The organism is Paenibacillus sp. Negev47 (assembly GCF_058313655.1).
Window position 1 is genome coordinate 4,035,782 of record NZ_CM177754.1, and the last position, 115,343, is coordinate 4,151,124.

The 115,343-nt window shown below is 46.8% G+C and carries 101 protein-coding genes and 1 pseudogene (2 of these 102 running past the window's edge); 24 read left to right on the forward strand and 78 right to left on the reverse strand.

What is annotated here, in order from left to right; translation table 11 throughout:
- Positions 1-1,060 carry the 5' portion of an ROK family transcriptional regulator gene (locus AC4G47_RS17910; protein WP_491102068.1) on the reverse strand. 167 nt of this gene lie to the left of the window's left edge, so 1,060 of the gene's 1,227 nt are visible here — the first part of the coding sequence; it begins with the start codon at positions 1,058-1,060; its stop codon lies off the left edge, out of view.
- A 506-nt stretch (positions 1,061-1,566) separates the two neighbouring features.
- Complete coding sequence (locus AC4G47_RS17915) at positions 1,567-2,406, reverse strand: YitT family protein (protein WP_145321320.1); 840 nt, start codon at positions 2,404-2,406, stop codon at positions 1,567-1,569.
- A 370-nt stretch (positions 2,407-2,776) separates the two neighbouring features.
- Here AC4G47_RS17915 and desA point away from each other — a divergent pair, with 370 nt between their 5' ends.
- The 3 genes from desA (at position 2,777) to AC4G47_RS17930 (ending at position 5,672) form a co-directional block, all read left to right on the forward strand.
- A complete protein-coding gene (gene desA, locus AC4G47_RS17920) occupies positions 2,777-3,802 on the forward strand; it encodes a Delta(5) desaturase DesA (protein ID WP_458126611.1) in 1,026 nt (341 codons plus the stop codon).
- A gap of 125 nt (positions 3,803-3,927) precedes the next feature.
- The gene (locus tag AC4G47_RS17925; RefSeq protein WP_491106737.1) at positions 3,928-5,076 is read left to right on the forward strand and encodes a sensor histidine kinase; all 1,149 of its coding nucleotides are present in this window, start codon (positions 3,928-3,930) and stop codon (positions 5,074-5,076) included.
- Positions 5,073-5,672: a response regulator gene (locus tag AC4G47_RS17930; RefSeq protein WP_336759782.1), complete on the forward strand. Its 600-nt coding sequence runs from the start codon at positions 5,073-5,075 to the stop codon at positions 5,670-5,672. The genes AC4G47_RS17925 and AC4G47_RS17930 overlap by 4 nt, the downstream gene beginning before the upstream one ends.
- Before the next feature lie 191 nt (positions 5,673-5,863).
- On the opposite strand, the gene AC4G47_RS17935 is transcribed toward AC4G47_RS17930, so the two are convergent.
- The 8 genes from AC4G47_RS17935 to AC4G47_RS17970 form a co-directional block, all read right to left on the reverse strand.
- On the reverse strand, positions 5,864-6,775 hold the full coding sequence (locus AC4G47_RS17935) for a hypothetical protein (protein WP_491102069.1): 912 nt from the start codon (positions 6,773-6,775) through the stop codon (positions 5,864-5,866).
- Positions 6,776-6,855: 80 nt separating this feature from the next.
- Positions 6,856-7,596: a polysaccharide deacetylase family protein gene (locus tag AC4G47_RS17940; protein ID WP_491102070.1), complete on the reverse strand. Its 741-nt coding sequence runs from the start codon at positions 7,594-7,596 to the stop codon at positions 6,856-6,858.
- Positions 7,597-8,014: 418 nt separating this feature from the next.
- The gene (locus AC4G47_RS17945; RefSeq protein ID WP_458126608.1) at positions 8,015-8,518 is read right to left on the reverse strand and encodes a ferritin; all 504 of its coding nucleotides are present in this window, start codon (positions 8,516-8,518) and stop codon (positions 8,015-8,017) included.
- Between the two features lie 239 nt (positions 8,519-8,757).
- Entirely contained in the window at positions 8,758-8,877 is a 120-nt protein-coding gene (locus tag AC4G47_RS17950; RefSeq protein WP_017688846.1) for a hypothetical protein, read from the reverse strand.
- Between the two features lie 99 nt (positions 8,878-8,976).
- Positions 8,977-9,234, reverse strand: coding sequence for a YolD-like family protein (locus AC4G47_RS17955; protein WP_491102071.1), 258 nt, complete (start codon positions 9,232-9,234; stop codon positions 8,977-8,979).
- A gap of 153 nt (positions 9,235-9,387) precedes the next feature.
- Positions 9,388-9,735, reverse strand: a complete 348-nt coding sequence (locus AC4G47_RS17960) for a hypothetical protein (protein WP_491102072.1) — start codon at positions 9,733-9,735, stop codon at positions 9,388-9,390.
- 118 nt (positions 9,736-9,853) lie between these two features.
- A complete protein-coding gene (locus AC4G47_RS17965) occupies positions 9,854-10,375 on the reverse strand; it encodes a hypothetical protein (protein WP_458126606.1) in 522 nt (173 codons plus the stop codon).
- Between the two features lie 71 nt (positions 10,376-10,446).
- Complete coding sequence (locus AC4G47_RS17970; RefSeq protein WP_491102073.1) at positions 10,447-12,087, reverse strand: GGDEF domain-containing protein; 1,641 nt, start codon at positions 12,085-12,087, stop codon at positions 10,447-10,449.
- Positions 12,088-12,387: 300 nt separating this feature from the next.
- On the opposite strand from AC4G47_RS17970, the gene AC4G47_RS17975 reads away from it, so the two are divergent.
- The 6 genes from AC4G47_RS17975 to mnhG are packed head-to-tail and all read left to right on the forward strand — an operon-like array spanning position 12,388 to position 18,296.
- Positions 12,388-15,342: a Na+/H+ antiporter subunit A gene (locus AC4G47_RS17975; RefSeq protein ID WP_491102074.1), complete on the forward strand. Its 2,955-nt coding sequence runs from the start codon at positions 12,388-12,390 to the stop codon at positions 15,340-15,342.
- Position 15,343: 1 nt separating this feature from the next.
- A complete protein-coding gene (locus tag AC4G47_RS17980; protein ID WP_458126603.1) occupies positions 15,344-15,682 on the forward strand; it encodes a Na(+)/H(+) antiporter subunit C in 339 nt (112 codons plus the stop codon).
- Positions 15,675-17,153 carry a Na+/H+ antiporter subunit D gene (locus AC4G47_RS17985; protein ID WP_458126602.1) on the forward strand — a complete coding sequence of 493 codons (1,479 nt, stop codon included), beginning with the start codon at positions 15,675-15,677 and terminating at the stop codon, positions 17,151-17,153. Before AC4G47_RS17980 ends, AC4G47_RS17985 begins: the two co-directional genes overlap by 8 nt.
- Positions 17,154-17,159: 6 nt before the next feature.
- On the forward strand, positions 17,160-17,636 hold the full coding sequence (locus tag AC4G47_RS17990) for a Na+/H+ antiporter subunit E (RefSeq protein ID WP_491102075.1): 477 nt from the start codon (positions 17,160-17,162) through the stop codon (positions 17,634-17,636).
- The gene (locus AC4G47_RS17995) at positions 17,636-17,920 is read left to right on the forward strand and encodes a Na(+)/H(+) antiporter subunit F1 (protein ID WP_017688855.1); all 285 of its coding nucleotides are present in this window, start codon (positions 17,636-17,638) and stop codon (positions 17,918-17,920) included. The genes AC4G47_RS17990 and AC4G47_RS17995 overlap by 1 nt, the downstream gene beginning before the upstream one ends.
- Positions 17,904-18,296: a monovalent cation/H(+) antiporter subunit G gene (gene mnhG, locus AC4G47_RS18000; RefSeq protein ID WP_458126600.1), complete on the forward strand. Its 393-nt coding sequence runs from the start codon at positions 17,904-17,906 to the stop codon at positions 18,294-18,296. Before AC4G47_RS17995 ends, mnhG begins: the two co-directional genes overlap by 17 nt.
- A gap of 130 nt (positions 18,297-18,426) precedes the next feature.
- Here the strand turns inward: mnhG and AC4G47_RS18005 are convergent, their stop codons facing one another.
- From AC4G47_RS18005 to AC4G47_RS18030, 6 genes are all read right to left on the reverse strand, one after another.
- Positions 18,427-19,599: a rhamnogalacturonan acetylesterase gene (locus AC4G47_RS18005; RefSeq protein ID WP_491102076.1), complete on the reverse strand. Its 1,173-nt coding sequence runs from the start codon at positions 19,597-19,599 to the stop codon at positions 18,427-18,429.
- Between the two features lie 51 nt (positions 19,600-19,650).
- Entirely contained in the window at positions 19,651-20,670 is a 1,020-nt protein-coding gene (locus tag AC4G47_RS18010) for a dienelactone hydrolase family protein (protein ID WP_491102077.1), read from the reverse strand.
- Between the two features lie 198 nt (positions 20,671-20,868).
- Complete coding sequence (locus AC4G47_RS18015) at positions 20,869-23,091, reverse strand: MMPL family transporter (protein WP_491102078.1); 2,223 nt, start codon at positions 23,089-23,091, stop codon at positions 20,869-20,871.
- A 51-nt stretch (positions 23,092-23,142) separates the two neighbouring features.
- Positions 23,143-24,297: a type III polyketide synthase gene (locus AC4G47_RS18020; RefSeq protein WP_491102079.1), complete on the reverse strand. Its 1,155-nt coding sequence runs from the start codon at positions 24,295-24,297 to the stop codon at positions 23,143-23,145.
- 236 nt (positions 24,298-24,533) lie between these two features.
- Positions 24,534-25,154 (reverse strand): flavin reductase family protein, encoded by a 621-nt coding sequence (locus tag AC4G47_RS18025; RefSeq protein ID WP_491102080.1) that lies wholly within the window; start codon positions 25,152-25,154, stop codon positions 24,534-24,536.
- A gap of 147 nt (positions 25,155-25,301) precedes the next feature.
- The gene (locus AC4G47_RS18030) at positions 25,302-26,294 is read right to left on the reverse strand and encodes an iron-hydroxamate ABC transporter substrate-binding protein (RefSeq protein ID WP_491102081.1); all 993 of its coding nucleotides are present in this window, start codon (positions 26,292-26,294) and stop codon (positions 25,302-25,304) included.
- A 269-nt stretch (positions 26,295-26,563) separates the two neighbouring features.
- Here AC4G47_RS18030 and AC4G47_RS18035 point away from each other — a divergent pair, with 269 nt between their 5' ends.
- Entirely contained in the window at positions 26,564-27,169 is a 606-nt protein-coding gene (locus tag AC4G47_RS18035) for a hypothetical protein (protein ID WP_491102082.1), read from the forward strand.
- 102 nt (positions 27,170-27,271) lie between these two features.
- Here the strand turns inward: AC4G47_RS18035 and AC4G47_RS18040 are convergent, their stop codons facing one another.
- Together AC4G47_RS18040 and AC4G47_RS18045 are read right to left on the reverse strand one after the other, a co-directional pair.
- On the reverse strand, positions 27,272-28,507 hold the full coding sequence (locus tag AC4G47_RS18040) for a multidrug effflux MFS transporter (RefSeq protein WP_491102083.1): 1,236 nt from the start codon (positions 28,505-28,507) through the stop codon (positions 27,272-27,274).
- A 6-nt stretch (positions 28,508-28,513) separates the two neighbouring features.
- Positions 28,514-29,257, reverse strand: coding sequence for a GTP pyrophosphokinase (locus tag AC4G47_RS18045; protein WP_124114270.1), 744 nt, complete (start codon positions 29,255-29,257; stop codon positions 28,514-28,516).
- 263 nt (positions 29,258-29,520) lie between these two features.
- Between AC4G47_RS18045 and AC4G47_RS18050 the strand changes: the two genes are divergently transcribed.
- Both AC4G47_RS18050 and AC4G47_RS18055 read left to right on the forward strand, forming a co-directional pair.
- A complete protein-coding gene (locus tag AC4G47_RS18050) occupies positions 29,521-30,381 on the forward strand; it encodes an alpha/beta hydrolase family protein (protein ID WP_491102084.1) in 861 nt (286 codons plus the stop codon).
- A gap of 86 nt (positions 30,382-30,467) precedes the next feature.
- A complete protein-coding gene (locus AC4G47_RS18055; protein ID WP_491102085.1) occupies positions 30,468-31,184 on the forward strand; it encodes a YoaK family protein in 717 nt (238 codons plus the stop codon).
- A gap of 46 nt (positions 31,185-31,230) precedes the next feature.
- On the opposite strand, the gene AC4G47_RS18060 is transcribed toward AC4G47_RS18055, so the two are convergent.
- A complete protein-coding gene (locus AC4G47_RS18060; RefSeq protein ID WP_491102086.1) occupies positions 31,231-32,127 on the reverse strand; it encodes a LysR family transcriptional regulator in 897 nt (298 codons plus the stop codon).
- A gap of 135 nt (positions 32,128-32,262) precedes the next feature.
- Between AC4G47_RS18060 and AC4G47_RS18065 the strand changes: the two genes are divergently transcribed.
- The 3 genes from AC4G47_RS18065 (at position 32,263) to AC4G47_RS18075 (ending at position 35,619) form a co-directional block, all read left to right on the forward strand.
- Positions 32,263-32,967 (forward strand): O-methyltransferase, encoded by a 705-nt coding sequence (locus tag AC4G47_RS18065; RefSeq protein WP_491102087.1) that lies wholly within the window; start codon positions 32,263-32,265, stop codon positions 32,965-32,967.
- A 77-nt stretch (positions 32,968-33,044) separates the two neighbouring features.
- On the forward strand, positions 33,045-34,358 hold the full coding sequence (locus AC4G47_RS18070) for an MFS transporter (protein ID WP_491102088.1): 1,314 nt from the start codon (positions 33,045-33,047) through the stop codon (positions 34,356-34,358).
- A 145-nt stretch (positions 34,359-34,503) separates the two neighbouring features.
- A complete protein-coding gene (locus AC4G47_RS18075) occupies positions 34,504-35,619 on the forward strand; it encodes an AbrB family transcriptional regulator (protein WP_491102089.1) in 1,116 nt (371 codons plus the stop codon).
- 126 nt (positions 35,620-35,745) lie between these two features.
- On the opposite strand, the gene AC4G47_RS18080 is transcribed toward AC4G47_RS18075, so the two are convergent.
- The 15 genes and pseudogenes from AC4G47_RS18080 to AC4G47_RS18150 form a co-directional block, all read right to left on the reverse strand.
- Entirely contained in the window at positions 35,746-35,949 is a 204-nt protein-coding gene (locus AC4G47_RS18080) for a hypothetical protein (RefSeq protein ID WP_491102090.1), read from the reverse strand.
- 77 nt (positions 35,950-36,026) lie between these two features.
- Positions 36,027-36,290 carry a YkgJ family cysteine cluster protein gene (locus AC4G47_RS18085; protein WP_491102091.1) on the reverse strand — a complete coding sequence of 88 codons (264 nt, stop codon included), beginning with the start codon at positions 36,288-36,290 and terminating at the stop codon, positions 36,027-36,029.
- Positions 36,291-36,326: 36 nt separating this feature from the next.
- Positions 36,327-37,175, reverse strand: coding sequence for a chemotaxis protein (locus AC4G47_RS18090; protein WP_491102092.1), 849 nt, complete (start codon positions 37,173-37,175; stop codon positions 36,327-36,329).
- Positions 37,176-37,452: 277 nt separating this feature from the next.
- The gene (gene treP / locus AC4G47_RS18095; protein WP_491102093.1) at positions 37,453-39,474 is read right to left on the reverse strand and encodes a PTS system trehalose-specific EIIBC component; all 2,022 of its coding nucleotides are present in this window, start codon (positions 39,472-39,474) and stop codon (positions 37,453-37,455) included.
- A gap of 28 nt (positions 39,475-39,502) precedes the next feature.
- A complete protein-coding gene (gene treC, locus AC4G47_RS18100) occupies positions 39,503-41,224 on the reverse strand; it encodes an alpha,alpha-phosphotrehalase (protein ID WP_491102094.1) in 1,722 nt (573 codons plus the stop codon).
- 368 nt (positions 41,225-41,592) lie between these two features.
- Entirely contained in the window at positions 41,593-42,948 is a 1,356-nt protein-coding gene (dctA, locus tag AC4G47_RS18105) for a C4-dicarboxylate transporter DctA (protein WP_491102095.1), read from the reverse strand.
- A gap of 238 nt (positions 42,949-43,186) precedes the next feature.
- A complete protein-coding gene (locus tag AC4G47_RS18110) occupies positions 43,187-43,879 on the reverse strand; it encodes a metal-dependent hydrolase (protein WP_491102096.1) in 693 nt (230 codons plus the stop codon).
- A 125-nt stretch (positions 43,880-44,004) separates the two neighbouring features.
- Positions 44,005-45,696 carry a glycoside hydrolase family 13 protein gene (locus AC4G47_RS18115; RefSeq protein ID WP_491102097.1) on the reverse strand — a complete coding sequence of 564 codons (1,692 nt, stop codon included), beginning with the start codon at positions 45,694-45,696 and terminating at the stop codon, positions 44,005-44,007.
- A 374-nt stretch (positions 45,697-46,070) separates the two neighbouring features.
- Entirely contained in the window at positions 46,071-46,529 is a 459-nt protein-coding gene (locus AC4G47_RS18120) for a VanZ family protein (protein ID WP_491102098.1), read from the reverse strand.
- Between the two features lie 41 nt (positions 46,530-46,570).
- Positions 46,571-46,672: pseudogene (locus tag AC4G47_RS18125) on the reverse strand (AraC family transcriptional regulator); the annotation flags it as partial.
- A gap of 111 nt (positions 46,673-46,783) precedes the next feature.
- Positions 46,784-49,216, reverse strand: coding sequence for a glycogen/starch/alpha-glucan phosphorylase (locus AC4G47_RS18130; RefSeq protein WP_491102099.1), 2,433 nt, complete (start codon positions 49,214-49,216; stop codon positions 46,784-46,786).
- Between the two features lie 314 nt (positions 49,217-49,530).
- The gene (gene glgD / locus AC4G47_RS18135; RefSeq protein WP_458126573.1) at positions 49,531-50,634 is read right to left on the reverse strand and encodes a glucose-1-phosphate adenylyltransferase subunit GlgD; all 1,104 of its coding nucleotides are present in this window, start codon (positions 50,632-50,634) and stop codon (positions 49,531-49,533) included.
- Positions 50,635-50,660: 26 nt separating this feature from the next.
- Positions 50,661-51,830, reverse strand: coding sequence for a glucose-1-phosphate adenylyltransferase (locus tag AC4G47_RS18140; RefSeq protein WP_076217121.1), 1,170 nt, complete (start codon positions 51,828-51,830; stop codon positions 50,661-50,663).
- 570 nt (positions 51,831-52,400) lie between these two features.
- Positions 52,401-53,552: an iron-containing alcohol dehydrogenase gene (locus tag AC4G47_RS18145; protein WP_491102100.1), complete on the reverse strand. Its 1,152-nt coding sequence runs from the start codon at positions 53,550-53,552 to the stop codon at positions 52,401-52,403.
- 244 nt (positions 53,553-53,796) lie between these two features.
- Positions 53,797-55,491 carry a M3 family oligoendopeptidase gene (locus AC4G47_RS18150; RefSeq protein WP_491102101.1) on the reverse strand — a complete coding sequence of 565 codons (1,695 nt, stop codon included), beginning with the start codon at positions 55,489-55,491 and terminating at the stop codon, positions 53,797-53,799.
- A 605-nt stretch (positions 55,492-56,096) separates the two neighbouring features.
- Here AC4G47_RS18150 and AC4G47_RS18155 point away from each other — a divergent pair.
- Both AC4G47_RS18155 and AC4G47_RS18160 read left to right on the forward strand, forming a co-directional pair.
- On the forward strand, positions 56,097-56,852 hold the full coding sequence (locus tag AC4G47_RS18155; RefSeq protein ID WP_491102102.1) for a hypothetical protein: 756 nt from the start codon (positions 56,097-56,099) through the stop codon (positions 56,850-56,852).
- Positions 56,853-56,972: 120 nt separating this feature from the next.
- A complete protein-coding gene (locus AC4G47_RS18160) occupies positions 56,973-57,185 on the forward strand; it encodes a cation:proton antiporter regulatory subunit (protein WP_336759747.1) in 213 nt (70 codons plus the stop codon).
- An 89-nt stretch (positions 57,186-57,274) separates the two neighbouring features.
- Here AC4G47_RS18160 and AC4G47_RS18165 read toward each other — a convergent pair whose 3' ends face one another.
- A complete protein-coding gene (locus AC4G47_RS18165) occupies positions 57,275-60,022 on the reverse strand; it encodes a PAS domain-containing hybrid sensor histidine kinase/response regulator (RefSeq protein WP_491102103.1) in 2,748 nt (915 codons plus the stop codon).
- Positions 60,023-60,296: 274 nt separating this feature from the next.
- On the opposite strand from AC4G47_RS18165, the gene AC4G47_RS18170 reads away from it, so the two are divergent.
- On the forward strand, positions 60,297-61,121 hold the full coding sequence (locus AC4G47_RS18170; protein WP_491102104.1) for a protein-glutamine gamma-glutamyltransferase: 825 nt from the start codon (positions 60,297-60,299) through the stop codon (positions 61,119-61,121).
- A gap of 135 nt (positions 61,122-61,256) precedes the next feature.
- Here AC4G47_RS18170 and infC read toward each other — a convergent pair whose 3' ends face one another.
- The 16 genes from infC to AC4G47_RS18250 form a co-directional block, all read right to left on the reverse strand.
- Positions 61,257-61,748 (reverse strand): translation initiation factor IF-3, encoded by a 492-nt coding sequence (infC, locus tag AC4G47_RS18175; RefSeq protein WP_458126567.1) that lies wholly within the window; start codon positions 61,746-61,748, stop codon positions 61,257-61,259.
- Between the two features lie 119 nt (positions 61,749-61,867).
- Positions 61,868-62,800, reverse strand: coding sequence for a manganese-dependent inorganic pyrophosphatase (locus AC4G47_RS18180; RefSeq protein WP_491102105.1), 933 nt, complete (start codon positions 62,798-62,800; stop codon positions 61,868-61,870).
- A gap of 169 nt (positions 62,801-62,969) precedes the next feature.
- Positions 62,970-63,293 (reverse strand): (2Fe-2S) ferredoxin domain-containing protein, encoded by a 324-nt coding sequence (locus AC4G47_RS18185; protein ID WP_491102106.1) that lies wholly within the window; start codon positions 63,291-63,293, stop codon positions 62,970-62,972.
- 101 nt (positions 63,294-63,394) lie between these two features.
- On the reverse strand, positions 63,395-64,141 hold the full coding sequence (locus AC4G47_RS18190; protein WP_491102107.1) for a metallophosphoesterase family protein: 747 nt from the start codon (positions 64,139-64,141) through the stop codon (positions 63,395-63,397).
- Positions 64,142-64,239: 98 nt separating this feature from the next.
- The gene (locus tag AC4G47_RS18195; RefSeq protein ID WP_491102108.1) at positions 64,240-65,247 is read right to left on the reverse strand and encodes an LLM class flavin-dependent oxidoreductase; all 1,008 of its coding nucleotides are present in this window, start codon (positions 65,245-65,247) and stop codon (positions 64,240-64,242) included.
- A gap of 222 nt (positions 65,248-65,469) precedes the next feature.
- Positions 65,470-67,407, reverse strand: coding sequence for an LTA synthase family protein (locus AC4G47_RS18200; RefSeq protein ID WP_491102109.1), 1,938 nt, complete (start codon positions 67,405-67,407; stop codon positions 65,470-65,472).
- A 115-nt stretch (positions 67,408-67,522) separates the two neighbouring features.
- Positions 67,523-69,856, reverse strand: a complete 2,334-nt coding sequence (locus tag AC4G47_RS18205; RefSeq protein ID WP_491102110.1) for a putative PEP-binding protein — start codon at positions 69,854-69,856, stop codon at positions 67,523-67,525.
- Positions 69,857-70,525: 669 nt separating this feature from the next.
- On the reverse strand, positions 70,526-72,196 hold the full coding sequence (locus AC4G47_RS18210) for a helix-turn-helix domain-containing protein (protein WP_491102111.1): 1,671 nt from the start codon (positions 72,194-72,196) through the stop codon (positions 70,526-70,528).
- 99 nt (positions 72,197-72,295) lie between these two features.
- Entirely contained in the window at positions 72,296-73,294 is a 999-nt protein-coding gene (locus AC4G47_RS18215) for an ABC transporter substrate-binding protein (RefSeq protein ID WP_491102112.1), read from the reverse strand.
- Between the two features lie 179 nt (positions 73,295-73,473).
- Positions 73,474-73,848, reverse strand: a complete 375-nt coding sequence (locus tag AC4G47_RS18220) for an immunity protein PIM1 family protein (RefSeq protein WP_491102113.1) — start codon at positions 73,846-73,848, stop codon at positions 73,474-73,476.
- A 39-nt stretch (positions 73,849-73,887) separates the two neighbouring features.
- Complete coding sequence (locus AC4G47_RS18225; RefSeq protein WP_491102114.1) at positions 73,888-74,481, reverse strand: histidine phosphatase family protein; 594 nt, start codon at positions 74,479-74,481, stop codon at positions 73,888-73,890.
- On the reverse strand, positions 74,478-76,670 hold the full coding sequence (locus tag AC4G47_RS18230; protein WP_491102115.1) for a class I SAM-dependent methyltransferase: 2,193 nt from the start codon (positions 76,668-76,670) through the stop codon (positions 74,478-74,480). The genes AC4G47_RS18225 and AC4G47_RS18230 overlap by 4 nt, the downstream gene beginning before the upstream one ends.
- A gap of 240 nt (positions 76,671-76,910) precedes the next feature.
- A complete protein-coding gene (locus AC4G47_RS18235) occupies positions 76,911-77,723 on the reverse strand; it encodes a phosphotransferase family protein (RefSeq protein WP_491102116.1) in 813 nt (270 codons plus the stop codon).
- 42 nt (positions 77,724-77,765) lie between these two features.
- Entirely contained in the window at positions 77,766-78,356 is a 591-nt protein-coding gene (locus AC4G47_RS18240) for a GNAT family N-acetyltransferase (protein ID WP_491102117.1), read from the reverse strand.
- A gap of 8 nt (positions 78,357-78,364) precedes the next feature.
- Entirely contained in the window at positions 78,365-78,811 is a 447-nt protein-coding gene (locus tag AC4G47_RS18245; RefSeq protein ID WP_458126552.1) for a RidA family protein, read from the reverse strand.
- A gap of 14 nt (positions 78,812-78,825) precedes the next feature.
- Positions 78,826-79,710 (reverse strand): helix-turn-helix domain-containing protein, encoded by an 885-nt coding sequence (locus tag AC4G47_RS18250; protein WP_491102118.1) that lies wholly within the window; start codon positions 79,708-79,710, stop codon positions 78,826-78,828.
- 127 nt (positions 79,711-79,837) lie between these two features.
- Between AC4G47_RS18250 and AC4G47_RS18255 the strand changes: the two genes are divergently transcribed.
- Positions 79,838-81,127: a Gfo/Idh/MocA family oxidoreductase gene (locus tag AC4G47_RS18255; RefSeq protein ID WP_491102119.1), complete on the forward strand. Its 1,290-nt coding sequence runs from the start codon at positions 79,838-79,840 to the stop codon at positions 81,125-81,127.
- Between the two features lie 172 nt (positions 81,128-81,299).
- Here the strand turns inward: AC4G47_RS18255 and AC4G47_RS18260 are convergent, their stop codons facing one another.
- Positions 81,300-81,644: a hypothetical protein gene (locus tag AC4G47_RS18260; protein ID WP_491102120.1), complete on the reverse strand. Its 345-nt coding sequence runs from the start codon at positions 81,642-81,644 to the stop codon at positions 81,300-81,302.
- 124 nt (positions 81,645-81,768) lie between these two features.
- Between AC4G47_RS18260 and AC4G47_RS18265 the strand changes: the two genes are divergently transcribed.
- On the forward strand, positions 81,769-82,191 hold the full coding sequence (locus AC4G47_RS18265) for a hypothetical protein (RefSeq protein ID WP_491102121.1): 423 nt from the start codon (positions 81,769-81,771) through the stop codon (positions 82,189-82,191).
- Positions 82,192-82,390: 199 nt separating this feature from the next.
- Here the strand turns inward: AC4G47_RS18265 and AC4G47_RS18270 are convergent, their stop codons facing one another.
- The 13 genes from AC4G47_RS18270 to AC4G47_RS18330 form a co-directional block, all read right to left on the reverse strand.
- Positions 82,391-85,564: a bifunctional cytochrome P450/NADPH--P450 reductase gene (locus tag AC4G47_RS18270; protein WP_491102122.1), complete on the reverse strand. Its 3,174-nt coding sequence runs from the start codon at positions 85,562-85,564 to the stop codon at positions 82,391-82,393.
- Between the two features lie 286 nt (positions 85,565-85,850).
- Complete coding sequence (locus tag AC4G47_RS18275) at positions 85,851-86,405, reverse strand: glutathione peroxidase (protein WP_491102123.1); 555 nt, start codon at positions 86,403-86,405, stop codon at positions 85,851-85,853.
- 212 nt (positions 86,406-86,617) lie between these two features.
- Positions 86,618-87,343 carry a LutC/YkgG family protein gene (locus tag AC4G47_RS18280; RefSeq protein ID WP_491102124.1) on the reverse strand — a complete coding sequence of 242 codons (726 nt, stop codon included), beginning with the start codon at positions 87,341-87,343 and terminating at the stop codon, positions 86,618-86,620.
- Positions 87,333-88,850: a LutB/LldF family L-lactate oxidation iron-sulfur protein gene (locus AC4G47_RS18285; protein WP_491102125.1), complete on the reverse strand. Its 1,518-nt coding sequence runs from the start codon at positions 88,848-88,850 to the stop codon at positions 87,333-87,335. Before AC4G47_RS18285 ends, AC4G47_RS18280 begins: the two co-directional genes overlap by 11 nt.
- Complete coding sequence (locus tag AC4G47_RS18290; protein ID WP_017688927.1) at positions 88,847-89,575, reverse strand: (Fe-S)-binding protein; 729 nt, start codon at positions 89,573-89,575, stop codon at positions 88,847-88,849. The genes AC4G47_RS18285 and AC4G47_RS18290 overlap by 4 nt, the downstream gene beginning before the upstream one ends.
- 145 nt (positions 89,576-89,720) lie before the next feature.
- Positions 89,721-90,482 carry a DeoR/GlpR family DNA-binding transcription regulator gene (locus AC4G47_RS18295; RefSeq protein WP_458126543.1) on the reverse strand — a complete coding sequence of 254 codons (762 nt, stop codon included), beginning with the start codon at positions 90,480-90,482 and terminating at the stop codon, positions 89,721-89,723.
- A gap of 1 nt (position 90,483) precedes the next feature.
- The gene (locus AC4G47_RS18300) at positions 90,484-91,977 is read right to left on the reverse strand and encodes a rhamnulokinase (protein ID WP_491102126.1); all 1,494 of its coding nucleotides are present in this window, start codon (positions 91,975-91,977) and stop codon (positions 90,484-90,486) included.
- A 234-nt stretch (positions 91,978-92,211) separates the two neighbouring features.
- Complete coding sequence (locus tag AC4G47_RS18305) at positions 92,212-92,727, reverse strand: DUF2500 domain-containing protein (protein ID WP_491102127.1); 516 nt, start codon at positions 92,725-92,727, stop codon at positions 92,212-92,214.
- A gap of 109 nt (positions 92,728-92,836) precedes the next feature.
- Positions 92,837-94,639: an oligoendopeptidase F gene (pepF, locus tag AC4G47_RS18310; protein ID WP_491102128.1), complete on the reverse strand. Its 1,803-nt coding sequence runs from the start codon at positions 94,637-94,639 to the stop codon at positions 92,837-92,839.
- A gap of 363 nt (positions 94,640-95,002) precedes the next feature.
- Complete coding sequence (locus AC4G47_RS18315; protein WP_036608849.1) at positions 95,003-95,362, reverse strand: winged helix-turn-helix transcriptional regulator; 360 nt, start codon at positions 95,360-95,362, stop codon at positions 95,003-95,005.
- A 267-nt stretch (positions 95,363-95,629) separates the two neighbouring features.
- A complete protein-coding gene (gene hxlB / locus AC4G47_RS18320; protein WP_458126539.1) occupies positions 95,630-96,193 on the reverse strand; it encodes a 6-phospho-3-hexuloisomerase in 564 nt (187 codons plus the stop codon).
- Between the two features lie 4 nt (positions 96,194-96,197).
- Complete coding sequence (gene hxlA, locus AC4G47_RS18325; protein ID WP_336760255.1) at positions 96,198-96,830, reverse strand: 3-hexulose-6-phosphate synthase; 633 nt, start codon at positions 96,828-96,830, stop codon at positions 96,198-96,200.
- A gap of 368 nt (positions 96,831-97,198) precedes the next feature.
- Complete coding sequence (locus tag AC4G47_RS18330; protein ID WP_491102129.1) at positions 97,199-98,281, reverse strand: lactonase family protein; 1,083 nt, start codon at positions 98,279-98,281, stop codon at positions 97,199-97,201.
- A 213-nt stretch (positions 98,282-98,494) separates the two neighbouring features.
- Between AC4G47_RS18330 and AC4G47_RS18335 the strand changes: the two genes are divergently transcribed.
- Complete coding sequence (locus AC4G47_RS18335) at positions 98,495-99,424, forward strand: AEC family transporter (RefSeq protein ID WP_458126537.1); 930 nt, start codon at positions 98,495-98,497, stop codon at positions 99,422-99,424.
- On the opposite strand, the gene AC4G47_RS18340 is transcribed toward AC4G47_RS18335, so the two are convergent.
- The 5 genes from AC4G47_RS18340 to AC4G47_RS18360 all read right to left on the reverse strand — a co-directional run bounded on the left by AC4G47_RS18340 (position 99,402) and on the right by AC4G47_RS18360 (position 103,427).
- On the reverse strand, positions 99,402-99,992 hold the full coding sequence (locus tag AC4G47_RS18340) for a DUF2062 domain-containing protein (RefSeq protein WP_491102130.1): 591 nt from the start codon (positions 99,990-99,992) through the stop codon (positions 99,402-99,404). The two genes, AC4G47_RS18335 and AC4G47_RS18340, sit on opposite strands and share 23 nt — an antisense overlap.
- 57 nt (positions 99,993-100,049) lie before the next feature.
- On the reverse strand, positions 100,050-100,508 hold the full coding sequence (locus AC4G47_RS18345; RefSeq protein ID WP_491102131.1) for an OsmC family protein: 459 nt from the start codon (positions 100,506-100,508) through the stop codon (positions 100,050-100,052).
- Between the two features lie 19 nt (positions 100,509-100,527).
- Positions 100,528-101,295 carry a DeoR/GlpR family DNA-binding transcription regulator gene (locus tag AC4G47_RS18350; RefSeq protein ID WP_491102132.1) on the reverse strand — a complete coding sequence of 256 codons (768 nt, stop codon included), beginning with the start codon at positions 101,293-101,295 and terminating at the stop codon, positions 100,528-100,530.
- 138 nt (positions 101,296-101,433) lie between these two features.
- Positions 101,434-102,564, reverse strand: a complete 1,131-nt coding sequence (locus AC4G47_RS18355) for an NADH-dependent flavin oxidoreductase (protein WP_458126533.1) — start codon at positions 102,562-102,564, stop codon at positions 101,434-101,436.
- A gap of 185 nt (positions 102,565-102,749) precedes the next feature.
- Positions 102,750-103,427 (reverse strand): SOS response-associated peptidase, encoded by a 678-nt coding sequence (locus AC4G47_RS18360; RefSeq protein ID WP_091016984.1) that lies wholly within the window; start codon positions 103,425-103,427, stop codon positions 102,750-102,752.
- A gap of 225 nt (positions 103,428-103,652) precedes the next feature.
- Here AC4G47_RS18360 and AC4G47_RS18365 point away from each other — a divergent pair, with 225 nt between their 5' ends.
- Together AC4G47_RS18365 and AC4G47_RS18370 are read left to right on the forward strand one after the other, a co-directional pair.
- Positions 103,653-104,174 carry a zinc metalloprotease gene (locus tag AC4G47_RS18365; protein WP_458126531.1) on the forward strand — a complete coding sequence of 174 codons (522 nt, stop codon included), beginning with the start codon at positions 103,653-103,655 and terminating at the stop codon, positions 104,172-104,174.
- 43 nt (positions 104,175-104,217) lie between these two features.
- The gene (locus AC4G47_RS18370; protein WP_458126530.1) at positions 104,218-104,889 is read left to right on the forward strand and encodes a hypothetical protein; all 672 of its coding nucleotides are present in this window, start codon (positions 104,218-104,220) and stop codon (positions 104,887-104,889) included.
- Positions 104,890-105,084: 195 nt separating this feature from the next.
- On the opposite strand, the gene AC4G47_RS18375 is transcribed toward AC4G47_RS18370, so the two are convergent.
- From AC4G47_RS18375 to AC4G47_RS18390, 4 genes are all read right to left on the reverse strand, one after another.
- Complete coding sequence (locus AC4G47_RS18375) at positions 105,085-106,995, reverse strand: AraC family transcriptional regulator (protein ID WP_491102133.1); 1,911 nt, start codon at positions 106,993-106,995, stop codon at positions 105,085-105,087.
- Between the two features lie 203 nt (positions 106,996-107,198).
- Complete coding sequence (locus AC4G47_RS18380; RefSeq protein WP_491102134.1) at positions 107,199-109,745, reverse strand: beta-mannosidase; 2,547 nt, start codon at positions 109,743-109,745, stop codon at positions 107,199-107,201.
- Between the two features lie 255 nt (positions 109,746-110,000).
- Positions 110,001-111,032 (reverse strand): LacI family DNA-binding transcriptional regulator, encoded by a 1,032-nt coding sequence (locus tag AC4G47_RS18385; RefSeq protein WP_458126527.1) that lies wholly within the window; start codon positions 111,030-111,032, stop codon positions 110,001-110,003.
- 188 nt (positions 111,033-111,220) lie between these two features.
- Positions 111,221-112,168, reverse strand: coding sequence for a DMT family transporter (locus AC4G47_RS18390; RefSeq protein WP_491102135.1), 948 nt, complete (start codon positions 112,166-112,168; stop codon positions 111,221-111,223).
- Between the two features lie 165 nt (positions 112,169-112,333).
- Here AC4G47_RS18390 and AC4G47_RS18395 point away from each other — a divergent pair, with 165 nt between their 5' ends.
- Positions 112,334-113,209 (forward strand): LysR family transcriptional regulator, encoded by an 876-nt coding sequence (locus tag AC4G47_RS18395; protein WP_491102136.1) that lies wholly within the window; start codon positions 112,334-112,336, stop codon positions 113,207-113,209.
- Positions 113,210-113,249: 40 nt separating this feature from the next.
- Here the strand turns inward: AC4G47_RS18395 and AC4G47_RS18400 are convergent, their stop codons facing one another.
- The 4 genes from AC4G47_RS18400 to AC4G47_RS18415 all read right to left on the reverse strand — a co-directional run.
- A complete protein-coding gene (locus AC4G47_RS18400) occupies positions 113,250-113,447 on the reverse strand; it encodes a hypothetical protein (protein ID WP_491102137.1) in 198 nt (65 codons plus the stop codon).
- Positions 113,448-113,479: 32 nt separating this feature from the next.
- On the reverse strand, positions 113,480-113,962 hold the full coding sequence (locus tag AC4G47_RS18405; protein WP_491102138.1) for a tetratricopeptide repeat protein: 483 nt from the start codon (positions 113,960-113,962) through the stop codon (positions 113,480-113,482).
- Between the two features lie 195 nt (positions 113,963-114,157).
- The gene (gene cyoE / locus AC4G47_RS18410; protein WP_491102139.1) at positions 114,158-115,015 is read right to left on the reverse strand and encodes a heme o synthase; all 858 of its coding nucleotides are present in this window, start codon (positions 115,013-115,015) and stop codon (positions 114,158-114,160) included.
- A 158-nt stretch (positions 115,016-115,173) separates the two neighbouring features.
- Positions 115,174-115,343, reverse strand: the final stretch of a protein-coding gene (locus AC4G47_RS18415; protein WP_491102140.1) for a hypothetical protein. 397 nt of this gene lie beyond the right edge of the window; only the last 170 of its 567 coding nucleotides appear in the window; its start codon lies off the right edge, out of view; it ends in the stop codon at positions 115,174-115,176.

Sequence of the window (115,343 nt, forward strand, 5' to 3'; positions counted from 1 at the left end):
TCCCCCCCACACCTCCGCCAAACACAATGAGATTGGGAGCAAGCACTATGCTAATCTGACGCAGAGCAAAAGCAATCATCTGGCTGTATTGTTTAACAATCTCTAGCGCCTCTGCTTCTCCACTACGTGCAGCTTCAAACAACTTTTCCGGAGTCAGGTGTGTGCGAAGATTATCTGCATCTACAGTTACATCTGCATTTGCATTCGAATCAGCACCCTCCAATACTTCATCATGTGGATAAAGATGTCGTTTCGCCAGTTGCATCAGTCCATCAGCTGACAACACTTCCTCCAGACGGCGCCCATCTTCCATCAGCATCTCCGCGATCTCTCCGGTTAAGCCACCAAGACCTCGAAGCAGTTGGCCATGCACCATGATGCCAGCTCCCGTTCCTGTGCCGATGGAGAAAAAAATAAACAAGGGATAGTCTGCTGCTGCACCACTCCTGTACTCCCCCAGCGCCGCAAGATTCACATCATTCTCCAAGATTACTTCACAGGGAAATGCACCAGACAACGACTCCAGGGAGAATGCCTGTTCCAAACCTGCTAACGGGTCCACAATACGATTAATACGCCCCGATTCAGGCTGCACTACACCCGGTATGCCGAACCCAATGCACTGAATCTGGTTCCAGTTCAGATGATTCTCCTCAAGCAATGCGTTCATATGGCTTCGAAGAAGCTCCAGCATCGTCGCTTCTGCTCGGTCATTGGCTTCTTGGACTACCATGGGATACGTTCGATAAGCGATGATCTCTCCACTCAGATCGGATAATGCGATCCGAATACGTGTTGCTCCGATATCTACACCACAGACATAATAGGCTTTTTCATTAAAGCCGATGAGGGTTGCTTTGCGACCCTGAGCGTTGTCAGCCCGTCCCGTTTCCCTCACCAGATTCCGGTCAATCAGATGTTCGACCGCCGATGAAACCGTAGGTTTACTAAGTCCGGTCTGACGGCTGATATCCGCTCTCGACATGGTTCCCTGTGTTATCAGAGCATCCATAATCAGATTTTCATTCAGATTGCGAATATATTGCGGTGTGCCAGCCATGTTATCGCCTCCTTTTATAGTTAGTTAAGTTTATTAACAAATGAATTAAATTTAATATATCATCGTGCTTGGTAAGGTGTACAGCTTTTTGTCTTTGCACTCATTTGCTAGGAAAGAACCACAACTCCACTCGCAACATAAAAGCCTGATAAAGGTATTATTTTACAATAATAGACGTTTATACATTTCCGAAACAAGGACCTGTTCATACAATAATCTATCACAATCAGGGAGGGTTCAATATGTATAGAAAGCATAGATGTTATGATCCAAAGAAAAAGTGTTTTTACAAAAAAATTACGAAAACATGTGTTACCAAAATTAAATATGTTCCTACAAAATGCAAAAAACACTGTCATGTAACGGTTGAATATTGTGGAATCAAGAGAAGAAAACACTATTAATATTCTGTTTGAACTAGATTAATACCGGATAAATTAACCTATCAAAAAAGTTGCGGTCATTCCACCGCAACTTTTTTCTTCCATATATACATATTCATTTCATCAAGTCTTAGAGAGTTCAATGAATCCTTCACCGAATACATCACGCACGTCATGAATGGTAATAAAAGCAATCTCATCTTCTGCTCGTACAATTTTCTTCAGCATGGAAACTTCTTGCTTGCTAATCACAATGTATAGAATTTCTTTCTTATTTTTTGTGTAATACCCATGACCGGACAGGACGGTTACTCCGCGGTCCATCTTCTCAATCACTTGCTTGGCGATCTCATCCTGCTTGGAAGAGATAATCATAACTGCCTTTTTCGGATTGAGTCCTTCAATGATGAACTCCATCGTTTTGGTTCCGACAAACAGCAGGACAATGGTACACATTAAACCTTGTGGTCCAATGATGAAGAATGACGAGAAGGCCACAATCAGGTCGAAAAACAGAAGTCCGTAACTGATATTCCAATCGAGATATTTGTTGGCAAGCCGGGCCAGGATCACTGTACCTGCCGTAGTGCCTCCCACTCTAACAATCAAACCGATACCAAGACCGGCAAATAATCCACCAAAAATGGTATTAATCCAGAGTTCATCTGATGCAATCGTCCAGCTCTCCGTCAGATGCAGGAACAACGAGTTGAATACGACCGCAATAATCGTATACACTGTAGTCGTTTTATCCAGAAACCGATATCCCACAATTAACAAAATACCGTTCAGGATCAAGTTCATCAGTCCGGGGGACCATTCAAACAGGTAATACAAAATAATCGTAATGCCCGTGACGCCCCCTTCAGCCAAATCGTTCGGGATCACAAACAGGTTCACCGCCAGTGCAAACAGAAAGGCACCTGCCATAATAAATAAAATATCCGTTATTCTCTTCTTCATTATCTACTCCACCCAATCCATCAAAAATCAACCTATTGAACCGTTTATAAGTTGTCATGCACCCAAAGATAGATTTTACCATGCTCTCATCAAAATTTGTATACATAATACAAATTGTTGCGTGAATTGTGCAAAGGAATCTGTAAAAACGTTCTCTTTCCTCTTCTGCAAAGCCAATCCCCCTCCTACACCCATGACAAATGTCATGGTCCATCATTGATGTTCATCATTATAAAAGGCTGACGTTTATGACTTACTGTCATGGTCGTATTGTTTTACAATGATAAAAATGCTTCCTAAAGGAAAATCTATTGGGAAACGGAAGTTATAGCTGGTTACAGATATAACGATTGAAGGAGGACTTACGTCTATGAGTAGAACCAAAGAGATGGCGCTAAAAAAAGAAATAACACCTTATGAAAAAAATGATCTCAGATTAAGTATCCGTCAGTTAATCAATACATTACTCCCGCTCGTGTTGCTATGGGCTGCCGCTTACTTTAGCTTATCAGTTTCCTATTGGTTAACCTTCCCGATTGCCCTCGTGGCATCCGGATTTGTACTGCGAACGTTTATCATTTTCCATGACTGCTGTCATGGTTCATTCTTCAAAAGTAAACGCGCCAACGACATTCTCGGCACCATAACAGGTGTATTAACCTTGACACCTTATCAACAATGGAAAGCCGAGCATTCCATCCATCACGCAACCAGTAGTAATCTCGACAAACGTGGTGTAGGCGATATTTGGGTCATGACGGTTGATGAATACAAAGCAGCTTCCCTTTGGGGTCGTCTGTTCTACCGGATTTATCGTAATCCGTTCGTATTGTTCTGCATCGGACCGATCTATGTATTCATACTCGCCTATCGCTTTAACCGCAAAGGTGCAAGACGTAAAGAACGCATTAACACTCACTTGACTACGGCCTTGATCGTTGGGCTCTATGCCTTCATGTGCTGGTTAATCGGTTGGCAGGCTTTTGTTATGGTGCAAGCACCCGTATTCTTCTTCTCCGGTTTCTTCGGGATCTGGTTGTTCTACGTGCAGCATCAGTTTGAAGAAACGTATTTTGAACATGAAGATGAATGGAGTTATGTAAAAGCAGCTGTTGAAGGTAGTTCTTATTATAAATTGCCGAAATTGTTGCAGTGGATCAGCGGAAACATTGGTTTCCATCATGTGCATCACTTGAGCCCGCGTGTACCGAACTATTTCCTTGAAGAGGCACATAATGCAACACCGCCTTTGCAAAAAGCAACGACCATTACACTGCGTTCCAGTCTGGTTGCCCTGCGCTTCCGTCTGTGGGACGAAGATTCCAAACAATTTATTAGTTTCAGACAGCTCAAAAACTCATCCCGCAAGCTTTTGTATAACCGCCAATTCGAGTAACTAATCAAGCGGGTCTGACAGAGAAGCCTTAACTCTGTCGGATTCGTTTTCTTGTATTCAGGCTACAGCCATGCTACAGTCATGCTAAGTTTGAGTACATTGCAAGTTTGAGGAGGAGAATTTCCATTCAAAAGTGGATGCAGATCTTTTATAAAAATACAGGGTTGAACCCTTATGTATGGCTCGTCTTTTTCATCCTGCCCTTCTATTACATCTCACAATATTCCAAATTATGGACAATGGTAACCGGCATTGTGATCATTCTCGTCTTCTTCGTCTGTTATTTGCTCGCCTTTATCACCAAGGGTTGGCAAGTGTACATGTGGATTGGACTGCTTATTGCCATATCCATTACGATGACGATCGCCTATGATTATGCCTATTTCTCATTGTTTCTTGCTTTTTTTATTGGGAATATTAAAAATAAAGCCGGTTTCTTCACCCTCTATTCGGTGAATTTGGGAGCCAGTTTCCTGACCATTAATTATGGTTTCATCAATCAGAGTTCATTGCTCGTGAGTCAGTTCCCGTTTGTATTCATCAGCTTAATGGCCTCCATCCTGCTTCCGATCAGTACGTATAATAAAAATAAGACTGAACAATTGGAAGGCCAATTGGAGAATGCCAACAAACGACTCGATGATCTCGTGAAAATGGAAGAACGTCAACGTATCGCTCGTGACTTGCACGATACACTTGGGCAGAAACTCTCTCTTATTGGTCTGAAAACCGATCTTGCGAAGCGTTTGCTCCGCAGTAATCCCGATCAGGCCGAGGTTGAATTGAATGACCTGAGACAAACGGCAAGCACAGCTCTGAAGGAAGTTCGAGAAATGGTAACGACCATGCGTGGTACGCAATTAGTCGATGAACTGTTTCGTGCGGAGCAGATTCTGAAGGCCGCTTCAATTGAATATATGCTGGAAGGCAATCCAAAGCTGCAAGACACATCGCAATTGAATGAAAATGTGCTCGGCATGTGCTTGAAAGAAGCCGTCACTAATGTAGTCAAGCACAGTCAGGCAACCGCATGCACCATCATTATTGAAGAGACACCCGCCGATAATGTGCTAACTGTACAGGATAATGGCGTTGGAATAGAACGAACTCGTAAACAAGAACGACGCGGAACGGGAATTTTGGGAATGAAAGAACGACTTGAATTCGTCAATGGTTGTCTGGATATTCGATCTAATACAAACACCGAGGGTACAGCCATCATTATTCATGTTCCCAAGCTCGTCCGCAAACCGATAAAGGAGGCAGAATCATGATTAGGATTGTAATCGCCGAAGATCAGCGCATGATGCTCGGTGCCTTGTCTTCCCTGCTTAATCTGGAGGAAGATATGGAAGTTGTGGGACGTGCCAGCAATGGCCAGGAAGCCCTCACTCTGGTGCAAGAGCTTGCACCAGACATCTGTCTGATGGATATCGAAATGCCCGTAAAGAGCGGCCTTGAAGCCGCAGAAGAACTCAAAGGAATGAGCTGCAAGGTCATTATCCTGACCACTTTTGCCCGGACCGGTTATTTCGAACGCGCCCTCAAAGGCGGTGTACGTGGATACCTGCTCAAAGACAGTCCAATTGAAGAACTTGCCGAATCCATTCGCCAAGTCATGAATGGCAGAAGAATCTTCGCTCCCGACCTGGTCGATGAGGCTTATGTAGAAGAGAATCCCCTGACGGAACGGGAGAATGCTGTTCTCGGCCTCATGGCAGATGGGAAGAACACGAAGGAAATTGCGGGACATCTCTTCATCACAACGGGTACAGTACGGAATTACATTTCCATTATTCTCAACAAGTTAAATGCCAGTAACCGCATTGAAGCCATCACTCGTTCCAAGGAAAAAGGGTGGTTCAAATGAAAGTACCGCTTTAACCCATTAAAACATAAGTAAGCACGTAAACCGGCTGCACAAGTCGTATAACATGCTTATAATAAAAAGCTTGGCCCAGGTAAACTCCTGGGCCAAGCTTTTTATGCGTGTATTTCAACAATCCAACATTCATCTCAGTCAATTCAATTCAATTCAATTGCAGAAAATCCGTGTAGTGATCAAGATTTTACAGATACTGCCATACCAAGGGCTTCCAATGGTACTTGATCGGTCTTTAGCTGATGAATTTTATTACCATCCTGCCAAGAGATCGTTACATGAACAGACTTTCCGCCACTTGGATATTCCACCTTGATATACCCTTTATCTTTTGGTACAGGCAATGTATGTGACTCCAGATATTCCACCATTTTTTTCGCAATACCCGGATTATTCATTTCATCTTCGGAAACCGAACGAATCTGTAACGTCCATCTACCTTCTTGCCAAGTCAGGTATTGACTTCCTGCTGCACCTTCATTCATTCCTTTGATACCATGTCCCAGATCCACAGCCATATCGTTTGGAATGTCTTTCAGATCCGTCTCTGGGTAAATTTCTGGCTGATGGGGATCCTTAGAGGTCTTCACTTCATAGGAAGCCAGTACAGGTACCTTACTGTCAGATGCAGTTAACGATGCATCATTAATGGCAACAGGCTTAGTCGTAGCGTAGAAGTTTACTTTAAACGCATCAGCAGTGTTGGACGGTATTGCCGCACTCAAATATGAGCCCTTCTCTAACGTAAAGGATGTGGGTAAAGATGCATTCTTCATCGTCAACTGATTACGAATTTGCTGAATTACCTCATTCACATCTGACTGACCCGTGGCAGCTTGGTTGTCATTCGCCTTCGATCCTGATGTTTCTTGATTATCCGTAGTGGTCGTGTTCTCTTGAGTTTCCGCTTCATTTTCATTAGAGAAATCAGCACCACCGCTTCCGGTCTCGGTCTGTTCGCCCACTGTTGTCGCTGGAGAAGAACCATTTTCTGATGATGCAGTATTCGAATCCGGTCCACCACACCCTGCAAGGGCGAGTAAAACGGCTGTCGTTACCGGAATGGTGATCCATAATGGTTGTTTCTTCATGATGTGTACCTCCTTAATTGTGAGTTGCGTCCAGTGTGTAGTCCGGATCCATCTATGATCTGGTCCACAGATTGAAGAGATTAACGCTTGTCGTTCCAGAAGTTGACCGGTTGCACTTTCTTGCTTAATACTTCAAAACGATACCCTTCTGCCTTCAATGTTTTCAGTACTTGTGGCAGAACCTTCAACGTCGCTTCCTGGTCGTGCATAAGCACAACAGGCGTTGTACCGCTCTTTTGCACATTGTGGATCTGCTTCATTACACTGTTATAGACTTTCTGATGATCCTTCTTGTATTTCCAATCTTCCGAATCCACATTCCAATCCCAGAGATGGAATCCACCTTGACCGAGCAGTACATTACGGAATGCCGGCTTGAGGTATGGTTTACTGCCGTATGGCGTCCGAACGAGACTTGTTTTAACTCCGGCAACCTTGTTCAGACTTCCATTGGCCTGTTGCATTTCTTTCAGACCGCTATATGGAGATTTGTAGAATTTGCCCGGAACATGAGTCACGCCATGCAGACCCAGTCCATGCCCGTCAGCTACAATCCGTTTGGTAGCCTTCTGAAATTGCTCCATCTGAGGACCCAACATGAAGAATGTTGCCTTTGCATGATATTGATCCAGAATATCGAGTAATTGACCCGTGTGAGCGGTTGGCCCATCGTCAAAAGTCAGGTATATGATTTTGGAACTCGCTTTGCTTGCGCTCTCCTTGGATGTAGCAGATTTGGCAGATACCGACTGCGGCAGCAATAGTGGAATGATTAATAGAATTGCAAGTGTGACCATGATAGATTTGCGAATATGTAGCATAATTAAAAGTCTCCCTTGTATGTTATATTTCCCCGGGTGTCCATGTTTTTCTACCTTCATCCCTTGGCGATTAATCCTAATACTATCAAAGATAGCGGTTCCTGTTCTCGTTTCAAAGGCTACGGTAGAGTTACACTTTTGTCAGATAAACCTAAAAATTAATACGAATTTGATAGATTTGAGCAAAAAAAAGATCCCGCCAGGATAGATCAATTGTGACATATCCTCTATTACCCATATTCAGGATTTTGATAGACTTTTGCTCCAATTCAAGCTATTCAATACAATAACGAAAAATTTTTCGCATGCAAAAAAGCTTGCACAAGTGCAAGCTTTTTCTTCTTCAATCAGCATAGGGTAACATGCTGTATGTAAATGGTCTTCTGACACTGGGATCTTCTCGACTCCCTTACGTTAGTTATTCAGCAGGAGCAACGAAAGAACGTTTGCCGAACTCGGCATCCAGCATGTAGAAAGCATTGCTGTCTTTTTCGATGCGGCGCAGCTTCTGAATAATGTTATCGAACAACGCTTCCTCTTCAACCTGCTCATCAATGAACCATTTCAGGAAATACATCGTCGCATGCTCACGTTCATTCAAGGCGATGTCAGCCAGATTATAGAATTTTTTCGTGTTTTGCTGCTCGTGAGCATAACCATGCTCAAATACATCCAGGATCGAAGCATATTCATTCTTCGGTTCTGGCAGAGCCGCAAGAGTGGCACGTTGTCCACGATCATTCAGGAATTTGTATATTTTCATGCCATGGAATCGTTCTTCTTCCGCTTGTACGATGAAGAAGTTCGCGAATCCATCCAGACTTTTGCTGGAACAATATGCTGCCATAGCCAGATATACATGAGCTGAATAAAACTCAAAGTTCATCTGTTCATTTAAAGATTCTGTTAACTCTTTACTCATAATCCAAACACCTCTTTCTTTCTCTAGGGATGGTTATATTCTAACATAACGTCAGCAGGACTTACACCGATTTTCCACAAAATTCGCCAATGACTGAATACATCTCCTGGGCCGTACTGTATCCCGTTCTTATCGTGATTATCTATGGTATATTCAGTCGCAAACATCCATCCAAAATCTGAAATAAAAAAAACTCTGCCAAGGTGGCAGAGCTTCTTTCAACCATTTGAATGCTGCAATTATACCAAGAACGCTTTGGAGATGATAACCAACAGGATGAACAGAACCAGAATGGCACCTACAGAAGTGAAACCTCCGTAACCGTAGCCTCTTGTTTCTCCACCTAATACTTCGCTCATTGACCGTACCTCCTCTGCAACAGGTATGGGTTATCTTATGCAGGAAGAACGACTTTGACAGGGCGGATGCCCTAATTATTCAAATGCTGTTTATTTCGTTCAGTACCATGGAGATTGTACTCGCATGATATCCAGAAAAGGTACCTTTGCCGTGAACTCTTCTTCTGTATACTCTACATGAACGAGTCTTGTACGGGAGTCCATTTTGACGATGACTCCTTGCACCTGATCTTCTTTGCCCCATACCGTCAACAGTACTTCCGAACGTTCACGAAAGGCTTCAACCAGCTGATTTCCCAACTCTTCAAGTTCAAACTCATCCCGTGTAGGTCTTTTAGCTACTTTTGCTTTTGCCAATGTGGCTGCCTCCTCTACTCCGACGTCCCGATTCCACGGGTTGATTGCCGAGTTCATATTCAATTAGTATACCATTCATTTACGTTCGTGTAATGTCATGGAACCCCAGATTGAACAAATTCCTCAGGCAAGTCACCGTTAACTGTGTTCCCCCTATTCTTCTCCAGACTCCACAATGATGCTGTACTCATTGGATCGGGATTCTCCTGCCCGTTTTTGTCCATTCCATTCGTACGTGTACATGACGGTCAAGGCTCCTTGAAACGTACCTGTCTGTTCAGAAGATAACTGCACTACATAGGAAATGTTCCTTTCCGTGCCAGGCTCAATCTCACCCACATGCAGAACCCGTGGCGCGGAATACTCTGGTATGCTCCATTGGATCTGACCCGCAGTAAATGAACCAAGCGTGATGCCTGTCTGTATGCTGCCAAACGAACGGGTAAAAATAAAACCGTAACGTCCCTTGATCTGACATAGCTCTTCTTGGAAAAACATCAAAAAAAGTTGTGCTGTACACCGAATTTACGGTTGTACAACACAACTTTTTTTTGGGTTTGCTTATGATTAATTAGCCGATCTTCCCCCTAAATCTATACCTACAACGATGTCTGTATCATCATTCCGCCCATTCCCAGCGATGACGATTTTGCTCCAGCCTTGGGTGTAGATCTTCAGACGATCCGTCGATGATAAGACGCAGTTCCTTGATCCAATCCTTAAAGGAATCGAACGAAGCGAACAGATTCGCCATCTCGGTTGTCATATACAGAAAATGAGGAGCCGGGTATTCCGCAGTAATATGGCGCAGCGCGCTATCCACAGGAGTATATTTCTTTCTCTTGCCCTCCAATCCCTCCACACGTATGCGTAAGGTTGGATGTTCCCGCCGCCAATCATGCAGGCGGTCTTCTCTTTTGTAATATGCCTGAATCGGATCCCGGCTCATCCGCTTATATGTGCTCTCGTGTAATGGATACAGCACGAGTTGTACAAATGAACGAGTATCTACCGTTGCAGCGGCTCGTTCAAGTTGTTCATCGGTCACATGTTCAAACGAGTCATAAAACGTCAGTGTCCCTTTATGGCTGGCCGCAGGTGGCTCAAACCCGTAAGGTACCGATGCATATTTTCCAGACATTTCACCCCTCCTTGTCTATACACAGAATCATACAAAGGTGATTGGAATCACTCAGCTAATACTATTATATGCTAACTCCCCTGCTTCAACTCGGAATAAAATGTCATTCTATTCTTACCAGCACGTTTCGATTCGTACAGAGCTTCATCCGCCATTCGGATAATCTCACTTGGGTTGCCGCTGTTGGTCGGATATTCAGCCCCTCCGACGCTACATCCAATCTGAATTCGCTCGTATTCAATAATAAACGGCTTGTTCAGGCTTTGAATAATCGCTTCTGCATAAGCGCTGGCTTCCTCCTTCGGATGACTTCCAACAGAGCGAAGTACAATCAGGAACTCATCTCCGCCCAAGCGAACCGTTATGCCCTTCTCCTGACCAAGAGCTGACAGACGCTGGGCTACTTTCTGTAGCAGAACATCCCCAACCTGGTGTCCAAGTGTATCATTGACACGTTTGAATCCATCCAGATCCAGATAAAGAAAAGTCAGCTTATGATTTTCACTTTCGGTCTCCAAAGACTCTTCCAGATACACTTCAAGTGCAGTACGATTCGGCAGACTAGTCAACTGATCAAAATGTGCCAGATTCTGCATCACGACCAGCTCCGAGTCTTTATTCATAAGAGATGTCACCATATCCCGAAGGGATCGGGACAACACTTCGATCTCCTTAATCCCTTTATTCTCGGGAATCTCAAGAACATCTCCTACTCGCAGTCGATTGGCTACTCTGGTCAGAAGCACAATTGGGGCAGAGATCAGACGAGAGACAAACCAGCCAATAAGTGCAAATAGCACGGTAACAGCAAGCCCTGCCCACACATTAAACCACATCAGATCAAATACGGAAGCCAATGCAGTAGACTTGACTTGACGAATGACTACGGTCCATCCTAATCCGGGATAATCCAGGTGACCTTGGCTATAGGCATAGCCTGTGACATAGTCATTCCCATCAGCCCATTTTTCAATGGACCAACTGCTTTTGTTACGCTGAGCCTCTGCGATACCAGGTAACATCAGCTGTTTACCGATCCATTCCTTGGGCCCCAGCAGTACCGTATGTTCACTTTTGCTCACGATAAAGAACTCAATGTCCTTTTCTTCCCACTTGAGCGGAGCAAGTACTGATTCCTCGACTTCCTTCGCCCAGGCCCAGCTTAAATGTGCAGCGAGCACACCTTGAATTTGACCTTTGCTATCCTTTAACGGAAAACTGATATCAACGAATTGCAACGGCTCCCCCGTTGGATTCGGAAGTAGCTTGGCAAGAAGTACTGCATTATGCACATCTCCAATAAATTCTCCCTTAATTCCCTCCTGATACACAGGTCTCTCCGATAAATTTTCACCAATCAAGATCCCATCCGTCGCGGCTAAAACTTTTCCCTTCGGGTCCATGAATCCAACCCATGAGAAAGAGGGAAAGCTATCTTGTAGCTGATCCAGCAACATTTGAATCTCCGCAGGTCTGAACCCATCTTCCAACGCTGCCATTCGGCCCAACAGGTCCAGCTCGCCGGCGCGAGCGGACATGAACCGATCGAGCTTGTCCGATGCCTGTGAGGCCGTGCCTGTAAGCGAGTGACCAATCTCTGTCTCTACAGCAACGAATGACTCCTGGCTAAAAATAGATCCAATCGTCAGGGTAACCAGCAAGGATAAAACAGCGAAGATGATAGTAAGCACAGTTCTGATTTTGAATGACATTATTTCCTCCATTACACGGTGAAACCATCTTGCTTCTCAACATAACTATGCTGTAAAGGGTACACGGAATGTCACCTAATCGTTTTCATATTTATCGGAACTTCTGTGTTGTTTCATTATACACATCCATACAATATTATCCTGAAGTCTTCACCGTGTTTCTTCCATTCAAAGAATAGATACGATTCTGTATATACATACTTGGGTTATGAATATAGAGAGCAAGCATATCCTTTGAGGATTATGCGCCTGTATGTCACAGAGAGAGTAGTCGAAATACTAAACATTGGGGGTGTAATGTTGAGCCTGCTTCATGTTGCTGTTATTCTGCCTTTTGCCGCTGGCATTCTTCTTGCCATGCTGCATCGTTTCTCCCGTAAATTACATCTGGGATGGCCGGTTCTCCTTGTCCCGGCACTTTTATTTGTATACTTTGCGAGCCTCATACCCGCAGTGTCCCAGCGCAATACCGTATCCGGAAATATCCCATGGATTCCATCACTGGACATTGGATTTAACTTATATCTGGACGGTCTAAGCCTGATGCTGACACTGCTAATCACCGGAATCGGTGTCCTGGTTGTTCTCTACTCCATCTTTTACATGGATATGAAAGAAGCTCTGAACCGCTTCTACCTGTATCTGTTGATGTTTATGGGAGCCATGCTAGGTGTGGTACTGTCTGATAACATGATCGTGCTGTATGGATTCTGGGAATTGACTAGTATTACGTCATTCCTGTTGATTGCTTTTCATTACAAACGTAAAGCCTCGACATCAGGAGCACAAAAGTCATTCCTGATCACCGTATTTGGCGGATTCGCCATGCTGACCGGTTTCATGATGATGTATCTCATCACGGGAACATTCAGCATTCGCGGAACCATTGCTGGATTGGGACAGTTTCAGGAGAGCATCCTCTATCTGCCCGCACTTGTCTTAATTCTGATTGGAGCTTTCACCAAGTCAGCGCAATTCCCGTTTCATATCTGGTTGCCGGATGCCATGGAAGCTCCAACACCTGTGAGTGCTTATCTGCACTCGGCCACCATGGTCAAGGCTGGACTGTATGTTGTAGCCCGATTCACACCGATCTTCGGTGGACAGGGGCTCTGGTTCTGGCTCGTTACCGGCGTTGGTCTTCTGACCTTGTGTTACGGATCATTCCTGGCGGTGAAAAAAACCGATCTCAAAGCGATTCTCGCCTATTCGACCATCTCTCAACTTGGTCTGATCATGTCCCTGTTAGGGGTTGGATCTGCTGCTCTCTACTTCGGATATGGCGAGTCCTCTGCAATGTACACCGTAGCGATAACCGCTGCGCTGCTTCACCTGTTTAATCATGCGACCTTCAAAGCCGCTCTGTTTATGGTCGTTGGAATTGTTGATCATGAAACGGGGACGCGTGACATTCGGAAGCTCGGTGGACTTGCTTCATTTATGCCAGTAACGTTCTCCGTGGCACTGATTGGTTCACTTGCTATGGCTGGTATTCCACCGTTTAACGGATTCCTAAGTAAGGAGCTGTTCTTCCAGGCTATGGTCGAAGTCACGCATCTGCGAATCTTTGGACTTGGGTCCTGGATTGTTCTTTTGCCGATATTCGCTTGGCTTGCAAGTGTATTTACCCTGATCTATGCGCTTATTATCGTGTTCAAAACATTCCTCGGTCGTAGCCAAAGCGAGATTCCTGCCGAGAAGTTGCACGAAGCGCCTGCCGGTATGCTTATTCCACCCGTTGTTCTCGGTGTTCTTGTCATCGTATTCGGACTTTTTCCGAACCTGCTGGCTGGATCACTGATCGAACCGGCAATGGCCGCTGTGCTTCCTTCCCTATTGAATGGGAACGAACGCTTCGATGTACATTTCTCCCTGTGGCATGGATGGACTCCGGAACTTATTATGACGATCGGAGTCGTGATTCTGGGAATCACTCTCTACAAGCTGTTGCCACGATGGAGGAATATTTATGAGCATTATCCGCAAGGATTAACGATTAACAATATGTACCATGTCGTACTGGATAATATTCAGCATTATGCACGCAAATGGACGGAAGCCTATATGAATGGCTCCGTTCGTAGTTATCTTGTGTATATTTTCTCATTCACGGTCGCGCTACTGGTCTATGCCTTCTTCCGTTCAGGAGAAAATATTACATGGAATCTTCAGGGCAATGCGCCCTTCTCATTCTATGAGGTTGTACTGTTAGTCACACTCATCGGTGCCGCAGTTTCGATTCCTTTTGCCAAGAACAGACTCTCGGCAGTGATTATGACCGGAGCAGTTGGTTACCTTGTAACTCTGCTGTTCGTACTCTTCCGGGCGCCGGATCTGGCATTAACGCAGATGATTGTTGAGACGGTATCCGTTGCACTGTTTTTGCTCTGTTTCTACCATCTGCCTGAACTGCAACGTGGCAAATCAAGCCGCAGGTATCTTACTGTGAATATGATTGTAGCGATTGCAGTGGGGATCGTGATGACTTTTGTAGCACTGGCTGCAAGCGGGACCGCATCACTGGAGAGCATCTCCACCTTTTTCTTGCAGGAAGCCTACAACTCGGCTGGTGGTAAAAATGTCGTTAACGTGTTACTCGTAGATTTCCGTGGATTCGATACGTTATTGGAGATTATGGTGCTTGGCGCTGCTTCATTGTCCATCTACTCCATGATTAATCTGAATCTGGAAGCGAAGGATCTCGGCGCCAGATTGAAATTCCGCAAGAAAGAAGAAAATCAGGATTCAGAGCTTGATTTAGACGATGAAGCGGACAATACGAAAAAGTATGGAAACCGCGAACGTAGCACTTCCTCGTGGGACACCGTACCGTTGCAGAGTAATGATGTATTGCTGCAAACGACCACCAAGGTCGTTGTCTTCATCATTCTGACATTCGCCATGCATCTCTTCTTCGCAGGACACCACAATCCGGGCGGAGGCTTCATTGGAGGCTTGGTAACAGCAGCAGCACTGGTATTGATTGCTCTGGCATTCAGTACAGATACGATACGCAAAGCGTTACCCATTGATTTTCGCATTTTAACAGGGATCGGCTTGGCGATAGCCCTACTCACGGGCGCGGGTTCATTCCTATTCGGAGTCCCGTTCCTCAGCCAAACCTACGGATATTTCGAACTCCCTTTGCTGGGAGAGACAGAACTCGCCACGGCCATGCTCTTCGATCTTGGCGTTTATCTCGCTGTCCTAGGCGTCACCATGACCATTATTCTACAGATCGGGGAGGATCGTTGATATGGAAATATTGATGTGTGTGGCCGTTGGCATTCTGTTTGCGGTTGCCGTCTTTTTAATCTTGTCACGGAGCCTGCTCCGGATCGTGCTTGGCGTTTCCATACTAACCCATGGCGTGCATCTGCTATTAATTACCATGTCACGTCTCAAAACTGGTTCACCACCACTGCTGGGGGAGATGGCTGAACGTTATGTCGATCCACTTCCCCAGGCGTTGATATTAACATCCATTGTTATTAATTTCGGACTCACTGCTTTCTTCTTCGTACTCTCCTATCGCTCCTATCTGAAGCTGAAAACAGACGACATGGAAGAAGTCAGGGGGCGTCCATATGAATAATATCGTGGTACTGCCTATACTGCTGCCATTGATTACAGGTGTGCTCGCCCTTCTGTTTTTCCGAAAAACGCACATCCAGCGAATCATTAGTGTTATCGGACTTTTGTTCACAGCAGCAGTCTCAACGATACTCATTACTCGTGTGGCTCAATCCGGAGTTCTGACGCTTAATATGGGAGGATGGGCACCTCCCTACGGTATTGTGCTTGTTGCTGACATGGTATCGGCATTGCTTGTCGTTGCCGCTTCGATCATTGCACTGGCGTGCTTGCTGTATGCGTTCCGCAGTGTAAACAAGGAACGTGAGGAACATCACTTCTATCCGTTCTTTCATTTCCTGATCGCAGGAGTTAACGGTTCATTCCTAACCGGAGACTTGTTCAATCTGTTTGTCAGCTTTGAACTGATGCTCATCTCTTCCTACGCTCTAATTGTATTGGGAGGCACGGAAAGGCAGTTGCGTGAAACGATCAAATATGTGTTGATTAACATCGTCTCTTCAGCACTGTTTGTCGCTTCCATTGGCTTCCTCTACTCCATTACTGGGACATTGAATATGGCACATTTATCAGTGAGAATCGCTGAAGTGGGACAGAGCGGGGTCATTACCCTGATTGCCGTACTCTTCCTGATCGTATTTAGTATCAAGGCAGGACTGTTCCTGTTCTTCTGGTTATCAGGCTCTTATGCAGCACCACCTGCTGTCGTAACAGCACTGTTCGCAGGATTGCTGACCAAAGTTGGCCTGTACGCCATTGTGCGAACATTCACACTGATCTTCTATCATGATCCGGATTTCTTCCATGCATTGATCGGATGGATGGCTGGTGCAACCATGGTTCTGGGCGTCATCGGTGCGATCTCATACCGCGATGTGAACAAGATTCTAATCTACAACGTCGTTGCAGGTGTAGGCTTTGTCGCTTTCGGTATGGCATCAGCCAGCCGTCCTGCACTGGAAGGTCTGCTCTTCTACATGCTGCATGATATGTTGATTAAAACCTTGCTCTTCCTGCTCGGCGGCGCCTTGATTGCCGTTGCCGGGACATCCAAACTCGATAACATGGGCGGACTGATTCACCGCTATCCGCTGCTCGGCTGGATGTTTTTCATTAGCGCACTTGCCTTGGCAGGCTTGCCTCCATTCAGTGGTTTTCCGGGCAAGTTGCTTCTCTTCGAAGGCGGCTTGCAGGCAGGATTGTATGGCCTTACCGGCATTGCCGTACTGTCCAGCTTGCTGATGTTATATTCGGTACTGCGAATCTTCATACAGGCTTTCTGGGGCGAACCGCCTGCCGGGGTTGTTAGACGTCCTTACGCGGTGAACGGCTTGCTGATTCCTGCCGGAATTCTGTTTGTATTCATCATCGTAATGGGTGTGGGGGCTGAAGGCATGTTCCAATTGACCTCCCGCGCAGGCGATATTCTACTGCATCCCAATATTTATATTGATGCCGTATTGAAGGAGTAGATGTCTATGGCCTTTCAGATTGTACTGAATCTTATCATTGCCTTTGTATGGATGTTTCTGAACAATGCCTGGAATGGTGTTGGTTTTCTCATAGGTTACCTGCTCGGACTACTTCTCATCGGGGGGATGCGCAGATTCTTCCCCCAACGCTTCTATATTGTGCGAATCTGGGCCATCTTCAAACTAATGATACTGCTGTTCAAGGAACTGGTGCGGGCCAGCGTTGAGGTTATACGCCAGATCATCAAGCCCAAGCTCGATATAAGGCCAGGTATTTTCACGTATAAGACTCAATTGTCATCGGATTGGGAGGTCACCCTGCTCTGTCTGCTCATCTCATTGACACCAGGTACTCTGCCGCTTGAGATCTCAGGTAACCAACGCAAACTTTTTATTCACGCTCTGGATATCAAGGATGAACAAAAAATGAGAGATGATATCCAAAACACATTTGAAAAAGCCATTATGGAGGTGACGCGTTAATGTTATCCTCACTGTTGTTCATCTCATTGCTCATTCTCTCCTTAGCCATTCTGGGTTGCCTGTACAGAGTGCTCCGGGGACCATCCATGGCTGACCGAATCACAGCATTGGATACCATCGGCATCAATGTAATTGCCATCGTTGCCGTTCTGTCGATGATGCTGCAAACCCAGGCCTATCTGGATATCATCTTACTGATTGGCATTCTGGCTTTTCTAAGTACGGTAGCATTTGCACGTTATATTGAACGGGGGGCGGTATTCAAAAATGATGGAGATCGTTAAGATAACCGCTGAAACGGCTATAGGTTTACTCGTACTGCTTGGTGCTCTACTCAGTGCAGTCAGTGCGTTCGGACTTATCCGTCTGCCTGACGTATATCTTCGTGCCCATGCCGCAACCAAAAGTATGACACTTGGTGTGTTCTGTGTACTAAGCGCTACATTTTTCTTCTTTTGGTACTTCGACAATTATATCAGTGCCCGCTTGTTGCTAGGTATCCTGTTTGTATTCATTACGGCTCCAGTCGCCGGACATCTGAATGGTCGGGCTGCCTATCGCACAGATGTACCGCTGTGGGAGCAGAGCGTTCAAGATGAACTGGAACCCTTGTTAAAGGGTAAAAAGGTGAACCATGAGGCCAAGGATATGATGGAGTAAATCCTAGGCCTATGCATAACAAAAACCCCCGAGGATCAACCGCTCGTTTCGCGGTATGTCCCGGGGGTATTTTGTTTTATTTTTCATCAATACTTCTTATCAACCAAGATTGGAATGACTGACCGGTTCGTCAGAATCCATTCAGTCCCTGTCTTCTCAGATCCGCAGCAACAATGCGGGCAAGCTGGGCAGCACCTTGCCGATTCGGGTGCAGACTATCCCCTGTCATATACAGAGCGAGTGTGGCTGCCGGACCAATCGACGTGAAATAAGCAGAACTCAGCTTGTTCAAGTCAACGAGACTCACTCCCTCTTCCTGAGCCAGTGCACGTGTGGATTGATTATACCAGCGATTCTCCGCTTGATGCACATTAGCTGAATTAAAATCAGTTGCCCTGCCCTGAGGTGTGGAAAGGATAACCGTCGCTCCTTTATTCTTCGCCTGGCGCACCATATCTCGCATAATCTCTTTGAACTGAGCCTCCGTTGTATTGTTCTTGGCATTGGTATCATTAATCCCGAATTGCAAAATAAAATAATCTCCTGGCTTGATATACTTCAGAATCGCCTCCATCTGACCATCATCACGGAAACCTCTCGCAAACTGACCACTTGCCGCCATATTGCGAACCTGAAACGTAGTATTGTTCACATAGGACGGAAACAGCTGTCCCCAACCTCCTTGTACACTGCTGCCAAGCGGATAGTAATTGCAGACTGTTGAATCGCCACCAATGTAGATCGTGCGGTTGGTTACCGTCTGATTGGATATTTTTCGGATTTCGAGAGCACTAAGTGTGAACGCGGTACCCGTCTTCCCTTCCGTAACCAGCAGGTTTAATTGTCCATCAGTCACCGGGATCTGGAACTGATCCGCTGCCCCGTTGCCCGTCATATTGATGATCTGGTATACACCTTCTGCAGCCACGCTGGCTCTGGCAGTATTGCCCAGGACCACTTTAACTTCATATAGGCCATTGGACAGATTCACATTGAAGGTATTGGTGCTCTTCGTGCCGTAAGTCAGAAACTGCACAGCGTCTCTCTTAACCCCGCTTCCCGAGGCAGACACATTCCTCATCTGTGCAGGTGTGTTGAAGCCATAGCCTTTCATAGGCGTATAGGCATCTCCTGCGGACACACCTGTGTAACCGCTCTCAACTGGACCCGAGCCAAAATCAAATCTGTAGTTGTCCGTTGCAGCCTCAGCGACCTGCCCCCCTCTGCTTCCCAGACCTCCCCCGATCGTACTTGTAAACAGAATAAGACACAGTAGATATTTTACGGATGTTGACCATTTCATTACTGAATTCTCCTCTCGATTCAGAATTAAATTGGTGCATAATCCACAACCTTACAGCACTTGATCAAGCCAGTCATACGCTTTTGCTCCGCTAATCTCATGTCCTCCTGTAAAGAAATCCGCATCCAGCGCTTCCTTTGCTCCCGCCTGTTCATAGATGTGTGTCAATCGCTCATAGGCCTCTCTTGCTGCATGGAGCGGAAATACCTGGTCATCACTTCCTGCTTCAATAAAAAGTGGCCTAGGGACAATCAGACCGATGATGTCCGGCAAATCCGCTTCACGCAGAATTCCTGGCACATAATTGTCCAGACAATGGTTCCGATCCAGTATGCTGCCATGGAATGTACTTGCATAACCACTCACTACAACTGCACGGAAACGTTCATCCAGCGCAGCTGTAAATGCGGTAACGAGTCCACCGCCAGAAATCCCCATACTTCCGACTCGCTGCGAATCCACATCAGGCCGAGTCGATAAATAATCCAGTACTCGCGTTGTTTCATATACCCGATGCCCGGCAAGGGTCTGCCCCACCATGAGCAGATGCGAAGCAATTTTCGTACAGGAGCTTGCACCTGGTGGCGCTTCACGATCTTCCTCCAGTCTGCGATCACCAAATCCGAGCAGCTCTGGAGCCGCAACCACGTAGCCCCGCTTCACTAGAGCAACTGCAAAATCCTTGTGTAATCCAGGCTCTCCTGTCCTTGGCGAACCATCCGGTTCCATACCAGAGATCTCCCGGCTGCCATACCCGTGCCCGTGACATGCTACGATAGCAGGTCTTTTCGCATCGGTAACACTTATATCACTTGGAATTAACACATATATAGGCATGCGAAGTCCTGCATAGGTCGTGATCTCGATCCGCTCCCGTATATATCCGTCACAAGTGTTGCGTTCCAGTAATACAGGATGAAGTGCTGCCGCCATCGTTGGAAAACCACCCAGTCGTTCTTTTACGCGTGTACGCAACTGACTGCGCCATAACTCAAGGGGTTGATCTGCATGATAAGCGGAACGGCCACGAAGATTGGTTTGTTGTTGCAGGTAGGCTTCTATATCCGACATGGGCTTGTGTCCCTCCTGTTTTTCATAGGATAACTTAGATGATCGACCGACCGAAATATTCGGTTAATCCAGTCCATTATAGAACATCTATGTCACTTATGAATTGAACATGTTTGCCTGTTTTGAATGGAATCACATAATTTCCATCCAAAAAAAGGATATCTCCAACCTGATGACAGGTTTCGGAAATACCCTTCATTATAACTGACCTGGTAACCACCAGTTCCATCTGCCCATTAACTTCATCAGGGCAGGGACCAATATTAGGCGGATCAGGGTAACGTCAATCAACACTGCTGCCGTGATCCCGATCCCTAACTGCCTGACTCCTGCCACTTCTGCAAAAGCAAACGGTACGGTTACCGCCAGCAGGATGGCTGCGGCGGAGGTAATTAGACGGCCTGTAGAGGCCAATCCCTGTTGAACTGCCACGTCACTGTCTCCGGTTCGCCTATAGACTTCCTGAATACGACTCAGCATAAATACCCCATAATCCATGGATATGCCGAACACCAATCCCGCAATGAATACAGGGATCATAATGGCAATGGCTGACGGTTCCATCCCCAGATGTCCCTCATTAAACACCCATACTAATATGCCAAAAGAAGCGGCTAAACTGAGCAGATTCATCAGAATCGCCTTGATTGGAATGAGCAGAGATCGAAACGCCGCCAACAGTACAAGATAATTGGATACCACTACAAATACAAGTACTTTGGGCAGTTGCTGTGTGACTTCCTGCATAATTTCATGTTGCTTGGCAGCTTCACCGCCATAACGAAGTTTTATGTCGTTAGAACCCAGCGCATGATCGCTGTTTCTCATTCGTTCCAGCCAGTCTGCAACTTGTTCCGAACCGGGCTCCCCATGTACGGTGGCTATTAATCGAATCGAATGATCAGAGACAGTTGAATGCATCCATGTCGGATGCAATTCATTGCCTGCTGTAGAAGAAGTCAACGACGACGGTATTCGGAAATGTCTTTGTGAACCCTTTTGATCCGGTTGGAACAGGCCCCATGGTGAATTAATGCTCACGACATTGGAGTCCTGTAGGAGTTGGCGTACTTTGTTATGGGCCATCTGCCAGTGAGAGGCAGTCAAATCTTGCTGCTGTCCGCCAATCACCACCTCGATGGTGGAGGTATTCTTTTGTTCAAAATCATGCTGTAACTGCTCTGCTGCCTGTCGGGACTCGATTCTGGCTGGCAGTGAAGAAGCATCCGGGATGGCTAGCTCCAACCGAGTCACTGGATAGACACACAGGAGCAGCACAACCGTACCCCCGATCGCCATTCTAACGGGTCGTTTCATGACGATGGCTGACCAGTTATACCAGATCGAGCGTCTGGGAAACGGATGAACTGACTTTCGCTTGAAGACTCGAACCGCAGACAGAGAAAGCAGGGCTGGCAGCAGCGTTACGTTCAACAGTAGCGATAGAAGCAGCACGATAATGGCCCCCAAGGATACGCTCAGAAACATCGGCAGTCTGATCCAGAGCAGACCCAGCAGTCCAAGGAGCACGCAAGCTGCTGAGAACAACACTGCTCTGCCAGCTGTACGCAGTGTTCGCTGAAGAATCTCGCTCTGCAGAACCATACTGCTGCCCAGATCGTTAGCTTCGCCTTCATTTCCATGGGCCTGCTGAAGTTCTTCCCTGTACCTACTCAGAATGATCAGGGCAAAGTCTATACTAAGTGCCATGCCCACCATTGGAATCACATTAATGATAAAATTGGACAGTTCCAGATGATAGCCAAGGAGAGACGTGATTCCCATAGCTGTAATGACAGCACTGATTCCCATCATCACGGCGATCAATGCGGCATATAGACCCCTGAATGCAAAACATAAAACGATCAAGGCAATCGGAATTCCCACCATCTCTGCCCGTTCCAGGTCACGAAAGCTCAGACGATTCACGTCCTGCTGCACGACCGCCTTTCCCGTCAACTGGATCGTACCTGGACCGTCTATTGTCAGCACGGTGCGCAGCTGCTCCAGCGGGGGACCCATCTGATGCGCAGGTACATCCATGTTCACAAGGGCATAAGCCTTATTGTCTTCCAGCATCATCCCTTCCCTAGCATCAAGAGGGGATGTAATAGAGGTTACCGCAGGCAACACTTGGACCTGTCTCAGACAATCCCTGATCCACTGCCGGAACTCTGCTGGTGAGGTAGCTTCCTTTTTCTCAAAAACCAGAATAACCGGATCAGCAGGAAAACTGAATTCGTTCTCGAGAACAAGTTCAACTGCTTGCGCGTCCCCGTGAACCCGTTTCAATCCGTGATCCTGAACAATGTCAGGTAACTTCCACGCCCATACCGCTGACATCGCGATGATAAACACCCAGCAGAGAATAATGAACCGCGGATATCGGCTAATGAGGACAGCAAGTCTGCGATAACCCATACCTAAGCTCCTCTGCGATCAGATTGGCCATTCAGTTACTTGGTTCACGATCTATTGGATGCCATGATTCACAGGTGTTCTGTTCGCAATAGGTGCAGGAATGTATGTAAAAGGAAGTAATTCTGCTGTCAGTCCCGGGGCAAAGGCCAGTGCTATTCCACTGGAATGATCTTCTTTGTGTCTGTAATCTACACGGATGGCTTGAAGAACAAACAGAATCGTCACGGACGACAGATTGCCATAATCCCGCAGGATGTTACGACTGTAAGAGACCTGCTCATCCGTCAACTGATACAGCTTCTGAACGGCATCCACAATGCCTCTGCCTCCCGGATGGATCGCCCATATTTCCGGTAAAGCACTTCCCTCCAGTAACCGCTCTACCTCTGGTCCGAGATGCAAGCCGAGCAGCTTCGGAATCTGTGGTGACAGATAGAGATCAAAGCCTGTATTGCCCACTTCCCAGATCATCTCTTCTGCACAGTCCGGGAGCAGCGTCGAGTATCCACGGCCCAGTCGAAAACATTCATTGCGGCCTGTTCCAGACGCACCAATTACGCAGGCAGAGGCGCCGTCTCCGAAGAAAGAGGCAGCATACAGGTCGTCTCGTTTGGCAGATGGCTGGAAGTGAAGCGTGCACAGCTCCACACACACGATAAGAACTGTCGCTTCCTGATCTGTCGCTACGATGGAATTGGCCAATTGTATCGCCTTCAGACCGGCTGCACATCCTTGAAATACCAGCGGAATCCGGTTGATATGTGGTGACAGTTCAAGTTGCTGGATCAACCGAACATCAAGCCCAGGCAAAAATTGTCCCGTGCAGCTCACGGTAATGAGATGCGTAACTTCTGCCGAGGATACGTCTGCATCCTGAAGAGCCTCTCCTGCCGCTTCCAGACCCAGCGGAACAGCAGCTGCTTTATATTTGGCCATACGCTCGGCTGTGGTCGGTACTTCCTCGGCAGCGGTAAAAGGTAAATATCGGCAAGCATCCACAGGTTCAAGCAGATTCGGTTCACATGTATATCGAGTCTCTACACCGCACTGATTAAAAATTCGCTTGGCCCATCGTCTCGCATCCGGCTCATGTTCCAGCGCTTGTGCGAGACGGGAAGACACATCCTTTTGCTCAATGCGATGAGCTGGCCACGCCGCTCCTATTCCCATAATACTCGCCCCTTTAGTTCCCTCAAACTGGTTCATCGGCTTAACCTCCCTATTTGGTACGTGTTCAAAAGTGGGCTTTTTTTTAACAACCTATATATAAAGTAGGTTCATAGGACAGGTGCAGGGTATAGTACAAGTCTATTCACTCCCTGTCCTGTTTATGTTCATATTAACAAAGCAAAGGCGGACCACATATGCGAGTTACGCACGTGCTGTCCGCCTTATCTATAGGGTTAAATCCATTCATGTGTCACATATACGATCGGTTAGAACTATTCAGGCCGAATTACCGTGAATCGTTCGCCAAGCTTGGCATAATCATTACCCGCCAGTCGACTGACCGGTTTCAAATGATCCATCAGGATATAGCCCTTATCAGGATTATAGACTTGTTCGCTGAAATGATACTGCACAATACGTACCAGCAGCAAGTCGCTCGCGGGTTTGCCATCATCGTTCGTGATGGGAATATGCTGATACAGTTCGCATTCCATTCGAATAAGTGCTTGCTGTATTCCCGGAACCGAGACTTTTGTACTTGGCACGGTAGTCAGTTTTGTCCGCTCAAGCTCACTTTCATGGGGTTCCAGTATGGCTGCTGTCTCATTCACTTCGGCTATGATTGCTTCATCACATATATGCACGACCAGTTCCTTATGAGCGAGCATATTGCGTGCAGTATCTTTCATAACGCCTTCCTTACGTGCAATGGATATGGATAACAGCGGCGGGTCCGAACTAACTACATTGAAGAAACTGAAAGGCGCTGCATTAATTACACCATTCTCATCTGAACGTGTCGTCACAAAAGCAATTGGACGTGGCACCACCGAACCACTCATCAGTTTATAGTTGTCTCTTCCCGTTATTTCACGTGGATCCAATGTATACATATGTAAATATCCCCTTCCCTGCTCGTGAAGTAAATGACAACTCTACTTCATGACACGTCAAGATTCTACTTCTTATTATATATCGTAAAATGCTAAATTGACAAAAAAACTCCCTGGTACCCATTGCACCAAGGAGTTTGAACATGCTTATTTAACGATGCTGTTCTGAATGTCTTCCATAATTTGAAGATTCGCTTGAACTCCACTATACAACCAGCTGCTGGAACGGGTAAATTCGAACAAATTACCATTTTTCACAGCCGGAATGCTTTGCCATACCGGATCTTTCAGTGCTTCTGACCCTGTACCTTCATCACTATTCACAAAGAACAAGTAGTCTACATCCATTTCAGCCAATTTCTCCATTGAGATGGATGACCAGTTACCTGTCGCATTGGCAGAGATTTCTTTTACAACTTCAGGCTCTACAAGTCCAAGTTCTTTGTACATCACTTCTCCACTCGATACATTGTCACTTACGATGAAAAACTTGCCGCTAACCAACCAAATGGCCGCTGCCGATTTCGTTCCACCTGTAACGTTGTTGATTTTTTCCTTGATTTCTGTAGCTTTAACTTCGTAATCATCCAGCGCTTTTTGTGCTTCGGCACTCTTATTCAAAATTTCACCGATTTTCAACTGCGTTTTACGCCAGTCGCTATTAATCTCATCGCCGAGTACGTAAGTAGGTGCAATCTTACTGTACTGTTCGTATTTCTCACCTTCAACCACACTTTCGGAACCGATAATAATCAGATCTGGGTTAAAGCTGGTTACCGCTTCGAAAGGCAGATCGAAGGCAATCGTGGGAATACCATTCAGATCTTTTTGTAGATATTCCTGAATTCCGTTGGCTACAGACCATTGGGCAACTGGCTTAACCCCGAGTGTTACCAGATTGTCTTCCAGATAAGAAGCGATGATACGCTCCGGATTAGCCGGGATAATTACTTCGTGTCCCATTGCATCTGTTAATGTGCGCTCTGTGGCGGCTTCTGTTTGCGTCTCTGTCTCCGTTGCTGTGTCGTTCTCTCCTGCTGCTCCATTCTCTGCTGGCTTCGTTCCACACGCTGCCAACCAGATGGACATGACCATCACCGTAATTAGAAGCATGATCATCTTGCTATTTCTCTTAAACACGTGATTTATCCCCTTTCAATATGAAACCTTATTCGGCGTTATTGTGACAGATATCAACGTTCAAAAATATAGATACTATTATTGATACATATAATATCCGTATGTACATTTGTCCAACTCCATTGACAATGATAATTGTTATCAGTTCAGTTGTCAATTGGGTAATGCCCTGAGCGGATCCTATAAAATCTTCTTGGCGGCATTCACCTATAGGCGGATGCCGCCATATGCTGAATGCAGAATACGATGACAGGAAGGATGTTCTGTACATGAGTTACGTATATAACCCTTATCTAAGTTATGGGGAAGACCGTTCATTTCAACTGCCCCCACTGTTCCCAGGTGGTGGAGGTGGCACACCGGGTGGTCCGATGTTTCCTGGTTTACCTGGCGGCCAAGGTTCCTATCCTCCATTCATTCCAGGCGGCGGAACAGGTCCATATTTCCCCGGAGGCATTCCAGGTACAATCCCGGGGACAGCACCAGGCGTACCTGCGCAACTGGCACAAGGCAATCTGCCCACCCTGCTTAGTGCCTATCCTCGTCCGGTAGGCCAGCCTCCGGCAAACATGCTTTTTCTGTATAACCTGATCAAAAGCAGCCCAGGTCTGCTTCCGCTCTTCCTTCAGCAACAGCCGCAAAGTCTGACTCAAGCTGTACAATTTGCACAGACTGGTGCAGCGGCGCCTCGGGATAACGAAGAACGTGCTCTGCCCAACTTTTGCTACAATCGATGGTCTCTTGTATTCACTTACAATGATGTCTACCTCATGTGGCCTGCCATTAATCTGTTTGGTTTTGTGGTTGGATACTTCTATCCATTCCTTACGCCAGGTATTTTGTTGAATACACAAATTTTGTTCGCGCTCTGCTAATCCTGTCCTTACTTACAGCAAGAACCCCACTTGGAAGCATGATTCCTGCCAAGCGGGGCTCTTTTTTCGTTCTTTTAACCTGACGTTTCAGAATCAGTACATTCAACTCAATACCTGATCATTCTGACGCTTGCTGCCTCTACTGACCATTAGGAAATAGATCACCAAGGCACCGAGATCAGCACACGCGATAACGATTCCCATCGGCACAGCTGTACCTTCTCCTCCGAGACCTACAAGCGGAGCAACAATACCTCCGAACAGGAACGTCATCACTCCGATAAGCGCAGATGCACTGCCTGCCGACTTCTCCTGATTGGCCATAGCCAGGGCGAAGGAAGCGGTATTCACCAGCCCGACACTGGATACCACCAGAAATAACGGAATCAGCACAGAGATCAGATTACCTCCAGCCAGAATGGCGATGAGCAGTGAGGTTCCTCCCACCGCTGCGGTTAGCAGCCCTGCGATTAACAGGCGAGTCTCCGATACCTTTCCTGCAAGTCTGCCGGCAATCTGACTGGCCAGAATAATGCCTAGCCCGTTAATGGCGAAGCAGACACTGAACATTTGCGGGGATACCCCGTATATCTTCTGAAGTACAAACGGCGAACCTGATATGTAGGCAAACATACCAGCCGCTACGAAACCCTGGGTCAACGCATAACCCATAAACTGGCGATCCCCGGCGATTTGGCGAAACGTAATCAAGGTCTGCTTCAGTCCCCCGCTTGATCTGCGGCTGGAAGGCAGTGTCTCCCCTAGACCGAAAATGACAGCAAACAGCGTCAATATGCCTATGAGGCTGAGCAAAATAAACACGCCGCGCCACGAGGTATACGTCAACAATTGTCCACCGATGATCGGTGCCGCAATCGGTGCTACGCCGTTAATCAGCATTAACAGGGAGAAGAATCGTGTCAGTTCGGGACCCGAGTATACGTCTCTGACAATCGCACGCGAGATCACAATACCGGCCGCTCCAGCCACCCCCTGAATGAATCGTAGCACAACAAAAGAGCCCATCGTGGGGCTGACTAGGCAGAGTATGGAAGCGATGGTATAGAGCACAAGACCTGCAATGAGCGGTGTTCGCCGACCGCGTACATCACTTAGTGGCCCTGCAAGCAACTGTCCCACCGCAAGTCCAATCATACACGCCGTCAGACTAAGTTGAGCATACGAAGTAGATGATCCGAACTCATCGGCCAGCGTAGGCAATGCAGGCAAATACATATCCAGGGACAACGGCCCGAAGGCCGACAACGTCCCCAGAATTAAAGCCATCCGCACACGAGATGTGGAGTTCGTGTTCAGTGAAGCTGTTTTACTTTTCATCGAGTGCTACTCCCCGCTACCCAGCAGCTTGAGCAAGTTGGAAGGCAGTGTGAACTGTTGATTGTTAATAATAATACGGCGCAGTTCTTCTTCATCCCGCTCGTTCTCAGCATCCTTGATCTCCTGAATTTCCCGGTGAAGTCGCTCCATCTGTTGATCCAGTGCATTCGCAGAGTCTGCCGCACTTTTGAGTTCCTTGGTCAAATGCTCGGGAACATCCTTATTATATTTATAAAAAATCTTATGCTCCAGACTCGCCCAGAAATCCATCGCGATTGTACGGATCTGAATCTCCACACAAGCTCGTTCCTCACCATTGGACATGTACACAGGCACTTCCACCAGAAGGTGAAGACTTTGGTAGCCGTTTGGCTTCGGATTCTCGATGTAGTCTTTGACCTCCAGTACACGCAGGTCACTCTGGTTACACAGCATATCCTTAATACGATAGATATCCGAGATAAAGGAACATGTAATCCGTACTCCGGCGATATCCTTGATATTTTGCTTAATACTTTCAAACGTTAACTCATGATTTTTACGGAACATCTTGTTCATAATACTCTCAGGTGACTTCAGTCTGGACTTCGTATGCTCAATTGGACTGTAATCATGCAGAGACTGGAATTCTTCCTTCAGTACTTCAATCTTGGTCTCCATTTGATCCAGAGCAAATTTATAGATCATCATAAATCTCGTAATTTCATATTTGAATTTCTTGAATTGATCGATTGGATGTGGGGCGTTCATTATGGTTTTCTTCCTTTCTTTCTGCACACTAAAGTTAGTTTTATAAATAGGAGGACAGCGGGCAATCCACATGTCTCCTGAACCATTATAAATCATATGGAGCCAATAAACGAATTTCTCACATTCGGGCTGGTGATTCAGCCTGGAAGGTATGGGAATTTATTTGTACGCGCATCATATAGAAGCATCCCTATCATTTGGCTCGCCATTACCGATGAAAGAGGTCGATTTCCCTGCTCTATCAAGTGACGTACTCGTCCGACATGCTTCGGGTCAAGGCCTATTTATTTCTGCCACACGGCTGTTCGTTATCTGCTCTCACAGCATACGGAACTTCTCATCCCTTCTCTGGCTCCTCTACCTTACCGGACTTCGTTTCCAATGAAAAGTCTCTACATCTACAACCACTCGCCAGCCACTACCCTGCTGTAAGAATGCACGCTACGGGTAACACACTGGAACAGTGGCCGGTGCTGATCTATTGTCGCGGCGGACTTGGCAGCTATGGCGGGGTGAATACCGTTTGGCTTGAGCAATTTGTGCAGAAAGGTTATATCGTGTTTGCTCCATCCTATCGTGGCAACGAAGGCGGTGAGGGGCATGACGAATATGGCGGAAGAGATGCAGAAGACGTGCATGCCGCTTACCGATTGGTGCAACGTTTGCCTTTTGCCGACCCGACTCGGATATCGCTGATGGGATTCTCCCGTGGAGCCATTAATGCGGTACATACAGCATCTGCCTATAATGAGGGGCCAGACAAAGTACATAAGTTAGTCCTATGGAGCGGTGTCGCCGATGTGGAACGCACGTATCATGAACGAACCGACCTGAGACGTACATTGAAAAGGGTGCTCGGTGGTTCCCCCCGTACGGTTCCGGAAGCATATCTTGCCCGTTCCCCTTTGTCGAATGCAAACAAACTATCTTGCCCCGTGCTGATCATGCACGGCACATCGGATACGCAGGTGAATTACAGTCATGGCACCCGGATGTACCACTGGCTGAAGCGCCGGGGCGCTAACGTTACGTTTCACGCCTATGGCGGGCAGGATCATCATTTTCACCAGAGAATACATGAGTCAGCAGTGAATAATATGTTTGACTGGCTTGCGGCGCCGTAGTCCTAAGCCATGAATTTCATTTTGAAGAATCATACGATATGGCTGTATACTGGAGGGGTTACGTTTTTTTTGAAAGGACGGATATGATGAATCAAAACACCCCCCAAAAGTACTCGATGCTCCTTCTATGTATGACTGCGGGGATGGTCGATCTGATTGGATATTTGGGTCTGGGACACGTGCTAACAGCCAATATGACGGGGAATATTGTACTACTCGGTATTGCCATTGCCCGTGCTAAGGAATTTGTCGTGCTGCGTTCGCTCCTAGCTCTCATCGGCTTTATTGCTGGCAATGCCATTGCCGCACACATGATCGGGCATGTGCATACCAAAAATGGCTGGTCTTCTCGGGTTACATCCGTATTCACTGTTGAGAGCATATTGCTCCTGCTGTTCGCGATCGCCATGATTAGTCCATACTCAGAACAACTGTCCTATCTGTTGATTGTCATACTAGCCATTGCAATGGGTATGCAAACGACTGCGGCGCGCCGCATTGGAATTGCTGGTATCTCAACAACCGTACTTACCAATAATCTGGCCGCCGTGGTAGAAGATACCGTAAGCATTCTTAGAAAGCTGCGACATGTCAATATCCGAACACTGGCCAAAGCCCTGTCTACAGACTCCTACCTTCGTGCAGGTGCTGTTGTTATCTATCTGGTCGGGGTCATTGTAGCCGCATTGCTGTTCCACCGTGTGCCCATGATCGCAGTCTGGATTCCTGCGCTGATGATAGGCGGTGTAACCCTGTACGCCCGATTACATGCATGGGGAACATCACAACAAAGCGAAGGCTAATAGCCAAAAAAGCAATCTATTCATTTTTAAGTACAATCGCAATTTTTTATTTCATCAAAGACGCCTCTTGGCGGATAAGCTTGACGAGATGCTGTGCAGCAGGCGACAATACTTCCCCGGCTCGTGTACATAAGGCAACCGTATTTCTCAGCTGTACACCTCGAACGTACACACGGGCCAGCCTGCCTTGCTGCACATCTTCCTTCACAACCAAAGAAGATATAAAGTTGGCTCCATAACCTGCCTTCACTGCACTGATCGTTTCGTTCAGCCCGTTGAACTGAAGCGCAATGCGGGGGGCGACCAGGTTATTTGTTGTGCAAAGGGAAACCAGTCGCTCACGCGTGGCACTGCCTTCTTCACGCATAATGAACGGTTCTGCCACCATCTCATGCAGCTCGATTTCTTTGCCTGCATAAGGATGGTCGGGATGGACAACAAACCACATCTCATCCTCAAACAATTCGTCCCATTGGACACCCCCATGTGTGATTCCACTTCCACCATATACTGCAATCTCTGCCTCGTAGCGAAGCAATTGGTCAAAAGCCATCTGGGTGTTCGTTGTGCTCACAACCAGCTCCACATCCTCATGCATTTGCTTGAACCGCGCAATCCAGGCTGGCAGCAGAAAATTCGAAGGTAAGTAGGTTGCCGTAAGACGTATGAGTCCTTTCTTGCCCTCCCGAAAATCCTGCACAAAATTCTCGACATCCTGCTCCAGCATGAACAGACGCTCGGCATAACCTGTTAACTGCATCCCGGCATCCGTGAGAACCAACCTTCTCCCCTCTGAAGCAAAAAGCTGGATTCCCAGTTCACGCTCAAACTTCTTCACCTGGGAAGATACCGCCGGTTGACTAATATTAAGTTCTTCTGCGGCACGAGTGACCCCGCCATATCTCACGATGGCATGAAATAATCGTAATCCATGCAGATTCATGCGCTACACCTCTTCCACGTATGTATAATCTAAAGTTATATTAACATACATAATATATATTTTATTTATATGTTCATTCCATCTATAGTTGAATTATGAAATCAATACAACATACAAGGAAAGGAACATGTGAAGATGAAAAGTATAAATACAACCGGCCTACAGCATACCTGGACTCAAGTCGACGACTACATGAACGATCTACTAATCCCTTCGGATGCCCTGCTGGAACTTACACTGCAAGCCAATGCCGAAGCCAGATTGCCCGCTCATGACGTAACACCGAATCAAGGGAAGTTACTTCAACTTCTGCTCCAAATCCAAGGAGCAACCCGAGTGCTTGAAATCGGCACATTGGGTGGATACAGTACCATCTGGATGGCAAGAGCCCTACCTGAACATGGACACATCGTCTCACTGGAATCCGAACCACACCATGCAGACTTGGCACGAGCCAATCTTGCACGTGCAGGACTTCTGCATAAGGTTGACCTTAGAGTTGGTCCTGCACTGACCACCCTTCCCGATGTTCAGGAAGAATACAGGGAGCCGTTTGATATGATCTTTATCGATGCTGACAAACCCAGTAATCCCGATTATCTGAGATGGGCCCTTCGACTGACTCGTCCGGGGAGTCTGATTATTGGTGATAATATCGTCAGGGACGGTGAAGTGATTTGCGCAGACAGTACAGACTCCAGAGTTCAAGGCGTTCGATCATTCCTTCAATTAATAGGTAATCACCCCCGGCTTGAAGCTACAGCCCTGCAAACGGTCGGTAGCAAAGGTTACGATGGATTCATCATCGCTCGTGTAATGGATGTCCCTGAACCAAAATAAACAGTGGTCAATTCTTCCGCAAAGTCCCCTTTCCTGTTAAACTGGAATCACTGCACAGTCAGACTGGGGGGAACCACTTGAGAGTTTTACGACAGATTCATGCTGAAATTCGCGGCTGGTCCCGCAATATTCAACTGTTTTTCCTGGCAAGCATTCTGTATCAGATCGGAAATGGCATGTTCTCTGTCTTGTACAATCTGTACATTCAGGGTCTGGGCTATAATGATACAATGAACGGCCAGATTGTAAGTATTCAATCACTCGCAACAGCCATTATGTTTGTTCCTATTGGTCTATGCGGTGATCTGTTCAGCCGCAAGCGGCTTCTCATTACCGGAGCGTTATTCAGCGGTATCTTTCTGATCGGACGCTCCTTCGATTATTCTGCTACCGGACTGATCTGGTTCGCGGTGTTCTCTGGCCTTTTCGCTGGTGTATTCCAGGTACTAGCCATTCCTTATCTGGCGGAAAACGTCAAGAAAAGCCAGCGGCTGAAGATGTTCAGTTATTATTCATCCCTTGTGCTGGCTTCCCAGGTTCTTGGCAGCCTGGGGGGCGGCGTTTTCGCAGATTTGCTACATACGGCAGGACTCGCCAAAGTGACCGGATTACAGACCGTTTTATTTGTCGGTGGTGCAGCAACGCTTGCTGCGTTTATTCCACTGTTATTTGTAACCGAAGGCAAGGCTGCTCCGCAGACCACAACTCCGGCGCAACCCGTTCTTCAACCCGAAGCGGATCCAAAGGAGAATTCAACGAATACGCCAAGCACGAATGATTTAATCACGAAGAAAAAGGATTCCCGACTGATTGGTCAGTTTGTAGTAACCCAGTTATTAATTGGATTAGGTTCCGGACTGGTTGTACCGTATCTGAATCTGTATTTCACCAATCGGTTCTCGGTTTCTCTGAGCGGCATGAGCTTACTGATTGCACTTGGTCAGATTATGACGATTGTATCCATGCTGATTGGTCCTACCCTGGCGGCAAAGGTCGGAAGCGTAAGAGCCGTTGTCATTTTCCAGGTCATGTCGCTGCCCTTCCTTCTATTAACAGGCTTCACCAATCTGTTGTTCATCGCTTCGCTCAGTTTCTTATTCAGACAAGCATTGATGAACGCAGCCAATCCCATTCATTCAGCGATACTGGTGGATCGGATCTCGGACAAACGCCGCGGCATTGCCAATTCACTGATGCAGACCTCGTTCATGATTGGTTGGGCTACCATGGGACCTGTTCAATCCTATCTGGTCACTACATACGGAACGTACTGGGGTTACGCGATCACATTCAGCATTACAGGCTGTCTATACGTTATTTCATCGATGATGTACTTTGTCATGTTCAAAGAACCCAAACCTTCCGCTACCGCTCTCGCACAAGAATCATGAGCTGGACAGAAGTAGTCCGGTTGTTCCGTGGATAACGCATTGTATCTCATCATCAGGAGTGATCATACATGAACTTGAATCTTTCATTGAACCTGAATGCATACCTGAATCTCATACCACCTCATTCAACCGGTAGGCTAAACGGATGGAACTGATGCGCAAGCTCGGTTCCCACGTTGTCTTTCGGTTTTTTCTTAGTCTGATTGTCTCAGTTCTTGGCGGATTGCTGTTCACAGCCATTCATATGCCCATTCCTTGGTTGCTCGGTCCGATGATATTCATGTTGCTTGGTTCCCAAGTCGCCAAATGGCCGCTCATGTGGCCTGCCTCCATTCGGGATTATGGCATTCTTATTGTTGGATACTCAATCGGGCTCACCTTAACAGAAGAGGCACTGCAAGGCATCCTGCAACAACTTCCCATGATGCTGCTGATGACCTTGCTGTTAATCGGATTGTGTGTGCTTACGGCCTACATCGCATCGAAAGTGACTGACTTTGACTTTCCTTCGTTGCTGGTTGGCAGCATTCCCGGAGGACTATCCCAGATGATTTCCCTTGCAGAAGAGATGAAAGCCATCAATCTGACGCTGGTTACCTTTTTACAGGTGACTCGGCTGATCATGATTGTCTTCTGTGTTCCGTTCTTGCTGTTCAGTCTATGGATTGGAGGTACAGCAGGTACTGGGTCGGATCAGCCGTTCATTGACGTAGCGACATGGGGTGCCCTTTTCCCCGAGATTCTCCTCTATGCTCCGCTCTGTGTAGCGGGTGCGTGGGTTGCACGCAAACTCCGGTTTCCGACGGCCTTTATGTTGGGTCCCATGATTGTTATGTGTATCATTCAATTAAGCACAACGATGGACACGTCCAATCTGCCAACCTCTCTGTTAAACGTATCGCAATTGATGATTGGTAGTCACGTTGGATTGATGCTCAAGCCGGAACAGTTGCAACGTAAAACGCAGACGGTGACCCTAGCGGTGATAAGCAGTGTACTGCTCATTGCAGGTGCGCTTGGTTTGAGTTATCTATTAATGAATGTATTCTCCCTTTCGGCGGCTACCTCCCTACTCAGTATGGCCCCTGGCGGAATGGATCAGATGAGTATCATGGCACATGAAGTCAATGCTGACCTTTCGGTTGTGTCCGGGTATCAATTGTTTCGCATTCTGTTTATTTTCTTCATCGTCTCTTCCATATTGAAGATGATTCTCGTACATATGTTGAAAGAAAAGAAAGCAGAGCCCTCACTTCAATGATCTTATTTCGCCCATTCCATGACAAAGAGAGTATCCACTTGATATCACATCCTGCAGATACTCTCTTTTACTTGTACAGACCCATCTTCAGCACTTGGCCTCATTCAACTTTAAGCCAATGATTACTTATGAATAGATTCGGTTGTACATCCAGCCCACAATACCCACCGTAACTACCGCTGCCCCAGTAATAAATGCATAATACCCAATCTTGCTCTTGGGCTCCGAAGTCTGATGGTCATAATAGTCCGAGTTACGTCGGTAAAACCCCATCCATAACTCTCCGATCATATTCACAACTACCAATACAAAACGTTTAACAAGCCCCATTGTATTCGCGTCTCCTCTCTCTGATCGACCTTCTTCCATATTAAGTATAATTATCCTATTTAATTAAAACAACCTACTCATATTACCTTTGGTGCAGTTTCTTGCTCCAACCAGGTTAGAATATCAAATGCTTCCTGATCAGTGCTCCCACACATCTCTTCCTCGGCCTGCAATCCACTGCATACCACAGGACGATCTTTTTGGCCAAAAATTCCGCAACGATTATCATCCGTAAGCTGCACGCAGCGTACACCTGCCGGCTTGCCATGAGCCATGCCCGGTATCGGTGATGATATGGAGATCGCGATACAACATGCGGCGCAGCCTGTCCTGCATTCCATATTTGTTTCCTCCTAATTATACTTATAGTACATATATTACAGTCGATTTACCCAGGTCCAGGTTCGAGCCAGCCCCTGCGCGATTCTTCGATTCATGCTTGCATTGGAGAAATAACCTCCATGACTTAACGGATTCCAGCTCAAGGCCAAGCCGCCAGAGTTCACTTCAATGTCTTCTTTCACCGCTTTCTCATAAGCCGGATCAATGGGACGCAGCGGATAACCCAGAATATCGTCCCGATCATAGAAGTTCACCCATTCGCCTTCCAAGCCGGCAAAATATTGATTCACATGGGAAGAGGGCACCTGAATCGGGCAGCTAAAGTCATGATAGCGTAGACTCCACAAGGGCAGTGTCGTACCAAACGAGTAAAAATTGGTCAGGGTGTCCCCCCGCTCCAATGCCGAGTTCACATCCACAATCTCAGGAATACGACTGGACGGATATTGCAGATCGTAGAAGAAGTTACTTGCGATTACAGCACCCAAACTATGAGCAACCACACAGAGCGGGGCTTCCGGTCCGTTACGCTGTGCAAGGATATGCAGCGCCTGATTCAACGTTCGATGTACGGCATCATAGTTATGGCCTTGATTCTCCACCGGTTGATAAGCAACCGCGTCAGCCAGATAATGGATGACAAATCGGCGCAATGACTGATAGTTCAATCCCGGAGAGCTGACGAGCTGTTGAAAGAGCTTCTCTTCCCGCTCCTCAAATACATCCGCCCAATATACAGGTTCGATATCCAGCATCATTTTGGCGGCTCCAGGCAAGACCATCACCTGATCCAATTCCTTATGCAAACAAGTAATCAGCTTGTCCGCATACCCTTCCTTTCGCATACCCAGCCCATGAATGACCATCACCGCAACACGTGTCATGGCTCTCCTCCTCATCGATTGACTAGTGCGTGTCTCAAAATCTGATTCCTTCAGAGTTTTCTGACATGTCCGAGGATCTCTTTCTCCACCATATGAACGCCACTACTCGAACATGCCTGTAGCATGCTTTGTAGACGATACCTTCTATCCACCATTATTTCAAAAATGTGATTCTTCCATTTTATATACAGTTTACCATGATCGTCATGAAAATAACGATCTTACAACAAAAAAGGAGCTGCGCATCACGCAGCCCCCGTCATGTTGTGATATTCAATTAACCTTTCAGATGAACCTTCAACACACCATTTTGATTGGATGTAACATCACCTGTTGTGACTTCCACCCGTTCAACCATATCTTGGCCATCTGGAATAATAATCGGTGTAATCAACGGGTATCCCGCATCTTCAATTACCTTACGATCGAATTCCAACAGCTTTTGTCCAGCTTTTACATGCTCGCCAGCTTCGACATGCATATGAAACCCTTCACCCTTGAGTGATACCGTATTGATCCCCACATGGATCAGTACCTGTAAACCACTCGCATGTTCTAGAATTACCGCATGTTTGCTTTTGATCACATGAGCTACCTGAGCATCAAACGGGGCAACAACCACGTTGCCGGAAGGCTCAATCGCTACACCCTCACCCATTTGTTTTTCGGCAAAAGCCGGATCAGGCACTTGCTCCAGTGATACGGCCCGCCCTGTTAAAGGTGCCATGATTTCCAGTGTATTCACGGCTTCATTCCCTACTTGAGCATCACTACGTGTGCGCTGGTTCAAGTCTGAATTTGTAGTAGAAGTACTTACTACTCCTGAAGCAGATTGTGATGTAACCGCTTTGGACTCCGTACCCGTACCATTGCTTTCACTACGATCTTCTTTTCTCAGTTTGGCTCTGCCAAAAAGGACGGTCAGTACAAATGGTACAACCAGAACAATCGCCATACCGATGAAGAAGACGCCCCACTTGTTAGGGAAAATAGACAGGAAGCCCGGTACGCCACCTACACCAATGGAGGTTGCCTGAACATTGTTCATCGTCAGCAGCACACCACCAATAGCGGAACCAACCATACCGAAGATAAACGGATAACGATAACGGATATTCACGCCGAAGATCGCCGGCTCGGTTACCCCGAGGAAGGCCGACACCGAGGACGTTGCTGCAAGTCCTCTCATTTTCTTCTCACGCAGGACAAGCATCATGGCAAGTGCCGCTGAACCCTGTGCGATATTGGACAATGCCAGCATCGGCCACAGGAATGTACCGCCCTGACTACCAATGAGCTGCACATCTACCGCGAGGAAGGTGTGATGCATACCGGTGATAACCAGCAAAGCATACAAACCACCGTAGATCAGACCACCCAGAGCCGCGTATGAATCATAAACATAGATCAAGCCAGATGTGATCGCATTCGCAATGGCGAATGTCACTGGACCAATGATCGTAAAGGCCAAGAATCCGGTAATCAGCAACGTGACTGGTGCAACGACCAGCAGTTTAATCGAATCATGTACCCTTTTATTGAGGAAAATCTCCATCTTCGCAAGCAGATAGGCCGATACCAGTACCGGCAGAACCTGCCCTTGATAACCGATCTTCTCAATCTCGCAACCAAACAAATTCCATGTTGGCACTGTACCTTCATTTACGGCATCAGCATAACCATATGCACTCAGCAGATCGGGATGTACCAGAATGAGACCGAGCACGATCCCGAGCAGAGGACTGCCACCGAACCTTTTTACAGCTGCCCAACCGATTAGTGCCGGCAGGAACGTAAAGGCTGTACTTGCGATCGTATTAATAATGGAAGCAAGATCCTTCCATGCTGGATAGACATCGACCAGTGATTTTCCGTCAAAGAAAATGCCTGGACCTGTCAGAATATTGTTAATACCCAGCAACAGACCTGCCGTGATGATCGCTGGCAAGATGGGAATGAAAATATCCGAGAGTGTTTTGATCGCTCGCTGGATTGGATTTTGCTTTTTACCAGCAACGGCCTTCACATCATCCTTGGAAGAACGATCTCCCCCGGTAATCTGAATCATCTCATCATAGACCTTATCCACCAGACCAGGCCCGATAACGACCTGGAATTGTCCTTGAGAAGAGAACTGTCCTTTGACCAGGTCATTCTGATCCAGACTTTCGGTATCCACTTTACTCTCATCGTATAAGGCAAACCGGAGTCGTGTAACACAGTGTGTAGCAGCCTCAATATTCTCTTTACCGCCAACTGCTCGGACGATCTCCTCAACCTGTTTTTTATCGATTGCCATAGTGTCACTTCCTATTTATAAAATGTGATTAGTCCTGTTGTGGCACAAGCCACATATAGGATGCATACGGACTGAGGGAAATTTCCTCCGTCAGCGCAGGCGCTGCCTTCGTATTTCCGGTGAGCAACTCTGCTGATTTGCCTGCAATGTGATCATTCCAGACCGCTTCCGGAAGCGAGAATGTGACGTCACGTTTACTGAAGTTTGATACGACAATCAGAGTTTCGCTTCCATTGGTCCGTGCGTAAGCAAACACGTCTGGGTGTGCATCGTCCAGGCGTTCATACAGACCGTCGGTCAGTACGGTAACCTGTTTACGAAGGGCAATCAATTTGCGGTAGTGGTAGTATATCGAATCCGGATCAGCCAACTGCTGTTCCACATGAATGGATGGGTATCTCTCATCCACTTTCAGCCAAGGTGTCCCCGTAGTGAAGCCGGCATTCTTACTCCCATTCCACTGCATCGGTGTCCGGGAGTTGTCTCGGGAACGCTCTTTTACAATGTTGAAAGCTTCTTCAGCGGATTTGCCTCGTTCTTCCTGAAGCAATCGGTACATGTTCGTGGATTCGATATCGCGGAATTCGCTAACGTCATTCCAGACCGGATTCGGCATGCCGATCTCTTCACCCTGGTAGACATAAGGCGTACCTTGCATTCCGTGTATCGTTGTTGCAAGCATCTTCGCACTCTCGGCACGATAGTCACCATCATCGGCGAATCGGGACAGTGCTCGCGGCTGATCATGGTTGTTAAGGAACAGCGCGTTCCAGCCTCCACCAGCCTGCATACCTGTCTGCCACTCACTGAAGAGCTGCTTCATCGCTTCAAAATCATACGGCACCAGTTCCCATTTCTGACCATTCGGATAATCCACTTTCAGGTGGTGGAAGTTGAACGTCATTGAAAACTCACGGGAAGCAGGGTTCGAATATTGGATACAATGCTCCAGTGTTGTGGAGGACATCTCCCCTACAGTCACCATGTTGTAAGGCCCGAATACTTCATCGTACATCTCGGTGATGTACTCATGCACACGTGGTCCATCTGTGTAGTATTTGCGTCCATCACCAGGTGACACGCTGCCATCATCATCAGGGAAACGCTGATCTTTGGAGATCAGGTTGATCACGTCCATACGGAAACCATCCACACCTTTTTCCGCCCAGAACTTGATCATATCGCGCACAGCTTTTCGTACTTCTTCATTCTCCCAATTCAGGTCTGCCTGCGTTTTATCAAATAAAGTCAGGAAATATTGTCCCGTCTGTTCATCGAACTGCCAAGCAGGTCCACCGAACTTCGATTGCCAGTTGTTCGGCACACCGCCATCCGGGGCAGGATCTTTCCAAATATAATAATCCCGATACGGATTATCCTTGGATGAACGGGATTGCTGGAACCATTCATGATCTGTCGAGGAGTGATTCACCACGATATCAATCATCAGTTTCATATCACGAGCCTTCAGACCTTTCAACAGTTCGTCAAAATCCTCCATCGTCCCATAATCCGGATTAATCCGATAATAGTCCGCTACGTCATACCCATTATCATGCTGCGGGGATACATATACCGGCTGCAACCACACAATATCGATACCCAGATGCTGCAAATAATCAAGCTTCTCGGTTAAACCGCGAATGTCTCCAGTGCCCGATCCGGTAGTGTCATTGAAGCTCTTCGGATATACCTGATACACCGTTGATGTCTTCCACCAAGATGACGGAGTTGTATGATTAGAACTCATGTTAACGCCTCCAATAAATTGTAATGCTTCATTCCATGTTCTCAACTAACTTCATATCTATATTACATAAGTAAACATGTATATACAAGTTGAAACTATATTATGTATATTCTTCGTCTCTTCTACACATTCCCCATAAATCTTTCCTCTGTAACATTTTTTTTGGAACCTGCGTTCGTGAACTCCATGATATCTGTATTGGTATAACAAAAAACCGTCTGTTCTTCCCACGATGGATGTGGGCAACAGACGGTCCAATTTGGTTTAACTTGTTAATTGTATTGACCGTTGTCAGTCAATCATTCTGTTGATTTTAAATGTTACAGTTACTGTCACTTGACTAAGTCACGACAGCGGGGAAATGTTTCTTACGACATCTCAGGTGAAACGACTGTTTTACCCTGTTTTTCCTGCATATTTAGCTTTAATAAAGCTAGCGCAGCTTGTTCTTCCCGTTCCAGTTCAGCTGCACTGATCTCACCTGAGAGTACGGCACGCATACGCTTCTGATCCAGCAGGCCTTCCCATTTCGCAACCACGAATGCTGCCATACAGTTCCCCATCAGGTTCGTGAAGACACGCATTGTATCCATGAAGCGATCTGCACCAAGCAGCAGAGCAACCGCCGCTACCGGAAAAGCATTGACGGCTACTGCCGTGGCGGACAGGGCCAGAAATGCGGAGCCAGGTACACCTGCCATGCCTTTGGAACTCAACATCAACACTAGCAGAATCGTGATTTGCTGCATAAATGTTAGTTCAATCCCTACAGCCTGGGCCACAAAAACTGTTGCCAGCGATAAATAGATCGAAGCACCATCCAGATTAAACGAGTACCCTGTCGGCACCACAAGACCCACAACAGCACGATCACAACCCGCCTTGGTTAGCTTGTCCATCATGCGTGGCATCACCACTTCTGATGAGCCGGTTCCAATTGCCAGCATCACTTCAGAACGGGTATATTTCACAAATTGCAGGAAATTCAGCCCGGTGATCCACCAGGCAGCGAGTGCCAACATAACGAGAAACAGCAGCGCTGCGCCGTAACATGCCAGAATAAGCAGTCCGAAGGACGACAATGTGGAAGCCCCATAAGCACCTACCGTATAGGCCATGGCTCCAAAGGCACCAATGGGCGCGAGTTTCATGATATAGCTGATGATGCGGAACACGATACCAAGCAAGTTTTCAATCAGCGTCAGTACATTTTCTTTTGCCTTATTCTCCGTTGCTGCCAGCGCAACCCCGAACAGACAGGCCACGAGCAACACTTGCAGTAGGGCATTCTGTGCAAAGGCGTCCACAACACTTGTCGGAATAATATTCATGATAAAGTCTACCGTGCGCGGCAACTCGGAGCCATTGGTTTTCGCTTCAATACCACTTGCGTCTATGGTTGAAGGGTCCACGTTCATTCCCGCACCTGGGCGAAGCAGATTGGCTGTTCCCAATCCGAGTACCAGTGCTACTGTAGTTGCAATCTCGAACCACACAATGGCTTTCAGTCCAATGCGGCCTACAGACTTCAGATCACCAATCTTGGCAATACCTGTCACAATGACCATGAATATCAGTGGTGCAATGATCATTTTGATTAATTTGATAAAGCCTGTTCCCAGCGGTTGCAGCATACTGCCCAGATCCGGCCATAGGATGCCTACGCCAATCCCGATGATTACCGCTACGATAATTTGAAAAAATAATGATTTTACAAATGACATGAACGCTCCCCCTGTTTGCGGTCAATTCGGATTTCCGGTTGGTTTCCGTGTAACTTTTTATATCATTCTGTAACGGAGTTCAACAATGGTATTTCAATGTTTTTGTCATTTATACCAACACTACCTGTGAAAATTGAACCTAAAACCGAAAAAAGACGAATATCGCGTCAGTTATCATGACGTGTTATTCGTCTTTATCCATTAATCCATTTATTATTGAACAGAGGTTAAATGTACATTACAGGCTAATCGATTCTCCCGGGGCCAGCACGCGGCCTTCCAAACCTTTTGCAGCCAGCTGCTGCACGAAGCGTTCTGCATCCTGACGAATCACTGGGAATGTATCATAATGAACCGGAATCGTCAGCTTGGCATTAAACCATTCGGCCGCTTGCAGCGCATCCTCAGGTCCCATGGTGAAATGTCCACCAATAGGCAGGAAGGCAACATCGATATCATGACGATCACCGATCATTTTCATGTCACCGAAGAGACTGGTGTCTCCGGCATGCAAAATCGTTTTGCCACCAATGGTAATGATATATCCAGCAGGCAAACCTGCATACATGATCCGTTGTTCTTCTTCCAGCACAATCCCGGAAGTGTGAAATGCCTGAATCATTTTGGCTTGAGCAAAGCCAAGATCTACCGTGCCGCCCATATTCATACCGAGCGTGTCCAGACCTTTCCAAGACATATATGTAGCAAGCTCCACAATAGCCACAACTTTGGCATTATTCGCTTTGGCGATGGGTTCAGCATCGAGAATATGATCCATATGTGCATGTGTTAGCAACACAGCATCGGTCTTGATATCTTCAGGCTTCGTGACAGCAAGTTCGTTGCCTCGCAGGAAAGGATCAATGATCAGAGACTTTTCTTCTGTGCCCAGCTGCACACTGGAGTGACCATGGAACGTAATATTCAACAACTTGGGTTCCTCCTGACCTATACTTTAATTATTTTGAAACCGAGTCAATTTCAAAGTTGATTCAATCATCCTATTTATTATAAATCATAGCTCTTCACCAACGCAAAATTACGCTTTCCTCCGTCTTACCGCTGCTGACGATACACCCTAGCTTCATAAGGCTGAAGCTGAATGGCACCTTCATCCGTAGAATAACGTCTGCTTACATTGCTGATCATCAGCTTGGCATGCTCGGAAGTCCAGCCTTCTGGCCAATGCATCTCAGGCTCATCCCCACGGAAATTCAGAATGACCAGCATCTGCTCATCTTCCAGCGTTCGGGTATAGGCATATATCTCCGGATCATCCGGCAGTAGCAGTTCATACGCGCCATAGATAAGCACTTTATGCTGTTTGCGAAGGGCGATTAGCTTACGATAATAATGCAAAATGGATTGCGGATCACTTTCGGCATCAGCTACATTAATCTCAGAATAATTTTCATTCACCTGAATCCAAGGCTGACCTTGGGTAAACCCAGCGTGTTCCGTATCATCCCATTGCATCGGCGTGCGGGCGTTATCGCGACTCTTCAGCCAGATCGCCTGCATGACTTCATGTTTCGACTTACCTTGACCAATGTAATGATTATAATAATTTTTCGTCTCAATATCCCGGTATTGCTCGATATCCGGGAAAGCGACATTGGTCATGCCGATCTCTTCCCCTTGATAGATATAAGGTGTTCCTTCAAGTGTAAGCATCCAGGTTGCCAACATCTGAGCAGAACGCACCCGATACTTACCGTCATCTCCAAACCGGGAAACCGGGCGTGGCTGATCATGGTTGCCCATGTAATTGGCGTTCCAGCCTCTACCATGCAAAACCGTTTGCCACCGGCTCATGATTTCTTTAAGTTCGGTCAGTTTCCATTCCTTATAGTTCCATTTACCAATTCCTGAAGATTTGGCATCAATGAACATATGCTCAAACTGGAATACCATATTAAGCTCGTCACGATCCGTCCCGACATAAGCAAGCGCCTGCTCAGGCCCAAGTCCGGAAGTCTCGCCAACCGTCATGGGTCCGTAAGGTTTCAATATCATATTATTCAGTTTCTTCAGGATCGAGTGCACTTGTTCCAGGTTGGAAAAGAGCTGATACGCTGGAACCACCGGCAAATTATCCGGATTATGGGCACTGGGCAGACCTTCTGCCTTGGCGATATGCGCTACTGCATCGAAACGAAAGCCGTCTACCCCTTTTTCCAGCCACCAATGCACCATCTCATACATCTCTTCTGCCATCTGTGCATTATTCCAGTTGAGATCAGGTTGTTGTTCCGAATACAGATGCAAATAATATTCATTCGTCTCGGGATCATGCTTCCACACCGAACCTCCAAAATAGGACTCCCAATTATTCGGCACCTGCCCATTTTTGCCTGAACGCCAAATATAATAATCCCGCTTCGGATTCATCTTCGATGAACGAGACTCAGCAAACCAAACATGTTCATCCGACGTATGATTCAGCACCAGGTCCATCATGATCTTGAGACCACGCTTATGTGCCTCTGCCAATAACCGATCAAAATCCTCTATCGTGCCGTATTTGCGCAGAATGGCGTAATAGTCCCGGATATCATATCCGTTATCATGTCCTGGTGAATCGTAGATGGGACAGAGCCAGATCACATCCACGCCCAAATTCTCCAAATAATCGAGCTTCTCATAGATACCCTGCAAATCACCCTGACCATCCCCGTCCGAATCCTTGAAGCTGCTCGGGTAGATCTGGTATACGACACTCTCTTTCCACCAAACGATATCGTCCACCTCGCTCTCATCTTTGTCCACTCTATAAATTGAACGAAAGAATATTTACACTGGACACTCCGATGACAGAACAACCTTCCGATCGCTGTTATCCCCAGATTTTATGAATTCCCCTTATAAGGGGAAAATCCGGGGATAGCATATGCTTCCGATGCAGCTTTCTTTCAGAAAGCTTTTAGGCGAACGCTTTCGCTTCTTCAGGTTATTTCTGTCCTCTCCGTTTCGTGTAAAATGTTTAGTTCAATTTATATATATAATCTCTGCTCACGATATAAATAAGCCGTTAATATGTTTTATCCGAAAAGATTCCCTTGTAAACATTTAAAAGATATCTCAGGTAAAAAAAGACCCGGTCATGGACCGCGATCTGCGGTTCAATTCCGAGTCCTTCTTAGTGAACATAAGATTAACTTAAATCCGGCGTAACCTATCCAAGCACCGATCGTGTTCAGAATAATGTCATCCACATCAAACGAACCTACACGTGTAATCAATTGTGTGACCTCAACACCCAGCAGAAGCAAAACAACTGTTGCTGTAAAGGTCAGGAACGAACGGCACCTCCAAAACAACCATGGAATCCAGATGCCCAGCGGAATGAACAAGACGATATTGCCAAACAGATTCTTGACCCAGGTATCTGTATTGTACCTCTCCGTCTCCATAAGAAGTGGCCGAATCGTCCCGAAGGGAACGAGATTATATTGATAATACATGCCAGGCGTTCGTCCACTGACAAACAGTAAAATGCCCATAATCAGTATGTACAGCAATGCCGTGCAGGCAACAATTGTGAGCATCCATTTGGAGTGAAGCCATGACTTTTCGCTCATTCATCCGTCCTCCGACCTTGAATTCCGCGAAGCGGTAAGGTCTATTTTAACGGGATATAGATCTTCATGTCCAGTTGTTCAGGCGTCGATTTCCAGACATCCGTCACTTCAAAGTCCGGCCCTTCCCTCCGCTCATAGTTGGACTGTATGCCAAAATCCCCTTGTTCTACAAGGAGATGCTCTCTACGCTTATTGATTAACCAGCAGAGATGGCTCTTGTGAACAAGGGGACCTGTTTGTCTAACACTCTATTCTTAACCCTTCCAGTTCCCGGACACCGGATGAATTCCCCAGATATCCGTAGCATACTCACTAATCGTACGATCACTGGAGAATATGCCGGAATGCGCCGTGTTCAATATTGCTTTCCGAGTCCAGCCCGGAATATCCCGATAAGCCTTGTCAATGGCAGCATGCGCGTCTGCATAAGCAGCAAAATCACGCAATACAAAGTATTCGTCACCATGAGCCAGCAGCGAGTCATAGATATCCCAGAACTCCCCATCTCGATAACAGAATGCACCTGGATGCACCAATTGCTCCACGACCTCGCGAATCCGTTCATCGTGCTGCACAATTTCATTCGGACGGTAGCTGCCGGAACGATAATACTCAAGCACTTCGTCTGCACGCAGACCATAGATGAACATATTCTCTTCTCCAACCTGCTCTGCCATCTCCACGTTGGCTCCATCCATCGTGCCAATTGTTAAGGCTCCGTTCATCATAAACTTCATGTTGCCCGTACCTGAAGCTTCCTTGCCTGCGGTTGAGATCTGTTCACTAACATCCGCAGCCGGAATGATTTTCTCTGCAAGTGAGACGGAGTAGTTCTCAAGGAAAAATACCTTCAAGCGGTCATTCACGGCCGCATCCCGATTCACCGTGTCAGCCACGGTGTTAATCAGCTTGATGATTTTCTTGGCAAAATAGTAACTCGGCGCTGCCTTCGCGCCAAATATAAACGTACGTGGCACCATATCAAACGAAGTATCATGCTTAAGCCGGTTATACAAATTCATGACATGCAGAATGTTCAACAGTTGCCGTTTGTACCCATGCAGCCTCTTCACCTGTACATCAAAGATGGAGTCCGGGTTCACTGCGGTTCCGGTATGATCCAGAATATACGCAGCAAGACGCTCTTTGTTATCCCGCTTAATCGAACGGAACTGCTCCTGGAATGATGTATTATCCGCAAAACCTGCCAGTTGGTCCAGCTTGCCCGGCTCCGTTATCCATTCGTTCCCTATCGTATCCGTAATCAGATCCGACAGTTTCGGATTGGCATGCATCAACCAGCGGCGATGGGTAATGCCGTTCGTTTTATTATTGAAACGCTCTGGATACAGTTCATAGAACGGAGCCATCTCGCGCTCTTTCAAAATCTCGGTATGCAATGCAGCGACACCATTCACGCTATGACTGCCTACAATCGCCAGATGGGCCATCCGCACCTGATCGTTCGCAATAATCGCCAGATGTTGAATGCGATCCTGATCTCCCGGATACATATCCAGCAGCATGCCACAGAAACGTTTGTTGATCTCTTCAATAATCATATAGATCCGTGGGAGCAGCTTGCTAATCATCGCTACTGGCCATTTTTCAAGCGCCTCGCTAAGCGTCGTATGATTGGTATACGATACGGTTCTAGTCGTGATATCCCATGCTTCATCCCAGCCATAACCCTTCACATCAATCAGGATGCGCATCAGTTCGGGAATAACCAAAGTTGGATGCGTATCGTTGATGTGGAAAGCCACTTTATCCGGCAAACGATCATACGGCAGCTCCAGCTTGTTGAATGTACGCAACGCACTTTGTACGCCTGCCGAACACATGAAGTATTGCTGCTTCAATCGCAGCAGCTTTCCTTCGTACTGGGAATCATCCGGATACAGGAATTCCGAGATCGATTCGACCGAACGGCTGTAATCCAGATAGCCGTAATAGTTCGAAGGGGTGTCGAGTGAAGTCTCGCGCTTCGGCTCGGCACTCCATAGCCGCAATGTATTTACATGAGTCTGACCATAACCGATGACAGGCACGTCATAGGGAATGGCTACAACCGATTCGGCATCTTTTGTAACAAACTGATAATGTCCATCCTGTTCGTGAGCTTCTACACGACCCCAGAACTGCACTTCCACCTTTTTGTCCGGACGACGTACTTCCCATTCGTTGCCTTTATCCAGCCAGTTGTCAGGTAACTCCACCTGATTGCCATTGATGATTTTTTGTTCAAACAACCCATATTTGTACCGTATACCGCAGCCATGTCCTGCATATCCGAGTGATGCGAGTGAATCCAGGAAACAGGCAGCGAGTCGTCCCAGACCTCCGTTACCCAGTCCTGCATCCGCCTCCTGTTCTTCCACCTCTTCCAATGAGAAGCCCAGCTCAGCCAAACTGTCACGGACCAATTCCAATTCATTCACATTCAGCAGATTGTTGCCGAGCAGACGTCCAATCAGGAATTCCAGCGAGAAGTAATAGACCTGTTTATCCTGGCGCTGCTTAAACCCCTGATTCGACGCTGCCCAATCCTGACCTGCATATTCACGAATCATGCTTCCCAGTACGTGGTACACGTCTTCCTCTGTTGCTTCTTCAATCGGTTTGCCCAATTTGCTGACCAGATTCCGTGTAAAGATACTCTTGAACGTTTCTTTATTGTCAAACAAAAGTAGGTTCCTCCCGGGGAAATCCTGCAGGACGGTGGCGGTTCATACACTCAACATTTTGGTTTGAGCATGCGCCCGTTACGGTTACGAATCGTTCTTTTGATCGCTGTTATCCCTGTATTTTCTTGAATTTATTATTTAGATGTGGAAATACAGGGATAAAGGCGACCGCTACGCTTCTTCAGAATCGATTTCGTCCCCTTCACTTACTGCTACGCTCTTTACCAAACAACTTTCGTCTACGAACCTTAAGTCCATCCTACAGGATTTTTATTTTATATATTTTTATAGAAGATATCGGTTACGTGTGGGCTTTAGATAATAGTGCTTTTCGCCAAAATGTATGGATTCGACGGGTCACCGATCAGTGTCTGCCCTCCGGTCAGCTTCACGTCTTTATCGAGAATGACGTTCTCAAGTACGGTCCCTTCACCAATGTAGCATTTCTGCATGATGATCGAACCCTTAATTTTGGCACCTTTAGCCACCTGTACACCACGGAACAGAATACTGTCTTCCACCTCTCCACCTACAATGCAGCCATTCGCAAGCAGTGAATGTTTAACATCGGCGGTATCCAGGTATTTGGCAGGCGCTTCGTATTTAATTTTCGTCTGGATCGGATCTTCCTTGAACAGTTGTTCATACTGCCCTGTGTTCAACAGATCCATACTGTTGCGATAATAACTGTCAATGGAATTGATGACCGCGTGATAGCCATCATATGCATACGCAGCGATATTCAATCCATCTGGATTTTTTTGGATAACGTCTCGGAAGAAATGGCTCTCGCCGTGATCGATGCATCGCTGCACCTGGCGCAGGAACAATTCCTTTTCCATGATGAAAATTTCTGTATATATATTCGGGTGGTTAGCGCTTTGGTGAATGTCCACCACGTTACCGTCCCCGTCATGGTCAACCTTGACACAGGCGTCATGCTCAGGCAGCAGCTGATCCACTTTTTTGCAGACCAGTGTAACGTCCGCTCCTTTGTTGATGTGATATCTGTAGACATCCTGGAGGTCTGCTTTGGTCACATGGCGACTGCCCGCATGCACAACATATTGCCCTGCACCTCTGTGGAAGAAGTCCAGATTGTTATGAAAATGCTGCAAGTCCCCCTGTGATGTATCTGTTGGATCGTTCCAGTCCGGTGGCAGAATAAACATGCCTCCATGCTTGCGATCCAAATCCCACGGCTTGCCGTCACCGAGATGGTCCATCAGCGAGCGATACTTACGACGGACAAACACCCCTATACTCTCAATTCCGGCATTCATCATATTAGATAGAACAAAATCGATCAGACGGTAACGCCCGGCATAAGGTACCGCGGCTCCGCAGCGAAAGTACGTCAATTCCTTCAATTCCTCAAGTTCATGGTCAAGGTTAATAACTCCGATCAATGATTTCATCGCATGCACCGTCCTTTTGGCTTCAATTAGGCCTTGCTGGTTATTCCTTGGCGAAGCTGACGCTCCAGTTCTTCCTGATCGACGAGTAATATATCACTCTCATCTCCCGGTGCAGGCGAAATCTGTGTTCCATCCGGAATAACCAATCCTTCTGCAATGATTGCTCGATGAATACGCACATTTTGCCCGATCTTCACCCTTGGCATGATGACAGAATCTATAACGGCGCTGTTCTCCCCAACCTCAATTCCGTAGAACAGAACAGAATGATTGACCTCTCCATGCACCACACTGCCCTCACTAATAATACAATTCCGCACCTTGGCCGAAGGCGAGATGTATTGTGCAGGTTGGTTCGGATTACGTGTAAAGATACGCCAGTCCGGATCATTCAGATTAAACGGGGTGTCTTCGTCCAACAGATCCATATTGGATTCCCATAGACTGCGAATGGTACCTACATCTTTCCAATACCCTTCGAACGGATACGCGTATAAGGATTTTTCATTTTCAAGCAACAACGGAATGATATCTTTACCAAAATCATAAGAGGTGGATGCCTGTTGTTCATCCTGAATCAGGAAACGTTTCAGTACATCCCACTTGAAGAGATAGATACCCATGGAAGCTAGTGTGCTCTTGGGCTCAGGAGGTTTTTCTTCGAATTCATAAATGCTATAGTCATCGTTGGTGTTCAGCACCCCGAACCGGCTGGCTTCTTCCAATGAGACATCAATGACGGATATCGTGCAGTCCGCGTCTTTTTCTTTATGGTACTGAAGCATCTTTTCGTAATCCATTTTATAGATATGATCCCCTGACAGAATGAGCACATGCTCGGGATCGAATTGTTCAATAAAATTCAGGTTGCGGAAGATCGCATCCGCTGTGCCCCGGTACCAGTTGCTTCCGTCTTCACGTTCATGAGGAGGAAGTACGTATACCCCGCCGTTTTTACGGTCCAGATCCCAGTCACTGCCAATGCCTATGTAAGAATGCAGGACAAGTGGTTCATACTGGGTCAACACACCCACCGTATCAATACCCGAATTGGAGCAGTTACTCAGTGGAAAGTCAATGATTCGGTATGTTCCTCCAAAATATACAGCTGGCTTCGCCAGTGATTTGGTCAATCCTTTTAACCTCTTCCCTTGCCCTCCGGCAAGTAGCATTGCTACAACTTCTTTTTTCGCCATCATCACAGCCTCCTCCACGTGCATTCGTTCTGATTCATTTCAGAGCCCATAATCGATATTCTGTTGTGTGGACACTGTTGTCATGATTAGGAGCATGCTGTACAGATGTGTACCCGGTATTATTCTTATTGCAGTTGAACTTTTGGATTGTGAAGCCTGAAATAGAGATGATGCTGTGTAGAATTGCCTTGACTGTCTTACTGAGGTGAAAGTTGGATGCAGTACTTAAGGTGTAGCTCGTGAACAATGTAATAGACATCTCCTATTTACATTAAACACGAAACGGACTGGGGAATCTTGCTGGAAAACTTCGACATCAAATTAAGGTTCAGATTACCCTTACTTGTGTCGCTGCTATTCATAATGTATTCGATAAAAGGGAATGAAACTCCTTTAGTTTTTGTGTAATCACCAAGTGGAAAAATAAGTAAAAAAGGATCCATACATGACAAAAAAGCCGACTTTCGATTCCGGCTCATTTTGTCTGTCTATTTTATGGACCCTGCTTGGCCATCGACTCTAGCTTTAGCAGGATCATATTGTACTTTGGTGTGTCCGTTCTGAAATGGTCTATATTATTTTACGGAATAACTCCATCACTTCATCCTTCGATGGTTGATAGGGGTTGCCTGGTGCACAGGCATCTTTCATCGCGTTATCGGCAAGTAGTTCCACATCAGGATCTTTCACGCCCAGTTCGGACAGTTTCTCGGGGATGCCTACTTCCTTCGATAGCTGACGTATAGCCTCAATAACATAATCCGAACACTCCTCATCACTTCTACCCTTCACATCCATACCAATTGCTTTGGCAATATGACGGAATTTGCCGGGTACATGCTTGGCATTCAGCTCCTCCACATAGGGGAGCAACATGGCATTGCACACACCATGCGGCAGATCATACACGCCACCCAATTGATGCGCCATCGCATGCACATAACCAAGGCCCGCATTATTAAAAGCAATCCCGCCAAGGAAACACGCGTACGTCATATGTTCCCGCGCTTCCAGATCGCTGCCGTCTCTCACGGCTCTTGGCAAATATTCAAAGATCAATTCAACAGCTGCTGCAGCTGTCGCACTTGTCACTGTAAATCCGCCCGGCGTAACCATCGCTTCCACGGCATGGGTCAACGCATCCATTCCAGTGGCCGCTGTAAGACTTGCAGGTTTGCTGAGCATCAGCTCCGGATCATTAACCGACAGGGAGACCAGACTGTTGCGGTCCACCATCACCATCTTCACTTTACGTTCCTCATCTGTAATCACGTAGTTAATTGTCACCTCGCTCGATGTGCCAGCCGTTGTGTTAAAAGCCACAAGTGGCACGGACTTATGTTTCGATTGATGCAATCCTTCATATTCACGGATATGTCCACCGTTGGTAGCTACAATGCCAATGCCTTTGGCAGCATCCTGTGGTGAACCTCCGCCTATCGATATAATGGCGTCACAGCCATGATCCTGGAATACTTGAAGTCCGTCATGTACATTCTGACACGTTGGATTGGGCTGAACCTCATCATATACTACATAGTCTAACCCTGATTTTCTTAATATAGACAGAACCTGTTCTGCAACACCTGAAGTAATCAATGGACGATCACTTACGACCAGCGCTTTGCGAATACCCATCTGTTCAATCATCTGACCTGCTTCTTGTAAACATCCTCTACCCATCAAGTTCACGGGCGGAACATAATATGCATATGTTGCCATTTGAACCAGCCTCCTGTAACCCCTGATTTACTATCTACATTGTAACTGAATCCGTTTTCAAATATAGTGAAATAAATCACAATGAGGTCTAATAAATGTTACACTGAAGCTGATTTTTACCTGTAATGAAAAAGACGACTCAGACACCCGAAGGTCTCCAAGCCGTCTTATCTATCAATTTTAAAGCTTCATCGACTATATACAACTTACGATGATACCTTCACTAAAAGCATACTTACGAAGGCTACAACGCCTTATCATTCACACCGTCAAGCCATGCTTCAATATCCCCAATTACGGAAGAGACACAACCATCCTCGAACGGAGATTTCAATCCAGCCAGTTCAACCAGTCCAGTGAAGGACAGGCTTCCCCCCGCTTTGCACAATGTCAGATAGTCGGCCCATGCGGACTTCATATCCTCGTTGCTGCGTTTCCAGAACTGGAATGCACAGATTTGAGCGAGCGTATAGTCGATGTAATAGAATGGCGATGAGAAAATGTGACCCTGCTTGTGCCAGAAGCCACCTTGCTCCAGATAAGCATTATCTTTGTAATTGATGTGCGGCAGATAGGTCTTCTCAATGTTGCGCCATGCCTGCTTACGCTCCGCTGGTGTTGCATCCGGATTCGCGTACACAAAATGCTGGAATTCATCCACGGCTACGCCATACGGAATGAACAACAGACCGGAGGACAGGTGATCGAACTTATACTTGTCCGTATCTTCCTTGAAGAACAACTGCATCCACGGCCAAGTGAAGAACTCCATGCTCATGGAATGGATCTCAGCCGATTCATACGTCGGCCAGTTGTATTCAGGCACTGCAAAATCACGGCTCTCATAGACCTGGAAAGCATGACCTGCCTCATGCGTCAATACATCGATATCACCCGAAGTACCGTTGAAGTTGGAGAAGATAAACGGCACTTTGTAATCGTTCAGGAACGTACAATATCCGCCGCCCTGTTTACCTTTTTTGCTTACCAGATCCATAAGTTCGTTTTCGGTCATCATCTGGAAAAATGCATCTGTCTCTGGCGATAATTCAGCATACATTTGTTTACCATGTTCAATAATCCAGTCCGCGTCACCCTTCGGAGTCGGGTTACCCGTCTTGAAGCTGAAGCCTTGATCGTAATAATACAATGTATCCACATCAATCCGATTACGCTGGCGCTCTCTGAGCTTGGTCGCCACAGGTACGATATAATCACGAACTTGTGCCCGGAAGTTCGCTACCATCTCTGCGTTGTAATCCGTGCGGTTCATGCGATCATAGCCGAGTTCCACATAGCTTGGATATCCCAGTTTCTTCGCGATCTGTGTACGTACTTTGACCAACTCGTCGTAAATGCGATCAAATTCAGCTTCATGCTCAGCCATGAAAGTGTATCTTGCTTCCGAAGCACGCTCACGCATGGATCGGTCCGTAGACAGTTCAAATGGATGAAGCTGTGGCAACGTACGCTCTTCACCTTCAAACGGAATCTTGGCCGAAGCGATCAACTGGTTGTATTCTGTGGAAAGTTTGTTCTCCTTCTGAAGTTCTTCGATAATCTCCGGGCTGAATGTTTTCAGAGAAAGATCCGCCAGCTGGAACAACTGTGAACCCCATTTTTGCTCTAACTCGTTGCGGAATTTGGAATTAACCAGTGCGCGGTAAAAATCCGTGATATATTCCTGCACAATTGGTGCGTTCTCATCCAGAAATTCGTTCTCCGCCTTGTAAAACTCATCATTGGTATCAATGGAATGACGAATGTAGACCAATTGGGCTTGCGTCTCAAAATCACTGCGCAGCGCGTTAATCTGATCCATGAATCCGCTCTGCTCTTCAACCGTTACCGCAGCTTCGAAACCACTCAGTAGCTCACGGAAAGATGTCTTGATGTGTTCCAGATCGGGACGTGTATACGTATACTCACCAAATTTCATTTATGTACACCCTTTCCTGTTTGGCAGAATTTCGGGGATATCCCGAGTTAAACTACCCCCTATTATACAAAAGAGTAGCTAAAAAATCCCATCTTTACGAAAAATATTTGTCCATCGGTCAAATTGTGCAACATCATTGGTTATATATATTACGTGCCAATGTAAGGTCACGTACTCAAGATGTTTTTTCACACAAATAAGCTCGCCTCGCATTAGCGAAGCCAGCTTATAGGCTTGTCTCTTCTGTTCCACATTTTAATGAATACTAGCTTTGGTCTTTGTCCATAATCCGATAGAACCAGCCCATTCCGACCATGCCCACGACCATAATAACAGCCATAATAATGATATATGTCATGAATGTAACCTCCCTGCTTCCGTATATTCATCACACTACTACTAGTGTACACTGTGAAGCTCCGTTTGAATTGACCGAACATTGACAAAAATACGAAATCTTTAATTTTAATAAATCAATTATTTCCACAATCATACTGTATCATTCTCATCTTGCTGCACTGTTAAAAGTTTCATCCGCCAACCTTACGGTGTATACTATACTTCTATGAATTGGAATTGGATTTTACGTAGAAAGGTTGAAAGACATGTCGACTCGCATCCCTTTACGTCAGCTAATGCTTACTGTTCTACTGACCCTTATGTTATCTATTTTATCTGCCTGTGCTGATGGAGAAGCCCATCTAACGGTTAATTTGGATGGTTCAACGGATCTGGATCTAGATCTCAAGGTAACCAACTCTGCACTTGGAAAGATAGGACAAGACAATCTCATGCCTCTGATCGCAGATGTATTGAATCGAAATAACTTCCAGGCAGAGGTATCGGAACAAGGGGATCAGAAGCAGCTCACCGCAACAAACCATTATGAAAAAAGCAATACGACCAGCTTTGATACGTCCAAGTTACCACAAGGCATCAAGGTCGAACAATCCACTACACCCGGCTTCTTCACTTCCAAAATGCACATCACAGCAGAAGCCGATCTGATGGAGTCCATGCCGGATGGTGAGATCAAAAATCAGATCAACAAGGTGCCCGGCTTTCTAAAGAACCTCTTGTTGAAAGATGTAAATTTTGACTTTAAGTTGTCTCTGCCCATCAAGGCAGCCGACTCCAATGCGGACCAAGTGGAGGATAGTGGAAAAACGCTCATTTGGCACGTTTCACCACTCCAGATGAATAAGCTAGATCTGACTGTACAGGTTCCCAATATCCGGAACATCATCATTATTGCAGTCCTTGGTTTATTGGTAATCGTTACGCTGCTCATCTGGATTTTCGTTCGCCGCAGACGCGCCAGACAGCCCCAAAGTGCAAGACCACATCGGGGTAAACGTTAATTCCATCACTACAATTTCATTTGTGACTTGCCAAACGGTGTTATGGATAGTAGAATACATCCGTACTGTGTGAACGGTTAGATTTTTAATTATGCAAAAGCTAAAGAGGTGACAGATTTCATGAATATCCGGGAATGCCCACTACCTGGTATCGGAGTTAAGTACCAGTTTGATACAAAGAGCGGCAATCAGTTAGTCATTATTGTACACGAAGACGGACGCCGTGAATTATTCTCCGTTGATCCGCAAGACAACGAAGAACTTACTCTGATTGCAGAATTGGAAGATGACGAATGCGTAACCCTCTCCGGGTTAATCGGAGGATGGTCCTGATTCTTGTTATCAGGAGTCTTCTTATTTATTTGAATGAATGACAAAATAACCTGCACCTTGAGTTTCTTAAGGTACAGGTTATTTTTCTGTCAGGTTACCTTCTGAGAGCGGATGTATGGAACCCATGTATTCAATACGCGGCTGATCTCCGTGGAATGGAACGGTTTGCTAATAAAGTCCTGCATTCCGCATTTCAGGCATTCCTCACGGTCACTTGCGCCTGCAAAAGCTGTAATCGCCGCAATAACCGGGATTTCCGGATGAGTCTGCCTGATTTTGCAAGTTGCTTCAATCCCATCCATAATCGGCATTTGAATATCCATAAACACCAGGTCATATTGCACCTTGTTCAATGACTCGACGGCCTGTGCACCATTTTCAACAATATCACATACCCCGCCGAATTTACGCAGCATTTCCTCCAGCAGATGACTATTGACCGCTTGATCTTCAGCAATCAAAATTTTGATGTCATGACCAAGACTGGCTCGATCCAATTGTAATTCATTATTCGTAGCTACTTTGATCGAATCACTACTTTCATCGAGCCACCGCTCAAGCACCAGAGTGAACTGAAATTCTGCACCCTCACCAATCTCACTCTGTACGCCAATCGCTCCGCCCATTAACTCCACAAGTTTTTTGCTGATCGCAAGCCCCAGACCTGTCCCGCCAAACTTGCGATTGATGGCCGGATCTAGCTGTGAGAAGGATTGGAACAGTTGATGCTGCTTATCCATTGGAATACCAATCCCTGTATCCTGAACCGTGAAGGTCAACATCAGGTGATCTTGACCATGCTCCTCTGAGAAATCAGCGCCTACCTTCACCGTAATACGGCCTTTCTCTGTGAATTTAACGGCGTTCCCCACCAGATTAATTAGAATCTGCCGTATTCGTGTCTCATCCCCTCGAACACGTTCAGGAATCTGATCCGACATTTCACAGTAGAGTTCAATATTTTTCTCTGACGCCTTAAGTGCAAACAGTTCGATCACGCCACCCAGCATGGTCTTAATTTCTACAGGCGCACGCTCCAGATCCATTTTGCCTGCTTCAATTTTGCTGAAATCCAGAATTTCATTCAAAATGTACAAAAGTGATTCACCGCTGTCTATCATGATTTCCGCAAAACCCTTCTGTTCATCATCCAGCTCCGTTTCCATTAACAGATGGGCCATGCCCATGATACCGTTCAATGGCGTACGAAGCTCATGACTCATGATGGCGAGAAACTCGGACTTCGCACGGTCTGCGTATTCTGCTGCTTCCTTGGCACGTATGATGTCCTTCACCGATGTCATATCACGGAAAACCAAAACGGCTCCACGGGTTCGCCCCTGATCCATAATCGGCTTCAATTGAAACTCAGCCAGGAAACTGGACCCATCCGGTCTCCAGAATACGGATTCAGTACGCGGCAGACTTCGTCCCTCACGTACAGCCTGCAGAATCGGTGTAGCCTTAGATGCATAAGGAATACCTTCGCTCTGCATTTGGATCATCATCTGTTCGAGCGGTTTACCATTCATCTCACTTGGACAGATGCACATCATCTCTGCGGCAGCTGGATTGGCAAAATTCATATTCCCTTCCAGGTCCAGTCCAATAACACCCTCAGACATCCCATTCAGAATCAGCGCCCTTTCATAGCTCAGATTCTCAATTTCCTCAACGTAACGCTTCGACTCTGTAATATCACTTGTGATTCCATAGATGCCAACGACTTGGTCCTCAAGTAAAATCGGAACATTGATGACACTTGTCTCTATTCGCTGACCGTTTTTGTGAATCAAACCTATCTCGTAGCTCTGTGCAGTCCCCTTTACTGTCTCCTCAAAATGATACCGGGTCTTCTCCAAATCCACAGGATCGATGAGATGATCAAAAGGTCGACTCAGCAACTCTTCCTTGGTGTGTCCTGTCAATTGTTCCTGACCCACATTGGCCTTCAGCAGATTGCCTTCCAGATCAAGAGAGGCCACGCCCAGCGGATTACAGTCGAACAATGATCTGTACTCTTGCAGGCTTAACTTTTGTTGCTGGCTGACTGTGATATCACGGGTTACGGCGACCATCTCTTTTAGGTTACCTGAATCGTCATAGACATAATGGGTAATCGTATCTGCCCATACCGTTGATCCATCCTTATGCTGAAGACGGTAACTGATTCGTTTAGGAGCCAGCCCCTGCCTCTGCTCTTCCACGTAGGTTTCAACCAAAGGCACATCCTCGGGATAGATAACGAATGTTCCCGGCTGTCCAATAACTTCTTCCGGTTCATAGCCTAGCATGCTTCTACATGCATCCGATACATACTGGAATGTACGCTGAGCATCCGCATGGTGTATGGCAATTAGATCAAGAGAAGATTCCGCCAGGAGACGAGAAATACGGCTGCTCTCCTCCAGTTGTTTGCGTTTCACAATAAGCCGTTCCTCTGCATCCTTTTGTTTTGTAATGTCAGCAGCTTGTACCAACAGGTATAACGGATTACCATTCGTTTCATCCCTCACAATGCAGGCTCTAATCGTTACCCACAATAACGAGCCGTCCTTTCGTTTCAGACGAACCTCTGTCTCGTACATCGGACGTGCTTCATCGGTCATTTCCCAGAACTTGCTGCGGAATTCTTCTATGTGCAGATCTTCTTCATAGATCATATGTATGACCGAAGTATCAATCAGTTCTTCTTCACTGTATGCGAGCATCTCACAAAATGCCGGATTAAGCTGCATCCAACGACCATTCACATGCGAAGCGACAGCAATGCCTATTGGCGCGTGCGTGTATAATTGTTCGAACAGAGACCGGCTCCCTGTAATAGATTTCGACACCACATGTCCTCCTTTATGAGAATCTGAATGTATTCCGTATGAACAGATCCACCAGTACATAACTTCATCTATAAGAGTACTACCCCAAATGCCATGATTTTTAAACGAGGTCGATTAAAATCCCCGCATGAATTCACATTTCTTAAGTAGCGCTACTGACAACTTTCACTGCAGACATACCAATTCGAACACATGACGTCATATACTACACAATACCCGTGCACTCCCGATTATACAATGTTGAAAAATTGAACATGAACGGAGGTTATGGATCATGATCATTGTCGCCAATCAACCCATCGAACTGAACCGCTCGGAATGGTCTGCTTTTGAATGGCATTGGTTACAACAACTCCAGAATCGTCCAACAAGGTACATTTATCAGTCCATGGATCATCTTCATTTTGAATGGGATCTGAGGAGCTCTCTCGTGGATGCAGCGGAAGGATTGGATCGTAGCGGGGTCAGTTTTGCATCCTTTGAAAAATCCAGATGTAATCCTGCCTACTGGAATCGTAATGCGGAGGGGGGATTCGAACTAAAGCCGAACGTGACTCCTGCCGATGGCATCCGGGATATCTGGCGGAATGGACATTTGTATGCCTTTGAATGTGCAACTGCGACAGTCATTGTGTTATATGGCGGGGTGCTGGGCAGCATTCGTGAAGATGCCTTTAACGCCTTGTTCCGTAATCTGTTACTCTTCGACTGGCATTATGACAGTGATCTGCGATTGACCGAAAAAAACGGTCGGGAAACCGCCCTTCCAGGAGATGTGCTCTATTTCAAAAACCCGGATGTCTCTCCGGAAACCCCCGAATGGCAGGGGGAAAATACGATTATGCTGCGTGAAAACTGGTATTACGGACATGGCATCGGCATTGCACGTGGCGAAGATATTATTCGTACCCTGAATCAGTTTCGTTTTCCTGGCAGCCAAGTCTCTGCTTACTTAATGGATATGGTTATCTATCCTGATTTCTACTATTTATCCCGATTCGCCAAGAACAGCCAAGCCAACATTCCCGCCGGATCTACACCTGTATTACCCGGACAGTTATATGTCCGTCTTGGAGGCAGCCGTTATTTACGGAGCTAAACGACGACGACGGGAACGGTAACCGCTCACACGCTGAATCACACGATATATCAATCCCCATGATGACAAAAAAGCCCAATGGAGCAGCAATTACCCTGCCACCTCTTTGGGCTTTTCCACATCGCTTCCGGCAATTTAGGCAATCGGGTCCAGTTGCACAACAACCTGTTTACCACTCACCTGAACCCCTGTCGATTTGCTGCCGAATTCAGCAAGCGATTTGCTCAGTTGCTCTGCCCACTCCTTGCCAGCAACTCCCTCTTTGGCTCCATGCACCTGAATGACGAGTTTTACCGAATCACCCTTCTTCAGAATGCGCTCCGCCTGAGACTGCTTCGTCTCCCGGTCATGGTCTTCCATCGCAAGGTTCAACCGAATTTCCTTTACTTTACGTTTATCGGGAGATTTACTCGCTTTTTTCTTCGCCTGCTGCGCTTCCGCTTTGGCTGCTCCAGCTCCAATCAGCTTGCATGGTGGCGGACTGGTCATCAAGGACAAGCACACCAGATCTACTTTATGCTGCTTCGCAAGTAGAAGTGCTTCCTGCGTAGACATGACACCCAAATCTTCACCGTTCAGGCCCGTAAGCTGCACTTCGGCTGCTTTGATCTTGTCATTTTTGATCATGATTCTTCCTCCTCTACATCAAAAGCCTGTCCTGACCATTTACGGATCAGAGCAGGCTAGGATGGTGTTGCTACTATTTGCAATACATATCAGCGTACGAATACGCCAATCGGCTTGATTTACAGCGTGTTGAATGCTTCAGTCAGAACCGGTACAATTTGTGATTTGCGTGATACTACGCCTTTCAAGATTGCTCTGCTGTCGGACAGCGTCACATTGTAGGCTTTCTCCACCGCTTTAGTGGATGTACCATATGCCAGGGCAACGGAATCGTTATTCAAAATGTCTGTTACAACAAATACGAACAAATCGAGACCTTTACTTGAAATAATCGCATCAATAGCTGCTTCAAGCTCAGGTTGCTTCACGAGAACATCATTCACGTCAACCGCATTAACCTGTGCAATTTCCACTTTGGACTGACCCATCACGAATTCTTTGGCATCCAGGGAGATCAGCTCAGCAATCGTTTTTTGGCTCAGATCCGCGCCGGCTTTCAACATATCCAGACCATAGCTGTCTGCATCTACACCAGCAATAGTAGCCAGTTCACGCGCAGCAGCTACATCCTGCTCTGTGCAAGTTGGAGATTTGAACAACAGGGAATCGGAGATAATGGCAGACAGCATCAGACCAGCAATCGGTGCACTCACTTCGATACCGTTTTCTTTGTACATTTTATTCAAAATGGTTGCTGTACAACCTACAGGCTCTGCACGAAAATACAGAGGTCCGCTTGTCTCAAAGTTAGCAATACGGTGATGGTCGATAACTTCAACGACAGTCACTTCCTCAATATCGCTTACACTTTGCTGACGCTCGTTGTGGTCAACCAGAATAACCTTGTTTACTTCATTGGCAGCTGTTTTAATCAGACGAGGTGCTGCGATTTTGAATTGATCCAGTGCGAACTGGGTTTCACCATTGACTTCGCCGAGACGCACAGCTTCAACGTCCTGACCCAATTTTGTTTTCAGGTCCGCATAGGCGATTGCCGAACAGATCGTATCCGTGTCGGGATTTTTGTGACCGAAGATTAACGCTTTTTCCATATTCATAGCCCTCCGTCAATTCTGATTTAGAATAATACATGTCCTATTTTTAATCATACCCTACTGATTATAGCGCTTATAAGGCTTAATTCCAATCCCTTTACAGCGAATTAATTGCAAATCATTCTCAGATCAGTCATTTTGAAAAAATAATATACGCCCTGTAATTCTAATTCACAGAGGTCTTGGCCACATTAGTAATGAGGTGCTTCTCCAATTTCTCCCCTTCACACAAGGCCTGTACGAGCGCTCTGCCTGAATCCGTTGTCATTTGGCCATACCAGTCACCCTGTGGATACACAATGGTTACACACGCATCATCACACCGACCATTACATTTGGTACGCGTCGTATGGATGAATCCTTCAGCCTGCTGCTTAAGAATCTCGTCCCGCACCGCCTGAGTTACTTCTTCTCCCCCATTACGCATGCATGTTCCACCGTTGCAGAGTAAAATGTGATGTTGCAGTTGATCCAGATTGTAGATAGCCAAACTTGGTTCATTCCCCTCAAGTCGATATGATATGTATCCTAATTATTCCATGCTACAACCTTATAAATTAGCATATGAAACCCTCATACGCAACGAAAATATTAAATCTCAGGCTCTTCCGGGTTCTGCTCTCGCTGCACAAAAAAGGTCTGTAAACTGCCATCCTCACTAATCTCCAGCAGGTTCAGCTGCGCTCCGTAGGCACAACCACCGTCAATGCCAATTTTGTCTCCGCTCGGGTCAAACCAAATGCCTGTCTGATCATGCAGATGTTTCACGGGTGTATGTCCAAATACGACGGTCTCTCTAACCCTTGTTGGTCTGGAATAGAATGATTCACGAATCCAAATAAAGTCCCGCTCGGACTGGCTTCTCCAATCCTCAATATCCGGGTTAACCCCGGCATGCACAAAAATATAACCGGGAATTTCGTACACCAGCGGAAGCTGTTCCAGAAAACGAAGATGGTGTTCATAGTGTGTACGTATCCACTGTTTGGCTTCAGTGTAAGCATTCCAGTCCATCTGCTGCTCATCATAAGTAAGATCCAGATAACTTGCTATCGTCTGTAACCCGCCATTACGAATCCAGTGTTGGTCATATTCCTCAACATCATGAGTCAATGCCTTGACCATCATGGCATCGTGATTGCCTTTGATCACAATAATATGATGCTCTTGCTGAAGCTGCATAATCTGTTCAATGACCTGTTTGCTGCTTGGACCTCGATCCACATAATCCCCCAGCAAAATCAATTCATCCTGCATCGGATTATAATCTACATGCTTAAGCAGCGCATTAAATTCATCATAACAGCCATGAATGTCACTAATCACACATCTGCGCATGTGAATCTCTCCTCTCCCTGATCACGCAAGAGTATAAACGGAACCTTGCAAGAGCAAGATTCCGGTCTGTTCAGAGTAGTTATTCTCGTTTACTCACATTAGTCCTGCTTGAGTCCAAAGGCTTCTGCAATCAGGCCGAATGAGCGCAGACGTGCTTCAAACGAATGAACCGCTGACGCGATAATCACTTCGTCTGCTTCATGACGTTCAGCCATTGCAGTAATTTTGTCTTTCACCTGATCCGGTGTACCCACAATGGAAAAAGAACGGCGCTGACGGATCTGTTCCATCTCCATCGCTGTGAATGGATAGTTGTTCACCGTCTCCAGGGATGGGAATGAGCTCTGTTCAAGACCTCTTCCCAGGCGCAAGAAGAAAAGTTCATTACTGCGTGCAAGTTCAGCGGCTTCTTCCTCTGTCTCCGCGCAGAATGCCGAGACAGCAATCATCGAATGTGGTTTATCATTCAGGATAGACGGCTTGAAATGCCTGCGGTAATGCTTCATCGCTTCTTCGCCTCCTGGAGTTCCGAAGAATTGGGCAAACGCATACGAGGTCCCTTGCGCGGCAGCAATTCTCGCACCTTCAGAGCTGGAACCCAGCAGCCAAACTTCCGGAATAGTGGGAACCGATGGTCCCGCCACAAGGGATGCGAATCGATGATCCTCAGGCAATTCTTCGTGGAAGTATCCGCCCAGATCCGCAATCTGTTGGGGGAAGAAGTGTACATTTGAAGATTTCCCCTCATTCAGCGCTCTGCTGGCAATCGGCATGCCTCCAGGCGCTCTGCCAATACCAAGGTCAATCCGTCCCGGATGAAGAGCTTCCAGCAGACGGAAATTCTCTGCAACCTTGTAGGCACTATAATGAGGCAACATCACACCGCCGGAACCTACCCGAATTCGATCTGTATGCGCGGCCACATGTGCAATCATAACCTCAGGACTGGAAAATGACAGCGCACCGCTACCGTGATGCTCCGACATCCAGAACCGGGAATACCCCAATTGATCCGCATGTTGTGCAAGTTTCACCGTTTCCTGTAACGTATCCTGTACACTTCGGCCTTCATTGATATGTCCATGTTCAAGTACACTCAATTTCATATATATTCAATCCTCTCGTCTGTTTGGTTCATGAGTACTGTGAATTACTCTTTTGCTCACTTATTTAATGCTTCCTCCATTGTAACATTAATTATTACAGTTTCAAACTTTAGTTATCCTCTTTATTACCACATCCGTACAATTAACATACAAAAAACGCCACCAGTTCTTAGACCAGTGACGTTTTTACAATACCTTATTGGAAAAATCTTAACTTATGGCTTATGGCGCACGCTTCGGTAACAACTTCACATACTCGTCAGACAGTTTCATCAGGCTGAGCACATGTTCATAATCGGAACGATAAGGTTCCAAATCCGTTACGGGTTCATATGTTTTCAGCGAGTAAGCTGTTCCATCATCAAAGCCAGCACCCGGAATAAACATAATGTCATTGTTGACGAATGAACCTGTTGGCAAGTAATAACGAATACCGAATGCATTGTGATCCATATTGAGCAGATCATGCCCGAAAGCAGTGAACTTCTCATCCTGGAGCGAGATACCCATCAGATTCATGATCGTTGGCAGCATATCCAGCTGTCCGCCAGGCTGTTCGATCAATTGCCCTTTGATCTGTTTCGGTGTGTGAATCATTAACGGGATGTTGAAACGACTTACCTTGCCGTCATAAGGGACGCCAAGATTGGCCTGAATCTGCTGTGTGATCTCTTCGTCAGCAGGCAGACCGAAGTGGTCTCCGTAGAGCACCAGCGTTGTGTTATCCCACAAACCGTTCGCCTTCAACTCATTAATGAGTTGACCGACCGCGTAGTCCGTATAGTTGATGGCTTGCAGATAATCGTGAAGCAGTTTGTTCGTGATCGTCGCGGGAATCGTAATTCGTGCCCGATCAGCAGGAACGGTAAACGGCGAGTGGCTTGATGCCGTAATGAACTGAGCATAGAACGGCTGATTCGCAGCCTGATGCGCAGTCATTTTTTCCACACCTACACGATATAACTCTTCATCCGATGGTCCAAAGTCATTGAATCTGTCGTTCTCGAAGCTGGGCTTGTCGAAGTAACGAGTGAATCCGAGTGCCGGATACATTTTGTTCCGATTCCAGAAAGTAACGTCATTCCCATGGAACGTCTCTGACTCATATCCCTTTTCCGCCAGTACCTTGGGTAGACTGGGAAGATCACGATCGCTATACCCGGCTGACATGGGAACAACGCCAGTTGGATAGATAGACGTGTTCGACATGAACTCAGCGTCTGATGTGTTTCCCTGTCCGATCTGTTGGAAAAAATGAGAGAAATAATAGCTTTCTTTGGCCAGATCATTCAGTACCGGCGTTAATTCCTGACCGTCCAATGAAGCATTAATCGGGAAATTCTGAAAGGACTCCAGTTGCAGTACAATCAGATTACTACCTTTGGCCTGACCAAAGTATTTGGCTTTCACGGCTGTACCGTCACTTGGTTTATCTTGATACGGATACTGGCTAACCAACGCATTGATCTTCGCAATCGTTTCGTTAATGTTGCCATTCGCAATGGCCTCATTTTCTTTGCTCGTTAGAATGGCAGACGAGACCTGATAGTTCAGGAAACCGAGATTCTCGGCCCGCACCAACTCGTTATCAATCGTTTCACCTTTGACAATAAAACTGCCAGACAGCACGATACAAAATGCGGCGGTAAGCGCGACGCCGAGTTTGCCCCAGTAACGTCTCCGGATTCTGCCAAACGTCAACCCGCTATCGCGATAACTGCTTCGGTTACGGCCAGCGGAACGTCTGCGCATAATCAGCCATATCGGCAATGCCAGTATAATGTCTACGAAAAACAGAAAGTGCGTCGGTCGTACAAGAGGCCCTATACTGCCCCGCACTTGAGCAACTTGCCCCAGTTCACTAAGCACAGTATAGGTGGGTACCGAACTGAAATGAACATTATACAGCGTAGCGGCGAACAAGATCAGGGAAAACAGAATATTGAATCCTCCGTAGACTGCTCGCTTCCAGGCTTTGGGCACGATCAGATCCAGCAGGCATACCACCGTTAGCGCACCCAATGCGTCAGTTAACAGACCGATACCGGATAGACCCTGGAAAAAGAAATACCGTAGAAGTGACAACTTCAACAGCATCAGGATGAATAACACGGCGAATAAGGTCCGTGATGAAGTCCGTTCATTTTTGGAATTATACATGGTCGCTTTCAACCCTTACCCTGAAATTTTACGTTCATTTTACAAAACGTATATTTCAGTATAACAGTTTTCTGGTTGCTATTCCATGGAAGTTCCGTGTAGGACAGGGTGCACGTTACGCAATGGTGGATATATCTGCGTTCTGTATGTTCGCGTCGTCTCTCTGCCCCTTAATGGCAGCTTGTGCAGCCGCAATTCGTGCATACGGGATCTGTTCAGGCAAACAGCTTACGTAATCCAGTCCAATGCGATGACAGAATGTAATGGACTCCAGATCCACTGCATTCTCTCCACAGATCCCTGTCTTCAGATGAGGTTTTCGAATTCGACCCTGAACAACCGCCATTTCCACCAGTTGTCCGACTCCCTCGACGTCCAGCACATCGAATGGGTTATTCGTTACCGTACGAGAGTCCTTATCCAGTTGAACGTATCGCTTCTCAGCCTGTTCGCGACTATATCCAAACGTCATCTGTGTCAGCGCATCCGTCCCAAAAGAGAAAAAGTCTGCCTGGCGAGCAATGTGAGTCGCCGTCAGCGCGGCTCTTGGAGCTTCGATCATTGCCCCCACTCTATACAGACAATGCCGCTTCTCCTCACCGAGCACTTGGTCAGCCACATGATCCACCAGATCTCTCATCGCCTGAAGTTCATGCACATGACCGATCTGCGGGATCATAATCTCCGGACGTACCCACCAACCTTGATGAATGCCTTTCACCGCTGCGCGGAATATCGCTTCAAGCTGCATATCAACGATTTCCGGGAACACTGTACTCAGACGGCAAGTCTGTTGCCCCAGTGTCGGATTGTGTTCGTGCAATTCACTGATTCTACGAATTACACGCTCCAGTTCCTCCAGTTCATTCTGATGATCTACTTCCTGCCTCTCCTCTGCTTGTAGCCACTCGCGCCGTTTCTCCAATACTCCCCGATCCGGGAGCAGTGCATGTAACGGTGAATCCAGCAAGCGAATGGTTACCGGGTACCCATCCATCGCTTCGAATATTTGTTCAAAGTCAGACTGCTGCATTGGTAACAGACGCTCCAACCCACGCCTGCGTTCGGATTCACTATCAGCCAGAATCATTTTTTGTACAAAAGGTAACCGCGCCGGTGACAACAGCATGTGTTCTGTACGGCACAATCCGATTCCCTCAGCTCCCAGTTGCCTTGCTATCATGGCATCCTGTGGTCGATCAGCGTTAGCAAGTACCGTCAGCTCTTTCACTTCATCAGCCCATGCGAGCAGTAGTTGCAGATCTGATGATGAAGGTGAAACGGAGTCTGGCTGAATCTGTATGGGAAGATTTCCAGTGCCCGCTTCTCTGCTAGAATCTGTGTCATGCTTCAGCACTTCCGTGATATGCACAGGTTCGATGCGTAACAGTGCATCCTCCTTGGTAATGAGTCCTTCAGACACGAATTCCACAGTACTTTTTAATGAGGCTGTAGAGGTTAAACGGGCAGATTGGGTCTGCACAACATACAATGCCCCGGAATCAATCACAAAGGTGATTTCCTGAACTTCTCCTGTACGCGTCTCCAACTGGCTTCCTATCTCCAGCAATCGTGCATACAGTTCAGGTTCGTCATCTCTTAACCTCTCCAGACTGTTATCCGTTTGATGGGAGTTCCCGGTTGGGACGTAATATCCAGTAATTCCTCTTTCTCCTGTAAGTGGGTTGCGCGTATAAATTGTTCCGGTCCCGCTTGAGTCTCCACATTTTCCATGCATCATCGTCTGTATAAGAACAGGAGCGCCTAGCTCCGAAGAAATATAATATGGTTTACGCATGATCTCGTCCTGAGATCTGGATGCTTTAACATGCTGTGTATGATATATCGCACGTACTACTTCTTTGAACTGAAGTTGAACATCCTGAGGAAAAGGGTTACGCCTCTTCGCTTCAATTAAATATTTAAATTCCGTAATGGTTAATTCAAGTCGTTCCGCCTCATCCAGACCCTTGACATCACTCGATATTTCTTTGAAAAATTCAGACGGAATTCCGTATACCAACTGTCCATATTCCCGTAAGTAATCTAGGTAACATTGGAGTGCGTACAACCGATCACCGGCTTGACGTGCGAGTCCTTCCACAGTGTTATCATTCAGACCAACATTTAACAGTGATTGTGTCACCGTTGCTGATGCTCGATCCTGATCCGTACGTACCGCGAGCAGTAGCGGATTTTCTGAATGTCCAAAAAACCTCCCGGTTTGCTGTTCCAAGTGTCGGATTGCGTGAACAATCTCTTCCTCTCCTTCACTCGAAAGATGTCCAAGACGGGTACAGAACTCGCGACAGCATTCCGTTGTAACTACAAATCCAGCCGGGACAGTCCACCCTGCATGCATTAGCTCTGCAAGATCAGCTGCTTTACTGCCCATTAGCCTCTTCATCTCTGCCGTACCTTCTTCCAACAGAACTACCCGTTTTGTCATTACAGCTCTCCCATCCGCCATTCATGGCTATGCTTGAAGACCTCAATTCCTGCGTTACAGATCAGCCTTCATTCTAATGGTATGTCACAATCGGTCAGTCAAGGACATTCGCATCCTTATTTTGTGCTCGTTATCCTGTTTTTTTGTAAACGCTACACTAAAATAAGATGAAACAAGCCTTTCGAGCAGTAGCATTGACTCATTCATCGTAGTGATCAGAATCGTTCAGCACATGGTGCGGCAATGATATTTATGTAGTTTATCGTGATTCCTCCATTGTTTTAATTTTTGAAACGAAAAAGACCGCCATATCAATGACGGTCAGGCTTCAGCATGATTATTGAAATAGATATTTGAAAAATAAAACTGTACAAAGAACACCTATTATCAAAAATATAATTGCTGAGTTCCGATATTTCTTCCACATCCGAATGGCATTAGCAATATTTAGGATGCCTAGTGCAAGCATGCTAATACGAGAATCTACTTGAAACAAGTTGAATACTAACATAATGGCAACTACTATCGAGGTACACCAGAACCAGATTGGAATTTTATCCTTGATCATTAATCTGCTCCTTTAGGTTATATCCTATCTCTTATAAAATATTCCTCAACCTAATTGAAATTCCTTTATTTGGTCTATCAAACAAGCAGATTATAAATCCCTCAAGCCATGAACCTCAGTACATCCTCAATCTTCTTCCCATGAGAAATCACACCGTAGTTCATCCACGACATGAAATCCACTTCATACACATTGCCGCTCTTCACCGCAGGCAGGCGTTTCCATTCTTCCCTTTCGAGCAGTTCGCGCTCATCTCCAGGTTTGGCCGAATTTCCAGTGTCAAATGTAATCAACAAGTGATCCGCTTCAAGCTGACTTAACTGCTCCAATCCAATGAAGATTCTGCGCTCACGACTTGTCCATTGCTGCACACGGGAATGCGGAGTCAATCCAAGATCCTGATAAATTACAGGCCCGACGTAACCCTGCCGATCCCCATACAGAGTAATATCCGATGCGGATATACGCAAAAAAGCCACCGTCTGACCACGTAAAGATCGTGCTAACCGGCCTTTGGCTTCTATGGCTTTGTCCTCATACGCACCAATTACATCTTGAACCCGATTCACCTTTCCCAATACATCGGCTGTCGATCTCAAAATGGAGCGCCAATCCTCTCCCAGATGATCTACGTAAAATGTAGGTGCTACCTGCTCAAAGCGGTCCAGATTCCATCGATCATGTCCCTTGTTCAGCATGATAAAGTCAGGTATATTACCCACATTAAATTGAGCATCCTGCTGGCTTACATCGAATTCGGGTACATCATCCAATCCCAAATAATGCTGTCTACCCCAGAATTGATGGGAACATTGCAGTACAGGTTTTACGCCAAGAGCCAACACGAAGTCCTCCAGATACGGAGCAAAGACACGAACCTCTTGACGGTGATGACGGCGGTATAGTCCAGGTGAAATACCAGCATATTGCTTGAAACGGCGACCAAAATAATACTCGCTGCTAAATCCCACATTCTGAGCAATTTCATGGATGCGATCATCCGTCAGTTGCAAGAGTTGCTTCGAGCGCTCCAACCGAACCGCATTTACATATTCAAGTGGGAGCTTGCCCGTAATTTTTTTGAATTGCCGAGTGTAGCTCGCTCTTGTTAGACCAATATCTGCTGCGAGCTCATCAACGGTTATCGTCTGATTATAGTGATCACCAATATAACGAATTGAACTTTGAAGGCGGGCACGGTCATCTGGTGCTTCGGTTTCGGGATCACTCTGGCGAAGCAAGGCACGGAACCACTCCTGGAAACGAAGCTGTACATCCCATTGCTCCAGCCAATCGCTAGTGATCTGTTGACGCAACATTTGTTCCAAAGATTCAAGGCAGGAACTCCATGGACTGTAATTCAGCTGAATAAGAGGTGGCACTGTCGGAGAATCTGTACATTTGTGCAGTGTACGCTGCCCCGCAGTGTCTTTGGAATGCATAACATTCGAAGTCTCTTCTTTTAACTCAGCCACCATCAGATCAAGTTTATAGTACTGCAATGGACTTTCTGTCCAAGGAGAACTTTCTATTTTAACGGATGTTCCACCGGGAACAAACATAATCATTCCTTTTTCCAGATGAGATTCCCGATCTGAGCACACCATTGAGCCCTTCCCAGACGTTACAACAAATATGGAGTGAGAGGACGACATTCTGTATAGCAAACGTTTATCAATATGAGATTTATGATGATCTACGTACTCCATACGCTGAAGTGCGCATAGCCAGGGTTTTGGAATCCGTTGCATTATCGTGTGGCACATGTTCATCGTCCTTAACTGAGAATTATTATCATTTAAAACAGTGTATACGAAAAAAGAAAGCTCTTCAACCCTGATTGAAGAACTTTCTTTGTTATGGCGTTCTACTTATGGAGTCATTTTTTCCAAGAGATCATCAATTTTCATGGAATTTGCTGTAATCGCACCAGATTGCCAATGTGATCTTTCCATAATGTAAACTTGATTATTCTTAACCGCCGGAAGAGATTTCCACAATGTGCTGTCAAGTACCTTCAAGGCTTCCTTGTTCTCGGGGGAAGACCATTCACCATTGGAAGGGAACACAATAAGATGATCTGCATCAAGTTGCGGTACGGCCTCTTCAGACAGAATTTCCTGGTATTCTTCCATCTTGCTAACCAGCGGATGAGGTGTTAGACCAAGCTCCGAATAAATAACTCCGGTGAACCGATTTTTCACACCGAACAGTGCCAGTGTATCATCGTTAACATTCAATCGGACAACTGCAACGGTCTCGTCCCCGACCGCTTCCTGCAGCTTTGTCTTCGCATCTGCAATTTTGGCCTCAAATGCCGCTGCAACTTCTTCACCCTTCTCCGGTTGACCTACAACATCGGCAATGGTTTTCAAAATTTGATTGGAATCCTGCAGTACGCTCTCAGGCAGACGATACGTCGGTGCCACCTTGGAGTACATCTCATATTTCTCCATATCCGCTCCACCATCTACAATGATAAGATCCGGATCATATTCCAACAAAGCCTCAATACTCCCTGTAGTATCAAATTTTGGAACATCCAGTTCTAAATAATCCTGTACACCCCACATCGGGTTATACCACTGCACTACAGGTGTAATATCGAGCGCCTTCAGATAATCTTCCACATATATTCCAGCAACCCGCTGAGGTTGAACCGGAATCGTCACATCTCCAAATTCATCCTGCACAACTCGTGTCGCAGGCTCTGTCTCGGTTCCAGATGTATTTTCTCCAGAAGCTACACTTTCAGTTGCAGGAGTCTGTTCCGCATTCGTAGCGGCATTTGTATTACATCCCGATATAACCAGACCCATGAGCAGTAATGTAATCGCCCACCCATTGAAACCTTTAACTAAACCTACCATGTTACCCTTCACCCCTATGTGATCTGTTGATGTAACCGTGAGAACGTTTCACATATAATGATTATCATTCTCATCGATTGCTTAGGTGAATTGTACCTTATGCCTCAGCCGACCCACAATGTACATTTGATGCTGTTTTTTTATACAAACGAAAACAACCCTGTTGGTCCTCCCCCCGCTTATCGCAGGGGCAACCTGCCTTGACGATAACTTTCCAACAGCTGATCCACAAAGGAATCTCTAACCGTACCCTGTAACAATGCAGCCCCAATTAAACCAATATCATCACTCACATACCCCGCCAACTCAGGTTCGCCTGTAAATGCTAAGGTTTGTTTGAACGCCTGTTCCCTGCATGCGCGTAGCACCTCTTCTTCAGCCACCTTGGAAGCTTGAGCCCAACGTTCAAAAGATTGCATCCAGTCGTCGGCAAAAGCAGTACCATCCCTTTCATCCAAATAAACTTCCACATCCAACTCTTCGAATGTCTGCTGGGTCAGAATCCGTCCCTCATTCAGATCCGCCAGTAGCTTCTGCACATCCGTTCTGCTCATTGATTTCCCCTCCAGTTCTCATCCTGGCTAATGCATTTCTCATATATAACTCTGTCCCTCCCACAATCGGGTTACCCCGATTACCTTATGCCGTCCATCAAACTCTAGCTTATAGATATCCGGCATCGTAGTCTTCTCCCAGAAATCATAACCGTACGAAGAGTCATAGTGTTGAAAGATAAGCGTCATCACATCTCCATGTGTTCCGATGACTACCTTCTGACCCGCATGTTTACTCAGAATTCTCTCGATCACCGCTACTGCCCTTGAGCGAGCCTGTTCACCAGACTCTCCTCCAGGGTACGCATACGTGGGATCTCGGTACAATCGTAGCTTGGCTTCACGGAAATTCTCATGCTTCACATCCGAACTCGACAACTGGCGTTCACGCAGATCTTCATCTGTCACCACAATTCCACCTGACCGATCTGCCAGAATCTGAATCGTATCCACCGCTCGCCTGTAAGGGCTTGAATAGAACCGTTGAATCTGCTCCCCATGGAGCAGATTGGCAACCGTTCCCGCATCTTGATGTCCTTGCTCTGTCAGCCCACGCTCGAATTCCTGTCCTTCAACATATTGAGACTCCGCATGTCTAACAAAATACAAAACCGTACTGGCCTCGCTCATCATCCGTCCGCCAATCCTTTCTTCTTCTCAATGACAATCAGGCAGGTACTGTCTGGCAAAGGCGCAGGCTCGCCATCTTCGTTCATGAAGATCATTCGTTCTCCGAGTGCTTCCGTATACCCCTCCTGAAGGAAATGTCGGAACGTAATGATTTCGGCTTGTTTGCCCAGCGCTTCTCGGATGCAATTCTCATAGGCCGTCGGTGTAAATATACCGAACTGTTCCTGAATCTCATGCACATATGCCTCTTCGCCCCACGTATAGGTGTAGAGAAATTCCATCGCATCGTTGATCGGCATCACGACCTCGTTGTCTGAGATACGCTCATATTCAATCGCACGCCCCTGAAAATCCTCTGTGTACCGCTCCAGCGAGCGCATCCCATCCGGTTCCAGGAAACGAATCCGGCGTTTCTGTGCTTCCGGTTCACTCATGATGCCATCCCGAATCAGTATTCTTCCTCCAGGTGACAACACATGGAATGAACTTTTCAGCGCTGCCACAACCGTGTCGGAATTAAATCTTCGGCCGTCAAGTTCAATATATGAATACAATTCATGCAGAATGGATGAAAAAATTACCGTATCCACTGTGCCTGGTTGCACATATTGCTCCAGTTGCAGGGCATCCCCCTTCATGACTTGCCAGCGATGTCCCTCACGCTGTTTCTTGCGTTCCAGCGCTTCAATCACATTGGCTGAGATATCGATACCGATCGGCTCCACTTCCGGTTTTCCCTGCTCAATCAGATCCAGCAGAATCCCTCCACCCGGACCAATATCAAGTACCCGTTTACCCACGATATAGTCCAGCAGCACTTTTTTGTAATCACCCGAACTGTTCATGTCGGACAAGTACGTCTCTTCATTGTGGAACCGGTCATAGGCATCCCGGCGCAACCCGAACAGATCGAATAAAAGCAGCACAGCTTTCTCATACAATGGAGACTTTTCCGCTTCAATACAGAATGCAATGAGCTTCTCCGCCGCCGGGGAAAATTCAAAGGTCACGAACAGGGTATCTGGTAAATCTGTATGGCGCTCAATTCGATGTGTTAGATGGGGGTACACGATCTGCTCTCCTGCAGCTAACTGTTCCCACGAATACTGTTCCAAATACTTTTCGATCATTCGTTTTTTGTAAATATTCAGCTTTTTGACGCCTTTATAGTCGTAATACATCGTATTCATCAATGGTTCGAAGCTGATGTGACGAACGATAGCGGACTGACCTTCCATGGGTGTGGAATGCATACTCTCACTGTAAAGCGTCAACAGGAACACTTTTACCATCTCCTGCAACGAGAAATCCTGCATAGCCGACTCCACATACCACAGCGTACGATGAGCCAGCGGAGCTAGAATTGAATCCACATCCAGTTCCGTTTGAAGTTTGGCATAAGCCGTGTCCATAGCTTCTCCTTGCTGGATGGATGAACTTCTCAAACGGGATAACCGTTCTTTCACGCTCCAGTCTTCATGCTCCGGTCCGGCGATAATCCAGCCTACAATTCGCTCCACCTCAGCCTCTACCTGTTTCCATAGCGCTAGATCAACGCCTGCAATAATACACTCATTTAATGCCATCAGTAAGGCGTGCAATTCTTCTGTAGACAGCCATCCTTTACCGATTATGGAGTGAAGCGGAGTATTCTCGGCAAATGGAATTTCCCCGCGTATGTACTGTCCAATTAGTCCATGCGTAGCAATAAGGGTACGAACAACCTCATGTCTCGGTGTGGATGAAATCGGTGTAGTGTGTTCGCTTATAGAACCGGGTTGACCATTTCTCGTCTCCTTGTTCTTATCGATGTTGTTATCCAGTTGGCCTGCCGCCACATAGAGGTCATACAACTGAGCGGACCCCACATTGTGCACAAACAGGTTAACGCCTTGCTTTTGCCATGCCCGCCGCTGCTCCCGTGATCCGGCCTTCGCCGTCTCTGACCACATTAATACTTCCTCGAGAATTTCACGGACCCAAAAAGAAACCTGAAGCTTCTCCAGCACTTGAAGTGTACGCTCGGTGTAATTCAGCACCGGATTTGTGCCCTCAAGTTCGGCGATAGAATGAATGCGCTCGAGGTTAATATGCGGCTTCTCCGCTGCTGCCAGCAGTTGCAGCCAATGCTGCTGGGCTTCCGGCGTGTTGCCTGATTTGTAAGATTGTATGGCCTTTAATGAATGCAGCATGAATTTGTCCCCTCTCTTTCTCTACCCTTTAATAAAAAATGATTAGATTCGTCTATAGAAGTTGAACTAATCATTAACACGATAACGGAGAGGACAGAAAAAACCTGAAAAAGCAAAGCGCTCGCCTTTATCCCCGGATTTTCCCCTTCGGAAAAGGGAATCGAAAAATCTGGGGATAACAGCGATTGGAAGGTTATTCTGTCATCGTAGTGTCAATGTAAATAATCTTTAATTTAACTTTTATAATAGACGAAGTTGTTCCTGAACAAACTTGAGCAACTGCTGCGCCTCTTGATCAGGTAGATTTTCATCAAGACGCGCAGCAGCAACTGGCAGCATCCAGGATTCAATCGCTTCACGGGAAATCCCGGAAAGATGTATGTAGTGATGGATATAATGTTCGAGAATCAATTCACGAGCCTTTTCAAAACCCGTGTGAATAGCAGGCGGAGTATCTTCCGACATTGTACCGCTCATTAATATTACCCAGCTTCGAGCCACATCACCCGCAGGATCCCCAGACATTCCAGTCATCCAATCGATAACCCAGTATTGCTCGCCCACCTCACTCAGCATCACGTTATCGGGGTGAAAATCGCCATGACAGATCTGCTGCCGATCAGGCAATGTTGTTAAGTAGGAAAGTATTCGTGTTTTATCATTCTCCGACAATAATTGAACATTGCGGATTGCTCCCGATAAAATCTGCTTCTGAGAGGGAAGTGTTGCTTCATCATCCCGCTCGCAATGAAGTTTGTAGTGGCAGTCAGCCATTTTGAATGAGAGCTGCTCCACTACTTTCGATTTCTGAATCATAAGTGACAACAGCGTGGTACCCTCGATTCGTTCAAAAACGATGCCTGCACGCGATGTAGTATGTTCTATCAAGGATACTGCCTGTGGGACAGGTAGTCCTTTTTTGTATGCCAGCTCAGTTATTCTAAATTCATTTTGAACCGCTTCGTGAGGAAAATCAATTCTGTATAATTTCATAATGAGGTCGTTCGAATACGCATAGATTTCCGCAGTTCTTCCTTGACCGATTTGCTCCATACCTGCCTCCGATCTTCATCTTATCCAAAAGTGGTTAACCCACTACTCAAATTCACTTCCCCTGACTTTCGAGAAAACCATACAATCGACCAGCGTGCCTGTACTGTCCCGGCGCATCTTACGCAGTATACCTTCTAGCGTATATCCCGCTCGTTCAGCTACTTTGGCACTCCGCACATTGCGGGCATCACAGCGGATCTCCAGCCGATTGGCCTCCAGATGAGTAATGGCGAATTGCTCTATCCCTTTCACCGCCTCCGTGACCAATCCCTCGCCAGCTCGCGATGTGCGAATCCAGTAGCCGATCTCGAAACAGCGTGCATTCCAGTCGATCCGATGTAACCCGCTGCTACCTACCAATTCATCCGTATGTCTGTCACGCAAATGTAGCATCATGTCAGTACGTTCCAGGTATTGCAGCCTTGCTTTGCGAACAGTCACTTCTGACTCTTCCAATGAAGGGATTTTCTCGGCAAAAGGTAACCACAACCGCAGCTGCACCGCACTCTCACGGACCGCCTCATTAACGGCCGCGCCATCACCCCATTGGGGTGCTCGAATCGTGAGGCGTTCTGTGTGGAAGCTCTCGGGAATGGTTAGCATTATGGGATTAAATGAAGATGAATCAGTCATACATACACCTACTCCTCCACCTGAAATATGGAATCAATGATCAACGGCAGATTATCCCTCACGGATACTGCACCGAATACTGAACGGGCGTGTACCCCCTGATCCCCGAATACCTCCATCATCAGATCCGAGAATCCATTCAGTACTTTATGATGTTCCTGATACGAAGCGGACGCATTGATGAAGCCCTGCACTTTAACTACTCTCTTCACCCGATCCAATGATCCCAGCACATCTCGAACGACAGCGAGTACCTCCAATCCAGCGTTCCGGGCAAAACCATATCCCTGCTCTGTTGTGAATTCTGCTCCAAGTTTGCCGCGTTCGGAGGTATCAGGTCCTTTCCCGGATACATACATGATTCCATTGACAATAACGGCATTGGCATATTTCGCTGCGGGGGCGCTCGCCTCTGGCAAAATGATCCCCAGTTCATTCAATCTCGCTTCAATCATCGTTTATTTTCCCCCTATTTTATCGTTCTCATTGAGCCTGTTTCCCTGTACTCCTGCCTGTAGGATCTTGGTGACACCTGAACGGTACGCTTGAACATCTTGCCAAAATGAGAGAAGTTACTGAATCCGGCAAGCCAGGCGATGTCCGTAATGGACTCCTCACTTTCCCGCAGCAAACGCTGTGCTTCCTTTACCCGTAACAGATTCAGATAGTCACTGAAGGTAAACCCCGTCGTTTGCTTGAACAATCGACTCAGATAATGCGTACTAATGCGAAACGTGTCCGCCACCTCCGGCAATGTCAGTGGTTTCTGATAGTTTTCATTCAGGTAACGCACGACGGCCTGTGTCTTGGGATGAAGAACCGGCTCACGATCATCGGAGCATAACCTGCCCAGATGTTGATTACGATAGGCATGCAGCAACAATTCAATAGCCCGGTGACGCATTAACAGATTGCTTCCAGGTTTGGGATGAAGCATTTCATCAACCATTTCGCTAACCATCCGTTCCAGAACCTCAGTGACTTGAGATGGAAACCTTACAATTGGAATCTCCCAGCAAAAGGGTTCTTTCAAGCCTTCAACTAACTCCGTTGAAATAGCCATGGCTACAAAAAGCTCAGGCTTTATATAGAGTACCATACGCTCATGGTCGGGCATGCCACTCTCCAATGTCTTATGAACCGTATTCCGGTCAACAAACACCAGATCGCCAGCCTTTACCCGATAGGTTCGGTCCTTGATGAAATAGATACGCTCACCAGACAACAGGTAATACAACTCATAATGATCATGCAGGTGGTCATCCGTCATCGAGAAATACCCAATGCGACGATCATATTCAATGTGCAGTAGATCCGTGGGATCATGAAAATCCGCACGAAAGGGTTCAGTCATGTCTCCCTCTCTCCTTTCCATAAATTATAGCAAAATATGCGGCATTTGAAAGCGGTTACGCATAAAATGCGGCGAAAGAAGTACTCCCTTGTTATAGTCTAAAGCTATATTCAAGGAGGCGATAGACATGAGTAACAAGAAACGTTATGTATTAGTCGGGACCGGTGGCCGTGCAGAATTTTTTTACGGTGCTCTGACACGAGATTTTAGGGATACATCCGAGCTTGTCGGCTTTTGCGATATCAATCAAGTCCGTATGAATTATGCGAATCAGTTACTGAAGGAAAAGTACAAGTATCCAGAGGTACCTACTTATCCTGCCGATCAGTTTGATCAGATGATTGAGAACGAGAAGCCTGACTATGTCATCGTAACGAGCGTTGACCGCACCCATCACAAGTATATCATTCGAGCGATGGAACTTGGATGTGATGTTGTAACCGAGAAACCGATGACCATCGATGAGGAGAAATGTCAGGACATCCTGGATGCCGTCAAGCGGACCGGTCAGAACGTAAGAGTAACCTTTAACTACCGTTATGCGCCGCACCATACCAAAATACGCGAGCTTATTCTGAATGATACCATTGGAAAGGTCACTTCCGTTCACTTCGAGTGGCTGCTGAATACCCGCCACGGCGCAGATTATTTCCGTCGCTGGCACCGGGACAAGCGCAATAGCGGCGGACTGCTCGTTCACAAATCCACGCATCACTTTGACCTGGTGAATTTCTGGATTGGTTCGCAACCGGATACCGTGTTCGCATTCGGAGATCTCATGTATTATGGCAGAGAAAATGCCGAGGAACGCGGTGTAACACAATTCTACAACCGGGCAACCGGCAACCCGCTCGCGAAGGAAGATCCTTTTGCACTGCATTTGGATTCGGATGCTCATCTGAAGTCCATGTATCTGGATGCCGAGTCGGAAGATGGTTATCAGCGCGATCAAAGTGTATTTGGGGATGGCATCAATATTGAGGATACGATGGGTGTTCTTGTGAAGTATCGGAACAAAGCCATTTTGACGTACTCCCTCGTTGCCTACCAGCCATGGGAAGGTTACCGAATTGCCATTAACGGCACCAAAGGCCGGATTGAGATGAATATCGTGGAACAATCCTATGTCAATTCATTGGGTGACAAAAGTAAGGAAGGTGCATTGATCGGTAAAACATTGCGCGTTCTTCCGATGTTCGATGCGCCATATGAGGTTGAAGTGGAAGAGAAAGCAGGTGGACATGGCGGAGGTGACCCGGTTCTGCTGAATGATCTGTTCGGAGAGCCTGTAGAAGATCCGTTCCATCGTGCAGCTAACCACGTGGACGGTGCCAGATCCATTCTGACCGGTATTGCGGCCAATCGCGCCATTGCCACAGGATTGCCTGTCAATGTCAATAACCTGGTTCGTTTCTAAGTCTCACACGTCATTAACCATATACGCCAAAAAGCGCAAGTTGCGGAGGCTTACTGCCCTGCACTTGCGCTTGTACATTTCAATATATTCTGTTGCTGGTATAAGGCAGATCATAGCCAATTTGATTTGAGAGAAGAACCCACTCTCTGGTTACAGAGGAGAAGACTTCCCTTTACACCTTCCGTTGCCATGCAGGATGACGATAAAATTCAATGGTATCAATATAATTTACCTTGAACTGCTGCTCCACATCTGACAGGTTCAACAGCTTGCGGTCGATTTGCTTCATACCCATGACTACATCGTGTCTTAGGAGGTCCATCGCTATTTTGCCTACAAATCCGCCTTCCATCTCCTTGTGCTTGGCACGAAACTCTTCATTGTAGATCAGGTCAGGTGTGAATGCCGCTTCGACGAATGCATTAACGAGCGTAAGCTCATTGCCCTCGATCTGTACTGCCAGATAATAATTGCCACGCTCATCCTGAATGAGGTCTTTATACATTTCTACAATCACTTGGATCACTCCCCTATTATCAAATAAAACCCCGTTAGCCGTAAAGAACATGGGCTATCAAACGTACACCTTCCGACCCCGTTCCTTCATATACTAGGTACAAATGGCGAACGGAGGAATACTTATGAGCTGGCAGCATCTCCATACTGGAAAAACACTTCAGCAGCGTCTGGCAGAACTTCAGGGGCACCTTGCAGAACTGAATACTCCACTCTCCGGGTTGGAGCCGGGACGCATTCGTCGTGTCTATTCAAGGCAGTTTATCAAAGTAAACCGTCAATTATTCATTCCACTCAGTCTGAATTCCATTCGGGTGTTCGATATTCCTCGAACACGGCGAGGCATCCGAGTGGGAATCCGCACGACGTTTCCTTCCTGGAATGCATTCAACAATATCAGACTTGTAGGCGTGGGACTGGATTATCTTGAACTCCAGGGAAAAGGCAGAGTCCCTTCCCGTATTCTATTTCCTCTCTCCAGCGTCGAGTCGATCTATCGGCCAACCGTCCGAAGAAAGAGCCTGAAACGTCCGTGTACCCGGAAGTAAAGCTGATTCCTAATGCAAGCGTTGCATGGGTTCCCCAATGTCTGCGTACGGGTGCTCCCTTTCAATTTATAATTATAACTCATACTCCCACTCATCTGCTAAAGAATCAGTTTATGTCAAAAAGCGGTGAGAACAGAACTGCTTCTGTGTCTCACCGCTCAGCCAGTTAGGGATCACTTTGATCCTTCACATGTTTACATTAGATGCCTGTCCATACATCTTTGGCATAACGACCTTCCTGCTGAAGCTGATTAAGCCAATCTTCTGCTTCCTTCGCAGACTTGCCATGTATATCAGCGTATGCATGCTGCAGTGTGGCTTCCACATCAGGTGCCATCTTGCTGCCATCACCGCAGATATACAGATGCGCACCCTCTTCAAGCAAAGGAATCAGATGACGGGCATCGTCTCTCATCAGATGCTGTACATAACATTTCTCCTCCCCGTCTACACGGGAGAAGGCCGTATGAAGCTTCACAATCCCTTCTTGCTGGGCTGCTTCCAGTTCATTTTTGTACAGATAATCATGTTCAGGATTCCGGCACCCAAAGTACAGATGCGCTTCACCAAGCTCTTGACCCTGCTGCTTCAATACATGTCTCGCCTGCAAGAAACCTCGGAATGGGGCCACTCCTGTACCCGGGCCTACCATGATGACGGGAACCTGTGTATCCTCCGGCAATTGGAACCCGGACTCTGGTGTCCGGGTGAACATGACAATCTCATCACCCGACTTCAGGTTGGCCAGATAGTTCGACGCAATACCTTTGTATTCTCCCTGTCCACTCCATGCCGGGGCACGCACAACACTGACCGTAATACTCGCTTGATCGGGCTGAACACGTGGTGAACTGGAGATCGAATAATATCTGGCTTTCAGTGAAGGCAATAATTCGAGGAACCGCTCGAATGGCAGTTCACATGCCTCATATTTTACCAGATAATCCAGCATGGATATCCGTTTATTCCGCACTTCTTGCATATACACGGATTCATCAAGCAGTGCTTCAAGCTCCTTTTTATGGGGTGGACATACCGTATATGCAGCCATTTCTCTAAGCTGTGCACGGGTTGCTGCTTCTTGAAGCTCAACGCTATGACTGAGCAGGTCATACAGGTTAACCGGTTGATGCAATGGCAGATGTGCGGCACTCCGACCGGATGCATCCAGAACCAGATGCTCCGTTCCGGTAAACCCGTATCGACGAAGTACACGTTCCACAAGTTCCGGTGGATTCTGTGGCAGAATACCCAGATGATCACCTTCCTTGTAGGTTATGCCTTCAGGCAGTTTGATCTCCAGATGACGTGTACTGCGTTCACTGCCCGCGTCGTGAAGCTCTCTGTTCTCCAGTACTTCCGCCACATGTGCATCATACGTATCTGCAAGAGGGGTCACCGCGAGTCCGCTGACAAATTGTACAGATAGTGAGCTGCGTTCGCTGTTGGAGCTTGTGTTCAGTTTGAGCCCCATAGTTCGTGCGAGATCCGGCCATAATTGCTCCGTCCAATCCCCCACCTGTTTCTCAAAATCACCGCTTGCATCTGACTCACCCAAGGGCGATAACCGCTCTGCTCCTCTGGAAGACAATTGTTCGTCTATTAAACGCGGAATACGCTGATAGGTGCTCGCCCAGTTATGGTCACCGCATCCCAGAACAGCGAAACGCACACCTTTGAATTCATTGGCGTCCGCATGTTCAATCCACTCGACGAACATCTTGGCATTACTTGGCGGCTGACCATTATAGGATGCGCTGACAATAATAACGGCACCATCCTTCGGCAGTTTGCCAACGCGATCATCCAGCGCAGCAACCTCACTGCGGAAACCCTGATATCTGGCGGTATCGGCAATCTCACGCGCAATGCCTTCCGCCGTGCCCAGATTGGAACCGTACAGAACTAGCATCGGTGTGTGATGGGCATTTGCCGCATCTGGCTCTGTTCTTTTGGCAACTGGAGTCGGTTCTTCGACCGCTACACCCGGAACGGCCATGACCGGTTGACCCCCACGAGCACGTACGCGAATCGTAAAGTTATCCGGTTTGAGCGTCAGGGTTTCTTTGACCTTCAACTGATAATCCGCATGATCTATGAAGTCAAAATGCTTGAGGACCATGCCCAGCACCAGCGTTGCTTCCTGAAGTGCAAATTGCTGACCAATACATGCCCGTTGACCGTTACCGAAAGGCTTGTAAGCATCATGCGGCACTTTACTCGGGTCTTCGAACCGTTCCGGCCGGAATGCTTCCACATCATCTCCCCACGCTGCACGGTCCCGATGAAGCTTGGGAATAAGGACACTGACGCTGTCACCTTTTTGCAAAGGATATTGACCCGCAAGCACCGTATCTTCCTTGGCATACAGGGAAAAGGCCGGAGCTGTAGGCCATAACCGTAGTGCTTCGTTTAAAACCATGCGAACGTACTTCAGATTGCGAACCTGATTGTACGTTGGAACTGGATCTTTTAGAACCTGATCCACTTCAGCTTGGGCTTTAGCTAATGTATCGGGATTCTTCATCAGATAATAGATGGCGAAGGATAACAGACCACTTGTGGTCTCATGTCCTGCAATCAGGAATGTAATAATCTGATAGCGGATGTTCTCATCATCCAGTGTTTCTCCTGTCTCCGGGTCCTTGCCGCTGAGCATGTGGGACAACAGATCGTCTGCCCCCTCCTGCGGTTTCTCTTTTCGCTCGGCAATGATGTGATCCACCAACGAGAACATCGAACGGATATCTTGTTCAAACTGTTTCTTTTTGGTGATCATCAGCTTGTCTTGCAGACGCAGGCGCTGCAATGAACTCATGGATTCATCCAATGCCCTTACCATACTCGTAATGAATGGGTGTGGTTCTTCCCGGTAGAAGCTGTTAAACCGGTAGTTGAAACCACACAGTCCAATCGTGTCGAGCGTAAGACGCGTCATATCATCCGGAACGTTAACTGTCTCATCCGGGTTCAATCGTGACCATTTCTGAACCAGCTGCACAGCCAGGTCAATCATTTTATTGTGGTATCCCTGCATGGCACGCTGACTGAAACTTGGCAGCAGTACGTTATGGGCTTTTTTCCAATTCGGCTCCTCGGTCCAACTCGTAAATAGTCCATCTCCTGCAAATGCACGAACCTTCGCAAGGGGTGCCCACACACGTTTGTCGAATTTGGATTCATCCGTTACCTCGGCGACCAGTTCGTGACCTGAAATATACAATTCACTTCGCCCAGGGTACTCCATTCGAAAGATCGGTCCATACTCATCAGCAAGTTTCACCAGAGATTGTACGGGCTCATCAAAGTTCAATTGCGGCAAATTGCCCAGCGGACCAAATGTTTTTGGTTGAGGCACTGAAATTGGTGACATGACGCTCACTCCTTCTTTCCAAGTTAAAAGTTCACAACTAAAAAATAATGACGTGATTACACTTGCTCTTCAGATCAACAGACTCGCGTTATTTTTTGCACATTTTCACATTTCATCCAGATAACCTTAAAACTCATAGAAGAACCAATTGACCAAAATAGTATATTGGTCATTTTTGATTAAAAAAAATGTATGCATTCGTTATCTTCTTTTACCCTAACATTTCCAGTTCCAATCTTCAACAGTCCCAAAGTCATAGGACTTCAGGACAGTAATTGCAGCATATCTAGGATTTCCTTAACAGATTCTGAATAGCTGACTCCATCTCTAATGGGGCAATTGTCGTTTCATAACGGCCATGGACGTCTCCACTACGGTCGATCAGGAATTTGGTGAAATTCCATTTGATTCCGTCTCCTTGGTACAATTCTGGATGCTTCTCCTTAACAAAGGTGTCCATCCACTGTCCTTCTTGCGTGTCCAGATCATAACCTTGAAATGGCGCTTCTTCAATCAGATAACGAAACAACGGATGCATCGACTGCCCAATGACCTCAACCTTCTCCAGGATCGGAAAGGATATCTGAAACTGTTTCCTGCAATACTCGACTATCTCATTGCTACTGCCTGGTTCTTTGTCGTTAAACTGGTTACAAGGAAAGGCCAGAATCTCCAGCCCCTGATCACCATACTTCTCATACATCTGTTGAAGTTCATTGAATTGGCGGGAGTAGCTACACTGACTTGCTGTATTCACAATAAGCAGGACTTTCCCTTTTAAAGCTGAAAAATCACCCTTGTGCCCCTCCATGAATGGAACCTGATATGAAAATATACTCATCGTAATGCCTCCTTTTTCTCTTTCGTAATCACATATGAATTCTCTATTGAGATGGATTATACACCGCTATCATTGATAGGTGAAATATATAATAAATATTAATTCAATAGTTTTAACCTATAATACACAAACAAAAAACTGCCCTTAACAGCCAAAAGCTGCTTCGCGGACAGTTGTCAAAATCATATTGTGCAATCACTCTTAACACGCAGCTAACCCATAATCAGACCATATACAATGCCTGGTCCGTGTACGCCAATAGTCAAATCATTTTCTATATCGGAAGAGCGGCTTGGTCCTGAAATAAAGTGGATGCCTGCCGGAAGATTCTCTCTTCCCGCTTCGTCAAATCGATCCAGCGTCTCACCCAGTCTGGTGTACAGTCGGTCCAATGGAATAATGATGATGAGTACCGTAGGCAGTAGACTAACTGACCGTCCCTTTTCTGGTGAAGAAAGTACAGTGACGGATCCAGTGTATGCTGTCGCATAATCCGCCATGACCACACCGATATCAGCCTCGGCTGCACGCGCCTTCCAGTTCTCATCCGCTTGACTATTCCAGACTAAGATCTGTACATCGGGAAGCTTCTCTTCCAAACCCAGATCCTCTAGCGCCTGTTCATTTTGGCGAATGATGTATTTGGCACTCAACTCATGAGATTTATGGGCGATGAATTGGGATACTTCATCCATGTTCTGAACCCGGGCGATATGGGCACCTACACTCACAAAGTTATCGGTAAATGCCTGAATACGCTTCTCTTCATCCCATTCCAGTTCAGTCCAAAAATCGGGTGCTCCCCGAAAGGGTTGGGTCGGCGCATGTCGTTGCCTTGGTCTTCTCAATTTCGAAGCAATATCATTCATGAACTGCTCCTGTTTCTCAATGGACTTCTTCTCCAATTGCGCAAGCCATTGCTGATGTTCAGTGACCATGCTCACCCTCTCCTTCCTCTCGATCACGAATAATCTGCTCCATACGACTGCGGACGGAAGAATCCATGGCCTTATGGTCTTCGTTCAGTTCCTGATCCAGCTTGTTCCATTGCTGCCGGAAAGATTTCTTGGCGAGACTTGGGGCAACCCGATAATTGTTCCAGCCTTTAAGTGGACCCAGCTTGAGTGAAATGCCATTGTTGCGTACAACTGCTTTCTGCCCGATCTGTCCCAGACGTATGGCTGCACTGAAGCGTTTGGAATTGGAAACAACGGCGGCAAAGCCCTTCATGCCTATACTTTCCATTTTGTTTCCATGGCCGTCTTCCACTTTACGCCTACGTAAATAAACAAGCATATCATGCAGTGGAATTTTAACAGGACATGCTTCATAACAGGCTCCGCACAGACTCGAAGCACCCGCAATGTCATTCCATTCATCAATATTGCCATTGAGTGCAGGCGTCAGTACCGCGCCAATCGGACCACTGTATGTTCCACCGTAGGCATGACCTCCAATATGACGATATACCGGGCAAGCATTCAGACAGGCGCCGCAGCGGATACAATTCAGCAGTTCTTGGAATTCGGGATCACCGAGCTGTAGGGATCGACCGTTGTCCACGATAATAATGTGCATTTCATCCGGCCCATCTCCATCCGCTGTGCGGCGAGGACCTGTGATGCCTGACATATACATCGTTAATTTCTGACCTGTTGCGGAGCGCGGCAACAAGGTTGCCATGACCTCCAGATCTGTCCACGACGGGATGATCCGCTCCATGCCCATGAGTGTAATTTGCGTTTTCGGAACAGTGGATACCATACGGGCATTACCTTCATTTTCGAACAAGACCATGGAACCAGTCTCTGCAATCGCAAAATTACAACCCGTCATGCCAATATCGGCTTCCAGGAATTTCTCGCGCAGCTTTTTGCGTACAAACCCAGCGAGTACTGTTGTATCCGGTTCCAGAATTTCTCCTGCTTCCTTCGATAACAACTCTGCGATCTGGTAGCGGTTCTTATGGATTGCTGGAATGACAATATGAGAAGGAGCTTCACCTGCCAACTGAATGATGTATTCACCCAGATCGGTCTCAATGGCTTCAATGCCTGCCGACTCCAGCACATGATTCAGATGCACTTCCTCCGATACCATCGATTTGGATTTCACCACCGTAGTAGCTTGCTTGTGCGCCGCAATATCCAGCGCAATCGCCGCTGCTTCCACCGAGGTATCTGCAAAATGAATATGAACCCCATTCGCGCGAGCATTATTAACGAATTCATTCAGATAATAATCAAGATACGCAATGGTATGCAGACGAATCTGACGGCCACGCTCCCGCCATTCATCCCAGTTTCCATGTTCTTCTGAGGCCGACTTTTTCCCATTACGCAATCGTTCTGTCGTGAATTTGACCGCTTTACGCAGAAAATCATCATTCAAGGCCAGTCCGGCACGTTCTTTGACCGTAGTATCCATGGCTCCCGGTTGGCTCATCCTGTTCGCACCCCCTCATACAGTAGTTCCGCCAGATGCATCACACGCACCGGTTCATTCCGATAACGCAGATTACCTGCGATATTCATCAGACAGGCCATATCCAGCCCAACCAGTACTTCGGCTTGTGTCTCTTTGACATGATCGACCTTCTCGGTAACCATCGCTCCTGAAATATCGGACATTTTGATGGCAAAAGTACCCCCGAACCCGCAGCAATCCTCAGCGAATGGAAGTGGAACCAATTCCAGTCCCTTTACTTGAGAGAGCAGCGCCATCGGTTCATCCTTCACACCAAGCAGACGGCTGCCATGGCAGGATGGATGATAGGTTACTTTGTGTGGAAAATGTGCGCCCAGATCGGTAATCCCGAGTACCTGAACGAGGAATTGAGTGAATTCATAGGCTTTGGCTTCCAGTCGTTTTGCCTTCTCCAACCATACCGGTTCATCCGCGAACAGTTCGGGATAATGATGAATCATATACGTACAAGATCCCGAAGGACACACCACAAAGTCACTGTCGTCGAATGCTTCCAGAATTGTCTTGGCTGCTACCCGAGTCTCATCCCAGTACCCGCTATTGTAGGAAGGCTGACCGCAGCAGGTCTGAACCGGCGGGAAATCCAGCCGAACGCCATGAGCGGCGAGCAATCTGACCATGGCCTCCCCGACTCGGGGATAGATGGCATCACTGAGGCAGGTAATGAATAAGGAGACCTTCATAATTACACGCTCCTATTAACTGATTAGTAGATGAATTGACTAAAGAATATTTACACTGGACACTCTGATGACAGAATAACCTTCCGATCGCTGTTATCCCCAGATTTTTTGATGTAGTTCAATTTGTATAAATAAATCGTAAAACTTAAACTGTAATAATCCCTATGTCGTATCCGCTCAAACGCTCGGTCTGTTCAGCCTCCAATGGCTGATCGGTAACAATTGTATGAACTGCACTTAAACCGGATACCCGGGCAAAGGCACGAACACCAAATTTACTGGCGTCTGCAAGTAAGATGACCTGATCCGCTATGCCAACCATCTTCTGCTTCAGCCTTGCCTGGAGTTCATTGGATTCACTGATTCCGCCGCCTTCGAGATGTACACCTTTACAAGACAAGAACAATTTATCCACATGATACGTCTCCAGAGAACGCTCCGCGAGCGGCCCAACAAAAGACAACGAGCGAGATGCCAGTTGGCCTCCTGTCGAGATGACTTCAACCTTGTCACGGCTGCTAAGTTCCGTGGCTACTTGAATGGAATTGGTTAATACCGTCAGCGGAAAATCAGGCATGTTCGCTGCCATATAGCCTGCCGTTGTGCTGGCATCCAACAGAATGCGGTCACCCGGATTAATCATCGCCAGAGCCGCCTGTGCAATCCGTTTCTTCTCTTCCGCATGGGTTGTCTCCCTGATCCGGTAAGGGATCTCCGGCTGATCTTCCTTCACACTCACTGCACCACCGTGGGAACGACGCAGTCGTCCTGCCTGTTCCAGCCGATCCAGATCCCGCCTGATGGTTTCCTCCGTCACCCGGCAGCGTTCACTAAGCTCGGATACACGCATACTGCCTTTTACATTCACCATCTCCACAATCCGGTCGTACCGCTCGGCTGCCAGCATGTTACACCTCACTCCCCGCTTGCGAATTGGCCGAAGCCGTCACACGCAGAAATCTGCCGTAAGCTTCTTCCCAGATTGACCTATCCTGCGGCTCATACGCTGTTACCGGAAATGAATCTCGAATGGTCTTACGTGCCTCCCAAATATCTTTAAAAGCTCCACTCGCCATCCATTGCACAGCCATATTCCCGATGGCACTTCCCTCTGCCGGACCTGCCCATACCGGCTTGCCAATGGAATTTGCAGTCCACTGACATAACAAGCGGTTCTGGATGCCTCCACCGACCATATGCAATCCGTTGAACGTTTGTCCCGACAATTGTTCCGTCCATTCCAGAACTCTTCTATACTTCAATGCCAGACTCTCCAGAATTGCCCGGGCAATAGCCCCCTGATCTTCTGGTACCACTTGCTCTGTAGCACGGCAATACTGTCGTATACGCGTCGTCATATCTCCTGCTGCCATAAACAGTTCATCATCAGGATCAAATAAACTGGTAAATGGAGGTGCCTGTTCCGCCTTCGCCAATAACGCATCATAGCTAACTCCCTGACCCTGACGATCCCACTCCCGCATGCTTTCCTGCAAAATCCACAGGCCCATAATGTTCTTGAGCAGACGGAATGTTCCGCCCGCCCCGCCTTCATTCGTAAAGTTCAAGGCCAGACTCTCGGCACTAATTGCAGGATGATCTATCTCTGTACCCATCAGGGACCAGGTTCCACAGCTCAGATAAGCAAATGAACGTTCTATTGCAGGAACAGCCACAACGGCTGAACCCGTATCATGCTCTGCAACGGCAATTACCGGAATAGGCGAAAGCCCCAGATCGTTACAGATACTGCTGCGCAACTGTCCAACACGGGTACCTGGCAGCACGGCTTCACCGAACAGTTTCTCCGAAATGCGAATATGCGCTAGCAACTCACTATCCCACTGCCCCGCTAATGGATTGTACAATTGGGTTGTCGTTGCATTAGTGAATTCATTCACCGCTTCTCCTGTCAGGAAATAACGAAGCAAATCCGGAATCATGAGAAAACGCTCTGCTTCATGAAGAAGCGGGGAACCACTGCGTTGAAGCGTTGCCAATTGATACAGGGTATTGAAGCTAAGAAATTGAATGCCTGTACGTTCGAAGATTCGCTGAGAGGTCAGCTCTTGGCGTACCTGATCCATCATGCCGTTAAACTGTGTATCACGGTAATGATACGGGTTACCCAGTAATTCACCATTACTGCCGAGCAGACCAAAATCTACGCCCCAGGAATCAATCCCTAAGCTTTCCGGCGCTTCGCCCTGCTGTTTCACAAGCGTAAGCCCTTGCAACAATTCATGATGCAATCGCAGAATATCCCAGTGCATCCGCTCGCCAACTTTCACCGGTTCATTCTTGAACCGATGGATCTCGCTCGTTTCGATGCCTCGGTCATTCAGATGTCCTAGCAGCGCTCTCCCGCTCCCAGCACCCAAATCATAAGCCAACACGCTCACTGCGCTTCACCAACCTTTCGAGCCATTCCTTTTTTCCAATCCTTATCTCTTCAATCATTCCGTAACTCTGTACTTATTCTGTATTTATTGTTTGTTTGTTTTTGTTTTATACTGTTTTACTTTATTTTACGAGTATATCACCATTGTAAGCGTTTGAATACCCTCCGATTTTTCTTTCTTTTCTGCATACCAAAAACGACTCTCTCCCACTTGGGAGGAGCCGCAGTTCTTTTTTCACGTATAAAACTGGCCTTTGCTTACCCCCGACTGGGGCTGTACATCTCTCTCAAAATGCTTGAAGCGTGTCCCTTGATACGTCAGCATCCCTCGATCATTTTCCACCAGCATGCCATATTCGGTTCCACCAACGATCAGTTCAATACGCTCACCATTATCGAATTCAAATGTAACAGAATACCGGGTAGTCGCACTGCTATCCCCGCTACCACCTGAGACTTCCTTTCTTTTGGTCACAACGGTTGAATGCAGGGTTAACAGGGCTGCCGCGTTATTCGATGACCACGTGCGTACGGAGGAGATAATTCCATACACAATGGCACCCGCAATGATAAGAAATACGGCACCAATGAAAATTGAACCAAATGCACCCATGGCACCCACTTCGTTTACTCCCGAAAAAAAGCCATCCTGCACTCCCTCAAATCCCGGTACAGCATTCATGTCATCAAACACACCGAAGCCGTCCACGCTTAATCGGCCGATCGATGAGGACACGCTCGTTAACACCATTCATCATCGTTCCTTTCCCCTTGCAAAATAAGATGCACCGCCCCCACGCAAGGAAGGCAGTGCATGCAGACAACCCGTTCTGCCTTGTCCGTATACTATATGAACCAGATCAGGAATACAGACGTTCAAGTTCGTCGACCAGACTGCCGACATAAGCAACTGCAGAACGAATCGGCTCAGGTCCCGACATGTCCACACCCGCGAGCTTCATTAACTCCTGCGGCGTGAGACTTCCACCGGCTTTGAGTGCATCAAGCCAGCGATCCACCGCAGGCTGTCCGTCTTCCCTGATCTGCTGTGCCGCCGCTGTGGAAGCTGTCAGACCTGCCGCATAGGTATATGGATAGAGTCCCATATAATAATGAGGTTGTCTCATCCACGTAAGTTTGGCCCCTTCATCAATAACGAGATCAGGTCCCCAAAATTCGGAGAGGATGTCTCCTTTGAGCTGACTTAACGTCTTCGCCGTAATTGGCTCATCTTTTGTGGCGAGAGCGTATACTCTGCGTTGCAATTCACCTTCCAGTAGATGCGTAACAAAGTTATGATAATACGTATTCAGGAGTTGCAAAATGACCCAGCGACGCATTCTTGGATTATCGGAACGCTTCAACAGATGATCTGCCAGCAGCATTTCATTCATCGTCGATGGTGCCTCAATGAAATAGAGAGATGGGCGTGTATTCGTGAGCCGTTGGTAACGACCCGCGAGCATGAAATGGCCTGCATGTCCCACTTCATGGGCAAGCGTAAAGGCTCCGCGCATGTTGTTCGCCCATGAAATCAGGATATAGGAGTGCGAACCATATATGGAAGAACAAAACGCTCCTGTGGATTTGCCTGCGTTATCTGCGTAATCCACCCAGCGATCACGAAATGCGCGCTCTACGATCTCGCCATACTCCGGACCGAGCACATCCAGTGCCTCGCGAATGAGCGTACATGCCTCCTCATATGTAATGGCAGGGCTAAATTCAGGATCAAGCGGCGCCTTCAGATCACAGAACATCAGCTTGTCCAAGCCCAGTTCACGTTTCTTGAGAGCGGCCAGTCTGCGCATATGAGGTGCAAGTTCCTGCTGGATAATATCCAGAATGTTATTGTACATCTCTTTGCTCACTTGCTGTGGGCTGAGGAGCATATCAGTAACATCGTCATAACCACGCAATCTGGATAAGACAACCTGTTTCTTCACTTCGGTTGCATAACCTTCTGCGAACGTATTTTTGTACTCATTCAATGTGGAGCTGAACGCAGCATAAGCAGAGCGGCGCAGCTTTGTATCGGACGACATCTCATAATTATTTTCATAGAATGACCAGGACAGTGGACGAGTATTGTCCTCTCCATCGAGGGCATCGTCAAACGTCATGTCTGCCAGTTTACCGCGCAGATAGATACGGTATGGTGAATCCAGCACCTCTCCGAGTGAAGCGAGTACCTTCTCGGTCTCCGGTGTGAGCCGATGTGCCTTTTCTCGAATCAAACGCTCCAAACTGCGCGCATATGGTTCCAGACCCGGAAGCTCTTGAATATAACGCTCTACAGTTCCATCCGGTAGTTCGACGATCTCTGAATTTATAAAAGACAAGGACGACGACAGATTCGATAGGATATCTCCTGCTTTGGCAGAGTTCTCTATATTCACCGGATTGGTGCTGTCTTCCGACTGCTTAAGTCGGGCATAAGAAGCCGTCTTGCCGATACGCTCCTGCAAAGCTTCACGAGCATCCAGACAAGCCAGCAATTGTCCAGCGCCTTCGCCCAGACGTCCTTTGAACGTTTCAATCTCGGTAGCAGCCTCAGGAAGTGATCGAAGCTCCTGCTCCCACTCCACATCGGTTGCAAACAGGTCTCTCAGATCCCAAGTTGCTTCTGGGTTTACCTCAGCACGTGTACGTATTTTTTCCATCTTTAGTTGTCATCCTCCTTGCATTTCCAATATCTCTCATCGTATCATATTCCGCTCATCTATACATGACATCTCCTAAAATGGTTCAGGGGACTTATGGTCGAGCTGACAAATTAGTTTATCCGTATCACTCCGATGACAGAATAGCCTTCTGATCGCCGTTATCCCCGGATTTTTTTTGATCCCTTTTCTAAAGGGAAAATCCGATGATAAATACGAACGCTCCGCTTCTTCAAGCTATTTCTGTCCTCTACGTTTCGTATAAACTTTTGCTCATGTGACCATGGTTTGAAAGTAAATAAAAAAAACGCTAGGTGATGGCAAAAACCCCATACACCGAGCGTTTTATTGAATATAACTTATTTAACTTTCTTTCCAGATTACATTTTCCCCATAATTTTTACCCCAGTTATACATCGCATGCAGCACGGGCATCAGGCTCTGGCCGTGATCCGTCAACGTATACTCCACCCGAGGAGGTACTTCTGCGTACACCTTGCGCTCAATCAGTTTGTCTTCCTCCAGCTCACGTAGCTGGTTGGTCAGCATCTTCTGGGTAATATGAGGGATTAGGCGTTTCAGCTCACTGAATCGTTTGGTGCCTTCCAGACCCAAATGCCACAAAATAATCAGTTTCCACTTGCCCCCGATTACCGCAAGAGTCAATTCCTTCTCACAGTTGATTTCTTTCAGATTAATCCGTTCCTTCACTTCGGATGCCATGGCTCCGAGCCCCCCCATCTTCAATCTTATATCGGTATCATACGCATGTTACGGGGACACTCCATAAGAGGGTAACTATCCGCTCCATACATGATGTAATAAGTACATTCATTCGATACAGCTTTCTATTAATTCTACTACAGCCTGCACGGGATGCAAAGTTTAACTAACTACCTCGAATAAAACCTATAAGCTTGAAAGGCTGTGCATCGCAGAAAAAGACCGAAACCCTTCACAAGCAAAGGATTTCGGTCTTGCATCTATTCACTATTCCAGGTTTGCGTGGCGGCCAAACATATCCGCTCCGGTCATACCCTTCATCTCCATCATGGTAAGGATGAGAGCATCCATACCGATTAACAGTCCTTGTTCGAACAACGAGCCCATCGGCTGAATGGTTACGGCTGCTCCGGAAGTTGCTGTGTCCTCTTTGGCTGAAGCCGGGAGACGCACTACCGTAGTCGCCAATTTGCCAATCGTGGACTCTGGCTTAATTGTAATGAGACCTACAGGTGCACCTGCTTGACTAGCCTTCTGAGCCATGGCTGCCAGACTGCCTGTCTCTCCTGAGCCAGAGCACAGCAAGAGGAAATCCTTCGAGCTGATCCCAGGTGTTACGGTCTCGCCCACCACATATACACGAAGCCCCATCTGCATCAGTCTCATGGCAAAAGCCTTTCCCATAAGTCCTGACCGGCCTGCTCCTGCTACAAAAATCTGTTCTGCAGCCAGAACATGTTCAGCCATCGCTTGCATCTCTGCATCATCGATCTGGCTTAACGTGCGTTCCAGCTCCTTCAAGATGTCAGCTGCGTATTGTGTTTTGGTCATTCGCTTACCCTTGTTTAACGAGACGTTGCATTTCAGCTGCAACTGCCGCTTTGTCCGCTTGTCCTGTGATACCGCCACCTACAATAACCAGATCCGGTTGTGCTTTGATTACTTCTGGCAATGTTTCCAGCTTGATTCCACCAGCGACAGCCGTTTTAGCGTTTTTCACAGCAGCTTTGATCGTTTGCAGATCTTCGAACGGGCTTTGTCCTTCAGCTTGCAGGTCATAACCTGTGTGTACACAGATGTAATCTACGCCAAGCGAATCAATTTCACGAGCACGCTGTTCAAGGTTAGGCACGTTGATCATGTCCACGAGAACTTGTTTGTTTTGTTTCTTCGCTTCTGCTACTGCACCTTTGATCGTACTGTCATTGGTTGCCCCAAGCACAGTGATCAGATCCGCACCTGCCTCAGCTGCTTTCATGATTTCATAACCACCAGCGTCCATAATTTTGAGGTCTGCAAGAACTTGCAGATTAGGGAAAGCTTCTTTCATTGCCTTAACCGCGTGCAAACCTTCATTAATAACGATTGGTGTACCAATCTCAACGATATCAATATATTGTTCAACCTCTTTAACCAGTGCGATACCTTCAGGGATGTTTACCAAGTCGAGTGCCAATTGCAATTTCATCATTTATTTCTCCTTTGTTGTTCAAGTATGAGTCGTTCCTGTAAAAATAATAATCAGATATTTAGCCTGCACCAATTCGTCTGTTCAGATGCATGCAGTGTTTGTTTTGGCTACTCATTCATTGTAGACCCTGACTATCCATTCAGGAAGTACGCACTTTGAAGTGGGGTAGTTACTTGTACGAAACTAATGAAATTAATTAGTTGTTATATGAACTCATTTTAGAAGTGTCCCTTCATTTGAACCGAAATTTGCATACTAAAAAATCCTAATCACTCATCCAAATAAATAGACCCTGCCATATAGGATATAGGCAGGGTCCTTTTCTAATTTTCAATCCAGCCAGAGCTGATTTTAGCAATTATACCTTACAGATATACAGGTTTCACACACACCGGCTTGGATACACCTGTGCTGTGACCTGTGTATTTCAGACGTCCGCTTTCCTGATCCACTGTGAATGTCACGAGGTTGTTGGTATCGCGGTTGGCTGCGATCAACAGTTTGCCATTAGGTGTCAGAGCAAAATGACGCGGGTGCTCCCCTTCAGCAGATACATGCTCAACCAGTGTCAGGTGACCTTTGTCTGCGTCTACTGCAAATACAACGATGCTGTCATGTCCACGGTTAGAACCATATACATAACGTCCATCATTGGAAACTGTGATCTCGGCTGTTGTATTCTCTTTGCCATCATAACCATCAGGCAATGTCGATACCGTAGACAATTCAGTCAACGTGCCCGCTGCTGCATCATATTTGAACGAAGTAATGGAAGAATCCACTTCATTGATAACATAAGCGAATTGACCATTCGGGTGGAACGCCAAGTGACGTGGGCCTGCTCCCGGATGAGTTTTGGTTTCACTGTGCAGCACAAGTTCATTTTTGTCTGCATCAATGGAATAGATCGCAATGTTATCCGCGCCCAGATCCTGTACCATCATGTATTTGCCATCTGGACTAAAGAATGCAGAATGTACATGTGGCTTATCCTGACGTTCAGGATGCGCACCTTGGCCTTCATGTTTCTTCTCGTCCAGAAGCGCTCCAACTTCACCGTTATCCGTCAAGGCTTGCAGTCCTACCAGACCACCGTGGTAGCTGGAGAGGATCAAGTATTTGCCGGAAGGGTCACGCTGGATATGACATGGTGGAGCTGAGATGGAGTTATTCCGGTTCAGCAAACTTAATTTTCCTGTAGAAGGATCAATGCTCAGAGCTACCGCTTCAGACATTTTATTGCCTTCAGCTGACGCTGTTTCACCAATCGCATACAGTTTGTTTCCTTCAGCATCCACGTTGACAAACGTTGGGTTTTTCACACCCGCGATGCCGTTAAGCTTGGACAAGCTACCTGTATCCTCATTCAATTCATATGCATAAATGCCCTCATTTTCCGCTTCGGCATAAGAGCCGGCCAGTACGAGCAAGCGTTTTGATTCACTCATTACAGTTTCCTCCTCTATGTGTATGTAATCTTGTTGCACCTCTTCTATAATAAATCTGCCATATCAAAATAGCAATCTGCTGTCGCTGCACATCCGTGAAAACACCCGCTAAACAACGGCTTTCTGCACATGATCATACTGAAATCCATTCATATGAAGTGCATCTTCTGCTATGATAAGATAGGTTTTTCATCCAGAAGGGACTGAATTGCATTGCTTCACTCATTTTTACTCACGTTATACCATGTATTCCTGCCGATATCACTTCCCGTGATCGGAGGTATTCTGTTAAAACGCTTCAAGAATTGGGATACCCGGTCGCTGTCGACCTTTTCCCTTTATATTTTGAGCCCTGCGCTCATCTTCAATACATTGCTGCACGCAGAGATTACCTGGACGGACGTCACCAGCACATTCTGGTTCTCTATCATTAATCTGATTGCGCTGTGGGCACTCGCCGAGCTGTTAAGCCGGATTTTCCGTCTGGGTGCAAGCGAAAAAGCAGGTCTCACCCTCGTCTCCACGTTTACGAACTGCGTGAATTATGGGCTCCCGCTTGTACTGCTTGCCTTTGGACAACTTGGACTGGATAAGGCTTCCGTCTATGTTATTGGACAGATGATCATTGTCAATACGGTAGGTATCTTTTTTGCCGCGCGATCCGAATTCACGGTAAAAGATGCGATTCTGTCCGTTTTCCGCATGCCGTCCATCTATGCTGCCGGCATCGCCATTGCGCTGCGCGCATCCAATTTGAGCCTGCCTGACGCGCTGGATGGAGGCATCTCCATGCTGGCTATGGGCTACTCTCCCGTCGTTCTCGCCATTTTGGGAGCACAGATGCTCAGATCAAAAGGTGCTACAGCGCCTTGGTTACCTAATGTACGCCGAGCCTTCTGGACCGGGCTTGTGGTACGTCTCGCAGCTGCACCGATCCTCTCCTGGCTAATTCTGACCGCGCTTCAGGTCGAGGGTACCTTGTTCAGTGTGCTGCTCATCCTCGCATCGATGCCGACCGCGGTGAACGCTGTTATTTTGGCTGAACAGTTCAATGCTTCTCCACAGTTTGTATCCCGCTGCATTCTATGGACAACCGCTGCATCCATGTTGATGCTGCCAATTATGATTGTGATGGCTTCCTGATTAACACTGGAGGCGATACCGCAGCCATATCTGCTTGTCGACGCTTCTCCAGCCGGCGTTCATAACGCTGGTTGAGAGCTCTGACGTAAAAGAATTTTACGATAAAGTACGAAATTACACCCAGAATGATACCGAACACGGACATGCCTGCCAAAATATCCAGTCCACCGAGCAACAATTCGCTCACTGCCGACCAGTTCCCGCGAAACAGTTCCATGAATGCACTCTTGTGTACTAGTCCCTGTCCCATGCTGTGAGCAGGCAGAATCCAGGAACCAATCTGCTTGGCGAGCGGCATCAGAATGATAGGCAAAAACGTAAGTTTTCCAATCACATTGCCAACAATGGCTGCGGGCATCGAACCCCCGGACAGTCGCACGATGGGATAGAATATGAGATATATCAGGGATGCGGTCGAGATCACGATTAATTCCAGTCCGAACCCTATGGCAAATCCGGTAGATACTTTATGCGCACCTCCGGGAGCACGTAATAATTTGAGGAAATTCAGCTTCATAGCACGTGTTAAACGTACCCAGCGGCTGGTCTTGCGCTTCTGTGTGTTCATGCCGAATTTCTCCTTATTTACACGAATGACGACTTGCGTCGCCTACTCTTAAGTATATCACACTGTGTTAGCTCCTGTAGTTACAACGACTGGCTGTGTTTCGATCACAACATTGCCTGCCACCGCTCGGGAGATCATGCAGGATGATTCAGCCTTGTGCGCTAAGCGCTCGGCTTTGGCCAGATCCGCCTCAGAAGCATCTGTGCTAAGCACAATCCGGGGTCTATGTACGATCCGTTCGTACGTAAACACGTTATTCGTAACATCTACCGTTGCTTCCGACTCCAGCGTCAGCTCATCTGGCTTAATATCTGAACGCTCCAGCATTGCTGCCAACGTGATCAAGTAACAGGTAGAGGCTGCACCCAGCAGCATCTCATCGGGGTTGGTTCCCGTACCAGGTCCGCCCATCTCCTGCGGAATCGATATGACCGTTTTTAATCCACCTGCATCAATGGTTCCCTCACTGTTACGTCCACCATTCCATACCGCTTTCAGATGAAAAGGATGTTTCATGACATTCATTCCTTTCTATTTACACACGTATACACGTAATATTCTGCTCAGTTAGTGCACTTACTTGCTCTTCGTCTAAGCCTTGATCCGTAATCACTTTCCCCACACTGCTCATCTCAGCGACTCTCGTAAAAGCCTGTATGTTAAACTTGCTGGAATCTGCGAGTAAAATGACCTCATCCGCAATATGGATCATCTTCTGCTTCACCAAAGCCTGTAATTCATTGGATTCACTAATGCCTTTGGTCAGATGCACCCCTTTGCAAGACAGGAATACTTTATCGACATGGTAAGCATCCAGCGAACGTTCCGCCAGCGGCCCTACAAAGGACAGGGATTTCGAAGCCAGTTGCCCACCTGTGGCAATCACGCGAATCTGCTCCTTGTTACTCAGCTCTGCGGCCACCTTAATCGAGTTGGTTAAAACCGTCAGTGGAATGTTAGGCAATCCTGCCGCCATATACCACGCCGTTGTACTTGCATCGAGGGCGATCCGGTCGCCAGATTCCACCATTTTCACCGCTTCGCCTGCAATCCTGCGCTTCTCTTCTGCATGGGCTACAGCTCGTTCAGGATACGGAATCTCCGACTGTAAATCCTCTTTGTATTTTACACTGACTGCCCCGCCATGAGAGCGCCTGAGCCTGCCTGCCTGTTCGAGCTTGTCCAGATCACGACGAATCGTCTCTTCCGTCACCCCGCAGCGCTCACTAAGTTCGGTCACACGCATACTGCCTTGCGTATCCACCCATTCCACTATTTTTTCATACCGTTCAGCAACGAGCATATTCCTTCACTCCAAACCGTTGATTATCCAGTTGATCCTGTTCATCCCATCATACCACAGTGCGATTACAAGGAGAATTTAGACCACGTGCAAAAAGAGGGAGCTCTCGCCCCCTCCATTCCAGTCCTGAAGTGTATCTTATTTATCTTCTGCCATAGGGAACCAGCCCGGTGTGTGGATGATTGCATTCCACAGCCCGTCAGGGATAACCAGACGCTCCTGATCCGATTTGGTCAGAATCGTCTCGATATCTTCTTCCCGTCCGCTCTCGATTTTCTCAACCCAATCCGGTTCGATAATCAGCTCACGTCCAATGGCAAGCAGTGGCACTCCCGTTTGAAGCGCCTCAGCGGCCTGATCAGCCGTATGAATCGAACCTACACCAATAACAGGCAATTTGCCGTTCACACGATCGAGGATGAATTCCATTCTTGAACGTGTATCTGCTTCGCCACGTCTTGGTTTGGACCAGAATTCATTCAGGGAAACGTGCAGGTAATCCAGGTTTTTATCTTTCAGTGCATCCACCAGTGCATACGTATCTTCCATCGTGAGTCCCGGTGTTTCCGGTTCTTCCGGAGAGAAGCGGTAACCAATGATGAATGGCAATTTCGTATGTTCGGCAACAACTTTCTGAATCTCATCCACGACAGCAAGTGGGAATGCCAGACGTTTCTCTACACTTCCTCCCCAACGATCTTCACGTCGGTTGGAATGAGGGGAGAAGAATTGCTGGATCAGATAACCGTTAGCTCCGTGAATTTCAACACCATCAAATCCGGCTTCGATTGCACGACGTGTCGCTTCACCAAAGTCTTTGATAATGGAAGTAATCTCGGCATCAGTCAACTCTCTTGGTTCAGGAGATCCCGGACGCTCACTCGCAACCGCACTAGGAGCCACCACTTGACCCGCAGGTACAGCTTGTTCAGGCGTCAGACGGCCTGCATGGAATATTTGTAATATGGCTACAGAGCCCTGCTGTTTAATTGTATCTGCCAATCGTCTCAGGCCGGGAATGAAGCTGTCATTATGTACGCCGAACTGAGCCGGGAAACCAATGCCATTCTCTGTTACATGCCCTACTGCCGTAATCGACATGCCAGCACCACCGGTGCGACGTGCATAATAAGCAAGTTCTGCGTCAGATATGGTACCATCAGCATTCGAGGACATATGAGTCATCGGAGCGAGCACGATACGGTTTTTCAATGTAATGCCAGTCGGTAGTGAAACTTGTTCAAACATCTGGTTAAACTTTGGATTCATTCGTGGTTCCCTCCTGATTATAAATATCTCTTTTAATAGATATATGAATATATGCGTTCGCTTACTGTAATTATTATAGTTACGTTTCACCGCAATTGCAACTCTTCATTTTCAGAAAGGAAAAAAAGAGCAGAGGGTCCTAACTCCCTGCCCTATTAACCTTCTTCACTCTATGCAAAAGGGATTCAGAAACTCCGAACGTATGCCAGCTTCTGATCCATCTCTTCCACGCATTCATAACAATCGTGCTCATCATTGGCGACCATGGGTGTTACAGGATACAGATTCATCTCTGTACTGTTATACGATTTCAACAGCGGCAGCAACTGAGTGACCCGTGTGTTAGCCGGATCAAGCCAAGTGTTGATCTCTTCTTCGGAGAGGATCGCTGGCATTTTGCTGCCGAACTCGCGTGTAACCATGTTCGCGCCAGTCATAAGCATCGTGCAGGTACGAAGTGGCTCTTTACGTGTGTCTCTCCACACTTCATATAATCCAGCAATGCCGAACAGACCTCGATCCGGCATGACAACGCGGACCGCATAACTTTTCTTACCCTCTTGCCGCCAATAGTACAATCCGTTACACGGAATGACGCAGCGCTTCGTTTCTACCAGCTTGTAATAGGAAGGATTCTCATGCACCGTCATGAGATTTGCGTTCACGGCATCACGCCCCCAGAACGGAATGAACCCCCAACGGAACTCATCCAATACACGCTCACCATCCTGATGCAAAATAATTGGCGTATGCTGGGTTGGGCTGATGTTGTAACGGTTTTTGTAATAATACATTACTCGCTGAATCTTGAAATGATCTCTGACTTCGTCCAAATCGGCTGCCAATGAAAAACGATTGCACATGCTCAAGCACTACCTTTCCCTGTGTAAGTTGATTGTATTGTTTGTTATATCAGGGAAATTATGCATGCATATCGAGCAAAAATGACTTATTTTGACACCCACTTCGTCTGATCAAACCATATTTCATGTTTTCCACGACAAAAACAACGACCTCAGACTCATTTCAATCAAACTATTCCTTGTTACTATAATAGAGATAAAATACATTTATTGGAGGTTTTTAGTATGAAAAGGAAGTTTTTGATGAGCATTATGTTGTTCTCGGCGATAGCCATGTTCGGCAGTACTATCTACGCGGCAACCTTCCTGAATTACGGATATCCCAGTACGACCATCCCCATTCGCACGTATAATTACGCCTCCTCATGGCAGATCCCAATGGACGCTTCCCTTACCAACTGGAACAATGCCGGTGCCAAAGTTCAATTCACCAAAACAAACAACTCCCCGAACACCATCACCGCAGGAAACTTTAACAACACGGCATATGGTGTCAACTACGCCTCCGTATCCGGGAGTCAGGTCGTAAGCTTCCGCATCGAACTTAATGCATCCACCATTAGTGCTGACGCGACCAACTTATCCAATTTCATTCAAAGCGTATTCGTCCACGAACTTGGACACTCCGTATGGCTTGGTGACAACCCAACCACAACCAGTCCTTCCATTATGTCTTACTCCCGTAACCGAAATTCCATGACCAAACCTCAAACCTTTGACATCAACAACGTAAGGTCAAAGTATTAATCCGCTACGAACTCATTCCAAAATCCAAGGAGGATTCCTGTCCATGAACAAAAACCGAGTAAAAACGCTACTTATCTCAACGATTTTCATTCTATCTGCTGTTGGATGCTCTTCTGTTACACCTACCGCTTCTCCGTCCAATGCACCCATGACCATTATTGCTTCTGAAGATTACCCGAGTTATGCCAGCATTGGCGACCTGTCCGAGAGAGCCAATACCATCGTTAAAGGCAATGTCCTCGAGACTCGAGTGGAAGCTTTGAACGATATCGTACAGATTACAGAAGCTGCGAATGAAAACGAGTTAGAAACAGCGTCCGATCCAGGCGGAGAGCCGTCTTCTTTTGACAAAATCTATACGATCCACACGGTTCAGATTACTGAATCCTACAAGGGCGCTTACACGGCCGGGGAACAAATAGAAGTGAAGCAGCTTGGCGGACAATTGGGTAACACCGAGATTATTAATGACGACAACCTCAAGCTGGTCCCTACCAAAGACTATGTGCTTTTCCTCGAAACGTATGAAAACACCCCAGCCAGCCTGCTGAACTCCGTTCAGAGTCTCTACGTGATCAAACCTGCCGCCAAGTCGAATCAGACAGGTCAGCAACAATCACAGTCAGAAGTCATTGTGAGCGCGAATCCCGAGAATGATCTTTCTTTGACCATCAGGGAGTTGCAAGAAATCCAGAGCGAACAAAAGAACAACTAATGCATATACTGCAATCACACCGTTATTTATCTCCGTACAGACTCCTAATCCCCTTCTATTGTTTCAGTCATACATAAGAATATAAAAACCGTGCTGCTCAGCCAACTGGGCAGCACGGTTATTTGGTCTTACGTAGGCCCGCTGTGCATCCGAAATGCACTCGGCCCTTTAAATATGAGCGCAGACCATCCTTACTTACTTAGACGGTGTATTAAGTCCAATAATCCATTCAGCCAGATCCTGTGTCTGTTTCAACAAAGCGATGGGGTCACGGAACCAGGATTGTTCCTCCGTCCATATGTACACTTTTCCACTTTTGATAGCAGGCAATGAACCCCAAATCGGATCTGCCTGTAGGTCTTTCAGCTGTGAGTGGCTGGTTAGGACGATGTAATCTCCCGCGTATTTGGAGAGCAGTTCTATGGAGAATTCATGATATGCCCCCTGCATCAACTCAGACGGAATGTTCTTCGGTGCTTGTAAACCGAGCAATTCGTAGATATTACGCCCTCCTCGGCCCGACTGATTGCCGAAAATAAAGACTTGGCGGTCGTATTCCTGCATCACGGAGAATGTGGCATCAGCCGGTACAACGCTCTGCACCTCCTGCTTGATTTTTGCAATCTCCTCATTGAAATCAACCAGCCACTTCTCAGCTTCCGCTTCTTTGCCCAGAACTTCACCGAAATAAGTGACTTCGTCCTTCAGTGTCGGGAAAGTGATGGACGCAATGGAAACGGTCGGTGCAATCTTACTGTATTGTTCATAAGCCGCTTTGTCCGGATTCAATGTAATAATGAGATCTGGCTCCAGCTCCATCAATTGTTCAATGGAATCACCGATCGTTTCAAGCCCATCCATGTGACCTTCCAGATACGGGCTGTTCATCAGAAATTGTCCTCCACCAATCGGTTTGACACCAAGAGCAAGTACCGTTCCCAGATAATCAATGGCAGCGACTCGCTCTGGATGTGCAGGAATCTCTACCTCGCCAAAGGCCGTATTCACCATTTTGGTTTCCACGACTGCCGGTTGTTCAGGTTCCGCTGCAACCTCTGATGTTCCTGTTCCTTGTTCAGCTGTTCCACAAGCACTCAATGTGAGTACAAGCGCAAGTGACATGATCGCTGATTTAAAATGCTTAAACATGTTGATTTCCTCATCTCCCTTATATTGATAATGATTATCATCATCAATTAAAGGATAACGTTCCTCTCTTCCTGTTACAATAGATTCATTTGTTGCATTTAATGTACTTTTTGAAACTGTTTTTGAGTTTTCCTGCTGCTTCAACCGATATTGTCCAGGTGTGATGCCAGTCTCTTTTTTGAAAATTCGATTAAAATAGAATGGGTCCATGTACCCTACATATGCAGCAATTTCCTGTAATGAAGCTTCCGTGGACGCAAGCAAACTCCTTGCCTCACCCATACGTAACCGAGTCACATATTCTGTCGGTGTGCATCCCGTCTGTTCCTTGAACTTGCGTGATAAATACTGCGGGCTATAATTCAAGGACTGGGCAAGCGAATCGAGTGAGATCGATTCCCGGAAATGAGCTTTGATATGACGCAATACCTGATCGGTAAGCGAAGGCTGCTGAACTTCGTGAAGCATGCGGCTTCGCTGTAACAATACAAGCTGTACCAGTTGAAAGAAGTACACTTTGACCTGAATTTCCCTCAATTGCTCCTGTCCTGACCAGCATTCATGTATATTCCGTACTAGCTCACGCAGTTCAAGGGTGTGATCCGGCGCTGTCGCCCAAGACTCTTCAAATGGATTTCGCTGGTTTAGCATCATTCGGTACTCCACGAGCACGTTGGATGGCAGCGTTGATTTGTACAAAATCAGATGAACCTCCATCCCCCCGGTCGCTTCAAATGTCAGACGTCTTCCTTTTCCCCCGTGCAGCAGCAAGAACTGGCCTGTAGACCATACCTCTTCATCCAGCCACACCTGCCCCCTACCATGAACATAGACAAATGCACTGGTTGGTAACACATAGTTTCGCATGAACTCGTTTGTTGCCAGTGATATAATACGGACATCAAGCACGCGAACCTGAACCTGATCCCACAGCTTGATATCATTCTGAATCCGCATATAGACTCCCTTTCCTAAGTGTTCAAACATGCACAATGCATAGCATTGTGACTCAAAACCCACCTATAATTGATAATGATTATCAATTATAGCAATGATGGAACCATCTTTGAAGCCTACATCCGTTTTTATTGGTTGCCTCAATATAAAAACGGTTGAAATCCCTCTTAAAGAGATCTCAACCGTTCTGATGTTAAGCCTTATTATAGTTTGATAAAATCAGCCATGGAACGAACCTCAATGAGCCCGGTATTGGAAACCGCATCGGTAGATTGCAGCCCTTCTCTGGAAGTGAACTGCACCTTCACCGGAATGCCAGGAATGAGATCGAAGAAGTTGTCGGAGAATACGCCTTCTGCTTCGGAGGAAATCCATACCTGTTTGGCAAGCACATCACTTTCCAGTTGAAAATATTTGCCATCATTTTCAGTAACCTCTGTTACTTTAATTTGTGCAGGCTGCAATGCAAGATCTTTGGATGGTGCAAAATAATGCTCCTGCACAATGTCAGCTACTCCATTCTGCTTCAGATCCAGGCGCAACAGCGTTGTTGCAACATCACGGCCTTGCAGCCATTCAGTCTGACTCAGAGACAATACCTTTTGACCCGAATTCGATGCCAATGTTACTTCATGCTCTTCTTCACGGTATACTGTGCCATCGAATCCAATCAATCGAATCTGCAGTTGACCCTTCACTGGCTCAAGCTGATCCGAGATGATATAAATATCTGTAGTATCTTCCTTGGTCCCGTCTACGGATACGAGCACATCGCTGAAGCTTCGTTTCGCGTAATACTGCAAAGCTTTCCAACGCCCAAGGTAGTCCATGCCTGCCCATGAAGCCACCGGCCAGCAGTCATTCATTTGCCAATAAAGTGTTCCCATGCAGAATGGTTTACGGCGACGATGTGCTTCAATGGCCGTCTTCATTGCTTCTGCCTGAAGTACCTGGCTCATATACAGGAACGATGGGAAATCCTTCGATTCATGCATGTACATATCCATATACTGTTTGATCAGACGATTACCTGCCCCATTCTTCTGGTGCGCAAGCATCACTTCAGATTCCAAGGCCAAGTCTTCTTCTTCCGCATAGGTCCGAACTGATTTGTATTCCGGGAAAGACTGGAATCCATATTCGCTCATGAAACGACCCACATGCACGTTGTAGTTTTCGAAAGGTTCTACATTGTGCCACACGCCCCAGTAGTGAATATCGCCCTCAGATGTAGACGGGTGCGCATGCTGCTTCTCATCCCCTGTCAGTGATACAAGAGGTGAAGAAGGCCAGTAATCCACACCTGGAGCATACGCTTCAACCACTTCTGGCAGCAGATCATGGAAGATGGCTTCGTAATCGGCCCAGATGCGTTCACGCTGCTCGGCAGTAAAATCTTTCTTCCAACCCCAGCCACCATTCTCAACATATTGAGCCCAAGCCGAATCAATCTCATTATTACCACACCAGAGTGCAATACTTGGATGATTACGCAGACGTTTCACATTATCAATCGCTTCATGTCTTACACTGTTCAGGAACGCTTCATCCCCTGGATACATGCTGCAAGCAAACATGAAGTCTTGCCATACCAGGATTCCGTATTCATCACACAGTTCGTAGAACACATCCTCCTCATAGATTCCGCCACCCCACACGCGCAGCATATTCATATTGGACTCGGCTGCGGATACGATCTCATGACGATAACGTTCATGAGTAATTTCAGTGATGAAGCTATCATTCGGAATGTGATTGGCCCCTTTGGCAAAGACCGCAACCCCGTTCAATTCAAAGTAAAAGGATGCTCCCGCTTCATCTTTGTCACGTACCAGGCGAATGGAACGAAGTCCTGTCTTCACTGTAGATTCAGCCACAGCTCGGTCGCCTTGAAGCACTTCGGTAAGGAAGGTGTACATATGCGGATCACCAAGCCCGCGGCTCCACCACAGTTTCGGTTCATTGATGGAGATTGGAATCTCCACAGTCTGAGCTCCGGGTTGCAGCGATACGGATCTTTCCCATCTCTGACCATCTGCGCCAATACGAATGACGGTTTCCACCGATTGTGATGTCTCTACTTCCACAACAGCGGTCAATGAAGCTAAGGTAGCGCTTACTTCATTTTGCTGGATATACACATCATTAATTCGTACCTGTGTCCAACCTTCTAGACGTGCTTCACGCCAGATTCCACTGGTTACAAAACGCGGACCCCAATCCCAACCATAATGATACGGGGCTTTACGTGCAAAAATACTTACTCTCTTGTCGCCAAGTCCGCCAACATCGGACTGATCATTGGATGCAGGTAATGCATATCCGAGCTTCTCCAGCTTAGGCAGGTCTTCCTGAATCGGAGACCGAAAACGTATTCGGAGAATATTGCCTTTGCCCTTCAATACGGCCTTCACATCCGCCTTCCATACCCGGAACATGTTATCTGCTGATAACACATGCACATCATTCACATACACATCAGCATATGTATCCAGACCATCAAACACCAGTTCCAGATGTTCCTGAGAGAACAACGCTTCGGCAACGTCAAATTCAGTCTGATATTCCCAATCTTTCTTATCAATCCATTGTACTTCCTTCTCGTTCGTTCCATAAAAAGGATCTGGAATCTTGCCCAGTTTCAGCAAGTCTGTATGCACACAGCCGGGCACCTGGGCCGGCATCCACTCTTGATCTTCGCAAGCCTTGAACGTCCAATTCTGAAAAACCTGTGATTGTATTGTGCTCATGACAGCCTCCATTGTTGTTAGAGTTGGTAATTATTATTTTGTTAGGTTCTGTTAGTGAAAAAACAAATAACTTACAAAACAAAATTAACACGATATGCTTCTCATAGTCAATCTGTTTTGTAATTTAATTTGTTAAACAATCGCTGCATATCAAAAAGACATGAAGACTTAATCTCTCCATGTCTCTCACCTGAGTTCATTTACCAGTATGTTTGTCGTTAAAATGATCAATACGTTCTTATCACACATACCACATTAGTCTATATTGGCGTTATATTCATCGCGAATAATTAATTCCGAATAGATCAGCTTGCGTTCATAAGGTTGATCCAGATGTTGGATCCGCCACAACAGCTGATCCACCGCTCTCGTGCCCAGATTATCTTTGTTAATATGTACCGATGCAAGAATGGGTTCATCCGTCTGCGTATTGTCAAACCCGGTTACGGCACAGCGTTCAGGCACCTGAATGCCTCGACTTTGGAGTGCCTGAATGACAATGACAGCTGTATGATCATTCGCACACACGATGACTTCAGGGATATCCTCCAGCTTCATTTCGGCAATGGATCTCCGTATCTGTTCATACTCAGGTCCCAGCAAGTCTGCTTGCTGTTCCCCCTCCAGCTGTTTCTCTTCCAGCACCGTTCGATATCCAAGCCAACGTTCTCTAAAGCTTGTTGCATCAGGCAGTTTCCCAGCAAACTGGAACCTTCTATACCCTTTCCCAACGAGCATGAGAACCAGTTCTTTCATACATTTCATATTGTCTGTAAAAACCGTGTCCGCGTATATGGCCGGGTCTTCATGGTCCACCATCACAAGCGGAATACGCAGCCTGTAAATCTCCAGCAATACCGATGTCGAGATGGTGCCTACGGTAATGACTCCGCTGATCGCTTCCGGATTAAGGACCGAGAACATTCGATCGGAAGAGGGTTCTGTCAGCGTTAAAATGTCCATCCCCTTCTCATTCAGCCTCTCAGAGATGCCATCGAACACAGGCCCCCAGTACAAGGAAGATCGATTCTGAGAACGAACGTTAGGAAACAAAATTAATATGGTGCCTTGGCGCTCCGCTTCTGGCTTCACCTCAATTGACGCCTGTGTGTCCACCGGATACCGCTTTGGCTCGGTTCTGAAATACCCGAGCTGCCCCGCCGTTCTGACAATCATCTCGCGTGTATGCTCGCTCACACCAGGCTTCCCCGTCAGCGCACGGGAGACTGCGAATTTGGACACCCCCGCAGCATCCGCAATTTGCTGCATTGTTACTCTTTTAGTCATGCCATTCACCCGTTTTTCCTGATTTTCCATTCAGTGTAGCATAAAAAACAAAAATCAACAAAACAAGTTATGTTCCCGTTTAACTTGTTAGGCTAAATTCGATCGGTAACAGGCCATGTACAACATAACAAAAAAAGGCCCTCTCTCCACCTTCCATAGAAGATGACGAAAGGACCATTGTTCCCTGGTTATATGCTCCGTGCTCCCTGATCGCTGAGTTCCGGCTGGAGCGCTTGACGTTTTCTGCGCCAGAAGATCGGCTGTGGGAGTTTGATCTCTGTAATCAACACGCCCATCAACATCAAAGCTGCTCCTGCATATCCTTGCAACGTTAATGACTCCCCTTGAAAGGTAAAAGCAAAGGCCGCTGCAAATAGAGGTTCGAGTGAGAAGATCAGACTCGTTCTTGTGGGAGAGGCATGGCGCTGTGCGAGTGTCTGCAGAATATATCCCAATCCGCTACACAGTACACCTAACCCGAGAATTGCTGCCCAGGATTCAGCCGTATCGGGCATACGTGGCGTTTCCAGCATGAATGTAGCCGCTATTCCCCACATCGCCGCAACACCCAATTGTACCGTTCCCAGTGTTAGCGGATCATGCTTCGGCGTGTACTTGCCAGCAATCATAATGTAGATGGCATACACTAGCGCTGCAAGAATGCACAGAATATCTCCCGTGTGCAGACTCAGTTCATGTTGAAGCGTTAACAAGCCCAGCCCGGTTACTGCTACCAGTATACTTAACGTCAATCGTTTATCAGGCATACGACGATGCTGGATTGTCGTCAGGATGGGTACAAAAATAACAGCCAAACTAATCAAAAATCCCGCTTGGGATGTCGTTGTACGTTGCACACCATAGGTGATGAATACAAATGCAGCGAATAAAGCCGTGCCCATAATGGCTCCTGCCACAAGTGTTCTTCGATCCATTTTAAACAGTCGCCGATGAAAAAGAATCCCTGCCGCAAGAAAGGCAATTCCAAAACGAAATGCGACCAGATTCAATTCTTGCATGGACGCTAGGCCCGATTTCATAAACAGATAGGATGATCCCCATATGACCGTTGCGAGCAGCATCTGTATGTCTGCTCTTCTCGTTGCCTGACCCTGATTAACCTGTACACCATTCATCTTGCTTCAACCTTCATTCTATGTATTCTGATCTGTGTGATCGTGCGTCAAACTAACTCGCCTTGGCAAGTATAAACGATCTCTTTGCATTATAAAAATGAATATTTATAATAGATTATATGAAATAAACTCATGCATCAAAAATGGGAAGGAACGGAATCATTCATGTCATTGATCAAATACGAAATATTGAATACCGTAGTGGAATATGGCAGTCTCACCAAAGCGGCAGAAGCACTGAACATCACCCAATCCGCAGTCAGCCATGCCATCGCCAGTCTGGAGACGGAATGTGGTTTTTCACTACTCCATCGCGGTCGTTCCGGTGTACGTGTTACCGCTGAAGGCGAACGCATTCTGGGATACACACGTGAAATTCTGCGCTGGACGGAATTGATGAACCAGGAAATTTCTCTAATTCGCGGCGCGGAGATTGGAACTGTACGTATTGGCACCTTTGCCAGTGTCTCCACACAGTGGCTACCTGGCATCCTGAAACAATTTCGTCTGCGTCATCCAGGAATTGAGATCAAGCTGTGGGAAGGCGATTATGCTGAGATTGAGGGCTGGCTAGCTGGAGGTGCTATCGATCTTGGATTTCTGTCCCTCGGCGATTCATCGCCGTTTAAGACCATCCCATTGCAAAAAGACAGGATGATGTGCATCCTGCCTCTGGATCATCCTCTCGCCTCAGAGGAGTCTGTTTCGTTTGATATTCTACTGGAGCAACCCTTTATTTTGCCCAAGTGGGGCGGAGATAACGAGATTGAACGACTGATTCGGGAGCATGCAGCCAAACTCAATGTCGTCTATGAAGTTGCAGAAGATCAAGCCATCATGGCGATGGTCCGTAATGGCCTCGGCATCAGCCTGCTCCCAGAAATGGTTCTTCAAAATCATACAGATTCGCTTGCGCTCGTTCCACTCTCTGGAGATCCTTATCGCACGATTGGTATGGCCTGCCCCTCTTTGGGCAATCTATCGCCCGCTACACGTCGTTTTATTGAAGAAGTTCAACAATGGCTCGTACCAACCCTGTAACTTGGGAGAACGAATCACCTATCGTTAAGATCAACTTCTTCTACCCGTTACTCACAAATTGGATAACACCGAGCGTCAGCAGCAGTACAACTATAATCGCAACCGTGATGCCAAAACCAATCAGGAAGCGCACGCCAGGTGAGCGTTTGTTCTGCTGGCTGCCTCCCAGGTTATCCAGCTTTTGCTCAATCTGATCCAATCTTTCATTTACCTGTTTCAGTTCTTGATTGGAGTTCATTCGTCCATCTCCTTTTTTTTGGCGTATTCGGTCTATTCCCACACCCGATCGAGCTGATCTGCGTAGAAACGAATTGCTCTGCTATAGTCGTTTATTCTCTTGTCACTTGATGTATCTGCAAGTTGCACGAGCAGTCGTTGCATCGCTTCTGCATGTTCACCCAGATTGTAGAGCACCATGGCATAGAAAACCTCAAATTCCCGGTACTCCGGGAATTCTCTCATCCCCTTTTCAAACCAAGCTTTCGCGTGCCCGTATTGTCCCAGTGTTCGATATGTACTGCCCAGTCCGAGTATTGCGCCTGCCCTGTCTTCTCCTGAGAGACCCAGATCCAGTGCCTGCTCATAATGCGGGACAGCCTCCCGCTCTAACCCAAGCAAATCATGCGCCCAAGCCAGCTGATACCAGACCTGCGCATTCTCGGGTTCTTGCCCTGTAATCTCTTGCAGAAGTTCAATTGCTTCCTGCACCTTGCCTTCTTGTCTCCATCGCACGGCCTGTTCCACATTACTCATGCTGTCACTTCCCATCTTGCATTATAATTTCCACATATATGATTCAATTGTTTTATTATACCAAAAAAGCACCCCATAGAATATGTTGTAACAACACAAAGTTGTCCAAACTCTATTCCGCAGTGTGCTTTTTCATTCGATGCAGCCAACTCGCTTAAGGTGCTTTTCTCTCAAAGTAATCTGTTCATCCCTTGATTAGGACCATGTCGTATTCACAACCATAACAATAAATACGAGCATGAGATAGTTAACCGAGATCAGAAAGTTCACTTTTGCCCACTTCTCATCATCCTGTGTCTTCAGTCCACTAAGTGTATGCACGAACCAGATTAGTCCACCAATCAGAGATACAATTAGGAATACCAGACCAACATAGTCGTAGAAATACAACAGAAATACAGCAGGAAGCAGTAGGAAAACGTAAGGAATCATCTGAAGCTTGGTACGTTTTACCCCTTTTACGACAGGCAATAACGGGAAACCGGCAGCGCGATACTCCTCCACCCGGCGAATACCCAATGACCAGAAGTGTGGTGGTTGCCACAAGAACAATAGCGCAAACAGCAACCAGGCACCTGCATCAATTTCATTCGTTACAGCCGTATAACCGATGACAGGTGGCATCGCTCCTGCAATTCCACCCAGCGATGTGCTCCAGGTCGAACTTCGTTTCAACCACATCGTGTAGATCACGATGTACGCGAACCATCCGAGCAGAGCCATCCAGCCCGATAATGGATTCACCAGGAGATACAGTACTGCTAGTCCCACAACACCAAGGATAATGCCATAGCCCAGTACAAAACCTGGCTTCAGATGGTTAATGTATTCCATCCTTTTTTTGGTGCGCTCCATCTTTTGGTCCAATTCACGATCCCAATAATTGTTGATTACACAAGCTGAAGCAATAACCAAAGTTGATCCAATCACGACCATGAGCAGAGATAACCAATGGATATCCCATTTTGAAGCTACCCAGAATCCTACTGCCACCGCAAACACATTCAGCCTTAGAAGTCCGGGTTTGGTTAATGCAATCATGTCTTTAAGCATGAGGCTCCTCCTGAACTATGTAAAAACGCCATTCCAATAATGATACATGTACCTCCCATTAATTACAATCGCTTTCATGAATTTGTCATAACCAAAAAGCATCCCTCACCGTTCTATTGAACGGGAGAAATGCTTGACTGATGAATTTCATCTCATTTTTATGGGATGTATTGCTGCACAATTTTGGTGACTTTTCCGTCCTGCACCGTCAGATGATATGGGAATACGGACAGGTCTAGAATACGGGTATTCTCATACAACGTTTCGAACTTGGATAATGTCACAGGTTCATTCCACTGAATGTCTGCGCCCAGCATCGTACCATCCC

Coding starts and splice junctions, on each gene's coding strand:
- AC4G47_RS17915 (WP_145321320.1), bottom strand. CDS start 2,406: ATGAAGAAGAGAATAACGGATATTTTATTTATTATGGCAGGTGCCTTT.
- desA (WP_458126611.1), top strand. CDS start 2,777: ATGAGTAGAACCAAAGAGATGGCGCTAAAAAAAGAAATAACACCTTAT.
- AC4G47_RS17930 (WP_336759782.1), top strand. CDS start 5,073: ATGATTAGGATTGTAATCGCCGAAGATCAGCGCATGATGCTCGGTGCC.
- AC4G47_RS17935 (WP_491102069.1), bottom strand. CDS start 6,775: ATGAAGAAACAACCATTATGGATCACCATTCCGGTAACGACAGCCGTT.
- AC4G47_RS17940 (WP_491102070.1), bottom strand. CDS start 7,596: ATGCTACATATTCGCAAATCTATCATGGTCACACTTGCAATTCTATTA.
- AC4G47_RS17945 (WP_458126608.1), bottom strand. CDS start 8,518: ATGAGTAAAGAGTTAACAGAATCTTTAAATGAACAGATGAACTTTGAG.
- AC4G47_RS17950 (WP_017688846.1), bottom strand. CDS start 8,877: ATGAGCGAAGTATTAGGTGGAGAAACAAGAGGCTACGGTTACGGAGGT.
- AC4G47_RS17965 (WP_458126606.1), bottom strand. CDS start 10,375: ATGTCTGGAAAATATGCATCGGTACCTTACGGGTTTGAGCCACCTGCG.
- AC4G47_RS17970 (WP_491102073.1), bottom strand. CDS start 12,087: ATGTCATTCAAAATCAGAACTGTGCTTACTATCATCTTCGCTGTTTTA.
- AC4G47_RS17980 (WP_458126603.1), top strand. CDS start 15,344: ATGGAAATATTGATGTGTGTGGCCGTTGGCATTCTGTTTGCGGTTGCC.
- AC4G47_RS17985 (WP_458126602.1), top strand. CDS start 15,675: ATGAATAATATCGTGGTACTGCCTATACTGCTGCCATTGATTACAGGT.
- AC4G47_RS17990 (WP_491102075.1), top strand. CDS start 17,160: ATGGCCTTTCAGATTGTACTGAATCTTATCATTGCCTTTGTATGGATG.
- AC4G47_RS17995 (WP_017688855.1), top strand. CDS start 17,636: ATGTTATCCTCACTGTTGTTCATCTCATTGCTCATTCTCTCCTTAGCC.
- mnhG (WP_458126600.1), top strand. CDS start 17,904: ATGATGGAGATCGTTAAGATAACCGCTGAAACGGCTATAGGTTTACTC.
- AC4G47_RS18005 (WP_491102076.1), bottom strand. CDS start 19,599: ATGAAATGGTCAACATCCGTAAAATATCTACTGTGTCTTATTCTGTTT.
- AC4G47_RS18010 (WP_491102077.1), bottom strand. CDS start 20,670: ATGTCGGATATAGAAGCCTACCTGCAACAACAAACCAATCTTCGTGGC.
- AC4G47_RS18015 (WP_491102078.1), bottom strand. CDS start 23,091: ATGGGTTATCGCAGACTTGCTGTCCTCATTAGCCGATATCCGCGGTTC.
- AC4G47_RS18020 (WP_491102079.1), bottom strand. CDS start 24,297: ATGAACCAGTTTGAGGGAACTAAAGGGGCGAGTATTATGGGAATAGGA.
- AC4G47_RS18025 (WP_491102080.1), bottom strand. CDS start 25,154: ATGTATACATTGGATCCACGTGAAATAACGGGAAGAGACAACTATAAA.
- AC4G47_RS18035 (WP_491102082.1), top strand. CDS start 26,564: ATGAGTTACGTATATAACCCTTATCTAAGTTATGGGGAAGACCGTTCA.
- AC4G47_RS18040 (WP_491102083.1), bottom strand. CDS start 28,507: ATGAAAAGTAAAACAGCTTCACTGAACACGAACTCCACATCTCGTGTG.
- AC4G47_RS18045 (WP_124114270.1), bottom strand. CDS start 29,257: ATGAACGCCCCACATCCAATCGATCAATTCAAGAAATTCAAATATGAA.
- AC4G47_RS18050 (WP_491102084.1), top strand. CDS start 29,521: ATGCTTCGGGTCAAGGCCTATTTATTTCTGCCACACGGCTGTTCGTTA.
- AC4G47_RS18055 (WP_491102085.1), top strand. CDS start 30,468: ATGAATCAAAACACCCCCCAAAAGTACTCGATGCTCCTTCTATGTATG.
- AC4G47_RS18060 (WP_491102086.1), bottom strand. CDS start 32,127: ATGAATCTGCATGGATTACGATTATTTCATGCCATCGTGAGATATGGC.
- AC4G47_RS18065 (WP_491102087.1), top strand. CDS start 32,263: ATGAAAAGTATAAATACAACCGGCCTACAGCATACCTGGACTCAAGTC.
- AC4G47_RS18075 (WP_491102089.1), top strand. CDS start 34,504: ATGGAACTGATGCGCAAGCTCGGTTCCCACGTTGTCTTTCGGTTTTTT.
- AC4G47_RS18080 (WP_491102090.1), bottom strand. CDS start 35,949: ATGGGGCTTGTTAAACGTTTTGTATTGGTAGTTGTGAATATGATCGGA.
- AC4G47_RS18085 (WP_491102091.1), bottom strand. CDS start 36,290: ATGGAATGCAGGACAGGCTGCGCCGCATGTTGTATCGCGATCTCCATA.
- AC4G47_RS18090 (WP_491102092.1), bottom strand. CDS start 37,175: ATGACACGTGTTGCGGTGATGGTCATTCATGGGCTGGGTATGCGAAAG.
- treP (WP_491102093.1), bottom strand. CDS start 39,474: ATGGCAATCGATAAAAAACAGGTTGAGGAGATCGTCCGAGCAGTTGGC.
- treC (WP_491102094.1), bottom strand. CDS start 41,224: ATGAGTTCTAATCATACAACTCCGTCATCTTGGTGGAAGACATCAACG.
- dctA (WP_491102095.1), bottom strand. CDS start 42,948: ATGTCATTTGTAAAATCATTATTTTTTCAAATTATCGTAGCGGTAATC.
- AC4G47_RS18120 (WP_491102098.1), bottom strand. CDS start 46,529: ATGAGCGAAAAGTCATGGCTTCACTCCAAATGGATGCTCACAATTGTT.
- glgD (WP_458126573.1), bottom strand. CDS start 50,634: ATGAAATCATTGATCGGAGTTATTAACCTTGACCATGAACTTGAGGAA.
- AC4G47_RS18140 (WP_076217121.1), bottom strand. CDS start 51,830: ATGGCGAAAAAAGAAGTTGTAGCAATGCTACTTGCCGGAGGGCAAGGG.
- AC4G47_RS18145 (WP_491102100.1), bottom strand. CDS start 53,552: ATGGCAACATATGCATATTATGTTCCGCCCGTGAACTTGATGGGTAGA.
- AC4G47_RS18150 (WP_491102101.1), bottom strand. CDS start 55,491: ATGAAATTTGGTGAGTATACGTATACACGTCCCGATCTGGAACACATC.
- AC4G47_RS18155 (WP_491102102.1), top strand. CDS start 56,097: ATGTCGACTCGCATCCCTTTACGTCAGCTAATGCTTACTGTTCTACTG.
- AC4G47_RS18160 (WP_336759747.1), top strand. CDS start 56,973: ATGAATATCCGGGAATGCCCACTACCTGGTATCGGAGTTAAGTACCAG.
- AC4G47_RS18170 (WP_491102104.1), top strand. CDS start 60,297: ATGATCATTGTCGCCAATCAACCCATCGAACTGAACCGCTCGGAATGG.
- infC (WP_458126567.1), bottom strand. CDS start 61,748: ATGATCAAAAATGACAAGATCAAAGCAGCCGAAGTGCAGCTTACGGGC.
- AC4G47_RS18180 (WP_491102105.1), bottom strand. CDS start 62,800: ATGGAAAAAGCGTTAATCTTCGGTCACAAAAATCCCGACACGGATACG.
- AC4G47_RS18190 (WP_491102107.1), bottom strand. CDS start 64,141: ATGCGCAGATGTGTGATTAGTGACATTCATGGCTGTTATGATGAATTT.
- AC4G47_RS18195 (WP_491102108.1), bottom strand. CDS start 65,247: ATGAAATTGAGTGTACTTGAACATGGACATATCAATGAAGGCCGAAGT.
- AC4G47_RS18200 (WP_491102109.1), bottom strand. CDS start 67,407: ATGTATAATTCCAAAAATGAACGGACTTCATCACGGACCTTATTCGCC.
- AC4G47_RS18205 (WP_491102110.1), bottom strand. CDS start 69,856: ATGACAAAACGGGTAGTTCTGTTGGAAGAAGGTACGGCAGAGATGAAG.
- AC4G47_RS18210 (WP_491102111.1), bottom strand. CDS start 72,196: ATGAACATGTGCCACACGATAATGCAACGGATTCCAAAACCCTGGCTA.
- AC4G47_RS18215 (WP_491102112.1), bottom strand. CDS start 73,294: ATGGTAGGTTTAGTTAAAGGTTTCAATGGGTGGGCGATTACATTACTG.
- AC4G47_RS18220 (WP_491102113.1), bottom strand. CDS start 73,848: ATGAGCAGAACGGATGTGCAGAAGCTACTGGCGGATCTGAATGAGGGA.
- AC4G47_RS18225 (WP_491102114.1), bottom strand. CDS start 74,481: ATGATGAGCGAGGCCAGTACGGTTTTGTATTTTGTTAGACATGCGGAG.
- AC4G47_RS18230 (WP_491102115.1), bottom strand. CDS start 76,670: ATGCTGCATTCATTAAAGGCCATACAATCTTACAAATCAGGCAACACG.
- AC4G47_RS18235 (WP_491102116.1), bottom strand. CDS start 77,723: ATGGAGCAAATCGGTCAAGGAAGAACTGCGGAAATCTATGCGTATTCG.
- AC4G47_RS18240 (WP_491102117.1), bottom strand. CDS start 78,356: ATGACTGATTCATCTTCATTTAATCCCATAATGCTAACCATTCCCGAG.
- AC4G47_RS18245 (WP_458126552.1), bottom strand. CDS start 78,811: ATGATTGAAGCGAGATTGAATGAACTGGGGATCATTTTGCCAGAGGCG.
- AC4G47_RS18250 (WP_491102118.1), bottom strand. CDS start 79,710: ATGACTGAACCCTTTCGTGCGGATTTTCATGATCCCACGGATCTACTG.
- AC4G47_RS18255 (WP_491102119.1), top strand. CDS start 79,838: ATGAGTAACAAGAAACGTTATGTATTAGTCGGGACCGGTGGCCGTGCA.
- AC4G47_RS18265 (WP_491102121.1), top strand. CDS start 81,769: ATGAGCTGGCAGCATCTCCATACTGGAAAAACACTTCAGCAGCGTCTG.
- AC4G47_RS18270 (WP_491102122.1), bottom strand. CDS start 85,564: ATGTCACCAATTTCAGTGCCTCAACCAAAAACATTTGGTCCGCTGGGC.
- AC4G47_RS18275 (WP_491102123.1), bottom strand. CDS start 86,405: ATGAGTATATTTTCATATCAGGTTCCATTCATGGAGGGGCACAAGGGT.
- AC4G47_RS18280 (WP_491102124.1), bottom strand. CDS start 87,343: ATGGTCACTGAACATCAGCAATGGCTTGCGCAATTGGAGAAGAAGTCC.
- AC4G47_RS18285 (WP_491102125.1), bottom strand. CDS start 88,850: ATGAGCCAACCGGGAGCCATGGATACTACGGTCAAAGAACGTGCCGGA.
- AC4G47_RS18290 (WP_017688927.1), bottom strand. CDS start 89,575: ATGAAGGTCTCCTTATTCATTACCTGCCTCAGTGATGCCATCTATCCC.
- AC4G47_RS18295 (WP_458126543.1), bottom strand. CDS start 90,482: ATGCTGGCAGCCGAGCGGTACGACCGGATTGTGGAGATGGTGAATGTA.
- AC4G47_RS18305 (WP_491102127.1), bottom strand. CDS start 92,727: ATGGTGTTAACGAGCGTGTCCTCATCGATCGGCCGATTAAGCGTGGAC.
- pepF (WP_491102128.1), bottom strand. CDS start 94,639: ATGGAAAAAATACGTACACGTGCTGAGGTAAACCCAGAAGCAACTTGG.
- AC4G47_RS18315 (WP_036608849.1), bottom strand. CDS start 95,362: ATGGCATCCGAAGTGAAGGAACGGATTAATCTGAAAGAAATCAACTGT.
- hxlB (WP_458126539.1), bottom strand. CDS start 96,193: ATGACCAAAACACAATACGCAGCTGACATCTTGAAGGAGCTGGAACGC.
- hxlA (WP_336760255.1), bottom strand. CDS start 96,830: ATGAAATTGCAATTGGCACTCGACTTGGTAAACATCCCTGAAGGTATC.
- AC4G47_RS18330 (WP_491102129.1), bottom strand. CDS start 98,281: ATGAGTGAATCAAAACGCTTGCTCGTACTGGCCGGCTCTTATGCCGAA.
- AC4G47_RS18340 (WP_491102130.1), bottom strand. CDS start 99,992: ATGAACACACAGAAGCGCAAGACCAGCCGCTGGGTACGTTTAACACGT.
- AC4G47_RS18345 (WP_491102131.1), bottom strand. CDS start 100,508: ATGAAACATCCTTTTCATCTGAAAGCGGTATGGAATGGTGGACGTAAC.
- AC4G47_RS18350 (WP_491102132.1), bottom strand. CDS start 101,295: ATGCTCGTTGCTGAACGGTATGAAAAAATAGTGGAATGGGTGGATACG.
- AC4G47_RS18355 (WP_458126533.1), bottom strand. CDS start 102,564: ATGAATCCAAAGTTTAACCAGATGTTTGAACAAGTTTCACTACCGACT.
- AC4G47_RS18360 (WP_091016984.1), bottom strand. CDS start 103,427: ATGTGCAATCGTTTTTCATTGGCAGCCGATTTGGACGAAGTCAGAGAT.
- AC4G47_RS18365 (WP_458126531.1), top strand. CDS start 103,653: ATGAAAAGGAAGTTTTTGATGAGCATTATGTTGTTCTCGGCGATAGCC.
- AC4G47_RS18370 (WP_458126530.1), top strand. CDS start 104,218: ATGAACAAAAACCGAGTAAAAACGCTACTTATCTCAACGATTTTCATT.
- AC4G47_RS18375 (WP_491102133.1), bottom strand. CDS start 106,995: ATGCGGATTCAGAATGATATCAAGCTGTGGGATCAGGTTCAGGTTCGC.
- AC4G47_RS18380 (WP_491102134.1), bottom strand. CDS start 109,745: ATGAGCACAATACAATCACAGGTTTTTCAGAATTGGACGTTCAAGGCT.
- AC4G47_RS18385 (WP_458126527.1), bottom strand. CDS start 111,032: ATGACTAAAAGAGTAACAATGCAGCAAATTGCGGATGCTGCGGGGGTG.
- AC4G47_RS18390 (WP_491102135.1), bottom strand. CDS start 112,168: ATGAATGGTGTACAGGTTAATCAGGGTCAGGCAACGAGAAGAGCAGAC.
- AC4G47_RS18395 (WP_491102136.1), top strand. CDS start 112,334: ATGTCATTGATCAAATACGAAATATTGAATACCGTAGTGGAATATGGC.
- AC4G47_RS18400 (WP_491102137.1), bottom strand. CDS start 113,447: ATGAACTCCAATCAAGAACTGAAACAGGTAAATGAAAGATTGGATCAG.
- AC4G47_RS18405 (WP_491102138.1), bottom strand. CDS start 113,962: ATGAGTAATGTGGAACAGGCCGTGCGATGGAGACAAGAAGGCAAGGTG.
- cyoE (WP_491102139.1), bottom strand. CDS start 115,015: ATGCTTAAAGACATGATTGCATTAACCAAACCCGGACTTCTAAGGCTG.